The sequence below is a fragment of the Streptomyces piniterrae genome, from assembly GCF_005048155.1.
GTDB lineage: Bacteria > Actinomycetota > Actinomycetes > Streptomycetales > Streptomycetaceae > Streptomyces > Streptomyces piniterrae.
The window spans coordinates 1-115,018 of sequence record NZ_SUMB01000016.1; the positions used below are offsets into that span (position 1 = coordinate 1).

Genomic DNA, 115,018 nt, shown 5'->3' on the forward strand with positions numbered 1-115,018 from the left:
GCGGTCCTGATTTTCGCCGGTGCGTTTCGGCCTTTCGGCTTCTTCGCGGTTCCAACCTTACCAGATCCGTTTCCGTCTCCGGCCCCCTGTTGGAGCGGGGTTGACCGTCCGGCTTTCGCTTTTCGGCTTTTCCGACTCTATCAGATTCAGCCCGTGCCGTTTCCGGCCCGAATTTGTTTCTGATATACCCGTCGAAGGGGCTTGCCTTTCGGCTTTTCCGACTTTATCAGAAGGCGAGCGGTCGAATTAATCGACCGGACGCTGCTGGTAAGAGGTCGGGGCGCCTCGCCGAATTGATTTTCCGGCCGAAGCGGAGATAGACACTATCCGCTGCGCTCGGACTGTCCAGTCCGTCGCAACCGTTTGAATCTACCTCCCCCTGTCACCCGTGTCAACGGGTTCCGTGGGGCGAAGAGGAGATTAGCAGGTCAGCGGGGGCTGACGCACATCACGCGGCGGTCGGCAGGGCGGCCTCGCGGTCGGTGGACTCGACGTCGCCGGTCTCGCCGGCGCGTACGGCGCGGCCGCCGAGGACGTAGACGTACAGGAGGAATGCCAGCTCGGCGGTGATGCCGATGCCGATACGGGCCCAGGTGGGCAGGCCCGAGGGGGTGACAAAGCCTTCGAGGGCGCCGGATATGAAGAGCACGGCGGCGAGGCCGATGGCGACGCCGAGGGCGGAGCGGCCCTCCTCCGCCAGGGCCGTGCGTCGGCTGCGGGGGCCCGGGTCGATGAGGGTCCAGCCCAGGCGGAGGCCGATGCCGGCCGCGACGAACACGGCGGTGAGTTCGAGAAGGCCGTGCGGAAGGATCAGGCCCAGGAAGGTGTCGAGGCGGCCTGCCGAGGACATCAGGCCGATGCCGACGCCCAGGTTGAGCATGTTCGTGAAGAGGACCCAGAGGACGGGGAGGCCGGCGAAGGCGCCCAGGACCAGGCAGAGGGCGACGGCTTGGGCGTTGTTCGTCCATACCTGGGCGGCGAAGGACGCGGCGGGGTGGCTGGAGTAGTACGTCTCGTACTGGCCACCGGGGCGGGTCATGTCGCGGAGGTCCTGGGGGGCGCCGATGGCCGCCTGCACTTCGGGGTGGGTGGCGATCCACCAGCCCAGGAGGGCGGCGACCGCGGTGGAGAGGATCGCGGTGGGCATCCACCAGCGGCGCAGGCGGTAGACCGCGGCGGGGAAGCCCGTGGTGAAGAAGCGGGCGGCGTCGCGCCAGGAGGCCTTGCGGGCTCCGGTGACCGCGCTGCGGGCACGCGCCACAAGTGAGGTGAGGCGGCCGGTCAGCGCGGGGTCGGGGGCGCTGGAGCGGAGGAGGGAGAGGTGGGTGGTGACCCGTTGGTAGAGCGTGACCAGTTCGTCGGCCTCGGCGCCGGTGAGGCTGCGTTTGCGGCGCAGCAGCGTTTCGAGACGGTCCCATTCGGCGCGATGCGCCGCAACGAAGACATCGAGGTCCATACGGTGTCGCTCCTTGCAGCGCGGTGAGTGGGTGCCGGGTCAGCTTGGCAGACTGGCCGTGCCCGGCGTGGGGTGGGCGGGGCTTCGGGGAACGAGAGGGAGTGGGCGCGGTGAGTGAGCTCGTAACAGGTGAAGCGGTGGTGCTGGGGCTGCGGCCGGCCAGATTGCCGAGCCGGGCGCTGGCGATGATGGTCGATCTTGTCGTGGCCTGGGGGCTCTATATCGCGGTGTCGCTGTTGTTGGTGAGTGCGACGTCGTCGCTGGACAGTGCCGCGGAGGCCGCCGTCGCGGTGGCCACGTTCGTCCTGGTGCAGGTCGGGATACCGATCGTGATCGAGACGCTGAGCCACGGTCGGTCGCTGGGGAAGCTGATGTGCGGGCTGCGGGTGCTGCGGGAGGACGGCGGGCCGATCCGGTTTCGGCATGCGCTGGTACGCGGGGCCATAGGGGCCATCGAGATCGTGCTGACCCTGGGGGTGGTGGCGTCCATCGCCTCGCTGGTCTCGGCGCGGGGGCGGCGGATCGGGGATGTTTTCGCGGGGACCCTGGTCGTGCGGGAGCGGATCCCCGTGGCGGAGGGCGGGGTGGCGCTGCCGCCGCCTCCGGCGTGGCTGGTGGCGGAGCTCGGAGGGCTGGATCTGTCGCGGGTGCCGGACGCCTGGTGGCTGACGGTGCGGCAGTACCTGTCGCGGGTGGGTCAGCTGGACGGGCAGGCCGGCTGGGCGATGGCGGGGCGGCTTGCGGAGGACCTGCGGGGGTTCACCGGGACGGCGGGGCCTGCGGGGGTGCATCCGGTGGCGTATCTGGCCGCTGTGGTGGGTGAGCGGCAGGCGCGGGAGGCGCAGCGGGCCTTCGGGGCTTCGTCGGGCGCCCCGGCGGTGGCGCGGGGAGAGGAGGGACCGAGGGCCTCGATGGAGAGCGCGGGGGACGTCGTGGCGTCGGCTGGGCAGGGAGCAGCCGACGGGGCGTCCGGCGGGGCGTGGTCGCTGCCGGGAGGCGTGCCGGTGGCTGGGGGCGGCTCGGCGCCTGTGGGGCGAGTGGTGGCGCGGGCGGACGGCGAGCGGAGTGGCGGTGGCGAGGCGCGTACGGGGTTTGCGCCGCCGGCGTGAGGCGCGGGCGCCGGTGCGGCGGGCAGCGTGTGCTGGTGTGGCGTGTGGGGGTTGGGGCCTGGGCCGGGCGGCGGTCCGTCGGTGGCGGGTGAGGTGGCTGGCGGTTGCCGGATGACGGGGCCGTCAGGTGAATGTCGACGGTGGGGATTCGAGGGATTCGAGTTCGATGCCGGGGGCTGAGAGCACGACGTCGCCGGCGATGTGGACGGTGTGCTGTTCGCCCGTCTCCAGGTCGTTGACCTGGTATTCGTCGGCGATGAGGGGTCCGTTGTCAGTGGCGTGTGGTGTGCTTTTCACCAGGGCCCAGGACTGATCGAGAGTACGCGGGGCGAGGACGGGGGGTGTGAAGGCCACCAGCCGGGTGCGGACGGCTCCGGCGCCGAGGGCGGGGCGGAGCAGGCGGGCGGTGGCGATGAGGAATGCGGGGGACGCGCCGGTGAAGGCGTGGGCGGGGACGTTGCCTTCGGTGGCGTGTTCGCCGGTCGGGTCGGTGCGCACCCAGGTGACGCCCTCGAGGGCGGCGCCGCGGACCTGCCAGGCGGAGGCGTGGAGTTCGAGGCGGATGGGGCGGCCGAGGTCGTCGAGGGTGAGGTCCACGGAGCCCGCGTGATCGCCGGTGGGGGTGGTGATCTGGGAGACATAGCGCCAGCCGGAGGGGCCGGTGGCGCAGTGGAAGTGCTCTTCGCCGAGGGGGGTGTGATCGTGCGGGTCGTGCAGGGAGTAGTGGCCGCGGGGCATGGGGGATGCAGTCCTTCGGGCGGGCCGGTGGTGGGGCCTTTACGGGCCAGGCCCCCGCCGCGAACGGCGAGGGCCTGGATTCACCGGCTGCTGTTGGTGATCACTCGCCGGTCGGGGTGACCGGCGGGGTGGGTGTGATCAGTAGCGGTAGTGGTCGGGCTTGTACGGACCCTCGACCTTGACGCCGATGTAGGCGGCCTGCTCCGGGCGCAGCTCGGTGAGCTTGACGCCGAGGGAGTCGAGGTGGAGGCGGGCGACCTTCTCGTCGAGGTGCTTGGGGAGCACGTAGACGTCGGTCGGGTATTCCTCCGGCTTGGTGAACAGCTCGATCTGGGCCAGGGTCTGGTCCGCGAAGGAGTTGGACATCACGAAGGAGGGGTGTCCGGTGGCGTTGCCGAGGTTGAGGAGGCGGCCCTCGGACAGCACGATCAGGACCTTGCCGTCCGGGTGGGTCCAGGTGTGGACCTGGGGCTTGACCTCGTCCTTGACGATGCCCTCGATCTTGGCCAGGCCGGCCATGTCGATCTCGTTGTCGAAGTGACCGATGTTGCCGACGATGGCCTGGTGCTTCATCCGCGCCATGTGCGAGGCGAGGATGATGTCCTTGTTGCCGGTGGTGGTGATGAAGATGTCGGCGGTCTCGACGACGTCTTCGAGGGTGGTGACCTGGTAGCCGTCCATCGCCGCCTGCAGGGCGCAGATCGGGTCGATCTCGGTGATGATCACGCGGGCGCCCTGGCCGCGCAGCGACTCCGCGCAGCCCTTGCCGACGTCGCCGTAGCCGCAGACCACGGCGGTCTTGCCGCCGATGAGGACGTCGGTGGCGCGGTTGATGCCGTCGATCAGCGAGTGGCGGCAGCCGTACTTGTTGTCGAACTTCGACTTGGTGACGGCGTCGTTCACGTTGATCGCCGGGAAGAGCAGGTCACCGTCGCGCTGCATCTCGTAGAGACGGTGGACGCCGGTGGTGGTCTCCTCGGTGACACCGCGGATCTCGGAGGCGAGCTTGGTCCACTTCTCCGGGGTCTCGGCGAGCGTGCGGGTGAGCAGCTCCAGGATGGCGCGGTGCTCCTCGCTCTCGGCGGTCTCGACCGCGGGGACCTTGCCGGCCTTCTCGTACTCCACGCCCTTGTGGACGAGGAGGGTGGCGTCACCGCCGTCGTCGAGGATCATGTTGGGGCCGCCGGTGGGCGAGTTCGGCCAGGTCAGGGCCTGCTCGGTGCACCACCAGTACTCCTCCAGGGTCTCGCCCTTCCAGGCGAAGACCGGGACGCCCTGGGGGTTGTCCGGGGTCCCGTCGGGGCCGACGGCGATGGCCGCGGCGGCGTGGTCCTGGGTGGAGAAGATGTTGCAGGACGCCCAGCGGACCTCGGCGCCGAGGGCGACCAGGGTCTCGATCAGGACGGCGGTCTGCACGGTCATGTGCAGGGAACCGGTGACCCGGGCGCCGGCCAGCGGCTGGGTGGCGGCGTACTCCTTGCGGATCGCCATCAGGCCGGGCATCTCGTGCTCGGCGAGGGTGATCTCCTTGCGGCCGAAGGCGGCGAGGGAGAGGTCGGCGACCTTGAAGTCCTGGCCGGTGGCTGCTGTCGTCATGCGGGCTGCTCCTCGAGTGTCGAGGTGGATTCGGGCTGGGCAGTCTGCGGCGCGGGCTGGGGTGGTCCCTCAGCCCTAGCTGAGGGGTTGTGGGGGTGTACGCGGAAGCGGACACACCTCTCCCCTGGCCGCAGCGCAGTCCGTCGGAGGCCCTCTCTCCCTCGGCCGGTCCGCTGGGCGGGCCGCCCGACCGCCATCAGCAGCGACGTCTGGCACTGCGCACGAATCTACACCGATCGGCCCAGTGGGCGCAGGCCGGACCGGCCATATCCGGGCGCTCGGGGGCTGGAGTGCGGTGCGGTGGCGGGGGTGTGGTGGTGGTTCGTCTCGGGTGTCCCGTACGCCTGATTCAGGGACCTCGTAGGGATCCTGCGGGGCCGCACGGGGCCTTGGGCGCCGCGTGCGCTGTCACAACTGTTGGTTCCCGGTCGCGGGTATTGCAGGATGCCGGGAGCGCGAGGACACTCGCACGATTCGCGCGCACGTTCGTGAGGAGAACCACGTGACCACCAGTCCAGCCGATCCCCCCAAGGGTGCGGGGAAGAGCGGGCAGGGGCTGAAGCTGCTCGCAGTGACCGCCTGCCCGACCGGCATCGCCCACACGTACATGGCCGCGGAGAAGCTGGCCCAGGCCGCCGAGTCCCTCGGCCATGAGATCAAGGTGGAGACCCAAGGCTCGATCGGGGCCGAGAACGTACTGTCTGACAACGATGTCAAGGACGCTGACGGCGTCATCATCGCCGCGGACAAGGACGTCGACCGCAGCCGGTTCGTCGGCAAGAGGGTCCTGGCGGTCGGGGTCGCGGAGGGCATCCATCACCCCGAGCGGCTGATCGAGCGGGTGCGGACCGCGCCCGTCCACAGCGGCGACGGGGACGGGCCCAGGACCAGCGAGGCGGGCGGGGCCGGCGGCAGGGAACGCAGCGTCGCGTACAAGGCGCTGATGAACGGCGTCAGTTACATGATCCCGTTCGTCGTGGCCGGCGGTCTGCTGATCGCGATATCGCTGGCGCTGGGCGGCCACGCCAACCCCGAGGGTGGTCTGGTCATCCCCGACGGGTCGTTCTGGAAGCATGTGAACGACATCGGGGTCGTCGGCTTCACCCTGATGGTGCCGGTTCTGTCCGGCTATATCGCGTACGCGATCGGGGACCGGCCGGCGCTGGTGCCGGGCATGATCGGCGGCTGGATCGCCAACACCGGCTCGCTGTACGACTCCAAAGCGGGCGCGGGCTTCATCGGCGCCATCGTCACCGGCTTCCTGGCCGGCTATCTGGTGCTGTGGATCAAGAAGGTCAGGGTCCCGAAGTCCGTCCAGCCGATCATGCCGGTCATCGTGATCCCGATCGTCGCGACGACGGTGCTCGGGCTGTTCTTCATCTATGTCATCGGCCGGCCGATCTCGTGGGTGTTCACGCATCTCACCGATCTGCTCGGCGGGATGACCGGGTCCAGCGCGGTCCTGCTGGGCGCGGTGCTCGGCCTGATGATCGCGTTCGACATGGGCGGGCCGGTCAACAAGACCGCGTTCCTCTTCGGCGCCGGGCTGATCGCGTCCGGCAACCAGACCGTGATGGGCATGTGTGCCGCCGCGATCCCGGTCATGCCGCTCGGGCAGGGGCTGGCAACGCTGATCCGTAAGCGTCTCTACTCCGAGCAGGAGCGGGAGACCGGTGTGGCGGCGCTGTTCATGGGGCTCTTCGGGATCTCCGAGGGCGCGATCCCGTTCGCCGCGGCTCGGCCGGCGCAGGTCATCCCGGCGAACATGCTGGGCGGCGCGGTGGCCGGTGCCGTCGCGGGGCTGACCGGGCTGACGGACGCGGTGCCGCACGGTGGTCCGATCGTGGCGGTGCTCGGTGCGGTCGGCGGGGTGCCGGCGTTCTTCCTCGCGGTCGCCGCCGGATCGGTGGTCACGGCGCTGGCCACGGTGGCGCTGGTGGATGTCGCGGAGCGGTGGAAGGACGGGGCCGCTGCTGTGCCGTCGCAGGTGCGCGAGCCGGCGCCGTCACAGGAGCCGGAGCCGGAGCCGGCGTTGGCGGGGGTCGGTGCCGCGGCGGCATCCCGTACGGGGGCGGGGGCGGCGGCTCCTGTAACGGCGACGGCGGACGCCGACGGCGCCGACGAGCGCGAGGTCCTCTCCGGTTACCTCACCGCGCAGACCGTGAAGGCCCGGCTCGAAGCCGTCGACAAGGAGGCGGCCATCCGCGAGATGGCCGAGCTGGCGGCCCGCACGGGCAGGGTGGCGGATGTCGACGAGCTGGTCCGGGTGGCGCTGGCCCGTGAGGCGCAGGGCACCACCGGGCTCGGCGAGGAGATCGCGATTCCGCACGCCAAGACGGATGCGGTGACCTCGCCGGTGGTGGCGTTCGCGCGGTCCGCCGAGGGCATCGACTGGGGGTCGCTGGACGGGACGCGCGCCAAGCTCGTGTTCATGATCTCGGTGCCCGAGGCGGCGGCCGGGGACGAGCATCTGCGCATCCTGGCGCTGCTGTCGCGGAAGCTGATGGATGCGGACTTCCGGGCGCGGCTGCTGGGGGCGGGGGACGGGGCGGGGGTGCTGGGGGTTCTGGGGGAGATCCCCTAGGGGGTGTTCGAACAGATCCCCTAGGGGATGCGTGGGCCCCCTGCGGGTCCACAACGTGGGGGCGTGGGGCGGTATTCCCGTTGGCTCGCGTGATTCCCGTTGGCTCGCGGCATTCCCGTTGGCTCGCGGCATTCCCGTCGGGTCGCGGATATTCCCGTCGGCTCGCGTCGTTCCCGTCGGCTCGCGTGGAAAGGTGTCCGGGCCCCGGCGGCCCTGGTCCGTGCGCTCGGAGAAGGCCCCCGTACGGAGAAGGCCCCCGCACTCGGTGGGAGTGCGGGGGCCTTTGTGCCTGCGGGTCGGCGGGGCGGTGGTCAGTTGCCGCCCGGTGTCTTGGCCGGGTCGTCGCCCGCGGCGGCCGCGGTCTCGCTGTAGATGTCGGGCTCGAGGTAGATGACCCGGGCGATCGGGACCGCCTCGCGGATGCGGGCCTCGGCGGCGTTGATGGCGTCGGCGACCTGGGTGGCCGTGGCGTCGTGCCGGACCGCGATCTTGGCGGCGACCAGGAGTTCCTCGGGGCCGAGGTGGAGGGTGCGCATGTGGATGACGCGGGTGACGCCCTCGCCGTCGACGGCGGCGGTACGGATCTTGGCGACCTGCTCGGGGCCGGCGGCCTCGCCGAGCAGCAGCGACTTGGTCTCGGCGGCGAGGACCAGGGCGATCACCACGAGCAGTGCGCCGATGCACATGGTGCCGATGCCGTCCCAGACGCCGTCGCCGGTGATCAGGGTGATGCCGACGCCGCCGAGCGCGAGGACCAGGCCGACCAGTGCGCCGAAGTCCTCCAGCAGCACGACCGGCAGCTCGGGGGCCTTGGCGCGGCGGACGAACTGGGCCCAGGTCTGCTTGCCGCGCAGCTCGTTGGACTCCTTGATGGCCGTGCGGAAGGAGAAGCCCTCGGCGATGATCGCGAAGACCAGGACGCCGATCGGCCAGTACCAGTCCTCCAGCGGGTGCGGGTCGTGGATCTTCTCGTAGCCCTCGTAGAGCGCGAAGACGCCGCCGATGGTGAACAGGACGATGGAGACCAGGAAGCCGTAGATGTAGCGTTCGCGGCCGTAGCCGAAGGGGTGTTCCTCGGTGGCGGCGCGCTTGGCCTTCTTGCCGCCGAGCAGCAGCAGGCCCTGGTTGCCGGAGTCCGCGACCGAGTGCACGCCTTCTGCCAGCATCGAGGACGAGCCACTGAAGGCGAAGGCCACGAACTTCGCTACGGCGATGGCCAGGTTGGCGCCCAGCGCCGCGACGATCGCCTTTGTCCCGCCTGATGCGCTCATAAGTGCCGCATGTCCCTTCCGTCGACCGGGCTTTACCGCCCCTTTAATACTCTGCGGCGGTCATTCTTGCAGCCCGGCTCCGGGAGGCCGTCATGAGGCCGTCATGCGCCCGCCGTCGGGCCGCCTGCCGGGCCCGTACGGCGACCGTGCCTAGACGACGACCGTCGCCCGGAAGAGGGTGCCGTCCCCGGAGACCGTGATGTGTTCGCCCTCCCGTACAAAGGCCGACTCTCCGGGTGCCAGGGCCAGCTCGCCGACGCCGCCGGTGTCGTCGGCCTCGACGCTGCCGTTGACCGCGATGCCCTCCCGGGCCCGCAGCCGGACCGTGCCGGACGTGCAGAGCAGCACCTGCGGCGCGCGGGCGGCGAGCGGGCGGGGGCTGCCGCCCGGGGCCAGGACGTAGCGGGAGAGCCGGAATTCGTCGATGGGGGTGTCGTAGACCTCTTCGGGGCCGTTGGCCTCGGGGCGCAGGACGCCGGGGTCGCCGGATGCGAAGCGGACGATCCGCAGCAGTTCGGGGACGTCGACGTGCTTGGGGGTGAGGCCGCAGCGCAGCACGTTGTCGGAGGTGGCCATCAGCTCGACGCCGAGGCCGTTGAGGTAGGCGTGCGGGATGCCGGCGCCGAGGAAGAGTGCCTCGCCGGGCTGCAGCCGTACGTAGTTGAGCAGCATGGCGGCGATGACGCCGGGGTCGCCCGGGTAGTGGTGGGCGATGCCGGCGTAGGCGGCGTAGGCGGCGGCGTGCGGGCCTTCCTCGGCGCTGAGGCGCTGGGCCGCGGCGGCGGCGCGTTCGACGGTTTCGGCGATCGCGTCGTGTTCGGCGGTGAGGACGGCGGTGAGGACCTCGCGCAGCGCGGACTCCTCGGGGCTGGCGCGCAGGATGTCGACATAGGGCTTGAGGCCGTCGACGCCGAGGGCCTCCAGGAGGTCGGCGGTCTCGGCGGGGTGCCGGAAGCCGCAGAGCCCGTCGAAGGGGGTGAGGGCGCAGATCAGTTCGGGCTTGTGGTTGGCGTCCTTGTAGTTGCGGTGGCCGGCGTCGATGGGGACGCCCCGCCGCTCCTCGTCGGCGAAGCCTTCCCTGGCCTGGGCCAGGTCGGGGTGGACCTGGAGGGAGAGCGGTGAGCCGGCGGCGAGCAGTTTGAGCAGGAAGGGCAGCCGGGGGCCGAAGGCGCGGACGGCGTCGGCGCCCAGTTCGGTCTCCGGGGCGGCTTCGATCACGTCGGCCAGCGAGACCGGGCCCGCGCCGCGGTCGATGCGGGACGGGGCCCCGGGGTGGGCGCCCATCCACATCTCGGCCTGCGGTTCGCCGGTGGGTTCGACGCCGAGGAGTTCCGGGATGGCGGTGGTGGAGCCCCACGCGTAGGGGCGCACGGTGTTGGCGAGGCGGTCCATGGGGCTGCTGCTTCCTGACGTGTGGCTAGGCGGGTTTCAGGTGGTGCCGCGGGGTGCCCCTGGTGTTCGGGGGCGTGTCGCGGTACCGGATCCCCATGATCACTCGGTGTCGGCGAGCGCCAGGTAAACGGCGGCGAAATCTGTGATGGCGAGCAGTTCCGTGGCGCTTTCCAGTTCGCTGCCGCTCTCCGGTTCGAGCTCGCTGAGGGCGGTCTCGCACTCGTTGGCGAGGGTGTTGGCGGCGCGGGTGGCGGACAGCGGGCCCGGTTCGCGCCGGTCGCGCAGCAGCAGGATCCTGGCGTGCAGCGCGGCGGGCTGCTCGACGCGGTCGCGGAAGAAGTCGTCCGGGTCGGCGCCGGCGGCCAGCGAGCCGGACAGCAGCGGGCGGTGGGTGGTGAGCGCCTCGGGCAGTTCGGCGACGAGCGCGGGGATGCCGGCCAGTCCGGCGAGGACGGTCGCGAAGTGCCGGCCGACGGCTCCGGCGATGGTGCCTTCCGTCCAGATCAGGGGAAGCGCCTCGGCGAGATCGGCGGCCAGTGCCTTGGCCGGGTTGGTGTACGTGGCGACCGCCGGGCCGCAGCGCTGGGCGAGCTGGTCGAGGCGGTCGGCGAGGTGGTTGAGCACTTCGGGTGGCGCGGTGAGCAGCCCGATCCGGTCGGCGAGCGCCAGGATCGGGATGAGCAGCGACCAGAGGGTGCCGGGGGCGGCGGGGGGCGCGCCCTCGACGTCGAATTCGGAGTCGTACGGGGTGGTCGCCAGCGGGACGGCGAGGCCGCGGGCCTGGACGACGGCTTCGGCGAGCGGGCCGCCGCCCGGGGTGACGCCGACGACGGCGCAGCCGCGGCGGTAGGCCTGCTCGACCAGCTCGGCGAGGCCGGGGTCGGAGCCGTCGGGGCCGGCGAGCAGCAGCAGGTCCAGGGGGCCCGTCCAGCCGGGCAGCGTCCAGCGCAGGGCCCCGGGGAGCGGGGCGACGCCGGTGGGCGGGATGAGGGTGACCGGGCAGCTGCCGCCGCCGAGCGCGCCGATGAGTTCGGCGATGCAGGCGGCGGCGGGGCCCGGTCCGGCGACGAGGACGGAGCGGGGCCGTCCGTCGGGCGTCAGGCCGGGGATGCCGGCGTCGACGGCGCTGCGGGCGGCCGTACGGACTCGGGCGCCGGATTCGGCGACGCCGCGCAGCAGCCCGAATCGGTCGGCGCCGGCCAGCGCCTCAGGGGTGTCGAGGAGTGACTCGTCGAGCATGGGGCGCGGCCTCCGATCGCCGGTACGGGCGGGGGAACGCCGGGCGGTGCCGGGGCGGGCCCGGCGGCGCCCGGTCAGGCGGGGCGGCGGGCCTCGTCCACGAGGAGCACGGGGATGCCGTCCCGGACGGGGTAGGCGAGTCCGCAGTCCGCGGAGGTGCAGGTCAGCTCGGCGGGGTCAGCCGCGGTGCGGTCCTCAAGCGGGGCGTGGCACGCCGGGCAGGCGAGGATCTCGATCAGGCTGGCTTCGACCGGCATGGAGGCTGCTCCTTCGGGTGGTTGCGGCGTGGCCAGCGTACCGCCGGACGGGGGGCGGGGGCCTGCTCAACGGTGGATGGCGGGTGGGGGCGGGGGCCGGACGGGGGCCGGATGGCGGCCCGGGCGTGGGCCGTGGGTGGCCGGTCGCCGGTGACCACCGGCCGTGGTCGGTGACCGGTGGTCGGTGGTCGGCGGCGGCTCGTGACCAGTGGTTGGTCCAGTGGTTGGTCCAGTGGTTGGTGGACCAATGGGGTTATGGACCGGTGGTCGGTGCCCGGTTGGTTGACCAGTGCCCGGTCGGTTGACCAATTGCCGGGCCTGTGGACCAGTGGCCGGGGCCCGTGGTCCACCGACCCGGCATCCGTGGTCAGCCGCGGATGATCGTCAGCGCTTCGTCCCGGACCCGGTCGACGGCGGCGGTGTCCCGGGCCTCGACGTTCAGCCGCAGCAGCGGCTCCGTGTTCGACGGGCGCACGTTGAACCACCAGTCGCCGGCGGTGACCGTCAGGCCGTCCAGCTCGTCGAGGGCGATGCCCTCGCGGCCTTCGTACGCGGCCTTGATCGCGGCCATCCGGCCCGTCTGGTCGTCCACGGTGCTGTTGATCTCGCCGGAGGCCGCGTACCGGTCGTACTGCGCGACCAGCTCCGACAGCGGTCCCTGCTGTCCGCCGAGGGCCGCCAGCACATGCATCGCGGCGAGCATCCCGGTGTCGGCGTTCCAGAAGTCGCGGAAGTAGTAGTGCGCGGAGTGCTCGCCGCCGAAGATCGCGCCGGTCTTCGCCATCTCCTCCTTGATGAAGGAGTGGCCGACGCGGGTACGGACGGGGGTGCCGCCGTTCTCCTTGACGACCTCCGGTACCGACCAGGAGGTGATGCAGTTGTGGATGATCGTGCCGCCGGGGTGCTTGGCGAGCTCACGGGCGGCGACCAGGGCGGTGATCGCGGACGGCGAGACCGGGTCGCCGTTCTGGTCGACGACGAAGCAGCGGTCGGCGTCGCCGTCGAAGGCCAGGCCGAGGTCCGCGCCGGTCTCGCGCACCCGCGCCTGGAGGTCGACGATGTTCTTCGGGTCCAGCGGGTTGGCCTCGTGGTTGGGGAACGAGCCGTCCAACTCGAAGTACATCGCGTCGAGTTCGAGCGGCAGGCCCTCGAAGACGGTCGGTACGGTGTGGCCGCCCATGCCGTTGCCCGCGTCCACCACGACCTTCAGCGGCCGGATGCCGCTCAGGTCCACCAGCCCGCGCAGGTGGGCGGCGTAGTCGCCGAGGACGTCGCGCTGGGTGATGGTGCCGGGCTTCGGCGCCGGCTCCGGGGCGCCCTGGTCCGACCAGCGCTCGACGAGCGCGCGGATATCGGCCAGACCGGTGTCCTGGCCGACCGGCGCGGCGCCCGCCCGGCACATCTTGATGCCGTTGTACTGGGCCGGGTTGTGCGAGGCGGTGAACATCGCGCCGGGCAGGGAGTGCGCCCCGCTGGCGAAGTACAGCTCGTCGGTGGAGCAGAGGCCGATCTCGGTGACGTCGACTCCGCGGGCCGCGGCGCCGCGTGCGAAGGCGCGCGCCAGGCCGGGGGACGAGGGACGCATGTCGTGCCCGGTCACGATCGCGGACGCGTCGGTGACCTCGGCGAAGGCCGCGCCGAACAGTTCCGCGAGCGGCTCGTCCCACTGTGTCGGGACGACGCCGCGTACGTCGTACGCCTTGACGATCTGCGACAGGTCGGTCACAAGCCAGCCCTCCTGGGGGTCTTTGTGGGGTACCCAACGTAGCGGGTTCGCTGCGCCCGGCCCGCGCCGGTGGGGGGTGGGCGTTCGTCGCCGGGAGACCCGCCGTTTCAGCTGCGGAAGGCGTTGTGGAGAGGCCCGCGGGGGCGGGCGCCGGGAGCCGGCAGAGCGGTGGTCAGGAGTCCGGCGAGCGGAGCACCCTGAGGTGGCCGCGGCGGGCCACCTCCATGGGCTGGGAGTCGCTGCCGCCCGACGGGCCGCCGCCGGCGCCTGCCGCGCGCTCCTGGGGGCGGGCGGCCTCGCGCACCGCGTTGGCGAGGGCTTCGAGGTCGTCGCCGCTGGGGCGGGCCGGGCCCGATTCGAGGGCGAGGCGGACGACTTCCCAGCCGCGCGGGGCGGTCAGGCGCTCGGAGTGCTCGGCGCACAGGTCGTAGCAGTGCGGTTCGGCGTAGGTGGCGAGCGGTCCGAGCACAGCGGTCGAGTCCGCATAGACGTACGTCAGCGTTGCGACGGCGGGGCGGCCGCACGCAGTGCGCGAACAGCGACGTACAGGGCTCACGACGTTGGACGGTACCGCACTCTTGAGCGGGCCGCGACGACTCTCCCCCGGCTCACCCAACCGTGTCGTCCCACTTCGTCCGATGCGTCTGACCTGCACCCGCTCGACCTGACCTGCGACGCGCGGGGCGCATGGGGCGGTGGGTGGCGAGGTTTCCCGTCACGGACTCGTCATCAGTCGGCGCATTTCATGTCATTCCGCGGGAGATCCACGATCTGATGCGGGGATGCAAACGAACGCAACGCGGGCCGGAGCGGTCACTCGGCGACATGGCGCGGATTGCCGCGCTCGGCGGTGCGCGCCATCCCTCGACGGTTACGCTCGATGCTGATGGACACGCCCGTACCGCCCCGACCGACGGAGCCGCGAATCCGCCGCCGCGACCGCCATGGCCGTGGCATGCGCGGCCCGATCGCGCCTCCTCAGGTGCCGCTGTCGGTGACCCGCGCCGACGCCTTCGTGGATCTTGTGTATGACTCCCGGGACCGTCTGGAGCGGCGCTGGCCGCAGCTCTCGGAGGTCGACTTCCTGATCATCGAGGTGCCCGGCTTCGGGCGGGACGACGGTCCCGGGCACGACGCGGACGACGGGACCGTGCCGCTGGGCCGGGTGCTGCCGGCCGCCGGCGGACATCGCGACCGGATCGTGATCTACCGCCGGCCGGTGGAGATCCGCACCAAGAGCCGCGACGAACGCGCGCTGCTGGTCCACGAGGTCGTCGTGGAGCAGGTCGCCGAACTCCTCGGCCTGGCACCGGAGTCGGTGGATCCCCGGTACGGGCAGGACTGAGGGTGCCGGCGCGGCCGGCGGGTGGCCGTTTTTCGCGTCTGCCCGCCCGTCGGCCGTGGTTGTCCTCAGCCCGTGAGCAGCGACAGGTCCTGTCCCGCCGTCGGGACGACCACGGAGCCGCGGTCGTCGGGCAGCGGCTGGACGGTGAAGGCCGGGATGCCGCCCTGCGGCAGTGCCAGCATGCGGGCCGCGTAGACCGGGCCGCTGCCCTGCTGCGGCTCGACGGTCAGCGCGTAGGAGCCTTTGAGGCCCTCGGGGCGCGGGGGTTCGACGGCCATCGTGGTGCCGCCCTTGACCGTGTACGTCTTGGTGACCGGGGTGCCGCCGCCGCTGCCGGCGGACGCGGTGACCTTGACCTTGGCGTCCTTGCCCTTCTCGGGGGCGACCAGCGAGAGGGTGCTGCCCTTGGCGCGGTTGTCGGCGGCCGTGGCGCGGGTCTCGACCGGGCGGCTGGCGGGGATGAACGCCATCTCCTGCTTGTCGCCCTTGCCGCGGGTGACCCGCAGCGCGGCCGCCACCGGGGCCTTGGAGCCGTCGGCGGGCGTCAGCACCAGTGAGCCGGCCTCGCCCTTGGTGATGTCCTTGAGGTCGACGGCCGTGGTCATACCGCTCTTGACGTGCAGTGTTTCCAGGCCGGCGGGGGTGATGAGACCGGTGGGGGTGGCCAGCCGCACGTTCAGGTCGGCGTCCGATTCGCCGGGAGCGACGGCAACCAGCCGGACCGAGGTGGCGTCGGCCGGGATGCCGGGCAGCAGCACGCTCGGCGACGGATCGGCGGAGGCCGGCAGCCAGTCGCTGCCGAGCTTGGCATCGGCGGCCTGGACCGAGGCGCCGACCCGGCCCTCCCGGGCGCTGACATGCAGCGCCACATTGGTGGTCGGGGTGCCGATGAGGGTGGAGAGCAGGACCGGGACCGTGGTGTGCGGGGGTACGGCGATGTTCTCGCCGGCCGGCGCCTCCAACGGGCCGTCCTTGCCGTGCAGTTCGAGGTCGACAACGGCCTGGGTCGAGTCGGGGTTGGTCAGGTGGACGTAGTCCTGGCGGTCCCGGTCGGTGCTGACGCCGGGGAACCAGAAGGTGGTGTCGGGCGCGGCGCAGGTCAGGCCGAGCAGTCCGCGGCCGGTGCCGGCGGCGACGGAGGTGGTCTGCTGGACGGTCCAGCCGGGCGCCAGGGCGCCGTCGGCGGTGCCGACGAGTGCGGGGGCGCCGGAGCCGCCGGCCGTGGCGGTGACGGGCTTCCCGGCCCCCTGGAGGGGCACGACGGGCTTGTTGTCGCGCGGCGGGACGACCTGGCTGGCGGCGTCGTCAGCGGCGGCCTCGGCGTTCCCGGACTTCTTGTCCTTGCCGTCCTTGCCCTTGCCGTTCCCCTTGTCGCCCTTGTCGTCCGTGTCGCCGGTGTCCTTGAGGGTGCTCGCGGGGAGCAGCTGGGCGGTGCCCTTCTTGGCCGCGCCGGCGACCGCGCCCTTGGGGGCGAAGGCGGTGTACGTCGTCTCGCCGACCTCCGAGGACGTCGGGGCCGGGCAGAGCAGCGCGGAGCGCTGGACGGGCATCCGGGTGCCGGCGCCGGCGGCGTCCTGTGCTTCGCCGCCCGGGGCCGCGAGGGCGGCGACACCGGTGACGGCGGCGAGCGCGACGGCCGCGCCGGTCAGGGACATCATGGTGCGCTTCACTGCTGGTCGCTCCCGTCACGGCGCGGCTCGGGGAAGGAGCCGGAGTACCCCGGGTACACGGTGCCGTCGTCGTAGGGCTGGGGCTGCTGCTGGCCGTCGTATCCCGGCTGCTGCCCGTCGTAGCCGGGCTGCTGGCCGTCGTAGCCGGGCTGCTGGCCGTACCCGTAGGGGTCGTACTGGCCCGCCTGGTAGGGATCCGCCGCGTAGGGGTCGGCCTGGTAGGGGTCCGACTGCGGGTGGGGCTGCTGCCCGTAGGTGTGCGGCTGGGCCTGGTACGGGTCGGCGGGCTGGTAGGGCTGCCCTTCCCCGGGGTGGCCCGGCTGCTGGACGGGCTGGTCCTGCTGGGCGGTCTGCCACTGCTCGTACGACTGCTGCTGGGGCACCGCGGCGTACGGATCGGCGCCCTGGGCGGCGTCCTGGCCGGGGATCGCCCCGGTCATGGGGTCGGCGGCGGGCACGCCCGCGGTCTCCTGGCGCGCGGCCGGGATGCCCGGGTCCGGTGTCTCGCCGGCGGCCTCGGCGGCGGCCCGCAGGCGGCGTGCCCGGCGGCCCTCGCCGGCGGCCTCGGCGGCCTGTGCGGCGGCGGCCGTGGCGGCCGCCGCGTCCTCGGGGAGGTCATCGTCGATCTCCCGGCGGCGGCCCGGCAGGGCCATCACGACCAGGACGACGGCGAGCAGGCCCTGCGCCCAGAGCCAGAGGTTGTGGCTGAGCGGGTTCTCGTGGGTGAGGTCGAGGCGGCCGCCGCCCGCGGGGAGCTGGAAGCCCTGCGCCCAGCCGTCGAGGGTGACGGGCTTGAGGGGGGTGCCGTCGAGGGTGGCGTGCCAGCCCTCGTCGGCGGCGTCCGCGATGCGCAGGACCCGGCCGGTGTCGCCGTCGGGCACCTTGGTGTGCACCTCGACGGGCTCGGCGGGCACGGCGATCGGCGCGGCCGACTCGCCGGCCCGGGTGCCGTCCTTCGCCTCGCCGGCGACGATCGAGACCCGCGAGACCCGCCGGTCCACCTGCCACAGGGCGTTGCCGTTGTCCTGGCTGCGCCGGGTCAGACCGGGGGTGGAGTCCAGCACCCGGCCCATCTCGCGCGGCGCTCCCTCGCGCACCAGGATGTAGCGCACCGCGTAGCCGCCGAGCTGGTTGCTCTGGTCGGCGCCGGAGCCGGCGACGAGGTGGGCGACGATGTCGTCGAGCCGCGCGTTCCCGCCGGCTTGGACGGCCAGGTCGGCGTCGCCGAGGCGGGCGCCGGAGCCGCGGACGAGGGTGTAGTCGACGTGTCCCGGCTTACCGCCCAGGACCAGGGTGCGGGCCCGGTCGGAGGAGCCGGACTCCTCGGCGACGAACGCCGGGACCTGCACCGGGTCGCGCCGCTCCAGGGGGCCGGCCGCGCCGGTGATCATCCAGCTGGCCGCGGCGTAGAGCGGGGCGAGCACGGAGGCCAGCGCGATCAGCACGGCGACCGGCTGCTTCCAGCCGAAGCCCATGGTGGCCATGCGGGTGCGGATGCCCTCGGCGCCGATCACCGCGGCGCACAGCAGCGCCAGGCTGTAGACGAGCATCGCGGGCCCGGTCCAGCCGGAGGCGTTGCCGAGCGCGGCGACCAGCAGGCCGGCCACCGCGACCGCCCAGGCGGTACGGATCGCGGTCTGCCGTTCGTCGCGCAGGGTCGCGGCGAGCGCGGCCAGCACGATGCCGATCAGCAGCACTCCGCCGACGCCCTTGGGGCCGCCGGGGCTGAGCCCGATCAGGTCGAGTACGGAGGCGGAGCCGGCGCCGTAGTCGAGCCCGGCCTCCTGGAAGAACCGTCCGGGGTGGGTGAGCAGCGACAGCGACCAGGGGGCGAGCACGACGACCGGGGCGACGGCCACGGCCAGGAAGCGCAGTACGTACGCGAGGAGCAGGTCGCGGCTGCCGTCCATGGCGCGCAGCACCAGCAGGCCGACGCCCAGCAGCACGGCGATCGGCCAGACGACGGGGGTGAGCGCCATGGTGAAGGTGACCAGAAGCGCGTACGCCCAGGCGGCGCGCCAGCTGGGGCGGACGCCGATCGGCAGGCGCAGTCCGCTGGCGGCGATGGCGGCGCGCGCCATCAGGGGCAGCAGGATGGCGAGGACGGTGGTGCCCAGCCGGCCGCCGGCGAGCGCGCCGGCGGTCGCGGGCAGGAACGCGTACGCGATGCTGCCCCAGGCCCGCAGCAGCCGGGAGGCGACCAGCGGGCGGGAGGCGAAGTAGGCGGTGAGTCCGGCCAGCGGGACGGAGCAGACCAGCAGCAGGGTGACGGTGAAGCCGGTGCTGCCGAAGAAGAGGCTGGAGACCAGGGCGAGGATCGCCACGTAGGGGGGCGCGGCGGCGGTGTCGCCGACGCCGACGGCGTGCCAGCTGTCGAGATACGAGGACCACAGGTCGGATACGTCCGCGGGGGCCGGCAGCATGGCGCCGCCGGTCAGCGCGCCGGTGCCGAGCAGTCCGCGGCAGGCGATCAGGGAGACCAGCAGCAGGACGAGGAAGAGGACCGGGCCGGGTTTGCGGGCGATCCGCTTGAGCCGGGCGAACTGCTCGATCTCCAGGAAGTCGGCGTCGTCACCGCCGGGTCCTGACTCCACGGCGCCGTGCCGTCCTGCCGATGCCACGTCCGGTGCGGCGCGCCCGCCGAGGTTGCCCGCGACCTGTTCGACGGTGGCGCGTACGGTCGCGCCGGGCGGCGGGAACAGCGGCCGCAGCTCGCTCGCCTCCACCGCGGGGCGGCCTCTGCGTTTGCGGGCGGCGAAGATCTTGCCGGGCCGCAGCAGGGTGCCGAAGAGCCCGGCGAGTTCGTCCAGGGCCTGTCCGGGGACCTTGCCGACGAGGTAGGCGATGACCCGCAGCAGGGTGCCGAGCAGCAGCCGGAGCAGGACGTACGGGAGCAGCGCGCCGCGGGTGTTGGCGAGCAGGGTGTATACGGCGCCGGCCTTGTCGACCCGGTGCGGGTTGGCGACGGAGCGGCCGACGCAGTCGATGGGGCGGCGTTCGCGGGCGGATGCCTCGGCGTGCCGCAGGATGGCGTCCGGTGCGATGAGCACCTGGTGGCCGGCGGCCTGGGCGCGCCAGCACAGGTCGACGTCGTCGCGCATCAGCGGCAGCCGGCGGTCGAAGCCGCCCAACTCCTCGTAGATGTCGCGGCGGATGAGCATGCCGGCACTCGAAACGGACAATACGGGACGGATCTGGTCGTGCTGTCCCTGGTCCTGTTCGCGGCGGTCCAGGCCTGTCCAACGGCGGCCGCTGCGCGCGATGCTGACGCCCGCCTCCAGCAGCTGGCGGCGGTCGTACCAGCTGCGCAGCTTGGCGCCGACGATGACGGTGGAGGGGCTGGCGTCGGCGACCCGCAGCAGCTCGGCGAGCGCGTCCGGCTCGGGCGCGCAGTCGTCGTGCAGCAGCCACAGCCACTGGACCGGCTCCCCGTGGGGGAGTTCCGGCATGTCGTAGGCCTCGTCGCGCCAGGTGCGGCTGACCGGGTCCCAGCCGCTGGGCCGCTTCAGATAGGGCAGGTCGTCCGGGGTCAGCAGGGGGGCCGTGCGGACGCATTCGTCGACGGCGGTGCCGAATCCGGAGCGGCGGGCGAGATGCAGCACCCGTTGGTCCCCGATGGCCTCGGCGAGGAGCCGGGCGGAGTCGTCCGCGCTGCCGGTGTCGGCACCGACGACGTTCTGCACCGGGCGCTCCTGGCCGAGCAGCCCGGCGAGCGCGTCGGGCAGCCAGCGGGCGCCGTCGTGCGAGACGATCACGGCGGTGACGACATGCCGGGGGAACTCTGGGGTGGCGGCTGCGTATGAGGCGGTCTGGGCCGCCGACTGGCTGTGCACGGACATCGAGGTACGGGCCCTCCGGACCCGGGAGTTCGGGGCCCGCGGCGAAGTCGCTCCAGGCCCCCGCCCCCGGAAGACACTGCGACGGACTGCTAGGCGGGTGAGTCCGGCGGACGCGTGCGGCCCGTGGGGGCGTTGGCGCATCTCGGACGCGGCCCCACACTAATGGTTCGCGCCGGTGCGTCGGCCTGGTCCGTACACAGCAGGCCGCCTCCGGCGAGTGGTGCGCTGGAGGCGGAGAGTTCGATATGGGCGGATATAGGAAGGTGGAGTTGGGGCGGTGCGGCGGTACGGCCCGCTGGGCCGCGCGCCGCCGGTCGGGCCGGCTGCCGGGTCATTTTCAGACGGCGGCCTTCTTCAGCCGGCGCCGCTCGCGTTCCGACAGGCCGCCCCAGATACCGAAGCGCTCGTCGTTGGCGAGGGCGTATTCAAGGCACTCGGAGCGGACTTCGCAGGCGAGGCAGACCTTCTTGGCCTCGCGAGTGGAGCCACCCTTCTCCGGGAAGAAGGACTCGGGGTCGGTTTGCGCGCACAGTGCGCGCTCCTGCCAGCCGAGCTCCTCCTCCGCCTCCTCGACCAGCAATTCCTGGAACAGCTCGGTCATGTGCGCCCCTCGTCTGTCTTATACGTCCCCGTGATCTCGCCGTGATCGAAAACGGCTGAACGACACGAGTGAAATTACAAGTGTGCTGATCCGGGCCAGTCAAGCCGAGATCTGCTATTGGGCCTCTTATTCACTCTGCGGAACCAAGCGTATGCGGAAAGTGTTCAAATCATCCAAAACCAGGACACATCCCCGGCTGCACTCCCTGGACTCTCCCGGCGTTTCCGTTCATCACCGGAGACGCGCACAGACGGCATTCGCGTTGCACCCCCGCACACCGAAGCGGGGAAGATCACAGAGAGATCACAAGACCGCAACGGCATCCGGAAACCGCGGTTGACGGGCGACCTCTCCCTGACAACGAGTGCACAAACCTTTCGCCGGACGGAGTAACCGGATGAGGTGAATGATTTGCCGCACAACAGACATGAAGTTGACATCTCACGGTGAACCCGGTCTCCTTGGTCGCATGCCAGTGACTCCCGCGCCCCGACTGACCCGTGCTTACGGGTCGCTTTGCGCTGCGCAGTCCCGCTGTCGCTGTTCCAGCTGTTGAAGCCACTGAGCTCCAGCTTTCTTCGCTCGCACCACCCCGCAGCGCCCCTGCTCCGCGACTTCCGCGCCGCGCCCCCCACAGGGACAAGCCGGCGCCGTGCCGCACCCCGTTCGCGTCACCCCAGCTCTTTCGCCGAGGAACCCGAAGCACATGAACAGCGACGTCCAGATCGGCGGCGACCCGCTCGCCATCCCCCACCTGCTGCCGCCCGTCCCCGCCCACCCGACCACCGTCGCCGGCTTCGCGGGCCTGGCACGCCGGATCGCAGCGGACCGCGACTCCTGGGCCCCCCTCGTCCGGTACGACACCACCACCCGCTGGTACCACCGGCTGCTTACCGTTCCCCAAGCTCTCGGCTCCGCTCGAGCAGGGGAGGCCCCAATCGGCTACGAGGTGTGGCTGCTGAGCTGGGTGCCGGGACAGGGCACCGGCCGCCACGACCACGGGCCCTCCTCCGGCGTACTGACCGTCCTGGAAGGCGAGTTGACCGAACACACCGCCGCCGGGCCCCGGACGCTGCGGGCCGGAGCCGAGCGGGTCTTCGCCCCCGGATACGTCCACGAGATCGTCAACGACGCCCTGACACCCGCCGTCAGCCTGCACGTCTACTTCCCCGGTCTGACCGAGATGCCGATGTACAGCGGCCGATACGCGACGCCCGCCGAGGAACTCGCGACCTCCTGAGCCCCCACCCCTGCCAGACTGTGCCCCATGCGCATTGTGGTTCTGGCCGGCGGTATCGGCGGCGCCCGCTTCCTGCGGGGACTGAAGGCAGCGGCTCCGGACGCGGATGTCACCGTGATCGGCAACACCGGTGACGACATCCATCTGTTCGGGCTGAAGGTGTGTCCCGACCTCGACACCGTGATGTACACGCTCGGCGGCGGCATCAATGAGGAGCAGGGCTGGGGCCGTACCGACGAAACCTTCCGGGTGAAGGAGGAGTTGGCCGCCTACGGAGTGGGCCCCGACTGGTTCGGGCTGGGCGACCGGGACTTTGCGACGCACATCGTGCGCACCCAGATGCTGAGCGCCGGCTACCCGCTGAGCGCCGTCACCGAGGCGCTGTGCGCCCGCTGGAAGCCCGGCGTACGGCTGCTGCCGATGTCCGACGACCGGGTCGAGACCCATGTGGCCGTCGACGACGAGGGCGAGCGCAGGGCGATCCACTTCCAGGAGTACTGGGTGCGGCTGCGGGCCTCGGTGCCCGCGCACGCGGTGGTGCCGGTCGGCGCCGACCAGGCCAAGCCGGCGCCCGGTGTGCTGGAGGCCATCGCCGAGGCGGATGTGGTGCTCTTCCCGCCGTCCAACCCCGTGGTGAGCATCGGCACGATCCTGGCGGTGCCGGGCATCCGCGAGGCGATCGCGGACGCCGGGGTGCCGGTGGTCGGTCTGTCGCCGATCGTCGGGGACGCCCCCGTGCGCGGCATGGCCGACAAGGTGCTGGCGGCGGTGGGCGTGGAGTCCACGGCCGCCGCGGTCGCCCAGCACTACGGTTCCGGGCTGCTGGACGGCTGGCTGGTCGACTCCGTGGACGAGGCGGCGGTCGCCGAGGTCGAGGCGGCCGGGATCCGCTGCCGCGCCGTACCGCTGATGATGACGGATGTGGACGCCACCGCCGCGATGGTCCGCGAGGCGCTGGCGCTGGCCGAGGAGGTACGGGCGTGACCGGTACTGCCGAGGTGCCCGGGTACCGGGTGTGGGCGCTGCCGGGGATCCCCGAGGTGCGGCCCGGCGACGACCTCGTCAAGCTGATCGCCACCGCGGCGACCGGCGACGGGCTCCCCGGACTCGCCGACGGCGATGTCCTGTTGGTCACCTCGAAGATCGTCAGCAAGGCGGAGGGCCGGGTGGTCGAGGCCACCGACCGCGAGGCGGCGATAGACCAGGAGACGGTGCGGGTCGTGGCGCGCCGCGGTGCGCTGCGGATCGTGCAGACCCGGCAGGGCCTGGTGATGGCCGCGGCCGGCGTCGACGCCTCCAACACCCCTTCGGGAACGGTGCTGTTGCTGCCCGAGGACCCGGACGCGTCGGCCCGCGCCATCCGGGCGGGCCTGCGCGAGGCGCTCGGCGTCGACGTCGGCGTCGTCATCAGCGACACGTTCGGGCGGCCCTGGCGCGCCGGACTGACCGATGTCGCCATCGGCGCGGCCGGTGTGCGGGTGCTGGACGACCTGCGCGGCGGTGTCGACGCGTACGGCAATCCGCTCAGCGCGACGGTGGTGGCCACCGCCGACGAACTGGCCGCCGCCGGCGACCTGGTGAAGGGCAAGGCCGACGCGCTGCCGGTCGCGGTGGTGCGCGGGCTCCCCCAGGTCGTCACGGACGGCGAGGAGGGCGACGGTGCCGGGGCGCGGGCGCTGGTGCGCGACGCGGCCGACGACATGTTCCGGCTGGGGACCTCCGAGGCGGTACGGGAGGCGGTGACGCTGCGGCGCACCGTCCGGGAGTTCACGGATCAGCCGGTGGACGGCGACGCGGTGCGCCGGGCGGTGGCCGCGGCGGTGACCGCGCCGGCCCCGCACCACACCACGCCATGGCGGTTCGTCCTGCTGGAGTCCGAGGAGTCGCGGACCCGGCTGCTGGACGCGATGCGGGACGCCTGGATCGCGGATCTGCGCGGCGACGGCTTCGGCGAGGAGTCCGTCGCCAAGCGGGTACGGCGCGGCGATGTGCTGCGCCGGGCGCCGTATCTGGCGGTGCCGTGTCTGGTCATGGACGGCTCGCACAGCTACCCGGACGCGCGGCGCAACGCCGCCGAGCGGGAGATGTTCGTGGTCGCGGGCGGGGCGGGCATCCAGAACTTCCTGGTCGCGCTGGCCGGTGAGCGACTGGGTTCGGCCTGGGTGTCGTCGACGATGTTCTGCCGGGAGGTCGTCCGGGAGGTCCTGGGGCTGCCGGACGAGTGGGATCCGATGGGCGCGGTGGCCGTGGGGCATCCGGCGGCTCCGCCGCGGGAACGCCCCGACCGGGACGGGGCGGACTTCGTCGTGGTGCGCTGACCTGTCGGACGCGCCCTACAGCCGGGCGATGTTCCCCACCGGGAAGCGCGGGGCGCGGCGCGGCGGGGTGTGTCCCGAGAGCAGGATCAGGCGGGCCGCGCGGTGCCGCTGGCCCTCGTAGGGGGCGAGGAGTTCGAGCATCTCCTCGTCGGTGGTGCCGCGGCGGCCGGTGAGGGCATAGCCGATGATCTTCGGCAGGTGCAGATCGCCGACGGTGATCGCGTCCGGGGCACCGAGGGTGCGCTGCAGCGTCTCGGCGGCCGTCCACGGGCCGATGCCCGGGATGGCCGTCAGCCGGCGGGTCGCGTCGGCGAGGTCCATCTGCGCGGCCTCCTCCATCCGGCGGGCGGCGCGTACGGCACGCAGGATCGCGGACGAGCGCTTGGCGTCGACGCCCGCGCGGTGCCACTCCCAGGACGGGATCAGCGCCCAGCCGCGGGGGTCGGGCATCACCCGCAGCCGCTCCCACGGGCCGGGGGCGGGCTCGCCGTGCCGTTGCAGCAGCAGCCGCCAGGCGCGGTACGCCTCGTCGCTGGTGACCTTCTGCTCCAGGACCGAGGGGATCAGCGACTCCAGGACCAGGCCGGTCCTGGCGAGCCGTACGCCGGGGTGGCGGCGGCGCGCCTCGTGCACCAGGCGGTGCCGGGCGGTCAGCGCCGTCGGGTCGTCGGACTCCCCCAGCAGGTCGGGCAGCCCCGCCAGCAGCCAGTCGGCGCCGGGGCCCCAGGCCTCGGCCTCGACGCTGCCGTCCGCCGGGCGGGCCGCGACGCGGAGCGTGCCGGGCCCCTGGGGGGTGCGGCAGGCCCGCCACACGGCGCCGCCGCGCACCGCGAACGCCGGATCGCCGGGCCCGCGCTGGAGCACGCACAGAGTGCGGTGCAGGTCGTAGGGGCCGGGCGGAACCCAGGTGCGGGCGGGCATGCGGCCAGATTAGGCGATGGGTGTGACAGCGGGTGGGGCGTCGGCCGGGGTCCTGTCGGGTCGGCGGTTCCTACTGGTCGGACGAGAAGCGGACCGCGCCGTCCGGGATTCCGGCGCCGCACCAGATGCGGATGCCGTCGCGCAGTTCGTTGTCGGCGCCGATCCGGGCGCCGTCGCCGATGACCGCGCCGTCCAGGACCGTACGGGCGCCGATGCGGGCCCCGGCGCCGATCAGTGAGTCGCGGATCCGGGCGCCCGGTTCGATCACCGCGCCGTCGAGGACGGCGCTGCCGTCGATGCGCGCGCCGGCGCCGACGACGGCGCCGCGGCCGACGACCGTGCCGCCGGTGAGCTTGGCGTCCGGGGCGACCTCGGCGGTCTCCAGGACCAGCCGGTCGCCGCGGCGGCCGGGCACGGCGGGAGACGGGGCACGGCCCAGGACCAGGTCGGCGGAGCCGCGGACAAAGGCCTGCGGGGTGCCGAGGTCGAGCCAGTAGGTGGAGTCGACCATGCCCTGGAGGTGGGCGCCGTCGGCCAGCAGTCCGGGGAAGGTCTCCCGTTCGACGGAGACCGGGCGGCCGGCCGGGATGGTGTCGATGACCGACCGGTTGAAGACATAGGCGCCCGCGTTGACCTGGTCGGTGACGATCTCCTCGGGGGTCTGCGGCTTCTCCAGGAACGCGGTGACCCGGCCGGTGTCGTCGGTGGGCACCAGGCCGAAGGCGCGCGGGTCCTCGACCCGGGTGAGGTGCAGGGAGACATCGGCGCCGGAGGTGCGGTGGGTGTCGACGAGGGCCGGGATGTCGAGGCCGGTGAGGATGTCGCCGTTGAAGATCAGGACCGGGTCGCCGGGGGCGGAGTGCAGCCGGGCGGCGACGTTGCGGATGGCGCCGCCGGTGCCGAGCGGCTCCTCCTCGGTGACGTACTCCAGGTGCAGTCCGAGAGCCGAGCCGTCGCCGAAGTACGGCTCGAAGACCTCGGCGAGGTAGGAGGTGGCGAGAACGATGTGCTCGATGCCTGCGGCCCGGGCGCGAGCCAGCTGGTGGGTGAGGAACGGCACGCCGGCCGCCGGGACCATCGGCTTGGGCGTGTGCACCGTCAGCGGGCGCAGCCTGGTGCCCTTGCCGCCGACCAGGAGGATCGCTTCTGTCACTGTCGCCTTCTGTTCGCTTCTCCGCCCGCGCAGCGCAGCGGTGCTGGCATCGTCGTCGCCCGCGGCCCGGCGGCTGCGCGTGCGACGCTCACGTTGTCCTTCTGCTTCCTGCCGGGGCCGGCGCCGGTCGGCGGACCAGTGTAGGCAGACGGTTCCCCGGTCCTTACCCGGCGGTACGCGTCCGGCGCCCACGGGTGGGAGCACCCGTGGCCGGTAGGACGCAGGAGGCGCGGGAAAGGTTCAGTGATCGGCGGGGTGGCGCTGGGGTGAACGCCGCGGTGGCGGTGCGGCGACCGGGCCCCCCGCGACCGGCGCCGGGGCGGCTCAGCGGCCCTGGAGCTGGGCGGCGAAGTCGCGGATCTGGCCGAGTTTTTCGTAGAGGCGGGTGCCGGGGCAGTGGGTGTGGAAGCCGTCCCGGTGGCCGGAGATGACGTTCAGTCCGGCCTCGCGGCCCTGCTCGAAGCGGTTGCCGCCGGCCGACGTCAGTCGGGTCGTGCCGCGCGGATCGGCGCCGTACAGCCCGAGCTTCCAGGCCGTCAGCCGGGCGACGCCGCGCACCGCGGCCCTCGGCGGCTCGGTGGTGGCGAAGGTGCCGAGGACGGCGACGCCCATGCTGTTCTCGTTGAAGCCGCGGGTGTGCGCGCCGAGGACCGGTTCGGTGACGCCGCCGGCGCGGCCTTCGTAGACCGTGCCGCATTTGTCGACGAGGAAGTTGTAGCCCATGTCCCGCCAGTGGGTGCTCTGGACGTCGTACCGGTAGATGGCGCGGATCACCGAAGGCGCCTGTGCGCAGGTGTAGTTGTTGCCGGAGGCGCTGTGGTGGACGAAGGCGGCGCGCACGGTGTCGGTGTAGCGGTGGTCGCCGCGGCGGAGGCTTTCGTCGGCGCCCCAGCCGGCCCGGGTGACGATCCGCGGGCGCGGTCCGACGTACCGGTGGGCGGCGGTGCGCTCCGGGTCCTTGGCGACGGCCTCCTCGGACGCGGCCTTGTCGAGCGCCGGGAGTTCGGCCGCGGCCGCCGGGGCCGGCGGGGCCGCGCCGGGGTCGACGAGTTCCAGCCGCAGTCCGCGCGGCAGGTCGCCGCGGGCCCGGCGGCCTGGGGCGGGGGTGATGCGCAGCTGGACGGCGTCGGACTCGCCGACCCACAGGGGTGCGGTGCTGCCCCGTACGCGGGTGCCGTAGCGGTCGGCGGCGTCCAGGTCGGGGGCGTCGTCGTGGTGCGGCTGTACGTCCTGCCAGGGGGACCAGGCCGCGGTGCCGGTGGGCCGGGTGCGGACCTGGATGCGCCCGTGCAGCTCGGCGTCGGCGTCGTCCCAGACGACGCCGACGAGGGAGAACGGCCGCACCGGGTGCGCGGTCAGGCCCCGGCTGCCGGGCGCGGGGGAGGTGTCGCCGAGGGCGCGCCGGGCGGTCGGGCCCGGGTCCGCGGCGATCGGCAGCGACTGGGTGCTGCCCGGCGGTTCGGACGCGGCCGGGGAGTGGCCGGCGGTGCGGGGTACGCCGGTGCGCGCACCGGCCGCCGTCGGTGCGAGGCCCGGGGCCAGCGCGGCGGCGCACGCGACACCGAGGCACGTCACAAGAAGGGAGCGCATGGACAGCATGGACAGCATCGTCGGACGGCCGGCCGGAACCCGCCATCGGTGATCTGACGGGGCATCGGCCGAACCGGTGGCCCGTTTCCCGGGCCCGACCATCCGTCAAAGGCCGCCGCGCGTACCCTGGCCGCGATGAACGCCACCGATCGCACCCCCGCCGACCTGCTGCGTTCCGCGCTCGCCGCGGACCCGGCCCGCCCGCTGGTGACCTTCTACGACGACGCCACCGGTGAGCGCGTGGAACTGTCCGTCGCCACCTTCGCCAATTGGGTGGCGAAGACCGCCAACTATCTCCAGGGCGATCTGGCCGCCGAGCCCGGCGACCGGCTCGCGCTGCTGCTGCCCGCGCACTGGCAGACCGCCGTCTGGCTGCTGGCCTGTTCGTCGGTCGGCGTGGTCGCGGACGTCGGCGGCGATCCGGCCGGCGCTGACCTCGTCGTCAGCGGCCCGGACACGCTGGAGGCGGCGCGCGGCTGTTCCGGTGAGCGGGTGGCGCTGGCGCTGCGGCCGCTGGGCGGCCGCTTCCCGCAGCCGCCGGCGGGCTTCGCGGACTACGCCGTCGAGGTGCCGAGCCAGGGCGACCGGTTCGCCCCGTTCGCTCCGGTGGACCCCGGCGCCCCGGCGCTGGCCGTCGGCGGCGAGGAGCTGACCGGTGCCGGGATCGGGGCGCGCGCCCTGGCCGACGCCGCCGCGGCCGGCATGCCGGAGGCGCCGCGCATCCTGTCGAGCCTGCCGTACGACACCTGGCAGGGCCTGTCGTACGGGCTGTACGCGCCGCTGGCGACGGGCGGCTCGGTGGTGCTCTGCCGCCATCCGGAGCAGCTGGCGGCGGACCGGGCGGCCGCCCGCGAGACCAGCGAGAAGATCACGTTCGGGGCGCCGGGCCCGTCCGCCTAGGACCGTTCCGCCCCTGCCCCGTCGGACAGGCCCCGGGGCCGCGCTCCCCCGTCTCCGCCGTGTCACTCCCCCGTCCGGCGGACCGGATTCCCGTCGAAGCGGGCCGGTCCGCCCATTTCGGTCCATGATCTTGGGTACTGCCTATCACCAGGCGCCGGGTCCGCCCGTCTCCTGTTCGTACCCGGGCCCCGCGTACGGGTGCGCCGCCGATTCCGTGAGGGAGGGACGCACAGGTGACCAGATTCGGCGGCTGGGCCGAGCGCCCCGCGGGGCGGCGGACGTCCGGCGGCCTGCGCCCGCCCGGCTCCCGGCGCCGCTGGATGCGCTGGGCGGCGCTCGGCGTGGCGGCGCTGGTGCTGCTCGCGGCCGGGACCGGCTGGGCGCTCTACACCAGGCTCATCGGCAATATCCGCAGCGACAGCGACACCCAGAACGAGCTGGAGAGATACGAGGCGGAGCGGCCCGACCCGGGCCCGCCGAACGTCGAGAACATCCTGCTGATCGGCTCCGACACCCGTGGCGACGGCAACGGGGAGTACGGCGCGGACAGCGGCACCCAGCGCTCGGACACCACGATCCTGCTGCACCTGGCGGCGAACCGGAAGAGCGCCACCGCGGTCAGCATTCCGCGTGACCTGATGGTGCAGGCGCCGCACTGCAAGCGCTCCGACGGCAAGGAGATCGACACGCAGACGGTGCAGTTCAACTGGGCGTTCCAGTTCGCCGGCGCCGCCTGCACGATCCGTACCGTCGAGCGGATGACAGGCATCCGGATCACCCACCACATGATCATCGACTTCGTCGGCTTCAAGAAGATGGTGGACGCGGTGAACGGCGTCGAGGTGTGCCTGCCCCGGGCCATCAACGACCCGGCGGCGCATCTCGTGCTGCCCCCGGGACGCCAGACGCTGCACGGGGAGGCCGCGCTGGGCTACGTACGGGCCCGGAAGAGCCTGGGCAACGGAAGCGACACCCAGCGTATGGAACGGCAACAGGAGTTCCTGGGCGCTCTCGTGAAGAAAGTGAAAAGCAATGGTGTGCTCCTCAATCCGACGCGGATGTATCCGCTGTTGGATGCCGCGACGAGTTCGCTCACCACGGACGAGGATCTGGCTTCGCTGACCGGTCTCTACGAATTGGTCCGCAGCATGCGCGGCATTCCGACCGGACGGATCCAGTTCCTGACCGTGCCGCGCACGGAGTACCGCTACGACGCCAGTCGTGATGAGCTGGTGCAGCCCGCGGCGGAGCGGCTTTTCGGGCAGCTGCGCAGGGATCTTCCGGTGAAGGTGGGCCCCGCGAAGGATGCCCGTGACGTCACCACGCCTTCTTCGGACGGCAAAGCCGCCAGGTCGCGACCGCCGTCCGAAGGTTCCGACCCGACCTTTCCGGGAACCACCGCGGAACGCGGGATCTGCGAATAAAGACCACGCAAAGTACGCTCGGCGACTCGAATGGATTGGGCGGATTGCCCAGTTGTAGGGAAGTGGAATTTGTCACGGGCGTCGCTCCACGCTGAACTGGGCGGATAGTGTGAGCGGTCCGGTCCGCACGACCAGCTGGCCGTTACCTGTGACCGTGTTAACCATGTAGCGCACAATCGACCGACCGAGCGCCTTGAGGGGATGGCGCCGCGTGGCACCGACGGAGGACTCAAGGCACCGTGGACGCGCAAGGCCGTGGGCGGGCGGGCGACAACGTCGATCCCGCCGATCAGTGGGTGTTCGATCCGGACACCGGAAACTACGAGCTGCGGCTTGACCCTGCCGGTCAAGCGGCTGCCCGGCCCTCTCCCCGCACCGTGCCCGGCTCCAGACGCGCCCAGCGGAATCCGGGTGGCGGTCGCGCGGCCGGTCCGGGCTCGGGTGGCGACACCGACACCCGTCCGCTGCCCACTCAGGGCGGTCGCCGGCGCGAGGGCACCGCGGCAGGTGCCGGCGCGGGCGAGCGCCCCACCGGCGGCCGGGCGGAGCGACGGGCCGCGGAACGCTCGGCGATGGCGTCCGCGGCGGGCCCGGCGAGCCGCCGCAAGCGCAAGCCGAAGAAGTCCGGGAAGAAGAAGGCCCTGTACTGGACGGCCGGTGTGCTGGGCTTCGTCCTCGTGGCCGCCGCCGGTGGCGCGTACTACCTCTACGCGCAGCTGGACGGCAATATCGACAAGGTCGACGTCGGCGTGGAGAACGAGGCGGTCACCGACGGCCCGGTCAATCTCCTCATCATCGGCACGGACGCCCGCTCCGGTAAGGGCAACCAGGGCTATGGCGACGCCGGCAGCGTCGGGCACGCGGACACCACGATCCTGATGCATGTGTCCAAGGACAGGTCGAATGCGACGGCGCTGAGCATTCCGCGCGACCTGATCACCGATATCCCGAACTGTCCGACGAAGCAGCCGGACGGCTCGACGAAAAACATTCCCGGCGAAAAGAACGTCCGCTTCAACACCAGCCTCGGCCAGGCGGGCCGCGACCCCGGCTGCACCTGGCGCACCGTCGAGAAGCTGACCGGCCTGGATATCACGCACTTCATGATGGCCGACTTCAACGCGGTCAAGGATCTGTCCGAAGCTGTGGACGGCGTCGAGGTCTGCGCGGCCAAGCCGATCAACGACCCCAAGTCGCACCTGAAGCTGTCGGCGGGCCGCCATGTCGTCAAGGGCGAGCAGGCGCTGGCCTTCGTCCGCACCCGGCACGCCATCGGATTCGGCAGCGACCTGGACCGGATCAAGATGCAGCAGCAGTTCCTCAGCTCGCTGATCCGCAAGCTGAAGTCCGACGCGTTCTCCAGCCCCGGCAAGCTCTACGACGTCAGCCAGGCGGCGACGAAGGCGCTCACCGTCGACACCGGCATCGGCACCGCGAAGAAGCTGCTGGACTTCGGCACCGACCTCAAGCGGGTCGACATCGACAAGGTCACCTTCGCCACCGTGCCGGTGCTGGACAACCCCGACGACCCGGCCACCGTCATACTGAACAAGACCGCCGCGGACCCGCTGTTCCGGATGGTGCAGGCGGACCACACCCTGGCCAAGAGCAAGAAGAAGGGCAAGAAGAGCGCGCCGGTCAAGAAGGCCCCGGCGGAGCTCGTCCGGGTCGACGTCAGCAACGGCGGCGGGCCGATCGGCGCGGCGCAGGAGACCGTGGACTGGTTGCAGAACACCAAGGGCGCCAGGCTCTCCACCAACGCCGGCAACGCCCCCTCGAAGGTGGCCACCACCCGCCTGGAGTACGCGCCGAACCAGGCCGACCAGGCCGCCACGCTGGCGGAGTGGATGGGCCTGCCGAAGAGCGCGCTGAAGAAGTCGGCGCAGGACGCGGGCGACCGCGTACCGATGAAGCTCGTTCTCGGCAAGGACTTCACGGCACCGGGCACCCCGGTCGAGGCGCCGACGGAGACGCCGGACGGAGTGCAGAACGTCAACGCGGACGACAAGAACCTCTGCGCCAAGTGAACAAAGTCGTCCGGGCCAAGTGAACAGAGTGAGATCCGGCCGCCCGCCAGGGCGCCGAGCGCACCACAGAACTGACAACGGGGAGAGGCCGAATGCGGCAGAGCAGTGTGCGTGGTGACCGATCACGTGGGCGCCAGGGGGGCGCGCGGCAACTGGGCTGGGAGGACAGCCCGTACGAGGAGGCCGGCCTGCCGCCGGACGCGCCGGGCTGGGAGCCGCCGGAGGACGGCAGCGTCCCGGCCGACGCGGGGGACCCCCCGTCCGACGGGGGCGGCCGCCGCAAGGGGAAGCGGGCACGCCGCGGCAAAGGCGGCAAAGGCCGCAAGGCGCTGCGCTGGACCGCCCTGGGTGTCGGCCTGGTGCTGGTCGGCGGGGCGGCCGCCGGCTATCTCTACTACGAGCACCTCAACGCCAACCTCCGCAAGGCCCCGCGGTCCCTGGGCGGCGGCGGTCTGAAGAAGCCCGATCCCAACGCGTTCGGGCAGACCCCGCTGAACATCCTGCTGCTGGGGTCGGACGGCCGGAACAACAAGGAGAACATCAAGCTCGGCGGCGCCCGGCAGGACGCCGACCGCAAGCCGCTGGCCGATGTCCAGATGCTGCTGCACGTCTCCGCCGACCGCAGCAACATGTCGGTGATATCCATCCCGCGCGACACCCGGGTGCCGATACCCAAGTGCACCGACCCCAAGGACGGCACGGTCTATCCGCAGACCACCGCGGCCATCAACCAGTCGCTCCAGCACGGCGGTCCGGGCTGCACGCTCGCCACCTGGCAGGAGCTGACCGGCATCTACATCGACCACTTCATGATGGTCGACTTCGGCGGCGTCGTGGAGATGGCGGACGCCATCGGCGGCGTCCCCGTGTGCGTCGACCGCAACGTCTACTCGCACGACAGCCAGGGCCACGGCAGCGGGCTGAAGCTGACGAAGGGCACCCACTCCGTCAAGGGCGTCCAGGCCCTCCAGTGGCTGCGCACCCGCTACGGCTTCGAGGACAACACCGACATCGGCCGGGCCAAGGCCCAGCACATGTACATGAACTCCATGGTCCGCCAGCTGAAGAAGGACGCCAAGCTCACCAACCCGGGAGAGCTGAACGATCTGGCCGAGGCCGCGACCAACGCGCTGACCGTCGACGAGAGCCTGGACACCGTCAAGAAGCTCTACGACCTGGGCGGCGACCTCTCCCGGGTGCCGACCAAGCGCATCACGATGGTCACCATGCCGTGGCAGTACGGGCCCGGCGGCGGGTATGTCGTCCCCAAGCCCGGCGAAGCGGAGCAGACGTTCGCGCTGCTGCGCAACGACGTCGCGCTGGACGGCAAGGACGCCAAGAAGAAGCCGGCGCCCGACCCGAAGCCGTCAACTGCCAAGGGCGCCCTGGAAGTTGTGGTCCAGAACGGCACCAACAGCTCCGTCTCGGGACCGGTCTCCGGCCGGGCGGGCGTCGTCCAGCAGCGGCTGGCCGCGCTCGGCTACACGGCGGCCGGCACCGACTCCGGCCTCACCACACAGGCCGACACCACGATCACCTACAAGGACAAGGCGCAGCGGGGCGACGCGCTGGCGCTCGCCAAGGCGCTGGGCCTGCCCAAGGGCGCGGTCAGGGAGTCCAGTTCGGCCACCGGGATGCGGCTGGTGGTCGGCAACGACTGGCGCGAGGGGTCGGTGTACCCGGAGAAGACGGGCGACGACAAGGCCGCCGACAAGGCGCCGGAGAGCGCGGACGCGCTCAACGGCGAGGACAAGAAGGCCTGCATGAAGGTGAATCCGCAGTACACCTTCTAGTCGTACGGCGTTCGGGACGGCGGACGTGGGCGCGGCCGAGGTGCCGGCCCACTGGACGCCGCCCGGAGGAGCCGCGACCCGACGGCCAGGACCGCTGCACGATCAGCGAGGTCGCGGCGTTCACCGGGCTCAGGGCGCACACCCTGCGCTGGTACGAGCAGATAGGTCCGATGCCGGACGTGGAGCGCTCCCACACCGGCCGGCGCCGCTTCGGCAACAGGGACCTGGACTGGCCCGCCTTTGTGCGCAAGTTGCGGCTGACCGGGATGCCGGTCGCCGACATGGTCCGCTTCGCGGAGCTGGTCCGCGGGGGCGAGGTCACCTTCGACGAACGGCGGGAGATTCTGCAACAGGCCCGACGCGACGTCGTCGCGCGCCTCGCGGAGCTGCAGGACACCCTCGCCTGCACAAGATCGCAGCCGACCATGGCGCCACCACGGCGCAGATCGCCCTGGCCTGGGTGCAGCACCGCGCCCGGGCACACGGCATGACCGTCGTGCCGATCCCCGGGACTCGGAAGCGCAGCCGCCTGCTGGAAAACGCCGGGGCCACCCGGATCGCGCTGACCTCCGAGGAGCTCGCGCTGCTGGAGCCGATCGCCGGCCGGGTGGCGGGCGACCGCTACCCGGACATGTCCCTCACCTCCGCGGCGCGGGAAGCCCAGGTCCCTACTCGGCCTCGGCCGGCTGCGTCTGTACTGCCGGCCGGCGGCTGGCGATGACCTTCTTGGCGAGCGAGCGCGGGCTGGTCAGGAAGCCGACGCCCCACGACATGTGCATGGTCGCCAGGGCCACCGGGATCTGGGCGCGCGCCTTCAGCGACAGGCCCTTGCCGGCCGGCACCGAACCCGCGGCGATGGCCGCCAGGTAGCCGGCCGGGACGACGAAGCCCCACGGGGTGAGGGCCGCGGCGACGACCACGCCGGCGGCGATCGCGCACACCGCGGTCGGCGGCGCGAGATAGCGCAGGTTGATCGAGCCGGAGTGGTAGCGGGCGACGACGTGCCGCCACTTGCCGTAGTCCTTGTACTGCTTGGCCAGGGCCTTGATGCTCGGCCGGGGCCGGTACTGGACCTTCAGCTCCGGGGAGAACCAGATCTGGCCGCCGGCCTCGCGGATCCGGAAGTTCAGCTCCCAGTCCTGGGCGCGGATGAACTCCTCGTTGTAGCCGCCCTGCTGCTCCAGCGCCTCGCGGCGGAAGACCCCCAGGTAGACGGTCTCGGCGGGGCCCGCGGCGCCGCCGGTGTGGAAGGCCGCGTTGCCCACGCCGATCTTCGAGGTCATCGCGGCGGCGACGGCGTCCTCCCAGGCGTTCTCGCCCTCGGCGTGCATGATGCCGCCGACGTTCTGCGCGCCGGTCTCCTCCAGGAGCCGGACGGCGGTGGCGATGTAGTTCGGCGAGAGCATGCCGTGGCCGTCGACGCGCACCACGATCGGATGGCGGGACGCCTTGATCGCGGCGTTCAGCGCGGCGGGGGTGCGGCCGGTCGGGTTCGGCACGGTCTGCACCCGGGCACGGGCGTCCGACGCGGTCTCGGCGACCAGCTCGGCGGCGATCTCGTCCGTACGGTCCGTGGACGGGCCGAGGGCGATCACCACCTCCATCTCGCCGGCGTACTCCTGCTCCAGGATGTGCCGGACCGCATTGCGCAGGTGACGTTCCTCATTGAGCACCGGCATGATCACGGAGACGGCCGGGGGCTGCTGCTGGGGCATGGTTCCTCGGGGGTACGGCCCGCGGCGGCCGCCATCGGCGGCAGCGCTCGCCGGGAGACTGCGATATTCCGCCTCACGTTACCGCGAACGGGGGACAGTGGCGGACGGCAGCCGGGTGGCCGGGCGGCCGGTGCCCGGCGTGTGATGCTTTGCAGCCGATCGTATGGGACTACGGTGTCCTGGTCGGCTTCGTCCTGCCCGTCCTGCCCCTCCCGTACGCCGCTACGCCCTGCCGCCATGCCGCCGGCTGCCGATCACATCCGTCCCGCCGCGGAGGTGTCCCCCGTGACCGCGCCGTTCCGCTCACCACGCCCCGCGCCGCGCCGGCCGGCCGGGCGCCGGTATCCGCCGCGGAAGCGCTGGCGGCTGCGGACATACGCGGCCGCCTCCCTGCTGGTACTGGCCGCGAGCGGCGTCGGGCACGCCATGTTCACCGGCGTCGAGAGCGGGATCGGCCGGGTGGACGCCTTCAAGGGCATGAGCGACCGGCCGCCCGGGGGCAGCGGCGGCCTGAACTTCCTGATCGTCGGCACGGACGGCCGGGACAAGCTCTCCAAGGAGGAGCGCAGCCAGTACCACCTGGGCGGCGCTCCCTGCCACTGCACCGACACCCTGATGCTGGTGCACCTCTCCGCCGACCGGGGCCGTGCCAGCGTCGTCAGCCTGCCGCGCGACTCGTACGCCGAGGTGCCCGCCCACACGGACGCCGCCACCGGCCGGCCGCGCCCCAAGCACCCCATCAAGCTGAACGCGGCGTACGCGGAGGGCGGCCCGAACCTCACCGTGCGGACCGTGGAGCACATGACCGGTGTGCACATCGACCACTACCTGGAGGTCGACTTCACCAGTTTCATGCGGAGCGTGGACGCGGTCGGCGGGGTGGAGATCTGCACCGTGCGGCCGCTGAAGGACAGCTACACGGGCCTGGACCTGCCGGTCGGCAAGGCCACGCTCAACGGTGGGCAGGCGCTGCAGTACGTGCGCTCCCGGCATATCGACGGCTCCGCCGACCTCGGCCGGATGCAGCGTCAGCAGCGCTTCCTGGCCGCCCTCATCCACAAGATCACCTCCTCCGGAGTGCTGATGAACCCGATCCGCTTCAAGGACGTCGCCGACACGATGCTGGAGTCCGTACGGGCCGACGGGGGCTTCGACGCCAACGACATGGTCGACCTCGGGCGGGCGATGCGCGGCTTCACCGCGTCCTCCTCCGAATTCACCTCCGTGCCGCTGGACAAGAGCGCCGTCACGGTGCCGGGCGTCGGCTCGACCGTGCGCTGGGACCCGGTGGCGTCCCGGGAGGTCTTCGACGCGATCCGCGAGGACAAGGCGCTGGCGACTCGCCCGGTCAGGAAGAAGCCGCGCGGCAGGGTCGTGGACGTACCGCCGGCCCAGGTCCGGGTGCATGTCGACAACGGCTCGGGCCGGCCGGGACTGGGGACGACGGCGGCGAACCAGCTGCGCGCCGGCGGGTTCGTCACCGCCGGCGCCCCGGCGCCGGCGGCCGTCGCCCCGCGTACCGTCCTGGCCTACGACCCGCGCTGGGACCGCTCGGCGCGCACGCTGTCCGCCGCGCTGCCCGGTGCGGAGCTGCGGCCGGTGACGGGGCTGGGTCCGGTGCTGCGGGTGACGGTCGGCCAGGACTTCACGGCGGTCCGGCCGGTGCGGGCACAGGAGCCGGCGCCGGAGCCGGCCGGCATCTCGACGATCACCGGTGACGAGGCGGTGTGCCCATGACCGTCCCCCCGCCCCGCAGGAGGCTGCGGCCGCCCGCGGGCCGCCCGGAATCGGACCGCTACGCCCGCCGCGCCGGGGTCGCCTTCGCGGCGTTGTTCCTGGTCGCGGCCACCGTCGCCGCGGCGCCGCCGGCCCCCGCCGACCCGACCGGCTGCGGCGCTCTGGTCCGCGGTCAGCTGTGTCTGCGCGGCCCTGTGGGCGCCGAGGGGACGTACACCGCGACCTACCGGCGGGAGACCGCCGGCGACGAGATCACCGTGCGGCTGGGCTACCAGCGCAAGAACTCCAAGATCACCGCGTTTCCCGGCTGGTTCGGCAGCCGGCGCACGCAGCGCGGCGCCGCGGGCCTCGGCGGTCACGTCCAGATGCTCCCGGACGAGTGCATCCGGGGCGTCATGGAGCACCACGAGACGGTCTTCGTCACCAAATGGAGCTGCGGATGATCTCCGCTTGTTGCCGCCCGCGGCACCACCGGCATCACTCACCCATCGGCACCGCCGAACCAGAGGCTCGGACTCCTTAGGGGCGCATCGTGTGGCAGGTCGTACTCGGCATCACTCCCACCACGGTGGCGCTCTTCCTCGCCGCCGCGCTGACGCTGGGGCTGGCCCTCGCCCTGTGGGCCGCCCTGTCCCCCGGCAGCGGCGCCCCACGCACCACGGCGGTGGCGCTGCTGGGCGGCTGGCTGCTGCTTCTCCTGGTGGCGACGCTGCTGCCCAGCCAGCCGATCGGCTCGGGGGACGCGACGGTGTGGTGGCTGCCCGGTGAGGGGCTGTTCGATCCGGGCGCCCAGTTGCAGGCCGAGGAGCTGGCGATGCTGGTGCGGCAGGAGATCGCCAATGCCGCGCTGTTCCTGCCGGTGCCGCTGCTGCTGCGGTTCGCGGCGCCGCACTGGCCGGCCGCCGCGGCGTTTCTGTGCGGGGTGGGGCTGTGTGTGGTGATCGAGGCGGCGCAGCTGGTGATGCGGGCCGGGCGGATCGCCGATATCGACGATGTGCTGTGCGCGGCGGCCGGCACGGTGCTCGGTTCGGCGCTGGCCGCCGTGGCGCGGCTGACGGTGACGCTTACGCGTCGTCGAGTCCTTCCGCGGCGCGTCGTTCGCGCAGGTCCATGATCGCGCGGCGTCGGGCGAGGCGGTGCGTACGCCGGATCTGTGCCTCCTGGTAGCGGCGCTTGTCGCGCTCGGTCTCGGGGAGCACCGGCGGCACCCGGCGCGGTTTGCCCTGCTCGTCCACGGCGGCGAAGACGAGATACGCCGAGCCGACCTGCTGGGCCGGGCTGGACTCGTTCCACCGCTCGGCCAGGACCCGTACGCCGACCTCCATCGAGGACCGGCCGGTCCAGTTGACCTGGGCCTTCACATGCACCAGGTCGCCGACGCGGACCGGCTCCAGGAACGCCATCTCGTCCATGGACGCGGTCACCGCAGGTCCGCCGCAGTGGCGGCCGGCCACCGCGCCCGCCGCGTCGTCGACCAGCTTCATGATCACGCCACCGTGCACCGTCCCGAGGAGGTTGGTGTCGGCGGCGGTCATGATGTGCGACAGCGTGGTGCGGGAGACGGAGGTCGGCTTGCCGGCCGGCTCGCCGTCACCGCTGTTGGTGACGAGTTGGGTCATGCAGCCAGCGTAAGCGGGCGCTCTGACGGCAGGCGCCGCACCGGCCGTGACGTAGCTCTCCGCCGCGGGCTCGGTGACGTGACGTCCGTCTCCCCGGCACCGCCGGAAACCATCCGGAATGGATGCTTCCATCGCCCGCGCCGGAATGGTCATGCCCCCTTGCGGTATGCGACGGAAAGCCGTCGTCGCTTTGCATCAGCTCTGCAACAGCCCCGGTCCGATCCGGTACCCGCCCTATGGAGCAGGGGGCGGTGGCGTGCACACTGCCTCGTATGAATGAGTGGCCCAACGGGTGGTCTGGCGACCAGAGCGGCAACCGATACGGACGCGGCAGCGGCGGCGACCCGGAGAGCGCGCGCGCCATGCCGCAGGTGCGGCGCGACGCGGCCGCCGGCTACCCGCGCCGCGAGCCGCCGGTGCCGCCGTCGATGTCCCCGCGCCGGAGCACGGTGCCGCAGCAGTCCCAGGGCTACGACGCTTACGACGACTACGACAGCGGCTACAACACCGGCCAGGTCTACGGCGACGGCGGCGGCCGCGGGCGCGGCGGCGACGGCTACGACGGTTTCGACGACGGCTACGGCGCCCGGCCGCGCCCCCGCTGGGGCCGCCGCATCAAGTGGACCGTGCTGACCCTGGTCACGGTGCTGCTCGTCGCCTCCGTCGCCACTTACTTCTGGGCGGACGACAAGGTGCGCCGCGAGGTGGACCTGAGCAAGGTCATCGACCGGCCGGAGGCCGGCGACGGTACGAACTACCTGATCGTCGGCTCCGACAGCCGCGAGGGCATGACCGCCGAGCAGAAGAAGAAGCTGCACACCGGCTCCGCCGAGGGCAAGCGCACCGACTCCATGATGATCCTGCACGACGGCGCCAACGGCCCAACGCTGATCTCGCTGCCCCGTGACTCGGACGTCGAGATACCGTCCTTCGTCGGCTCCGACTCGGGCAAGAAGTACCCGGGCACCGGCCGGCACACCAAGCTCAACGCGGCCTACGCCGAGGACGGCCCCGAGCTGCTGGTCCGCACCGTCGAGTTCAACACCAAGCTGCACATCGACCACTACGTCGAGATCGGCTTCGCCGGGTTCGCCAACATCGTGGACGCCATCGGCGGCGTCGAGATGGACATCCCCAAGGGGTTCAAGGACAAGGACTCCGGCGCCGACTTCAAGGCCGGCAAGCAGACCCTGGACGGCCAGCAGGCGCTCGCCTTCGTCCGGACCCGGCACGCGTTCGCCACCCAGGACCTGGAGCGCACCAAGAACCAGCAGAAGTTCCTGGCCACCCTGGCGAGCCAGACCGCCACCCCGGCCACCATCCTCAATCCCTTCAAGCTCTACCCGACGATGAGCGCCGGCCTGGACACGCTCATCACCGACAAGGACATGAGCCTGTGGGACCTGGGCCAGATGTTCTTCGCGATGAAGGGCGTCACCGGCGGCAGCGGCAATTCCATGAACATGCCGGTCTCGGGCAGCAACGGCGGCAACCTCGTCTGGGACAAGGCCAAGCTCCAGAAGCTGGTCACCCAGCTGAAGAACGACGAGCCGGTCACCGTCTACGACAACTGACGGACGGCCCGCACAGCAGAGGGGCCCGTACCGCGGCTGCGGTACGGGCCCCTCTGCTTGTCTTCCCGCTTCTGCCTACTGCGGCAGATTGCGCGCCATCACGATCCGCTGCACCTGGTTCGTGCCCTCGTAGATCTGGGTGATCTTGGCGTCCCGCATCATCCGCTCCAGCGGGTAGTCACGGGTGTAGCCGTAGCCGCCGAGCAGCTGGACGGCGTCCGTGGTGATCTCCATGGCGGCGTCCGAGGCGTAGCACTTGGCGGCGGCGCCGAAGAACGTCAGGTCCTCGTCCTTGCCGCCGGCCGAGATCCGCTCGGACTTGGCGGCCGCGGCGTAGGTCAGCTGACGGGCGGCCTCCAGCTTCATGGCCATGTCGGCGAGCATGAACTGGACGCCCTGGAAGTCGCCGATCGGCTTGCCGAACTGCTTGCGCTCCTGGACGTAGCCCTTGGCGTAGTCCAGGGCGCCCTGGGCGACGCCGAGCGCCTGGGCCGCGATGGTGATGCGGGTGTGGTCCAGGGTCTTCATGGCGGTGGCGAAGCCGGTGCCCTCGGCGCCGATCATGCGGTCCGCGGGGATGCGGACGTTGTCGAGGTAGACCTCGCGGGTCGGCGAGCCCTTGATGCCGAGCTTCTTCTCCGGGGCGCCGAAGGAGACGCCCTCGTCGCCCTTCTCCACGACGAAGGCGCTGATGCCCTTGGAGCGCTTCTCCGGGTCGGTGACGGCCATGACCGTGTAGTACTCGGAGACGCCGGCGTTGGTGATCCAGCGCTTGACGCCGTTCAGCACCCAGTAGTCGCCGTCGCGGACGGCCTTGGTCTTCATGCCGGCCGCGTCGGAGCCGGCGTCCGGCTCGCTCAGGCAGTACGAGAACATCGCGTCGCCCTTGGCGAGCGGGCCCAGGTACTTCTTCTTCAGCTCCTCGGAGCCGGAGAGGATCACCGGCAGCGAGCCGAGCTTGTTGACCGCCGGGATGAGGGAGGAGGAGCAGCAGACCCGGGCCACTTCCTCGATCACGATGACGGTGGCCAGCGCGTCGGCGCCGGCGCCGCCGTAGGCCTCCGGTACGTGGACGGCGTGCAGGTCGTTGGCGACCAGCGCGTCCAGCGCCTCCTGCGGGAAGCGCGCCTCCTCGTCCACGGCGGCGGCGAACGGCGCGATCTTCGCCTCGGCGAGCGAGCGCACCGACTCACGGAGCATGTCGTGCTCCTCCGACGGCCGGTACAGGTCGAAATCAGCGGTTCCCGCCAACGTTTCTCACTCCCTGAGAGCTGTACTGAAGTGCTAACTACCGTTAAGTAACCCGTTACGTAACGCGATTCTAGGCGTCCGACCGGGTTACGGGTACGTGAGGTTGCCGACAAGATACGAAGGTGGGCGGCACCGGCGGCTGGAGTACTCCGTTCCGGGCCCGACTATGCTCGTCCAGCGCCATTTTCCCCGCACGCCCCCGCCCGTCGCCCGACCACCACCCCTCAACGCCGGCGCTGCGCGCCGCAGCATTGTTTTGGAGAGCACCAATGCCCCTCAAGATCACAGTGATCGGCACCGGCTACCTCGGCGCGACCCACGCCGCCGCCATGGCCGAGCTGGGCTTCGAGGTGCTGGGGCTGGATGTGGTCCCCGAGAAGATCGAGATGCTGCAGCGGGGCGAGGTCCCGATGTACGAGCCGGGCCTGGAGGAGCTGCTGCGCCGCCATGTCGCCGGGATCGAGGGCTCCAGCGGGCGGCTGCGCTTCACCACGTCCTACGAGGAGGCCGGCGCCTTCGGCGACGTCCACTTCGTCTGCGTGAACACTCCGCAGAAGCACGGCGAGTACGCCTGCGACATGTCCTACGTGGAGACCGCCTTCGCCTCGCTGGCGCCGTATCTGACCCGCCCGACGCTGGTCGTCGGCAAGTCGACGGTGCCGGTGGGCAGCGCGGCCCGGCTCGCCGAGCGGCTGACCGCGCTGGCCCCCGCGGGCGAGGCCGCCGAGCTGGCCTGGAACCCGGAGTTCCTGCGTGAGGGGTTCGCCGTCCAGGACACCCTGCACCCGGACCGGATCGTCGTCGGCGTCGCGAGCGAGCGGGCCGAGGAGCTGCTGCGCGAGGTGTACGCGACGCCGATCGGCGAGGGCTCGCCGTTCATCGTCATGGACTATCCGACGTCCGAGCTGGTGAAGACCTCCGCCAACTCCTTCCTGGCCACGAAGATCTCCTTCATCAACGCGATGGCGGAGGTGTGCGAGGCGGCCGGCGGCGACGTGGTGAAGCTGGCCGAGGCGATCGGACACGACGAGCGGATCGGCAAGAAGTTCCTGCGGGCCGGCATCGGTTTCGGCGGCGGCTGCCTGCCCAAGGACATCCGGGCCTTCATGGCGCGCGCCGGTGAGCTGGGGGCCGACCAGGCGCTGACGTTCCTGCGCGAGGTCGACTCGATCAACATGCGGCGCCGCGGGCACATGGTCGAGCTGACCCGTGACGCGGTGGGCGGCGGCTTCCTCGGCAAGCGGGTGGCCGTACTGGGCGCGACATTCAAGCCGGACTCGGACGACGTCCGCGACTCCCCCGCGCTCAACGTGGCCGGCCAGATCCACCTCCAGGGCGGCCAGGTCACCGTCTACGACCCCAAGGGCATGGAGAACGCCCGGCGGCTCTTCCCGACCCTCGGCTACGCGGACACCGCGCTGGAGGCGGTGCGCGGCGCGGATGTCGTCCTGCACCTCACGGAGTGGCGCGAGTTCCGCGAGCTGGACCCGGGCACGCTCGGCGAGGTCGTCTCCGAGCGGCGCATCCTGGACGGCCGCAACGCGCTCGACCCCGACCTGTGGCGCAAGGCGGGCTGGACGTACCGGGCGCTGGGGCGTCCGCAGGCATAACGGCCACTGAGCCGATCGGCCGCTCAGTCGGACTCCGCGCGTCTGGCGCGGTACGTCCGCATCTTCGCCCGGCTGCCGCAGACCGCCATGGTGCACCAGCGGCTGCGGCCGGCCGGGCTCTTGTCGTAGAACGCCCACCGGCACTCGTGGGCCTCGCATGCCTTGAGCCGGGTCCAGGTGCCGTCGGCCACCGCGGTCGCGATGCCGGCGGCGATACGAGCGGTGAGCTGGTGCGCGCCCTGGAGACCGGGGGCGGGGCGCAGCGCAGCGCCGCCTTCGGGGTCGACGGCCAGGACGAGGGGCGCGGCCGCCAGCAGGCGGTCCAGGGTGCGGGCCGCGTCGCCGGGCAGGGCGGTGCGGGCGGTGTGCGCCAGACAGACCGCCCGTAGCGCCTCGCGCAGCTCCAGCAGGTCCCCGGTCTCCGCCGACGCGCCGCGTTCCGGGGCGAGTTCGGGCAGGCCGTGGTCGCGGAGGAAGGCGCCGAGGCCGCCGTCGGCGGTCAGCGCGTCCTCGCCGGTCTCGATGTCGAGGGTGTTCACCAGGTCCTGCACCAGGAGCAGGGAATCCGGAGCTGTTCGGGCCGCCACCCTTGCCACGTTACCGGCTGCGGGCCATCATGCAGTAACGGAGTTACCGGTTGAATGGATCTGGAGGTAACGTCATGGCACTTATCTCGCTCGGTGTCGTCGCGCTGGACTGTCCCGACCCCCGTGCCCTCGCCGACTTCTACGCCGAGCTCCTCGGCTGGCGGGCCGAGGGCGAGGACGACTGGTACGAGGTCGCCGGACCGGACGGCAGGAAGCTCGCGTTCCAGCAGGTCGCGGACTACCGGCCGCCGCAGTGGCCCGGCCAGGACGCACCCCAGCAGCTCCATCTCGACTTCGACGTACGGCCGGCGGACATCGACGAGGCCGAGCGCAAGGTCCTCGCGCTGGGCGCCAAGCTGGTGCAGAGCGACGACGGCGTACGCGACTGGCGGGTCTATCTCGACCCGGCCGGGCACCCCTTCTGCCTCTGCCTGACCGAACGCTGAGCCGGCCGGCCGATCACACCCCCGCCCCGTCCAGCCGCCCGATGGTCGCCGTCGACGGGACCCGGCGGCCGCGGACCGAGCGCGCCGCCGACTCCGCGCCACGCACCGCCCGCAGCGCATTGCCCCAGGTCAGGGCCGCCAGATCGCGGAACGACCAGCCCCGGTCGATGAGTTCGGCGATCAGCTGGGGGTAGCTAGCGACATCCGGCAGCGGCCCCCGGTTCGCGGTGTCCGTGTCTGTTTCCGTGTCTGTTTCCGTGTCTGTTTCCGTGTCTGTTTCCGTGTCTGTTTCCGTGTCCGTGTCGAATCCGGCGCCGATGCCGACATGGTCGGGACCCGCCACCGTCCGCACATGGTCGAGGTGGTCGGCGATGTCCTGTACGGAGGCCGGGGCGCCGCCGCGCGCGATGCGTTCGGCGGTGAAGGTGACCATGCAGACGCCGCCGTTGCGGGGCAGCCGCGAGAGCACGTCGTCGGGGACGTTGCGGGGATGGCCGGTGACCGCGCGGGCCGCCGTACCGCACAGCAGCACCGGGGACCTGGTGACCGCGAGGGTGTGCCGCATGGTGTCGGCGGAGGCGCGGGAGAGGTCGACGAGCATGCCGAGGCGGTTCATCTCGCGGACCACCTCCTCACCGAACGGCGTCAGCCCGCCGGCCTTCGGCTCGTCGGTCGCCGAGTCGGCCCAGGGGGTGTTGCGGTCCGCGGTGAGCGCCAGCGCGCGGACGCCGAGCCGGTGGAAGGCGCGCAGCACGCTCAGCGAGCTGTCGATGGCGTGGCCGTCGGCGGGCCCGAGCAGAGAGGCGATCCGGCCGTGGTTGCGGGCCTCGGTGAGGTCGTCGGCGGTCAGCGCCGGGCGCAGCGCCTCGGGGTGGGTGCGCACCAGCGTGTGCACCAGGTCGATCTGTTCCAGCGTCGCGCGGACGGCCTGTTCGCCGGTCAGCCCGGACGGCACCCGGAGGGACCAGAACTGGCCGCCGACGCCGCCGGCCCGCAGCCGGGCGATGTCGGTGCCGTTGCAGCCGTCGACGACGGGGTGTGCGGCGAGCAGGGCGCGGGCCATGGCGAGCGGGCCCCGCTGGTCCACCAGGAGCGGGCGCTTCGGTGTCCGGCGGCCCGCCTCGGTGGCACCGGCGGCAGCCGTGCTGCCCTCTTCCTGCTGCTCGGGCACGAGATCGGCCATGGCGGCACTCCCTGGTGGGACAGTGGTAGAGCCACGGTGGCACGGGTGCCGCAACGGTTCGCGGTGAGCGATCCGTACGAGTTAGCGCCTACCTTCGCGTTCCGGCGGGCGGGCCGCCCCCGCTACGGCGGCCCGCCGATACGCCGTCGGCCGGCGCCCGGCCTATGCGTCCGCGCCGTCCAGCTGCTCGATCGTCGCGAGGGACGGGCCGCGCCTGCGCTGCTCGTCGCGGGCGACGTCCTCGGCGGCGCGCAGCGTGCGGACCGCGTTCTGCCAGGTGAGTTTGGCCAGGTCGGACGGGGACCAGTGGCGGTCCAGCAGCTCGGCGAGCAGCCGCGGGTAGGCGGCGACATCGGTGAGGTCCGCGGGGGTGAAGGCGGTGCCGTCGTAGTCGCCGCCGAGCCCGAGGTGGTCGATGCCGGCGACCTCACGCATATGGTCGAGGTGGTCGGCGACGGTCGCGGCGGTGGCCTCCGGCATCGGGTGCGCCTCCTTGAAGGCACGCTGCACCCGCATCGCCTCGGGGGTGGTGTCCAGGTGGTGGAAGCCGTGCGCCCGCATGTTCTCGTCCGCGCGCAGCACCCATTCGCCGACCTCGGGCAGGACGAACTTGGGGACGAAGGTGGCCATCGCGATGCCGCCGTTGGCGGGCAGCTGGGCCAGGACGTCGTCGGGGATGTTGCGCGGGTGGCCGCAGACCGCACGGGACGAGGAGTGCGAGAAGATCACCGGCGCGGTGCTGACCCGGAGCGCGTCGCGCATCGTTTCCGCGGCGACATGCGAGAGGTCGACGAGCATGCCGAGCCGGTTCATCTCCCGGACGACCTCCTCGCCGAAGGCGCTGAGGCCGCCGGCCCGCGGTGCGTCGGTCGCCGAGTCCGCCCAGGCCAGCGAGTCGTTGTGGGTGAGCGTCAGATAGCGGACGCCGAGCTGGTGCAGTGCGCGCAGGGTGGCCAGCGAGTTGTTGATGGAGTGGCCGCCCTCGGCGCCCATCAGGGAGGCGATGACGCCGTCGGTGCGGGCGGCCTCCATGTCGTCGGCGGTCAGCGCCAGCCGCAGATCGTCCGGGTAGCGGGCGGCCAGCTGCCGTACCGCGTCGATCTGTTCGAGGGTGGCGCTGACCGCGGTGTCGCCCTGGTAGTCGGAGCGTACGTAGACCGACCAGAACTGGGCGCCGACGCCGCCGGCCCGCAGCCGCGGCAGGTCGGTGTGCAGATACTCCGACTGGTCGACGGCGATATCGCGCCGGTCGAGGTCGTAGCGGACCTGCTCGCGCAGCGCCCAGGGCAGATCGTTGTGACCGTCCACGATCGGGTACTCGGCGAGGATCTTGGCGACCCTCGGGTCCGGCGCGGCGGCCGGCATCACTTCCCCCCGAAGCCGAAGCCGGACGGGGAGGCGACCTTGTTGCGCAGCCGCTTGCCCTTCTCGGTGGCCTGGTCGTTCAGCTCCTGCTGGAACTCCCGCATCCGGCCGAGGAGTTCGGGATCGTGGGCGGCGAGCATGCGGGCCGCGAGCAGCCCGGCATTGCGGGCCCCGGCGACGGAGACGGTGGCGACCGGCACACCGGCCGGCATCTGCACGATGGACAGCAGCGAGTCCATGCCGTCCAGGTACTTCAGCGGGACGGGGACGCCGATGACCGGCAGCGGGGTGACGGAGGCGAGCATCCCGGGGAGGTGGGCGGCTCCCCCGGCGCCCGCGATGATCGCCTTCAGGCCGCGCCCGGCGGCGTCCTCGCCGTACGTGATCATCTCGCGGGGCATGCGGTGCGCCGAGACGACATCGACCTCGTAGGGGATCTCGAACTCGTCGAGGGCCTTGGCGGCGGCCTCCATGACGGGCCAGTCGGAGTCGGAGCCCATGACGATGCCGATGAGGGGGGCGCCGGCCCCGGAAGTACTGGAGCTCATTCGGTGATCGTTCCTCGCAGGTAGCCGGCGGCGTGCGCGGCGCGCTCGCGCACGTCGGCCAGGTCGTCGCCGTAGGTGTTGACGTGCCCGACCTTGCGGCCCGGCTTCACGTCTTTGCCGTACATGTGAATCTTCAACTGCGGATCGCGTGCCATGCAATGCAGGTACGCCGCATACATGTCCGGATAGTCGCCGCCGAGAACATTGGCCATCACCGTCCAGGTGGCGCGCGGGCGCGGGTCGCCGAGCGGCAGGTCGAGGACGGCGCGGACGTGGTTGGCGAACTGCGAGGTGATCGCGCCGTCCTGGGTCCAGTGGCCGGAGTTGTGCGGGCGCATGGCGAGCTCGTTGACGAGGACGGCGGGTTCACCGTCGGCGTCGCGGATCTCGAACAGCTCGACCGCGAGATGCCCGATGACGTCCAGCTCCTCGGCCACCCGCAGGGCGAGCTGCTGCGCCTCGGCGGAGAGCCGCGGCGACAGGCAGGGCGCCGGGGCGATCACCGTGTCGCAGACGCCGTCGACCTGGATCGACTCCACGACCGGATACGCGACGGCCTGGCCGTGCGGCGAACGGACGACGTTGGCCGCCAGTTCTCGGACAAACGACACCTTCTCCTCGGCCAGAACGGGCACCCCCGCGAGGAACGGCTCGGCGGCCTCCTTGGAGGATCGCACGAGCCATACACCCTTGCCGTCATACCCCCCTCGGACCGTCTTGAGGATCACCGGAAAGCCGTCCCCTTCCGCCGCGAAGCGCTCGACGTCCGCGGGGTCGGAGACGATGCGGTGGCGCGGGCAGGGCGCGCCGATCGCGTCGAGCTTCGCCCGCATCACCCCCTTGTCCTGGGCGTGCACCAGCGCCTCGGGGCCGGGGCGGATCGGGATGCCGTCCGCCTCCAGTGCGCGCAAGTGCTCCGTGGGCACATGCTCATGATCGAAAGTGAGCACGTCGCAGCCACGGGCGAAGGCGCGCAGCGTGTCCAGGTCGCGGTAGTCGCCGATGACGACCTCGCTGACCACCTGGGCCGCCGAGTCCTGCGGGGTGTCGCTGAGAAGCTTGAATCTGATGCCGAGGGGGATACCCGCCTCGTGGGTCATACGGGCGAGCTGACCGCCGCCGACCATGCCGACTACCGGGAACGTCACGCCCCCAGGGTATCCGTACGGGGGTGATGCGCCGACCCCGGGTTGGAGGATCCTCCAAGTGCGGCTGTTCGGCCAAGGGCCGGCCGGAGATCGTCGGGGCCGGCCGTGACCCCCACAGGACAGGCTCTAGGGTCGGGCCGTCCGGGGCTGGGCGAGGGCGGGGAGGCCCTATGGGGAGCAGTGGCATACCGAGGATCAACACCAGGCTGCTGGTGATCGCCGTCGCGGTCGCCGCGCTGCTGATCGCGGCCCATTCGGTGATCAGCCAGCTCTCCGGGCCGAAGGTCTACGACGCGGAGCACACCGAGATATCCGTCGACGCCGGCGACCGCTTCGCCGTACGGGTCGCGGACGACCCCGCCGACGGCTACCGCTGGATCATCGCCGAGCCACGCCCCGACCCGGCCGTCCTGACGGCCGCCGGCGGGCACTACGACCCGGACGAGCCGCCGCCCTCCGGCGCCGGCGGCTCCCGCCATCTCGACTTCGAGGCGGTCCGCGCGGGCCGTACGGACCTGCGGCTGGTGCGCTGCCGGCGCTGCGGCACCGGCGCGGCCGAGGAGCCCGGCGCCCGCAGCCTCAACTTCCGGGTCACGGTCCGCTGAGCGCGCCCGCCGGCTGCCCGCGGATAGGGCCTCGGGAGCCGCCTGCGGCCGGAGTCAACAGGTGGCGGGCATCGCCCACGGCCGCTGGTTAGCATGAGGGGGCGGCCCGGGGTTGACGGCCGCGCCACCGCCCACGAGGAGCTGAACGATCACCATGAGTGAACGGAGCGTACTGCGGTCGCGGCTGGAGGCGCTCGCCCGGGAAGTGGCGAAGTTCGGTGCGGTCGGCGGCGCCGGGGTCGTGGTGAACTTCGCGGTGTTCAACCTCGTACGGCAGCTGACCGAGATCCCCGTCGTCCGGGCCAGCATCCTCGCCACGGTCGTGGCGACCGGCACCAACTACCTCGGCTACCGCTACTTCACCTACCGCGACCGCGACAAGCGCGGCCGGACGCGGGAGCTGACGCTCTTCCTGCTGTTCAGCGCGATCGGCCTGATCATCGAGAACGGTCTGCTCTACGTCGCGACCTACGGGTTCCACTGGGACAGCCCGCTGCAGAGCAATATCTTCAAGTTCCTCGGCATCGGCGTCGCCACCCTGTTCCGCTTCTGGTCCTACCGCACCTGGGTCTTCCGCGCGCTGCCCGCCCGCGAGGCCGTGGAGAGCGCCGAGTCGTTCCTCGCCGAGGACTCCCGGCGGGCCCGCAGCGTCTCCGGCCGATAGCGGGCGCGGCCCCCGGGGCGTGAGCGATGGGCCGTGGCCGGTGCCGGCTCACACGTCGGCCGGCTCCGCCTCCCGTGCCAGGAACAGCGCGAAGACCGGCGGATACTGCTGGAGCAGCTCCAGCCGCCCGCCGTCCGCCTCCGCCAGATCACGGGCGACGGCGAGCCCGAGGCCCGTGGAGTTGCGCCCGGAGACCGTCCGCTCGAAGACCCGCGAGCCGAGGTCCGGCGGCACCCCGGGCCCGGCGTCGGTGACCTCGACGACCACCTGGTTGCCGGTGACGCGGGTGCGCAGCGCGACCGTCCCGTCCCCGTGCATCAGCGAGTTCTCGATCAACGTGGCCAGCACCTGGGCGACCGCGCCCGGAGTGCCGACCGCCCGCAGCTCCTTCTTGCCGGAGCGGACGATGGCCCGGCCGGCACTGCGGTAGGCCGGCCGCCACTCCTCGATCTGCTGCTTGACGACCTCGTCGAGGTCGAAGGCGACCGCCGAGCCGGTGCGCGGGTCGCGGGAGTTGGTGAGCAGCCGCTGGACGACATCGCTGAGCCGGTCCACCTGGGCCAGCGCGATGGTCGCCTCCTCCTTGACCGTCTCCGGGTCGTCGGTGACGGTGATCTCCTCCAGCCGCATGGACAGTGCGGTCAGCGGCGTCCGCAGTTGGTGGGAGGCGTCGGCGGCGAGCCGCCGTTCGGCCGTCAGCATCCTGGCGATCCGCTCGGCGCTGGCATCCAGCACATCCGCGACCCGGTCCAGCTCCTGCACGCCGTAGCGGCGGTGGCGCGGCCGCGGGTCCCCGGAGCCCAGCCGCTCGGCCGTCTCGGCGAGATCGGTGAGCGGGGCGGTCAGCCGGCGGGCCTGGCGGATGGCCAGGATGACCGCGGCGACGATCGCCAGCAGCGCGACGGCCAGGATCACCAGCAGCGTCCGGCCGATCTCGGCGCTGACCGTGGAGCGGGACTCCTGGACCGTGACGGCCTCGCCCCGGTCGCCGTGGACGACCGACTCGATGACATCGCCCGAGGGACGGCGGCCGATCTCGATCGGCGATTTGCCCGGCACCTTGATCTGGGCGTAGCGGTGCGCGGTGATCTGCTCGGAGAGGATGTCCGGGGTGATCTTCTCGTCGCTGCCCAGCCGGCTCTCCACTATCCCGACGAGCCGCACCGCCTCGGACGCCACGCTCTCCTGCGCTCCCGACTGGATCGTGCGGGTCTCGACGATGACGAGCGAGACGCCGAACACGGCGATCACTACGAGCACCACGGCGAGCGTGGAGTTGATCAGGCGGCGGCGCACGGGCTGCTGGCTCTTTTCAGCTTTTTTCGAATCGGAAGCCGACACCGCGGACGGTGGCGATGTAGCGGGGGTTGGCGGCGTCGTCGCCGAGCTTCTTGCGGAGCCAGGAGATATGCATGTCCAGCGTCTTCGTGGACGACCACCAGGTGGTGTCCCACACCTCGCGCATCAGCTGGTCGCGGGTGACGACCCGGCCGGCGTCCCGCACCAGGACCCGCAGCAGGTCGAACTCCTTGGCCGTGAGCTGGAGTTCCTCCTCGCCCATCCACGCCCGGTGCGACTCGACATCGATCCGTACGCCGTGGGTGGCCGGCGGCTGCTGGGGCTCGGCGCTGGAGCCGCGGCGCAGCAGCGCCCGTACGCGGGCGAGGAGTTCGGCGAGCCGGAAGGGCTTGGTGACGTAGTCGTCGGCGCCGGCGTCCAGTCCGACGACGGTGTCCACCTCGTCGGCGCGGGCGGTCAGCACCAGGATGGGGAAGGAATGGCCTTCGTTGCGCAGCCGGCGGGCGACCTCCAGGCCGTCCATACCGGGCAGGCCCAGGTCGAGCACGAGCAGGTCGATATTGCCCTGGAGACCGGCGTCGAGCGCCGTGGGGCCGTCCTCGCGCACCTCGACTTCGTAACCCTCGCGGCGCAGAGCGCGGGCGAGCGGCTCCGAGATGGACGCGTCATCCTCGGCGAGCAGTACACGGGTCATGGCCCGATGGTAGTCCGATGCGTAGGACCCCCGGGGCGGAGCTGCGCGGATGGGCGACGACGGACCGTTTCCGCAGCGATCATGGCCGTGAGCTGCGGACGCTTCGAAGGGGCCACTCTGAAAGGTTCCCGACCCGAATGTGACCGTTGTCTCACGGCTCCCAAACGATCGTTAACGAGACGTATGGTGTCCGGACGTCCATCGCACAACTCCGGGACCGTGGCTCTTAACTGGAGTCGGCGGTCCCTGTTGTGTGCAGGGCTGGCACCACCAGTCCTGAACACAGTGACTGACCTGACGACCGGGTCCGCCGCGTAGCAGCACGGGGTGGGTGGATCCCGGTGTACGACCGTCCTGCCGGGGCCGCCTTCGCGTGGTGCCGAACCCCCCGGGCGTGGGGGGCGGGCATGTCTGCACCGGTGCCGGTCAACCCCCACAAGGGCGCGTATCGGGACTCTCGAACGCGTCCCGAGCAGACCAAGGAATCTTCCATGGCGTCCAGCCTGACGAAGGACACCCCCGGGCAGGGAACCCCTGCAAGTGGCGGCAAAACCTTCTTCGGCCACCCCCGCGGCCTGGCCCCTCTCTTCCTGACCGAGATGTGGGAGCGCTTCAGCTATTACGGCATGCGCGCCCTGCTTGTGGTCTATCTGATCTCCGGTGGCCCGGACGCCGCAAAGGGCGCCCAGGGCGGCGGTCTGGCCATGAATGAGGGCACCGCCGCGGCCATCTACTCCATCTATGTGGCGATGGTCTATCTGCTGGCCATGCCCGGCGGCTGGATCGGCGACCGCATCTGGGGACCGCGCAAGAGCGTCGTCATCTCGGCGGGTGTCATCATGACCGGCCACCTGTGCCTGGCCATTCCGGGCCAGGCCGGGTTCTTCGCCGGTCTGGCACTGGTCGCGATGGGCTCGGGGCTGCTGAAGTCCAACATGTCGACGATGGTCGGCCACCTCTACGACGGTCCTCAGGACCCGCGTCGGGACGGCGGCTTCACCATCTTCTACATGGGCATCAACATCGGTGCCTTCGCGGCGCCGCTGGCCATCGGCACCGTCGGCCAGACCGTCAACTGGCATCTGGGCTTCGCCATGGCGGCGCTCGGTATGGCCCTGGGTCTGGTGACGTTCCTGATCGGCACCCGCCACCTGAGCCCGCAGTCCAGCGTCGTACCGACCCCGCTGCAGGCCGAGGAGCGCGCCGCGTGGCTGCGCAAGGGCCTGATCTGGCTCGCCATCGCCGCGGTCTTCTACGGCATCGTCGGCTTCTCCGGTCACTTCACCCTGAACTGGGCGCTGATCCCGCTCGCCCTGCTCGGCCTGGTCATCCCGATCACGGTCCTGGCGCGTATCAAGCGCGACAGGGAGCTGAGCGACACCGAGCAGACCAAGGTCAGCGGCTACATCTGGTTCTTCGTGGCCGCCGCGGTGTTCTGGATGATCTTCGACCAGGCCGGCTCGACGATGTCCGTCTTCGCGGAGACCAAGACCAACGGTGAGGTCTTCGGGATGAGCTTCCCGTCCTCCTGGTTCCAGTCGGTCAACCCGCTGTGGGTCATGGCCCTCGCCCCGGTCTTCGCCTGGCTGTGGCTGTGGCTGGCGCGCCGCGACCGCGAGCCCAGCACCACGGTGAAGTTCGCCACCGCGATGTTCTTCATCGGCGTCTCGTTCTTCGTCTTCATCGTCCCGATGCTGATGGCCGAGGACGGTACGAAGGTCAGCCCGATGTGGCTGCTGTCCATCTACCTGATCCAGACCATCGGTGAGCTGTGCCTGTCCCCGGTGGGCCTGTCGGTGACCACCAAGATGGCGCCTCAGAAGTACGCCAGCCAGATGATGGGCGTGTGGTTCCTGGCCGTCACCGCGGGCGACTGCGTCACGAGCCTGATCTCCACCGCCGGCGCCGACCTGAGCGGTCCCCCGGTGCTGGCCGTCGAGGCCGGGATGGCCGTACTGGCCGGCTTCGCGGTGTGGCTGAGCCGCAAGAAGATCATCGCGCTCATGGGTGACGTCCGCTGACGCGAACATCGTCCTTAGCCACGGAAGGGCCCGGCACGTTGCGACGTGCCGGGCCCTTGCTTGTGGCGGGGCCTTGGTTGTGCCGGGCCTTGCTTGTCGCGGGGCCGGGCCGGAGCGTCCCTAGCCGCGCAGCCGCCGCCAGGGGGTGAACGTGTAGAAGGCGCCGCCGAGCAGGATGACGGTGCCGCCGACGAGGCCGAGCGCGACCAGGTCGCCGCGGCCGGTCGCCCCGGTCTCGGCGAGGCCGCCGCCGCTGCCGCCGGAGGCGCTGGCCGGTCCCGCGGCGCTGCCGCCGGTGGCCGCGCCTCCTGACGAACCGGTCGACGAACCGCCGGACGTCCCGCCGGAGGTGCCGCCCGGCTGAGCCGAGGTGTCCAGAGCGAGCGAGACACCCGGGTCCTTCTCCGGGGTGCAGGTCGTGGTCGTCCCGAGGGCGTTGACGGTGAGCACGCCCGGAGTCAGCGTCGCCTTGCCGGTGGCGCCCGGCTTGTACGTGCCCTTGAGGTCGGGGATCTCGATCGGGTCGCCGGACTTGATGGGTTTGTCGTTCGTCGGGCCCTCCACCTTGACCGTCCCCTTGTCAGCGCCGCCCAGCTTGACGTCCATCGACGGCTTGACCGAGTCCTTGGGGATGTCCGCCGGGCTGTCCATGACGGACTTCTTGAACTGCACCGTCAGGTCGTAGTCGCCGCCCTTCTTCACGGCGTTGATCTGCACCGGCGAGGTCGCCTTCTTGTCGCCGATGGGGGTCTTGCAGGCGTAGGGGACCTTGACTTCCTTGCCCTGGTACGCAGTGCCGTCCGGGTCGCCGCCGGAGCCTCCGGTGCCGCCGGTTCCTCCGCTGCCGCCGGTGCCACCGGTTCCGCCGGTTGTCGTCCCGCCGTCGGTGCCGCCGGTCGTCGATCCCCCGTCGGAACCACCGGCCGTCGTCCCGCCGTCCGTGCCGCCCCCGCTGGTCGTGCCTCCGCTGGTCGTCCCGCCCGTGTTCCCGCCGCCGTCCGTCACCGTGATGGTGACCGCGGGCTTCACCTCCTCCTTGGGCGAGCACTTGGTGTCCGTGGAGATCGGCTTGTTGACGTTGATGTTGTAGAAACCGGGCGTCAGCGTGACCTCGCCCGGCTTCTCCAGCTTCAACCTGCCCTTCATGTCGGACAGTTTCATCGGGCTGTTCTTGGGGATCGGCGGATTCTCCCGCGGCCCCTCCATCGCCAGATCCCCGGTCTGCGCCCCGGCCACCTTGATCGTGCCGGTCGGCTGGACGGTGTTCTCCGCCAGGTCGAGGATGTCGGGGTTCTTGGAAGCCGCCTCGACGGTCTTCCACACCACCTCGATCTCATCGCCGACCTTCGCCGTCGCGGGCGCGCTGACCGCCACCTTTGTGGTGCCCTCGACGGGCGGCAGCCCCGAGATCGGCGGCGGCAGACACTCCGTCTTGTACGCCGTCTCCGCGGCCTGGGCGGGCCCGGCCGCGGTCATGACGCCCGCACCCGCGAGCACCATCGCGGCCACCGAGGCCACGCCCGCCCTCCGTTGTCTCATCAGCCTCATCAGCGTCATCACGCAGAACCTTTCGACGTCGGTCGTTCGGTTGATGTGGTGGTGGACGGTGCGGTGTCCGGGGTGAACCACGGCAGGCCGGCGGGCTCGCCGTCCCGCGTGGTGGCACTTCTCCTTCTCCTGCCGGTCCTCGCCCTACGGCTGTGGGCCGGGCCGGTACTACGGCTGCGAGCAGCGCCTGTCGTACGGCTGTTGACGGCAGATGTCCCGGCGCGCGGGCGTACCCGGTCCACGATCGCCATCCCGATGCGGAACACCGCCGTCGGGACGACCACGCACAGCAGCACCCAGAAGAGCGTCACGCCCCACGGCCTGCCGACCCCCCACGGCTGTTCCACCAGGATCCGGCCGCCGTATTTGAGGGAGACCAGATAGTCCCCGTGCGCGCCCGCCGTCAGCTCCACAGGCAGCCTGACCTCGGCTTTCTTCCCGGCGGGTACGGTCCCCCGCCACTGCTGCTCCTCCCACTTGGGCGCGAACACACCATGCGAGGTGCCCACCTGGAAGACCGGATCCTTGGCCGGGGCGGCGCCGAGATTGCCGACCGTGACGGTCAACTCGCGCTGCGGCGGGGCACCGAACCAGGTCAGCAGGCCGCTGCTGCCCTCAAGCCGCGGCCGGTCGAGCACCGTCAGCCGGCCGCCGGTGCTCTCCTTGGGCAGCGGCGCCACCGGGTGGCCCGCCACCGTGAACGCGGCCTCCGCGGCATGCGGCTCACCGGTCACGGTCGCCACATGCACCACACAGGGACAGGGCTTGGGCGGCTCCGCGACCGGAAGGCTCCTACGGAAGGCGCCCTTTGCGTCGGTGGTGACGGCGCGTCCGTCACCGTTGGCGCAGGCGTTGGTGCCACCGATCATGTTCTGCCCGCAGATCAGCAGCGTGAGCAGCGTCCTGGGCCGCCAGCCACGCCCGGTCACGGTGAGCGTGCCGCCCTTGCCCGCCTCCTTCTTGGAGAGGTGTACGGAGGGCCCTTCGGCGGCGGAGGCGGTGCCCGCGGAGGTGCCGGCTGCTGCGGCGGTGGCGGTCATGGCGGGGACCGGTGCCAGTGCGAGGGCCGCACACAGGGCGTACGCGAACGCGGTCGCGGCCCGCCGCCGGGCGCGGCGCACCCGGACCGCCGCTCCGCTGATGGCCGCCGGCATACCTGTCTCGCCGTTCACGATCGCACCCCTGATCCCGTCCTCGTTCCCGCCAATTCCCGTGCTTCGTCGGCCATTTGGGGGTGTGCGGCCGGTCCGTCGTCGCCGCCGTCGCCCCCGGCCCCGGGGTCCGCTCCGTCCGCGTCCGCTCCGTCCCCGTCGACCCGCCTTCGCCGCCGCCGTACGACGGTCCAGCCGCCCGCCCCCGCTGCCAGGAGGAGTGCCGCCCCGGCGACCGCGCCCCAAGGGGCAGGGGTGTAGGCGGCCGTCGCCGATCCGTGCGCGCCGTCCTCCGCTGCCGCCGTGAGCCGTACGTGCACCGCGTCCAGAGCGGGCGGATCCGGCCAGTTCTCGGTGCGGTCGACGCGCTGACCGGGCCGCAGCTCGACCGGCAGGGTGCGCGCGGCGCGGCGCAACAGCGGGCCGAACAGCCCGTCGGCGCGCACCGCGAGGCGCGGTCTGAGCACCGTGTTGCCCCGGTTGACCAGCGCGTACCGGATCACCGCCGCGCTCCCCCGCCCGCTCACCGACACGTGCTCGACGGTCAGCGCGGACAACGTCGGCCCGGTGACCCGCAGATGGACCGCAACCCGGGACCGCTTCGTCCGCTCGTTCCGTTCGCCGTCACCGGTCGCGACGATCGCTCCGGGGTGGTCGCCGGGGACCGCGTCCGGCGGCACGGTCACCGTGAACGGCACGCTCGCGCGGGTACGCGGCGGGATCCTCACCCGCTGCGCCGCGAGCGCGATCCACGAGCCGGCGCCCGTGCCGCGCAGCCGTACGGTGACGGGCCGTTCGCCGGGGTTGCTGACGGACAGCCGGTCCTTCAGCACGGTGCCGGGACCGCCCTCCAGATAGAAGTAGGGGCGGTCCTGCGGGCTCGGCCGGGCGCCGTCGCCTGGCGCGGGCGCGAGGGACCAGCCGGGTGCGGAGGCAGCCTTCGGTGCGGCGGCCGGCCCGGCCACCGCCGTAGCCGTGGCGGGGCACAGCAGCATGGCGGCGGCCGCGAGGACCGTGCCCATGGCCGCTGCGCGAGTACGGAACGGCATCGGCGGCTCCCTGGTGCTGATGCTGGTGCTCGTACGGGGTGCGGGGGGCTGGGGTTTCGGGGCGCGTCCCCGGGGCGGGCGGCCCGCGTCAGGCCCGCTGCTCGCCCGCGCGGCGGGTCAGCCAGAGCGCACCGGCCGCGCCGGCGAGCAGCACCGTGCCGCCCAGGGTGCCGAGGGCGAGCGCGGAGTCGGCGGGTCCGGTCTGCGGCAGCTGTCCGCCGGAGGAGCCGCCCGTGCTGCCGCCCGAGCCGCCGGATCCCTTGACGTCCAGGGTGAGCGAGGGCTTGGGGTGGTTGCTGGGTGTGCAGGTGGTCGTGGTGCCCAGGGCTTTGATGGTGAGGGTGGAGGCCGTGAAGGTGACCTTGCCGCTGCCCTTGGGGGTGTAGGTACCGCTCAAATCGCTGATCTTGATGGGGGTGTTGGCCGGTATCGCCTTGTCATTGGGAGGCCCGGTGACCGGCACCGTGCCGCTCTCCGCGCCGCCCAGCTGGATCAGCGCGCTCGGCTTCATCGCGCCCTTGCCGAGTTCGACGGGGCTGGAGGAGACGCCCTTTTGGAAGGACATGACGAGTTTGTACGCACCGCCGCTGGGCGTGCTCTTGATGTCGATGGGCGACACCGCGCCCTTGTTGCCGATCGGCGTCTTGCACTGGTAGTCGACGTCGACGACCTCGGCGTGTGCGGCCGGTGCGGTGAGCAGCACCGCGGCCCCCGCCGTCATCGTCACGGCCGCGGCCAGGCCGGCCGCCCGGCGCGGGCGCCTGCCGTGTTGTTCGCAGAAGCGGGCCACCTTGGGTTCCCTTCTCCCGGGTAGCGCACCGCCGGTTATTGCTGACGGCACATCAGATTGGGCGCTCAAGGTACGCCCGGGGCCTTGGAGAGGGAAGGCAAAGAACAGCCCGATCGCGGCGGCACGAGCCCGGTCGTGATCCACCGGACGGGCCCGGGGCGGGCGCGGACGACAAAGCGCGGGCCCGTAGGCCCGCGCTGAACTCTCCTGGCCCGCCCGGCCTTCAGGACGGCGCGGCGAGCTCCGCCCAGACGGTCTTGCCGGCGCCGTCCTGGTGGCGTACGACGCCCCAGTCCAGGCAGAGGCGCTGGACGATGAACATGCCGTGACCGCCGGGGCGCCCGGGGCGGTGCGGGCTGCGCGGCGCCGGCTGGCCCGTGCCGAGGTCGCTGACCTCCAGCCGCAGCACCTTGGCGGTACATCGCAGCCGCAGTTCCTCCGGCCCTTCGGCGTGCAGGCAGGCGTTGGTGACCAGTTCGGAGACGACGAGCAGCACGTCCTCGGCCGCGGCGCGCTGGTCGCCGCTGGAGGCCGGCAGCCAGCCCCAGTCGTGCAGGGCCTGCCGGGCGAAATCGCGGGCGCGTGCGACGGCTCCACGGGTGCCCGCCAGGCGCAGCCGGCGGATCTGCCCGGCCGGGGTGGCGGCGGGCGGGACGGCGGAAGCACCGGCGCCGCACGACTCCGGGCCAAGATCGCCCGGCGGGTACGGCCGGGTGGTGCTCATCAGCGCTTCACCTCACCGATTCGCCTTTTCACGGAAACAGATACCTGACTGATTCAACGGATTCAGATGTCTCCTGCCCGACCGGACCGTGAGAACACCCACTTGTTGGGCACGGAAGTTGTGACACGTACTACGTGCCCGGAATGACCACTTCCGGACACCGTTGCCACGTCAGTCGGCCAGCGCCGCTTCGAGAGAGTCATGCACGGTGAAAACCGCTTCCGCGCCGGTGATCTCGAAGACCCGGGCGACCACCGGCTGCATCCCGGCGAGATGAACTCCGCCCCCCGCGGCCTCCGCTTTCAGGCGTGCGCCGAGCAGCACATTGAGTCCGGTGGAATCCATGAACTCAAGGGGTGAGCAATCCACTACGAGGCGTGCAAACCCGTCGTCCACGCACCCCTCCAGTGACTCACGCAACAATTCGGCGGTGTGGTGATCGAGCTCACCCGCGGCGGTCACGACCGCGCTGGCACCGTGATGCCGGATCGCGACGTGTAGCCGGCCCTGGCTTGCACTGCCGACCGTCCCGCGGCCCATGCGCGCGCACCCCTCTTGCTGTCTCGGCGACTGATTTGCTTACGACTGCGCTCCGTAAACCCTACGCCTTCATGGCGCCCGCGGGTAGCCGAACAATCCGCATATTGCGTGAAATCCGGACAACACGCACTTGCCATCATCGGGCAAAGCCAGGTAGGCGTAGAGGGACACATTCGACACGGCCGGCTTTGGAGGCGCCGCACACCGCAGCTTCGCGTAGAGGCATCGGCAGCCATATGCCGAGAACGATGGAGGAGACCATGTCACCCCGGCTCGACGAATTGCGCACCGAAGACTTCCGGCAGCACGCATCGTCGACACCCCCGTCCGACCCGACCGGGCACATCCCTTCCCAGCACATCCCCGCCGAATCAGATCTGGCGGGAATGCCTGAGATCGAGGGCCTGCCCGAGATCCCGCCGTTCGACGAGGTGGGTCCGGTGGATGCGCGGGCCCTGTCCAAAACCCTCTTCGAGCGTCTGGAAACGCTGGAGGAAGGCACCCACGAATTCGCGTACGTCCGCAACACACTGGTCGAGCTCAATCTGGCCCTGGTGAAGTTCGCGGCCTCCCGGTTCCGCTCCCGCAGCGAGCCCATGGAGGACATCGTCCAGGTCGGCACCATCGGCCTGATCAAGGCGATAGACCGCTTCGAACTCAGCCGCGGCGTCGAGTTCCCGACGTTCGCGATGCCGACCATCGTCGGCGAGATCAAGCGCTTCTTCCGCGACACCAGCTGGTCGGTGCGCGTACCGAGGCGACTGCAGGAACTGCGTCTGGACCTCGCCAAGGCGGGCGACGAACTGGCGCAGAAGCTGGACCGCGCCCCCACGGTGAAGGAACTCGCCGACCGCCTCGGCATCAGCAATGACGAGGTCGTCGAGGGAATGGCGGCGAGCAACGCCTACACCGCGAGCTCGCTGGACGCACAGCCCGAAGAGGACGACAGCGAAGGCGCGCTGGCGGACCGTATCGGTTACGAGGACAACGGTCTCGAAGGCATTGAGTATGTCGAATCGCTCAAGCCGCTGATCGCCGAACTCCCGCCGCGCGACCGCAAAATCCTCTCGCTGCGCTTCGTCGCCAATATGACGCAGTCCGAGATCGGCGAGGAGCTCAACATCTCTCAGATGCATGTCTCCCGGCTGCTCTCCCGCACGCTCGTACGGCTCCGCAAAGGGCTGATGGTCGAGGAGTGAGGTACCCGCGGTCACTGCCGGTCCCCACCGCCGGCAGCCGCCCGCGCAGAGGAGGGCCTGCCCCGAGGACTACTCGGGACGGGCCCTCCTCTGCTGGGCGGGCCGGTGGCGAGGTGGCTAAAAGCCGTCCTCGTTCAACTCCGTTATGCCGGCGACGAAATAGCTCCATATGGCGCTGCTCGGGCTGTCGGCATCGACACAGTCCGGTGCATGGCCGTCCATCTCCATGAGGAACATGCTGCCCATCTCCTGCTCGTCCGGATACGGGTGCCAGCAGGCGTTCATATAGCGGCGCACGCCCTCAAGGCAGCGTGTGAAGAGGTCGAGGTCCGGCGCGAATTCGACCATGACTTCGCCGTCGGCCGTGGCGCCGAGTTCGTCGGCCGCCGCGCTGATGTGGATGGTTCCTTCGCGCCGGTGCAGATACAGCTCACCGTGCTCGGAGCTGCCCAGCGCCAGCAGGTCGGAGGCTTCCAGGCCGTCGGGCAGCGTGACGTCTTTCAGGGAACTCTCGTCCGGCGGCGTCATCTTGTTTGGCGGATATGGATCGAAGGTGGTCCAGGCGCAGGCCCACCACTCCGGCAGGCCGATATCGCGCAAGTGAGCCCGGCTCGCGGCATGTTCGAGACCGGCCGGGAGCTCGTCCTCGGGTATCCGGACGACTTGGGTGGGGGCGAATGCCTCGTCGAGGCGCGCGGCGGTGAGCGGCCCGTCCGGGTCCGGGAACACCGGTGCTTTCCCGGGAGTGCCCTCCTCCGACGAGGTGTGGTCCAGCTCGCCGCGCGGCCAGTCGCGGAGCACCGCAGGGTCGGTGTCCACAAGCGCGAGGCCGTGGACGTCGTCGATCAGATGGCACACCCGGCCGTCCTCGCCGACGAGCGGCCGTGCTTCCCCCCAGCTCTCGGGCGCGGACAGCGCCAGCTCGCCGAGGCAGGGCACGCTCTCGGTCGGATCGCGGTGCGCGCGCGGAACCGCGGCCCCCTCAGGCGGGGCAGGAACCCTTTCCCCGGTCTCCAGGTCGAGCCAGGTGTCCTCCCACGACGCCTTCACGCGGAGGAGCTGCCGGCCCTCGTAGGCATGGACCAGGAGGGATTCGGCGTAGCTCAGGTTCGGATGCGCGACACACTTCCCCACCGGCCGCCACCAGGCCCACACCGCCCGCCACGGCATCCCCGGCTCCGCCGCGGCTATCCGCTCCGCGTACGCGTCGTGCCCCAGCACCTTCGCCGCGAAGTGCAGCCACGAGGCGAACTCGGCTCGCGGCACCTCCCGCCCGCCGAATATCGCCTCGGCCTGCTGGAAGACCTCCCGCCCGACGCTGCGCACACCGTCCGTACCGTCGATATGCGCGCGTACCGCCGATCGTCCGGTGTCCAGCAGACGCACCGGATCGTCCAGCGGGCCGTCCTGCGGCTCAGCCGCTCCGTTGCTCATGAACTCGCCCCCGTCGCACATGAACCCATCGTGCCAGCAGGGTCTGACAATCCCCGTCGGCGGCCGGCGGGCCCGGGCTCGGTCAGATGAGAACTCCCTTGTGCCACACGGCCGATACGAGCGGGACGCCCGGCCGGTAGGCGAGGTGGACGTGGGAGGGCGCGTCCAGCAGCACGAGGTCGGCGCGGGCGCCGGGGGTGATCCGGCCGACGTCCGTGCGGCGCAGGGCGCGGGCGCCGCCCTCGGTGGCCGACCAGACGGCTTCGTCGGGCGTCATCCCCATGTCGCGGACGGCCAGCGCGATGCAGAACGGCATGGAACTGGTGAAGGACGAGCCGGGGTTGCAGTCGGTGGACAGGGCGACGGTGGCGCCGGCGTCGAGCAGCCGGCGCGCGTCGGGCCACTCTGCGCGGGTGGAGAACTCGGCGCCCGGCAGCAGCGTCGCGACGGTCCGGGAGCCGGCGAGGGCGTCGATGTCGGCGGCGGTGAGGTGGGTGCAGTGGTCGGCGGACGCGGCGTCGAGTTCGACGGCGAGCTGGACGCCGGGGCCGTGGCCGAGCTGGTTGGCGTGCACGCGCGGCGTCAGGCCCCTGGCCTTTCCGGCGGTGAGGACGGCGCGCGCCTGGTCGCCGTCGAAGGCGCCCTTCTCGCAGAAGACGTCGACCCAGCGGGCGTGCGGGGCGCAGGCGTCCAGCATCGGGCCGGTCACCAGGTCGACGTAGCCGGCCGGGTCGTCGGCGTAGTCGGGCGAGACGATATGGGCGCCGAGGAAGGTGACTTCGTCGGTGTGCGCGGCGGCGATGCGCAGCGCGCGGGCCTCGTCCTCGACGGTGAGGCCGTAGCCGGACTTGGTCTCCTGGGTGGTGGTGCCCTGGCGCAGCGCCTCGGCGAGGTAGCGGGCGACGTTGGTGTGCAGTTCCTCGTCGGTGGCGGCGCGGGTGGCGGCGACGGTGGTGCGGATGCCGCCTGCGGAGTAGGGGCGGCCGGACATCCGGGCGTTGAACTCGGCGGTGCGGTCGCCGCTGAAGACGAGGTGGGAGTGCGAGTCGACGAAGCCGGGGAGGCCGGCGCGGCCGGCCGCGTCGACGGCGTTGTCGGTGGCGGGTGCTTTGCTTGATTCACCGACCCAGGCGATGCGGTCGCCGTCGATGACGACGGCCGCGTCCTGGATCAGACCGAGGGGGCCTTCACCGAGGGAGGGGTCGTTGGTGACGAGCTGGGCGATGTGGGTGATGGCGGTGGTCGGCGCGGAGTTCGTCGTCATCGCGGGGGTGTTCTCCTTCAGCGGCGTCGGACGCGTGGGGGGCGTGGCGGCCGTCGGGGTCGTCAGCCGCGTACGGCGGCGATGGATTCGGCGAGTGCGGTGGGGACGTCGGCGAGCAGCGTGTGCCGGCCGTCCCGCACGATCTGCCGGCCGCCGACGACCGTGTGCCGCACATCCGCGGCGGAGGCGGCGAATACGGCCGTCTCGGCGCCCAGTCGGGGCAGCGGTCCGGCGGTGCGTACGGAGTCGAGCGCGATGGTGGTGAGGTCGGCGAGCGCGCCGGTCTCGATGGCGCCCGCGTCGTCCCAGCCCAGGGCGGCGTGACCGTCGGCGGTCGCGGCGCGCAGCAGGGCGGCGGCCGTCCAGTGGCCGCGGGTGCGGGTGCGCAGCCGTTCGTCGAGCTCCATGGCGCGGGCCTCTTCGAGCAGGTCGATGACGGCGTGGCTGTCGCTGCCGAGGGACAGCGGGCTGCCCTTGGCCTGGAGGGGGGCGGCCGGGCCGATGCCGTCGGCGAGGTCGCGTTCGGTGGTCGGGCACATGCAGACGCCGGTGCGGCTGCCGCCGAGCAGGCCGATGTCCTCGGCGGTGAGGTGGGTGGCGTGCACGGCGGTGGTGCGCGGTCCCAGGACGCCGTGGTCGGCGAGCAGCCGGGTGGGGGTGCGGCCGTGGGCGTCGCGGCAGGCGTCGTTCTCCGCGGTCTGTTCGGAGAGGTGGACGTGCAGCGGGGCCTGCCGCGCGCGGGCCCAGTCGGCGACGGTGCCGAGCTGGTCGGCGGGGACGGCGCGTACGGAGTGGATGGCGGCGCCGATGCGGGCGTGCTCGCGGCCGTCCTTGAGGGCGTCGGCGCGCTGGGCCCAGGCGTCGGCGGTGCCGTCGGAGAAGCGCAGCTGGTGCCGGTTGGGCGGGTCGCCGAAGCCGGCGGAGAGATAGGCGGTGTCGAGGAGGGTGATGCGGATGCCGGCGTCGGCGGCGGCCGCGATGAGGGCCTCCCCCATCGCGTTGGGGTCGTCGTAGCGGGTGCCGCCGGGGGCGTGGTGGAGGTAGTGGAATTCGCCGACGCAGGTGATGCCGGCCAGCGCCATCTCGGCGTATACGGCGCGGGCGAGGGCGTAGTAGCTGTCCGGGGTGAGCTTGTCGGCGACGTTGTACATGACGTCGCGCCAGGTCCAGAAGGTCCCGGAGCCGACCTGCACGGTGCCGCGCAGCGCCCGGTGGAAGGCGTGGCTGTGGGCGTTGGCGAGCCCCGGCAGGGTCAGGCCGCGCAGTGCGACGGCGCCGGGCGGCGGGGTGGCGGTCTCGGTGCGTACCGCCGTGATCCGCCCGTCCGCGACATCCAGGGCGACGCCCGGCTCGACGTGTGTGCCGAGCCAGGCGTGTTCCAGCCAGAACGTCGTGGGTGTTTCCTGCGTCGGTGCTGCCTGCGGCGGTGTTGCCTGCGGCGTCAGCGGCACGCCAGCCCCTCCAGTACGTCGGCGAGTGCGGTGACCCCGGTGACGCAGTCGTCCTCGGTCGCCGCTTCGGCGGGCGAGTGCGAGACGCCGGTGGGGTTGCGTACGAACAGCATGGCGGTGGGGATGGTTCCGGACAAAATACCGGCGTCGTGTCCGGCGCCGGTGCCGAGGACGGGCACCGTGCGTTCCCCGGTCTTGCCGAGGATCGCGGCCAGCTCGTCCCGCAGGGCGTGCTGGAACTCCACGACGGGGGTGAAGGATTCGCGGACGACGGTCAGGTCCACGCCGTCGTGTGCGGCGCGCTCGGCGGCCGCCCGCTCGATCTCGGTGATCACGGTGTCCAGGGTGTCCTGGTCGGCGGCGCGGGAGTCCAGCCAGCCGCGTACCAGCGAGGGGATCGCATTGACCCCGTTCGGCTCCACGCTGATCTTCCCGAAGGTGGCCAGGGCGCCGGCCAGCCGGGCCTGTTCGCGGGCGGCCAGCACGGTCGCGGCGTAGCTGAGCATCGGGTCCCGGCGGTCCTCCAGCCGGGTGGTGCCGGCGTGGTTGGCCTGGCCGTGGAAGTCGAATCGCCAGCGGCCGTGCGGCCAGATGGCGGAGGCGATGCCGACCGGGTCGCCGGTCAGGTCGAGGGCGCGCCCCTGCTCGACGTGCAGCTCGACGAACGCGCCGATCCTGGCGAGCCGCCGGGGGTCGGGGCCGATGTCCTCGGGGTCGTATCCGGCGCGCTCCATGGCCTGCGGCAGGGTGACGCCGTCCGCGTCGCGCAGCTGGTGTGCCGCTTCTGCGGTGAGGGCCCCGGCGGCCAGCCGGGAGCCGACGCAGGCGAGGCCGAAGCGGGCGCCTTCCTCGTCGCCGAAGTTGACGATGGCGAGGGGCTTGTCGAACTCCGATCCCCTCCGCCGGAGTTCGTCGAGCGCGGCGAAGGAGGAGACGACGCCCAGTGGCCCGTCGAAGGCGCCGCCGTCCGGTACGGAGTCCAGGTGCGAGCCCGTGACGATGGCGTCGCCCGGGGCCACCTCCTCGTATGTCGTGGCGCCGAGCCAGGCCCACTGGTTGCCGTTGCGGTCCAGTTCGTAGGCGAGCCCGCGGGCCTCGGCCTGCGCCCGGAACCAGGTGCGGCAGTCGGTGTCCGCGCCGGTCCAGGCGTAGCGGCGGTAGCCGCCGGAGGGGGAGTTGCGGCCGATGGGCCGCAGCTCCTCCCACATCTCGTGGAACGAGGAGGTCACGCGCCCTCGCCTTCGCCCTCGCGCATCGGGATGCGGACACCGCGCTCGGCGGCCACCTCGTCGGCGCGCTCGTAGCCCGCGTCGACGTGCCGGATGACGCCCATGCCCGGGTCGTTGGTCAGCACCCGGCGGATCTTCTCGCCGGCCAGTGGTGTGCCGTCGGCGACGGTGACCTGGCCCGCGTGGATGGAGCGGCCCATGCCGACGCCGCCGCCGTGGTGCAGCGAGACCCAGGAGGCGCCGGAGGCGACGTTGACCATGGCGTTGAGCAGCGGCCAGTCGGCGATGGCGTCCGAGCCGTCCTTCATGGCCTCGGTCTCGCGGTACGGGGAGGCGACGGAGCCGCAGTCGAGGTGGTCCCGTCCGATGGCCAGCGGCGCCCGGAGCGTCCCGTCGGCGACCATCTCGTTGAACCGCTCGCCGGCCTTGTCGCGTTCGCCGTAGCCGAGCCAGCAGATCCGGGCGGGCAGGCCCTGGAAGTGGACCCGTTCCCCGGCCATCTTGATCCAGCGGGCCAGCGACTCGTTCTCCGGGAAGAGGTCCAGGATCGCCTTGTCGGTGGCTGCGATGTCCCGTGCGTCACCGGACAGCGCCGCCCAGCGGAAGGGGCCCTTCCCTTCGGCGAACAGCGGCCGGATGTAGGCGGGGACGAAGCCGGGGAAGGCGAACGCCCGCTCGTATCCGGCGAGTTGGGCCTCGCCGCGGATGGAGTTGCCGTAGTCGAAGACCTCGGCGCCGGCGTCCATGAAGCCGACCATGGCCTCGACGTGCTTGGCCATGGAGGCACGTGCCCGCTGGGTGAAGTCGGCGGGCTTCTCCTTCGCGTAGGCGGCCATGTCGTCGAAGTCGATACCGATCGGGAGGTAGGCCAGCGGGTCGTGGGCGCTGGTCTGGTCGGTGACGATGTCGATCGGCGCGCCTTCGGCGAGCAGCTGCGGCAGCAGTTCGGCGGCGTTGCCGAGCAGTCCGATGGAGAGCGGCTTCCGCTGGTCACGGGCTTCCACGGCGAGCTGGAGGGCGTGCGCCGGGCTGTCCGCCCGTACGTCCAGGTAGCGGTGCTCGATCCGCCGCTCGATGGCCCGCGGGTCGACGTCGATGCAGATGGCGACGCCGTCGTTCATGGTGACGGCGAGCGGCTGGGCGCCGCCCATGCCGCCGAGTCCGGCGGTGAGGGTGATCGTCCCGGCCAGCGTGCCGCCGAACTTCTTCGCCGCGACGGCCGCGAAGGTCTCGTAGGTGCCCTGCAGGATCCCCTGCGTGCCGATGTAGATCCACGAACCGGCGGTCATCTGCCCGTACATGGTCAGCCCGAGGGCCTCCAGGCGCCGGAACTCCTCCCAGTTGGCCCAGTCGCCGACCAGGTTGGAGTTGGCGATGAGGACCCGCGGCGCCCATTCGTGCGTCTGCATCACGCCGACCGGCCTGCCGGACTGGACGAGCATCGTCTCGTCCTGCTTGAGCGTCGTGAGGGTGCGCACCATCGCGTCGAAGGAGCGCCAGTCACGCGCGGCCTTGCCGGTGCCGCCGTAGACGACGAGCTGGTCCGGATGTTCCGCCACCTCCGGGTCGAGGTTGTTCTGCAGCATCCGCAGCGCGGCTTCCTGCTGCCATCCCCGAGCACTCAGCTCCGTACCGCGCGGTGCCCGCACGGGTCGCGGTCCCGACATGGGCCGTGCCTCCCTGACGTCGAATGGATTGAGCTATTCACATCTTGGGCTTACTGAATACGTCTAGTCAACAGGGCGCGAAGGCTCGCATGGCGCGGAGTACACGTTTCCGGCCAAGCGACATCACATCCGCGCCAACCCAGCAGCGTCGGTGTGATTTCAACTTGCCTACCGGGAAAGTCAGGAGTAACTTTCCTGGTGGGAAAGTTGGGAGCCAGAGAGGGCCCCACACGACCACGCGCGTCCCTGACCCGTCCCGCACCATCGGGACAGCCTCGGGCCGCAGCGGGCCGGCATCGTCCATCCATGGCCCCTCTCGAACCCACTCCCTCTGTCCGGACCACCTGATCCGGACCTCCCGATCGGCACCGTCCGTTCGGGACCGCCCGATCGGGAACCTCCGATCTGAATCGTCATGGGGAGGCGATGGCCGTGAACACGTCGGTGGATGCCGAACAGGCATGGAAGGACCTGCAGCGCATCCGGGTGCCGCAGGAGCGGGTGTACGACGAGATCGAGCGGTGCGCATCCGGCGACCCGGGGGCGACGTACGCCACGGCCGGCATCATGTGGGTCTTCCTGGCCGGCATGGGCCTGGACCTGCCCTCCTGGGGCGTCTGGCTGGTACTCGCCGCGTATGTCGCGCTGCTGAGCACACTCGCCGTGTTCTACAGCCGCCGCGCCCGGATGCGACTCCACCGCTCGCGCTACAGCTGGCGGTCGCTCGCCACGTTCCTCGCGGGAGCGGCGGTGACCGGCGCCACGATCGTGCTGTCCGGCCGGCTGGTCGAGTGGCTGGCGCTGCCGTTCGGCAGTCTGATCCAGGCCTCGGTCTCAGCGGCCGTGTTCATCCTGTTCGTGGGGCCGGCGAACCGCTGGGCAACCAGTTCGCTGCGTGACCGCGGTGGAAGAGCGGCCCGCGAGGGGGCGGTCCGATGAGTACCCCCACCGGCTTCGACGAACTGATCCACCCCGCCACCCGGCTGTCGGTGGTGGCCCTGCTCGCCGCCACCGAATGGGCGGACTTCGCGTTCATCCGCGACAGCCTCTCGCTCAGCGACTCCGCGCTCTCCAAACAGCTGCACACCCTGGAAGAGGCCGGATACCTGGAAATCCACAAGGAGGGCGGCGGCCGCAAGCGGCGCACCAAGGTACGGCTGACGGACCGCGGCCGCACCGCCTTCGAAGGCCATGTGGCAGCCCTCCGGGCGATCGTCGAGGGCGCAGGACCCCCGGCAACAACCCATCCAACAGCGGACAGCACTCCCGCCACGGCCTCCGCCGCGGCGGCACAGCAGCACCACGCGGAGGCGGGACGATGACGACGACCGGGCACACGTCCACCACCCCCATGGCGCTCCGCGCAACCACCACCAACACACCCCTCACCACCACCCAACCCATAATCCGGGCACGCGACTTGACCATGTCGTACGGCGGCGTGGACGTCCTGCACGGCATCGACCTGGACATCCACCGCGGCGAGATCTTCGCCCTGCTCGGCCCCAACGGCGCCGGGAAGACCACCACCGTCGAGATCCTGGAAGGCTTCCGGCAGCGTTCCGCCGGAGAGGTCCGCGTCCTGGGTGCGGACCCCGAGCGGGGCGACGACGCCTGGCGCGGCCGGATCGGACTGGTCCTGCAGTCCTGGCGCGATCACCGCCGCTGGCGGGTCGCCGAGCTGCTGGCGCACTTCGCGACGTACTACCCCGACCCGCGCGACCCGGCGGAGCTCCTGTCCCTGGTCGGCCTCACGGACCAGGCCGACCGGCAGGTGGACCGGCTGTCCGGCGGCCAGCGCCGGCGCCTGGACGTGGCACTCGGCATCGTCGGGCGCCCCGAACTCCTCTTCCTGGACGAGCCGACCACCGGATTCGACCCGGAGGCGCGGCACGACTTCCATGTCCTGGTCGAACGGCTGGCACGCGACGAAGGCGTCACGGTCCTGCTCACCACACACGACCTGGTGGAGGCCGAGCGGCTCGCCGACCGGATCGCGATGCTGGTCAGCGGCCGGATCCGGGCCTGCGGCACACCGTCGGAACTGGCCCGCGGAGCCGCCGCACAGGCCGAGGTCCGCTGGACGACCGACGACGGGACGGCCCGCCGCGAACGCACCGAGGACCCCTCCCGGCTGGTCTGGGAGCTCCACCGGGACGCGCCGGGTCCGATCGCCGACCTGGAGGTCCGCCGCCCGACGCTGGAGGACACCTATCTGCACATGGTGCACAGGGAGGACGACGGCACGGACGGGGGCGGGGACAGCGGTGTGGGCGAAGGCCTGGGCAGGGGACGGGACGGGCACGGGGACGGGGAGACGCGGGCCGCATGAGGAACATCAGCGCATGAGGAACACCAGGGGGACACGCATGACGAACTCGACCGACCCTGCGAACGGGGCGGACGTACGAGACGCGCTGGACGGCACTGAAGCACCGGACTCGATCGACGGAGCGAACGTGATCGACGCGCCGAACGTGATCGACGGGGTGAACAAGATGAACGGGGTGAACGTCAACGACGGGGCGCCGGGCCCGGCGAAGAAGGCCAACCGCCCCACCCGCCGCTACTGGCGCACCGGCTTCCTGCGCGGCGCGATCGAACTGCGTCATCTGCTGCGCAATCCCAGGGAGATGTTCGGCCAGTTGCTCAATGTGGCCGTCGCGCTCATGGTCGCAGGCTTCATCAGCGACGATGTGCCGGGCACCCACATCCCCATGGCGCATCTGACGCTGGCGGGCTTCGCCGCCTACCTGCTGTTCCAGATCGGTCTGGTCAACCTCCCGCAGATACTCGTGACCGAACGGGAGGAAGGCGCCCTGCTGCGGCTGCGCGCCACGCCCGGCGGTATACCGGCCTATCTCGCCGCCAAGTGTCTGCTGGTGGTCGTGATGGCGGTCGGCACCCTGGCCCTGCTCCTGATAGCCGCGGCGCTGCTGGTGGACGGGCCGCTGCCGCACGGGCCCGGCGGCTGGCTGACCCTGGTGTGGGTCACCGCGCTCGGACTGCTCGCCGTCGTACCGCTGGGCGCGGCCATAGGCGCCGTACTGCCGAACCCGCGCGAGGCGCTGGCGTTGATCATGGTGCCCGTCATGGGACTGCTGACCACGTCCGGAGCGATGTTCCCGATCACTTCGCTGCCCGTGCTGGTCCAGAAGGTGGCTTCGGTCTTCCCGCTGAAGTGGATGGCGCAGGGGCTGCGCTCGGCGCTGCTGCCGGACGCCGCGCGTGCCGCTGAACCGGCCGGCTCCTGGGAGCTGCCGACGGTCGCGCTGGTGCTGACTGCCTGGGCCGTCCTCGGCTTCCTCCTCGCGGTCCCCCTCCTCCGCCGCGCCGCCCGCCGCGAGTCCGGCTCCCGCCTGACCGCCCGCCACCGCAAGGCGGCACTGAGCGGGGCGATAGCGGCCTGAGGGGGTGCACGGGCAGGGTTGTGGGCCCACGGGCTAGTGGGCCACGGGCTAGCAGGCCCCATGTGCTGTCGCGGACGGGGGCCTGCCGGCGGGCGCGGAGGCGGGCGGGCTGGCTGGCTGGCTGGCTGGCGTATCCGACGGGGGTGGGGGTGGGGCGGGGGGAGGGCCCCCGGGGGGGAGAACGCGGGAACGGCCCGTATCCGATGGCGCCACGCCCCACCCAGTGATGGAGTTGCCCCATGAACGGGCCCACGACTACCCCCAGTGCCGCCTCCACCTCCACCCCCACCGCCGCCCCCGCCCCCGCCCCCAACCCCGGCCCAGACCCGTCCACCGGCGCCGGGTCCTTCACCGACCGCGACACCGACCGCGACCGGGCGGTGGCGGCGGCCGTGGGCCAGGGGCTGGTCGGGCCGGGTGAGCCGGTCGTCGGGTTGCTCGACGTCGTCGGAATTCGGCGGTCGGCCGGTGAACTCCGCGCCGCCTTCGAGGAGTTCACCGCGCCCGGCACCCCGGTTCTGCACGCCTTCGCGGTCAAGGCCGCCTCGCTGGTGCCCGTTCTGCGGCTGCTCGCTCAGGAAGGGCTGGGCTGCGAGGTGGCCAGCCCCGGCGAGCTGGCGCTGGCCCGTGCCGCCGGCGTGCCCGCCTCCCGTACGGTCCTGGACTCGCCCGCCAAGACCCCGGCCGAACTACGCGAGGCGCTGGCGCTCGGCATCGCCGTCAACGCCGACAACCCTGAGGAGCTGGCCCGTATCGACCGGCTGATGTCCTCCGCGCCGACCACCGCCCCCGTCGGCCTCCGGGTCAATCCGCAGATCGGCGGCGGCACCATCGGGGCGATGAGCACGGCCACGGAGACCTCCAAGTTCGGTGTCGCGCTGCGCGACGAGGGCGCTCGCGACTGGGTCGTGCAGGCCTACCTCGAACGGCCCTGGCTGACGCGGCTGCATGCCCATGTCGGTTCCCAGGGCATGCCGCTGGAGCTGATGGCCGAGGGCGTACGGGCCCTTTTCGGCCTCGCCGAGGAGATCAACGAGAAGACGCAGCTCACTGGGCGTCGGCAGATCGAGACCCTCGACATCGGCGGCGGCCTGCCGGTCAACTTCACCTCGGACGCCGTGAGCCCGACCTTCCGTGAGTACGCGGAGGCGCTGCGATCGGCCGTCCCCGGTCTGTTCTCGGGACGCTATGGGCTGGTCACCGAGTTCGGGCGCTCGCTGCTGGCCAAGCACGGCACGGTCGTCGCCCGTGTCGAATACGCGAAGTCGGCCGGCGGCCGGCCCATCGCGATCACGCATGCCGGAGCGCAGGTCGCCACCCGTACGGTGTTCGTCCCCGACGCCTGGCCGATCCGGGTCGAAGCCTACGACGCGCAGGGGCGGCCCAAGACGGGCGCGCCGGTATCCCAGGACATCGCGGGGCCGTGCTGCTTCGCCGGGGACCTGGTCGCCGAGAACCGCCTGCTCCCGCTCTTGGAGTCCGGCGACCACGCCGCGCTCCTGGACACCGGCGCCTACTACTTCTCCACCCACTTCGCCTACAACTCCCTCCCCCGCCCCGGGATTTACGGCTACGCGGCCGCGGATGACGGCACCGTCCGCTTCGCGACGGTCCGCACCCCGCAGACCCTGGAGGAACTCACCGCGGAAAGCGGCGCGGCCCAGGCGGACGCGCTGCGGGAGCTCGAGTAGGCGCAGGAGGGAAGGGAGCCAGGAGGGAGAGGGAGCCGGGAGGGGCGGCAGGCAGGAGGTACGCAGGCGGCCCGGGACCACGCCGGGAGGCCGGCCCGTACGGGTGGCCGGGCGCGCCGATGGTTGGGCAGACGGGTGGCGGAACAGCATGCGCCCGGTCGCCTGAGCGGCGGTGATCCGGTTGCCTGGCCCCCGCCACCAGGTCATGCCCTGACCCGCGCCCCACCAGGAGCCGCGTCCCCCGCCGCCGCGCCCGTCATCAGGTACCCGCGGACGTCCTTGCCGACCGCGCCGCCACGGGTCGCCGACTCCGTACGGACCCACAGCAGCGCGTCATGCTCGCGCTCCCAGCGGCCCAGCCACTGCGCTTTGGCCCAGAGTCCGAGCGCGGAGCCGGCCATCAGCAGTCCGCCGGCCGCGGGCAGCGCGAACGACGAGGCGACCGCGGCCAGGAAGGCGAGCAGCAGCCACCAGCGGTGTGCGCGCCGCCAGACGCGGAGGGTGACCGCCCGGTCCTGAAGGATGACGGCCTTGCCCGCGCGGGACGCGCCGGCGGCCAGCGTCGCGTACCGCCCGCGCCGCACCGCGAACCCGCCGAACGCCGCGATCACGAACAGCGCCGCGCCCGCCGTCACCCCGATCGTCCGCCCGGTCAGCCCGGGAACCAGCACACCGATGGCCGCTGCCGGCAGCCCGGACCACCACAGCCACCCGGCCGGCGCCCGCACGATCACCGCCACCCGTGCCAGCGCATACGCCCCGCGCCCCACGAGATACCTCCCCACACCGAGACAGGACGAGATGAGTCGAGACAAGGCGAGAAGAGGCGGCGGCCATGTCGCCACGCGCCCCGTCACACCCCATCGGCCGCGGATCGTAGCCAGCCCGGATGAGGATTCCCTGAGACGGCAGCACGGAGGAGACGACACCGACGGGCCGACACGGCCGACACCGACGGGCCGACACCGACCAGACGGCACCGACCAGACGGCACCGACCAGACGGCACCGACCAGACGGCACCGACCAGACGGCACCGGAGTCGGCGTACGCACCGCCCCTCACTCCACGAACAACCCGCGCTCCGCCGCCCGCGCGTCGAACTCCTCCAGGCGGGCCTGGGCGTCCGGCAGGTCGTCGCACATCGCTTCCAGGAGGACGCGGCCCAGGAGCATGGGGGCGCAGGCCGTGTCGAAGGCCAGGCCGGTGCCCACGGGGGCGGGCAGGAGCAGGTCGGTGTGGTGGGCCACGGGGGCGAACGCGCTGTCGGCGACGGTGACGACGGTGAGACCGGCCGCGCGGGCGTACTCCAGGGCGTCGACGACCTCGCGTGGGTGGCGGGGCAGGGCGAAGCAGAGCAGGGCGCCGGCGCCGGCGCGTACGGCGGCGTCGATGCGGTCGGTGAGCATGGTGCCGCCCTCGTCGAGGAGGCGGACGTCGGGGTGGACCTTGCGGGCGAAGTACGCGAAGCCGGCGGCCTGGGCGGTGGCGGCGCGCAGGCCCAGGACCGGGAGCGGGCGGGAGGCCGCGAGGAGGCGGCCGGCCTCGAGGACCGGGGACGGGTCGGCGAGGGCGGCGGCGAGGTGGCGGAGGTTGTCGATCTCCGCCTGGACGGCCTGCTGGTACTCGTTGTGTGCGCCGGCGGCGCCGGGCTTCTCGGTGGGGGCGACCTCGCGCAGATGGCGGCGGAGCGCCGGGTAGCCGTCGAAGCCGAGGGCCACCGCGAAGCGGGTGACGGATGGCTGGCTGACGCCGGCCAGTTCGGCGAGTTCCACGCTGGAGAGGAACGGCGCGTCGGCGGCGCGCCGGACCATGCAGTGCGCGATCCGGCGTTGGGTGGGCGTCAGCCGGTGGCCTTCGAAGAGCTTCTGGAGGCGGGCGGCGGTGCCGGTGTCGGCCGCTGCGGCCGCTGCCGCCTCGCCGGCTCGCCGGCCGGCCGTCCGCGCGTGTGCCCCGTCGGCCACTCCGTTGCCGCCGTTGTCCCCGTCCCCGCTCATTGCCTCTTCTTCCCGGCCCGGTCGGGGGCCTGTCCCTGTGGTGTGCTCGCGGCGACGCGTCACCGCCGAGTACCGCCGTCGTCTCGACGCGTCACCGCCGAGCACTGCCGCCGTATCGACGCGTCACCGCCGACTGCTGCTGTGTCGACCGACTGTACGGAATCCCTGGCCCGCGCCGGTCCTGCCTACGCCTACGCCTACGCATCCGCACCCGCGCCCGCATCCGCACCGGGTCTCGAACGACGGGGCGGCGAACGCCAACCGGCGCCCGGAACGGGTGGCCCGGCCGTCAGCCCTCGTACCGCGGCTCCAGTCCGAACAGCGGAAACAGCCGCTCCGTGTCCAGGAACTGGTTGAGCCCGGTGATCCGTCCGCCCGCCATTTCGATCACCTGGATCGCCCAGGGCTCGCCGTCCGCGCGGTACTGCCCGAACGCCGGGCGTCCGTTCGCGACCACCGGCACCAGGTGCGATCCGCGGCAGCCGATGCCCGGTCCGAGCATCCACTTCACGATGTCCTCGGGCCCCCGCAGCCACAGCTCGTACGGCGGCATCGACAGCGTCGAATCCTCGTGCAGCAGGGCCGTCAGCGCGTCCATGTCGAACCGCTCGAACGCGTCGACATACCGCTTGAGCAGTGCCTTCTGCTCATCGTCCAGCGCTTCCTGTGCCGGCTCGGCGGGGCCCGCGTCGTAGCTCACCGCGAGCGTGGCGCGGGCCCGCTGGAGTGCGCTGTTGACGGCGGCGACCGACGTCCCGAGCAGTTCCGCGACCTCGCTCGCCGACCAGCTGAGCACCTCCCGCAGGATCAGCACGGCCCGCTGCCGGGGCGCCAGCCGTTGCAGTGCGGCGATGAACGCGAGGCGGATCGACTCCCGTGCGACGGCGGTCTCCGCCGGGTCCGCGACGGCGGTCAGCACCCGCCCGTCCGGCACCGGACCGATCCAGGTCGCCTCGGGCAGCCCCGTCCCCACCGGCGTCTCGACGCTCGACGGGGACGAGAGATCCATCGGCCGCGCCCGACGCTGGCTCCCTTTGAGCAGGTCCAGGCAGACATTCGTCGCGATCCGGTACAGCCAGGACCGCAGCGACGCCCGGCCCTCGAAACGGTCGTAGCTGCGCCAGGCGCGCACCATCGTCTCCTGCACCGCGTCCTCGGCCTCGAAGGCGGACCCGAGCATGCGGTAGCAGTAGCCGGTCAGCTCCGTACGACGCGCTTCGAGCCGGTCCGCCAACTCCCCCTGCGGCGGGCCTTGTCGGCCTTCCGCCGCCGTGACTCCGGCCGCCTCGCCGGGGACCGCTGCGTCGAGACTCACCGAGGACCGCTTCATCGTGGACCCGCCCATCCGCCATCTGCCGACCACCGGCGTACGCGCGCAGACGCTACCGGAGCGCCGGGCACCAGTCTGCTCCTCCGGGCCGGGGCTCGCAGGACGGAGCCGCGGCCGGCAGGAGGTGGCCGCAGGACGTACCCCCTGGGGCGCCCCCGTGTCGCCCCCACCCTTCCCCTACTCGCCGTGCGCGGCGCATTCGGCTTCTACGGCCTCCACCGCCTACACGGCCTACACGATCTATGTCGCCTATTCGAGGGCTTCGCCGCTGTACGAGCCGGTGGCCCAGGCCGGGGTTCTCAGCAGCAGAATCCGTTCCTCAGCCCCTGCCTCCTTGAGCTGGTAGTCGTCGACGCACCGCGAGCAGGCGTACATGGCGCGCGCGATCCCGCGGAAGCCCACCATGGTGCGGATGTGCACCGGCTCTTCCGCCATTCCGCCATGCCACGCGCACTGCCGGAAGACCCGCATCATCGCTGCCTCCCCGCTGCCCGGCACACCCCGCACGCGGTGCGGCACGGCGGTACCGTCCTGCCCGCGGGGATGAAGACCACGGCGCCGGAAGCGGACGGTCGCAGCGGCGGTTCGTGCCAGCGGTCCGGCGGTGGATAGGGGTCGAGGTCGAGGTCGCCGCCTTCCCGGACGATCTCCCCGACCGTCCCCGGTCGGCTGTCCCAGAGTAAAGGGCGGTCCGCATTCACCGAGTTGCTGTCCATGTCCTGAATATCGGTCGCTGAAGAGGGCGGATTTACTCCCATCTCGGTGTCCGATGAGACGAGTTGGCCCTACCGTTCAAAGCGGCCCAAACGTCCCAGGGAGGACTCTTGAATACGGCACTCAGAGACGCTATGGCCGATGCGGGCGTGAAGCCCGGACAGCTAGCACGTATGGTCGGGGTATCGGTAAAGACCGTGGAACGGTGGCTGGGTAATCCACTGCGCACCCCTCATCCGGCGGCGCAGGAGGATACGGCCCGCGCGCTAGGAGTGGACGCAGTGACTCTGTGGCCAAAGGCGGTGCGATCCGCCGTCAGAACAGGGCACGACCGTGAGATCGTCGCGGCCTATCCCTATCGCAGCGCCGCCCCGACCTCCCTGTGGGCCAGCCTCATTGACAGCGCCGGTCAGCGCCTGGTCTTCGCCGGCTATACGAATTACTTCCTGTGGCAGAACCACCCCCGGCTGGGTGCACGGCTCAAGGCCAAGGCCGATGCCGGGGCGCGCGTGCGGTTTCTGGTGGGCGATCCGGGATCGGCGGTCACGGCGCGGCGGGAAGAGGTGGAAGACGTCCCGCTCACCCTCAGCACCCGCATCCGTATCACCCTTGACGCTTTGTCAAAGATCGAGGACACGCCGCGTATCGAGGCGCGATTCAGCGACGCTCATATCGCGCTGAGCGTTTTCATGTTCGACGACCAGATGCTGGTGACACCGCATATCGCCAGCCTGCTCGGCGACGAGTCCCCCATGTTTCATCTCCGCCGGCTCGGCGACGACGGATTGTATGACCGGTTCGCTTCGCATGTCACCGCGCTCTGGGAAAACGCCCGGCCGGTCTGACACGCCATTTCACCTGGCAAAAAGTCCGCCGGGTCGGAAATTTTCCACGGCGGAAGTGCGCGACGGAAACGCGACGACGGCGAGCACCTGGCGACCGCCGGCACGGCTCGGTGCCCGCGGTGGCGGTCGCGGTAACCGGCAGTTCATGCCCGCCTATTGACCTTCAATTCACGCGCATCGATCCTGCATGAACTCATACAGTCGGCGACGCAAGGCGGCATTCATGGCAGGTGTGGTGGAACAGCGCTCGATCGACGTCGTCCCGGACGACGAACGGCACGGCAGCGCCTTCAGCCAGTTCACGCTCTGGCTGGGCGCCAACCTCCAGATCACCGCCGTCATCACCGGCGCCCTGGCCGTCGTCTTCGGGGCGAACGCCTTCTGGTCGCTGATCGGACTGCTGCTCGGCAACCTCCTGGGCGGTGCGGTGATGGCGCTGCACTCCGCGCAGGGCCCCCGCCTCGGGCTGCCCCAGATGATCACCTCACGGGCCCAGTTCGGCGTACGGGGCGCGGTGGTGCCGCTCGTACTCGTCATCGTGATGTACATCGGGTTCTTCGCCAGCGGCAGTGTGCTCGCCGGTCAGGCGGTCGGCGAGCTGACGCGTCTCGGCGCGACCCCCGGCATCGTCCTCTTCGCCGCCGTCACCGCCGTCGCCGCGGCCGTCGGCTACCGCCTCATCCACGCGCTCGGCCGGATCGCCGGCCTGGTCTGCGCGCTCGCCTTCGGCTACCTCGGCATCCGGCTCCTCCAGCGCGTCGACCTCGGCACGCTGTTGCACGACCACCGCTTCGGCCTGCCGGTCTTTCTGCTCGCCGTCTCGCTGGCGGCCTCCTGGCAGCTGGCGTTCGGCCCGTACGTCGCCGACTACTCGCGCTACCTTCCGCGCCACACCTCGGCGCGCGCCACGTTCTGGTGGACGCTGTCCGGCTCGGTGCTCGGGTCCCAGTGGTCGATGACGTTCGGCGCACTGGCGGCCGCGGCGGCCCCGGCCGCGTTCGTGGGCCACGAGGTCGGCTACGTCGTCGGCCTCGGCGGCGCCGGACTGATCGCGTCGTTCCTCTACTTCGTCATCGCCCTCGGCAAGCTCACTATCAACATCCTCAACACCTACGGCGGCTTCATGTCGTTGGTGACGAGTGTCAGCGGATTTCGCGGACAGCGGACCCTGTCCCCGCGCGGCCGCGCCGCCTACATCGCCGGGATCATGGTCGCCGGCACCGCCGTGGCCCTCCTCGGCAAGGACTCCTTCCTCGCCTCGTTCAAGGAGTTCCTGCTCTTCCTGCTCGCCTTCTTCACGCCGTGGTCGGCCATCAACCTGGTCGACTACTACCTGATCTCCAAGGAGCGCTACGACATCCCGGCGCTCGGCGACCCCGCCGGCCGCTACGGCGCCTGGAACGCCCGCGCGCTGACCGTGTACGCCCTCGGCATCCTCGCCCAACTCCCCTTCCTCGCCACGCACTTCTACACCGGGCCGCTGGTGGCACCCCTCGGCGGCGCCGACATCTCCTGGCTGGTCGGGCTCGCCGTGCCCGCGGTCCTCTACTGGGTCGTCGGCCGCCGCGACACGGCCCGGGTCCCGGGCCCGGACGTGCCGGAGGGGGCACAAACCACAGCCGGACTGGGGGGCTAGCCCTACCGCGCCGCCGCCCGTCCGTCCGTACTCTCGGGAGTATGGCGACTTACGACCCTGACCTGCGGAAAGAACTCGACGCCACCCTCCAGACGCGCAAGGAGCTGGGGTCGGAGTACGAGTCGGAGCTGGTGGAAGCGTTCCTCGACAAGCTGGACAGGGACGTCGACCGGCGGGTGCGGCGGCAGTTGGCCGAGCAGCAGATACAGGTGGCGCGCGGCACGCATCCGCAGCACCGCGGCGGGAGCGGAACCGGGGGCGGGCTCGGCGGCGACGGGTTCGCCGCGCGGTTCGGTTTCGCCACGGTCTCGCTGGTGCTGGCCGTACCGCTCTCCGTGATCGCCGCGGCGCATGCCGGGCTGACCGGACTGCTGGTCTCCTGGGCCGGCATCGTCGGCGTCAACGCCGTGCACAGCTCCGGGTTTTCCCGTCTGATGGCCGCCCGCGCGGCGCGCCGCGACCAAGAGTGGGGCTGACCCCGGTCCTGGGGCCGGCGCCGGGCCCGGAAAAGAGTTGTGCGGGGACCGCCGCACCCCGGCCGCAGCCGGGGGCGGGACGACGGCGGTCCCCGCAAGGGACGCGATCCCGGGTCAGGGCCGGTCGTCGCATCCGTGGGCGATGGTGGAGGTCCGGGAGCCGCTCCGGAGGTCCTTATCGCCGTAGGTCTCAATGTGCCGTACGAGTGTTAAGCCCGTGCTGCCGGCACGTGACGCATACGTACACCTTGCGGCGACGGCCCGTTCCCTGACGGCCACTTGACGCCGTGACCGGGAGGGAACGGGCCGCCGGCCGCAAAGACCGGGTGCCGGGGGGCTACTTGGCGACCCCGCGGGCCAGGTAGGCCAGCAGGTCCTGACGGCTCACCACGCCCTTCGGCTTGCCCTCGACGAGGACGATCGCCGCATCGGCGTTCTCCAGGACCGCCATCAGGTCGCCGACCGGCTCGCCCGAGCCGACCTGCGGCAGCGGCGGGCACATGTGCTTCTCCAGCGGGTCGCTGAGCGACGCCCGCTGGGTGAAGAGGGCGTCGAGCAGTTCGCGCTCGACCACCGAGCCGATGACCTCGGCGGCCATGACGTCGGGGTGCCCGGCGCCCGGCTTGACGATCGGCATCTGCGAGACGCCGTACTCGCGCAGTACGTCGATCGCCTCGCCGACGGTCTCCTCCGGGTGCATGTGCACCAGCGAGGGCAGCGCGCCCTCCTTGTGCTGGAGGACCTCGCCGACCCGCGCCGCGGTGCCGCTCTCCTCCAGGAAGCCGTAGTCCGCCATCCACTCGTCGTTGAAGATCTTGGAGAGATAGCCGCGGCCGCTGTCCGGCAGCAGGATCACCACGACGTCGTCCGGGCCGAGCCGCTCGGCGACCTCCAGACCGGCCACCACCGCCATCCCGCAGGAGCCGCCGACCAGCAGGCCCTCCTCCTTGGCGAGCCGCCGGGTCATCTGGAAGGCGTCCTTGTCCGAGACCGCGACGATCTCGTCCGCGACCGTCCGGTCGTACGCCGTGGGCCAGAAGTCCTCGCCGACGCCCTCGATCAGATAGGGGCGCCCGGAGCCGCCGCTGTAGACCGAGCCCTCCGGGTCGGCGCCGATCACCTTGACCCGGCCCTCGCTGGCGTCCTTCAGATAGCGGCCGGTCCCGCTGATCGTGCCGCCGGTGCCGACACCCGCCACGAAGTGGGTGATCCGCCCGTCGGTCTGCGCCCACAGCTCGGGACCGGTCGTCTCGTAATGCGAGCGCGGGTTGTTCGGGTTGCTGTACTGGTCCGGCTTCCACGCCCCGGGCGTCTCGCGCACCAGGCGGTCCGAGACGTTGTAGTACGAGTCCGGGTGCTCGGGGTCCACGGCGGTGGGGCAGACCACCACCTCGGCCCCGTAGGCCCGCAGCACATTGATCTTGTCCGTCGACACCTTGTCGGGGCAGACGAAGATGCACTTGTAACCCTTTTGCTGGGCCACGATCGCCAGCCCCACGCCGGTGTTCCCGGACGTCGGCTCGACGATGGTGCCGCCCGGCTGCAACTCGCCCGATTCCTCGGCGGCCTCGATCATCCGCACCGCGATCCGGTCCTTGACCGAGCCGCCCGGGTTGAAGTACTCGACCTTCACCAGGACGGTGGCCTGGATCCCTCGAGTGACGTTGTTGAGCCGCACGAGCGGGGTGTTGCCGACTAGCTCAATCATCGAATCGTAAAACTGCACGGTGGTCTCCGCGGTCTGGGGCACGCTGTCCTGCGCCGGTGCTGTCAGCCTATTGCCCGTCTCCGTCGGCGGCCCCCTGCGTTGCGTTCCGTGCGCGATGGGGCACAAACCGTTGTAGGAGTTTGTTGACGTTCAGGAGCGCGTCCGGCCCTCGGGCCGCGGCACGCACGCGCTGCACGGGGAGGTGCCCGGCCGATGACGACGACGATGACGATGTCCAGGGCGAGAGTGGCACGACGGATCGCGACCGCCGCGGCGTTCGGTGGCGGCGGGATCGGGCTGCTCGGCGTCGCCACCGTCGGCGTGCTGCTGACCGAGGTCCGGCTGGCCCGCCGTACGGTCGGCGGCTCCAGCGACATCCCGCCGTGCGCCGACGGCCGCTACGGCGCCGCCTTCGGCCACCGCACGGACCGTCCCCCGTTGCGACTCGGTTTTCTGGGCGACTCCACCGCCGCCGGGCAGGGCGTCCACCGCGCCGGCCAGACCCCGGGCGCGCTGCTCGCCTCCGGGCTGGCCGCGCTCGCCGAACTGCCCGTCGACTTCCGGAACGTGGCGCTGCCCGGCGCCCAGTCCGACGACCTGGCGCGCCAGGTGGATCTGATGCTGGGGGCCGGCGAGACCCCGGATGTGTGCGTCATCATGATCGGCGCGAACGATGTCACCCACCGTATGGCGCCGGCGGAGTCCGTCCGCCATCTGTCCGACGCGGTCCGCCGACTGTCCGACGTGGGCTGCGAGGTCGTCGTCGGGACCTGTCCCGACCTGGGCACCATCGAGCCGGTCTACCAGCCGCTGCGCTGGGTGGCGCGCCGCCTCTCCCGCCAGCTCGCGGCCGCGCAGACGATCGGGGTGATCGAGAGCGGCGGCCGTACGGTCTCGCTCGGCGACCTGCTGGGCCCCGAGTTCGAGGCGCGGCCGCGGGAGCTGTTCGGCCCGGACAACTACCACCCGTCGGCGGAGGGCTATGCGACCGCCGCGATGGCCGTGCTGCCGACGCTGTGCGCCTCGCTCGGGCTGTGGCCGGAGGAGGAGCGGCCGGAGGCCGCCCGCCGCGAGGGCATCCTGCCGGTCGAGCAGGCAGCGGCGCAGGCAGCGTCCGAGGGCGGTACGGAGGTCACCGCCTCCCGCCGCGCCCCCTGGGCGCTGCTGAAGCACCGCAGGCGCCGCCAGCTGCCGGAGCCCGAACCGGAGCCGGAGGTGGAGGCGGCGGCCGAGGCGACGACGGAGGCGCCGCCGGGCACCTGGTGAGCGGAGTCGGGCATGGCGGCGCCCTGCCGAGCGTTCACTGGATGGCGGCCCGGCGCGGAGATCCGCCGCGACGGAGGCGCCTGACATAAGCGGCCGCTTAGAAAAGAGGCCCGCATCACAGCACCCATCCCGTGACCTCAGCACTACGTGCAGGTAACTTCCCTCACAGTCCCTGCCCCTCGCCTCTTGGAGTCGTGTGATGCCCGAAGCCGTGATCGTCTCAGCCGCCCGCTCCCCGATCGGCCGCGCCTTCAAGGGCTCGCTCAAGGATCTGCGCCCCGACGACCTGACCGCGAAGATCATCGAGACCGCCCTCGCCAAGGTCCCCGAGCTGGACCCCAGGGACATCGACGACCTGATGCTCGGCTGTGGTCTGCCCGGCGGCGAGCAGGGCAACAACCTGGGCCGCATCGTGGCCGTACAGATGGGGATGGACCACCTCCCCGGCTGCACGGTCACCCGCTACTGCTCCTCGTCCCTGCAGACCTCCCGGATGGCGCTGCACGCCATCAAGGCGGGCGAGGGCGACGTCTTCATCTCGGCCGGTGTCGAGACGGTGTCCCGCTTCGCGAAGGGGAACTCCGACAGCCTGCCGGACACCCACAACCCGTTCTTCGCCGACGCCGAGGCCCGTACCGAGGCCGTCGCCCAGACCACCGGCTCGACCTGGCACGACCCGCGCGAGGACGGCCTGGTCCCGGACGCGTACATCGCGATGGGCCAGACCGCGGAGAACCTCGCGCGGCTCAAGGGCATCACCCGCCAGGAGCTGGACGAGTTCGGCGTACGGTCCCAGAACCTCGCCGAGAAGGCCATCAAGGACGGCTTCTGGGAGCGGGAGATCACCCCGGTCACCCTCCCCGACGGCACGGTCGTCTCCAAGGACGACGGCCCGCGCGCGGGCGTGAACCTGGAGGGCGTCTCCGGCCTCAAGCCGGTCTTCCGCCCCGACGGCCTGGTCACCGCCGGCAACTGCTGCCCGCTGAACGACGGCGCCGCGGCCCTGGTGATCATGTCCGACACCAAGGCGCGCGAGCTGGGCCTGACCCCGCTGGCCCGGATCGTCTCCACCGGCGTCTCCGGTCTGTCCCCCGAGATCATGGGCCTGGGCCCGGTCGAGGCGTCCAAGCAGGCGCTCCGCCGCGCCGGTCTGACCGTCGGCGACATCGACCTGGTCGAGATCAACGAGGCGTTCGCCGCGCAGGTCATCCCGTCCTACCGGGACCTGGGCATCGACCTCGACAAGGTGAACGTCAACGGTGGCGCCATCGCCGTCGGCCACCCCTTCGGCATGACGGGCGCCCGCATCACCGGCACCCTCATCAACTCCCTCCAGTGGCACGACAAGCAGTTCGGCCTGGAGACGATGTGCGTGGGCGGCGGCCAGGGCATGGCGATGGTGATCGAGCGGCTGAGCTGACGTACGGACGATCAACTCCGGTTCCGGGCACACCCTTCGGTACCGCCCGGACACGCACAGCGACGGCGTCGTGACCTGCACCACCTGGTGACAAGATCGCGACCCAATCTCCCCCAGGATTGTGACCAACGCCCTGGGGGAGACGTGTTTTTGCAGGTCAGCGGGGGTTCACCGGGTCGTATCGGGCTGCGTCGGGCCCAACGCCCGGTGCATTCCGTGACATAGCGCACTGCGAACGGTCGCCGACGACCGGCAGGCTGTTGTAGGAAGTCGGAGGACATTCCGTTATCGGAAGCGCGCCGATGAGCGAGCGAATCATCGAGAGGTGCGTGCCTCGCCAGGGCGAGGCCGAGCGAAGCGAGGATTCGGCATGAGCGAGCGAAGCGAGGATTCGGCATGAGCATCACGAACCTGGTCCTGCCGGCCGCCGCGACTGTGGCCGTGGCGCTGGGCGCCGCGGCGCTGCACACCGCGCGGGGTCTGCGCCGCCAGATCGCCGAGCTGCACGCCGAGCTCGTCGCCGCCCGTACGGCCGCCGCGGCGGAGACCGGCGCGGCGGACACGACGACCGCGGCCATCCCGGCGGCCCGTACCACTCCGGCCGCCGAGACCCCGCTCGCGGACATACGTGCCGCCGTCGCGGACGCGCTGGCCGAGGAGCGCGAGCGGGAGCTGGCCGAGGCCCGTGCGTTCTGGGCCGCTCAGGAGGCCAGGGACGCCGCCGACGCCCCGTCCCTGCTGGGCGGGCTGGCCGGCCTCGGCGAGGAGAGCCCGCTGGACGCCCGTGCCGACCAGCGCGAACTGCCCGAGCGGCGCGACCTGGACAGGTTCGACAGCCAGCCGTTCGTGCCCCGCCAGGCGGATCTGGCCGGCCTGGAGCCGCTGCTGGGCCCGGACGCGCTGGAGCCGATGGACACGCTGGAGTCCGTGGAGGCGTTCGAGGCGCTGGACGCGCCGGAGCTGGAGCCCGTCGAGGAGACCGAGTCGGCCGAGCTGGCCGCCGCCCGCCGGCGCCACCCCTCGCACCCGGACTTCTCCCCCACCCCGGTCATCGGCGACCACGAGCGCACCGTCGCGCGCCTGGAGGAACTGGCCGAGCAGGGCATCCCGCTCGCGGACGTACGTCCCGGCCCGCTGGGGACCCTGGACGTCTATGTCTTCACCGACGGCACCACGCTCTGTCTGACCCCGGGGCACCGCGAGACCTCGGAGAGCGTCGCCGACGCGCTGCACGCGGGCCAGACCCCGGTGCTGCTGGGCGGCTCCGGCATCTCCGGCGCTTACGCCCTGACGTTCGCCTGGGGTGACCGCCACCAGGAGAGCGTCTACATCCTGGCCGACCGCGTGATCGCCTCGCTCTGACGCCGGGTGGCGGGCCAGGGCCTTCCCGGCCCCGAACCCCCGGATCCCCGGACAGGCTCAGCAGCGCCCCGCCGCCGCCCGGACCAACCCCACGGCCTCCGCCAGTTCTTCGGCGGGGGCCACTTTCACGTCATCCGTGGGCGCAATCGCCACATTCCGGAGCGCCTCGACAAGATCGTGGCCGGCCACCGCGAGCTGGTCGCCGGCCGCGAACATCCCCGCGTCCGGCAGCTCGTACGGCTGCCGGCCGGGCCGCTCGATCCGCTGCGCTCGCAGCGCCAACTCGCGGGCCAGCGCGAGCCCTTCGGCCGCGGCACCGCGGGCCAGGGTGCTCTGCGGCAGCGAGCGGAGGCGGTCCGCGAGGGCGTCCACGGCGGTCTGCAAAGGGGTCACGTCAAGCACGTCATGAGCCTAAGCGCCACTCCCGGGTGGTTGCCAACGGCCGAAGCCTCAGGCACGGTGTGCTGAAGAACCAGCATCGACCGCGTCCGGAGGCGCCGATGTCTCAGCTCTTTTCTGAAGAGACCCACCGGAACATGCTCTCCCGCATCCCGCACTGCACAGGCCGGGAAATCTCCGACTGGCTCCGCACCGTTGACGAAGGACCTTCCCTCTTCCGTTTTGACGAAAAGGTCAGCTGGCTCCGTGGCGAACATGATCTCGCCTACGGACACGCCAAGGCGATTGTCCATGAATACGACCTCAGGCGCGCCGCCCGGAAGCTGTAGCCGCGCGGTGCCGGAACACCGGAACGCCGAAGGGCCCGTGGGAGACATCTCCCACGGGCCCTTTCATGCGCCGGCTACGGCAACGTCACTAGTCGTTGCCGGACAGCAGCTGCACCAGCCGCAGCATCTCCAGGTAGATCCACACCAGGGTCATGGTGAGGCCGAAGGCCGCCAGCCAGGACTCCTCGCGCGGAGCGCCGTACGCGATGCCGTCCTCGACCTGCTTGAAGTCCAGGGCCAGGAACAGCGCGCCGAGCAGCACGCCGGCGATGCCGAAGACGATGCCCAGGCCGCCGCTGCGGAAGCCGAGGCCGTCACCGCCGCCGAAGACCATGAAGAGCAGGTTGACCATCTGCAGCGCCACGAAGCCCATCGCGGCGATGATCACGAAGCGGGTGAAGCGGGCGTTGACCCGCACGATGCGGGTCTTGTACGCGATGAGCATGACGACGAAGACCGCCATCGTGCCGAGCACCGCCTGCATCGGCGCACCGGGCTTGACCCACTGGTTGACGGCGTTGCTCAGCGCACCGAGGAAGAGGCCCTCGAAGGCGGCGTAGGCCAGGATCAGCGCGGGCGACGGCTTGCGCTTGAAGCTCTGGACCAGGCCGAGCACCATCGCGATGAGCGCGGCGCCGATGGCCAGTCCCATGCTCAGGTTCATGACCCAGGCGACGGTGGCGCCGACGATCACGGTGCCGAGCGTGAGGCCCGTGCGGATGAGCACGTCATCCATCGTCATCGGGCGGGTCTGCGGCGTGTGCTGCGGCGGTGCCTGGGTCAGGCCCTGCTGGCCCTGGGCGTACGGGTTGGCGTCCTGCGGCGCGTAGGGGTTGCCGCCCTGCGCGTACGGGTTGGCTCCGGCGTAGGGGTTCGCGGCGGGTCCCCCGGCCTGCGGCGCTGCGTTGAAGCCCGCGTAGCCGGTGCCGCGGCTGAACTGCCGACGCGAGAAGACCGGGTTACTGCTCCTCATCTCACTCCTCCATGGCCGCCCAGCGCGGCCTTGACGCATAAGCGTAATGGCTTGGCAAAGACACGTCCCTAGTTCTTGAGCAGGATCTTCCCCCGGAACGACGGACGGTGCTTGCGCTACCTGGAGGACGTTCGGGGGCGTCCAGAGGTGCCCGAGCGTGGTGCGGTACCCGGGCGGGGTGCCTGAACCGTTAATTCCGCCTATGGAATCCGATAAAGGTCTGATCGCAGGAGGCCGGCAGGCAACCGAATCGCGTCGGCCTCCGTCTTGTCTGGTAGCCGGAACATGCCCTGCCATGCCGGATCCGGGTCGACGGCGTTTCGATGCCGCACGGATGACACGCCGTCATGACTCGACCAGCGGGGCATCTCTTCGCACCGCATATGCCGGTCACCGCCCGTAAAGGTGAGGGCACGGACGGCTGACAACCGGGGGTGCAGATGGGTCTATTCTGGCCGGAAACAGCAGCGATAAGAGGGTTGAGGTGCCTGTGCCTGACGTCTCAGTAGTCGTCATTGTCTACAACGACGCCGACCGGTTGCCGACCGCTGTCCAGTCCGTACTGGATCAAACGCTCCGGGACGTCGAGGTGGTGATCGTCGACGATTGCAGCACCGACCGGTCCTTCGAAGTGGCGCAGCATCTCGCCGCCGTCCATCCAGGGCGGGTAAGAGCCTTCCAGTTGCCGGAGAACAGCGGCGCGGGGGGTGAGCCCCGTAACGTCGGCATCCAGCACACGGCGGGGAAGTACGTCATGTTCCTGGACAGCGATGACGTCCTGGAGCACAACGCCTGCCGCAATATGCTGGAGGCCGCCGAGGAGACCGGCTCCGACATTGTTTCCGGTCTGTGCGTGCGGCTGCACAAGGACACCCGGAACCAGAAGCGTGACGAGTGGTACGCGTGGCTCTATTCCACGACCCGCACGCTGGAGTCCGTCACGGAATTGCCCGACCTGTTTGTGTGGGACACCCTTTCCACCAACAAGTGCTACCGCCGTGATTTCCTCGTCGAGAACAATCTCCTCTTTCCCAAGGGGATGTTCTACGAGGACCTGATGTTTATTGCCGATGCCTATCTCGCGGCGAAGCGCATCACCCTGATCCCCAATCAGGTCTACTTCTGGCACGTGTACGAGAAGGCGACCGTGAAGTCGGTGACGAACCGGCGGCACGAGATGACCAACTACGCGCACCGGCTGGAGATCCACCAGCGTATCGACGCGCTGCTGGAGGAGCGCGGGCTCACCGAGATGAAGCTCGCCAAGGACGTAAAATTCCTCAAGCACGACCTGGTGCTGCATCTGCGGGACCTGCCGTTCCGCAGTGAGTCGTACCGCCGGGAATTCGCCGAACTCTCCCGTGAATATCTCGCGAGTATCTCCCCCGAGGCGTATGAGCGCGTCCAGCCCATTCAGGCCATCTGTGCGTATCTGCTGCAACAGGGTGACTGGGAGAATCTGATTCCCGCGGTGGACACGCTCACCAACCGCGACAAGGTCTCGTCGCCGCTCGCCGAGCACGACGGCCGGATCTACTGGTGCGACGGGCATTTCGACGACACGTTCGGGCGCGCCGTCCTCGACGTCACCGACATCGGCTACCACGAGAAGCCGGTCAACAAGCTGTTCCTGCGCAACCAGCTCACCCGGTTCTCCGAGGCCGGCCGTACGGCGTCGCTGGCCGGCCGGATCACCAATCCGCTCGGGGTCATCCCCCCGGGCGCGAAGCTGACCGGCGAGCTGGAGTTCAGCGCCCGCCGGCGCAGCCTGCAGTCCTTCACCTTCCCGGTGCGGGTGCTGCGCCACGAAGGCGACACCCTTTACTGGGAGACCACGGCGGACATCACCGCGCGGCTGCGTCCCCTGGGCATCGTCGACACCATCTGGGACGTCCGGCTGTCCCTGGACGTCGACGGGGTGCGCACCACGACCCGGCTCACGGTCGCCGACACCGAGCTGGCCGGTGGGCCGCTGCCGGTCCGGCCGCGGCTGACGCGGATGGTCGCCGACCACATCGAGCCGCATATCTCCGTCCGGGGCCATCTCGCGTTCCGGCTGGTGAGCGAGAGCCGCAGCGGCGAGCGCGTCCAGGAACTGATCGCGCGCGGTGTGCAGGGAAAGCCGGGCACACTCGCCAAGGCGGGCTACCGCAAGGCGAAGACGCTGCGCAAGAGCCTGGTGTCGGGTGACAACAAACTCCGCGTGTATCACGAGGTGTTCAGCCGGCTGCCCATCAAGAAGCGCACCGTCGTCTTCGAAAGCCACCTCGGCAAGCAGTTCAGCGACAGCCCGCGTGCCATCTACGAGGAGATGCGCCGGCAGGGCCTGGACTTCGAGGCGATCTGGGCGTACAGCGGGTCGCCGAAGGACTTTCCGCAGGACGTCACCCTCGTGCGGCGGTGGTCGCTGGCGTATCTCAAGGCGCTGGCGCAGGCCGAGTTCTGGGTGGACAACCAGAGTTATCCGCTCAAGCTGACCAAGCGTCCGGAGACCACCTACATCCAGACGTGGCACGGTTCGGCGCTGAAGAAGATGGGCTTCGACCAGCCGGCGCTGAAGGCCACCACCCGGCAGGAACAGTCGGAACAGCAGCGTTCGCTGGACCGCTTCGACCGTTTCCTGGTCCGGTCCGAGCACGATGTGCGCACCTTGGCGAAGGCCTTCCGGCTCAAGGAGAAGACCCTGCTGCGGGCGGGTTATCCGCGCAATGACGCTCTGGTCAGGTCCCGGCAGCGGGAGGCGGAGCTCGGCCACCGGGAACGCGGGCCGCTCGCCGCCGAGTTGGGAATTCCCGACGACAAGACCGTGCTGCTGTACGCGCCGACGTTCCGCAAGGTGGGCGGCCGGCACGGCCGCTTCGAGCTGCCTTTCGACGTGGAGCGTTTCGCCGAGCAGTTCGGCGACCGCTACGTCCTCCTCGTGCGGTCGCACTACCTCAATCATGTGGTGCTGCCGCCGACGGTTCAGGGCAAGGTCGTCGACGTCTCCGCGCGGCATGACATCACGCCGATCCTGGAACTGGCCGACGGGCTGATCACGGACTACTCGTCGGTGATGTTCGACTACGCCCTGCTCGACCGGCCGTTGGTGTTCTTCACCTACGACTACGACGAATACGTCCACGAGGGCCGCGGTACGTACTTCGATCTGCTGGAGCACGCACCCGGTCCGGTGGTCCACACCGAGGACGATTTCCACGAGACGATCAAATCGTTCGAGACGCAGGCCCTGGAATACGCGGCGGCCCGCCGGGAATTCGTCGCCAAGTTCGGAGAATACGACCGGGGCGACGCCGCACAGAGCATCGTCGATCAGTTCTTCGCGCAGTGGAGCCGTTGATGAGCAAGCCGAACGCCGCCCAGCCGCGGGACATCTTCTTCGTCTCCAACAGCGTCAACGAGCTGGGAGGCATTACCAGTTGGTCGCACCAGATGGCCCGTCTCTTCAGCGAGCGGGGCCACCGGGTGCACGTCGTCGGCGTGGTGCCGCCGCCCCAGGGCCGGGTGCACGAGCTGGCCGACGACCTGCCGTACAAGACCACCACGCTCTACGACGAGCACCCGCCGAGCGTCCGTCCGGTTCGCGGGCTCAAGGACAGGCTCAACCTCGTCGAGCAGCGTCGCCGCACCGCCCGAGAGGCCGGGATGCGGGAGCAGGCGGCCAAGATGAGCGCCCTGTTCCGGGCGGCCAGGCCCGGCGGGATCGTGATCGTCACCCAGGTGTGGGCGATGGAGTGGGTCGCGCTCGCCCACACCGCGGGTCTGCAGGTCATCGGAATGAGCCATGAGTCGTTCGCGACCTGCCGCAAGTCGTCCCGCTTCCAGCGGGTCAAGCGGTTTTACGCGGACACCGACCGGATGTTGACGCTCACCCGCGAGGACGCCGACCACTGGATCCGCCAGCGGCTCGACAACGTCGGATTCATGCCGAACCCGCTGCCGTTCTTCCCCGACGTACCGTCCGACCGGTCCCGCAAGTGCGTGGTCAGCATCGGCCGGTTGCACGAGGAGAAGGGCGTGGACCTGCTCCTGGAGGCGTGGGCGCAGGTCGCGCCGCGGCATCCGGACTGGACGCTGCGGATCTACGGCTCCGGCGAGGAGGCGGAGGCGCTGCGCAAGCAGGCCGCGGAGCTGGGGGTGGCCGCCAGTGTCGAGTGGATGGGGCGGACCGGCGACGTCCCCGGGGCGCTGCGGGAGGGCTCGGTATTCGCCCTGAGTTCGCGCGGCGAGGGCTTCCCGCTGGCCCCTATGGAGGCGATGGCGACCGCCGTTCCCTGTGTGGCCTTCGACGTGGCGCCGGGTGTCCGCGAGATCATCACGGACGGGGTGGACGGATTCCTCGCTCCCCCGGGCAATATCACCGAATTCGCCCGGCATCTCGAGACCCTGATCTCCGACAAGGAGCTTCGGGACACGATGGGTGAGGCCGCGCGGGAGAACATCCAGCGGTTCTCCACCGAGGAGATTGTCGGCCGCTGGGAGGACCTGTTCGCCCTCGTGGAGCGGTGACCCGACAACGGGCATAACGAGTAGGGGCCGCCGGCATTCACCGGCGGCCCCTACTCGTTGAAAATTCAGGTAGCGACCTTCTGAGACGGCCGCGCACCGGCAGTGCCCGGAGCCGGACTTGAACCGGCACGGCCCGTAGGCCAGCGAGGTTTAAGCTCGCCGTGTCTGCATTCCACCATCCGGGCCTGGGATCCCCCATGCCGCCTCAAAGAGGGCAGCACGAGCGTAGCCCGCAGCGCACCAGGTAGATCGGCCGCTCATCCCGAGGTTGTCTTATTTTATTGGCAACTGAGGGTGCATCAGTGCCCGGTACAGGCCTTCGGCACATGCCTGAAGGCCAGCTTTGCGGTCGAGCGCCATGACGAAATTCGTGCCCGAATTGACGGAAACTCGATGCCCCGTCGAGGGGCCCTGTCACTCCCGCGCCGTACGACCGCCGGAACGCCTGACGCCCGCCTGACGCGCCGTCCGGTGCGGGGTGGCTCTCAGGGGGCCGTCTCCTCCCCAGGGATGACGGAGGGGACGCGGATACGCCCCAGGGTCGGTCCGAGGACGGGCACAGGGGTTGACGTCCCGGCCCCTTCTCCTGGCTGACGATGGAAGCCGTCCTCAGCACGCGGCCGAACGGCCACCGCGGACCAGACGGTCCCTCGTCCCGACAGGAGCTCCTCCCCGTGACCACCACCCACTCCGGCGTCTCCACCGCCACCCGCGCCACCGCGGTGGCCGCCCGCGCCACGGATCTCACCAAGGTCTACGGACAGGGCGAGACCCAGGTGGTCGCCCTGGACGCGGTCTCCGTCGACTTCCGGCAGGCCCAGTTCACCGCGATCATGGGCCCCTCCGGGTCCGGCAAGTCGACGCTGATGCACTGCATGGCGGGGCTGGACGCGATCTCCGGCGGTTCGGCCAGGATCGGTGACGTCGAGCTGACCGGGCTCAAGGACAAGAAGCTCACCCAGCTGCGGCGCGACAAGATCGGCTTCATCTTCCAGGCGTTCAACCTGCTGCCCACCCTGAACGCCCTGGAGAACATCACCCTCCCGATGGACATCGCGGGACGTAAGCCGGACCCCGCCTGGCTGGACCGCGTCGTGGAGACCGTCGGCCTGTCCGGCCGGCTCAAGCACCGCCCCAGCCAGCTCTCCGGCGGTCAGCAGCAGCGAGTGGCGGTCGCCCGCGCGCTCGCCTCCCGGCCCGAGATCATCTTCGCCGACGAGCCCACCGGCAACCTCGACTCGCGCTCCGGCGCCGAGGTCCTCGGCTTCCTGCGCAACTCCGTGCGCGAGCTGGGCCAGACCGTGGTGATGGTGACCCACGACCCGGTGGCGGCCTCGTACGCGGACCGGGTGATCTTCCTCGCCGACGGCCGGATAGTCGACGACATGCCCGACCCGACCGCCGACATGGTCCTCGAGCGGATGCTGCGTTTCTCCGGGGGTTCCCCCCGGACCCCCGGCTTCGACGCCAAGGGCCGTACCAGCTGACCTTCAGCAGCCACTCCCCCTCCGGACCTCTCCTCCAGGACTGACCCACTCATGTTCCGTACCGCCTTGCGCAATGTGCTCGCGCACAAGGCCCGGCTGCTGATGACCGTGCTCGCCGTCATGCTCGGCGTGGCCTTCGTCTCCGGCACCCTGGTCTTCACCTCGACCATCTCCGACGCCTACCAGAACAGCTCCCAAAAGGGCTTCGACAACGTCGATGTGGCCATCCAGCCGAAGTCCTCCGACAGCCCGAGCGGTGCGCCCGGCGCGGCCCCCAGGCTCGACCAGAAGCTGCTCGACGCGGCCGCCAGGGTGCCCGGCGCCGCCTCCGCCACCGGCACCGTCTCCGGCTTCACCGCCATCGCCGACAAGCACGGCAAGCTGATCGGCGACGGCTTCAGCACCCGCGGCGCCAACCTCTTCCCCGCCAAGGACGGCAAGGACGCCCGCTACCCGATGCGGGACGGCGTCGCCCCCAAGGCCGCCGACCAGTTCGCGCTGGACGCGCACACCGCGGACCGCGCGGGCTACAAGGTCGGCGACACCGTCCGGATATCCGTCGACGGACCGGTCCGCGAGCAGAAGCTGACCGGCATCTTCACCACCGATGACGGCACCGTCGCGGCCGGCGGCAGCCTCGCGCTGTTCGACACCCCGACCGCCCAGAAGCTGTTCGCCGCACCCGGTGAATTCAGCGGGATCGACGTCAAGGCCGCACCGGGCACGTCGCAGGGCGCCCTGAAGGCGGCGCTCGACAAGGTGCTGCCCAAGGACAGCGCGGAGACCACCACCGGCAAGCAGCTCGCCGACGACCAGGCCGACATGATCGCCAAGAGCATGGACGACATGAAGACCGTCCTGCTGGTCTTCGCCGGTATCGCTCTCTTCGTCGGCGTCTTCATCATCGCCAACACCTTCACCATGCTGGTCGCCCAGCGCACCAAGGAGCTGGCGCTGATGCGGGCGGTCGGCGCCAGCCGCCGCCAGGTCACCCGCTCGGTGCTGATCGAGGCGTTCGTCGTCGGCGCGGTCGCCGCCGCCGCGGGCCTGGCGGCCGGTATCGGCATCGGTGCCGGGCTGCGCGCGCTGATGAGCGGCACCGGTGCGAAGGTGCCCGACGGCCCGCTGGTCGTCTCGCCGGCCGCGATCCTGACCTCGCTGCTCGTCGGCATCGTGGTGACGGTCCTGGCCGCCTGGCTGCCGGGCCGGCGCGCCGCGAAGATCCCGCCGGTCGCCGCGATGAACAGCGTGCACGCCACCGCCACCACCAAGTCGCTGGTGGTCCGCAACACCATCGGCGCGCTCTTCGCGGGCGCGGGCGCCGCCGGCGTCCTGGTCGCCACCGGCATGGAGGACGGCAGGGCCATGATGGCCGCGGGCGCGGCGGTGCTGCTGATCGGCGTGTTCATCCTGACGCCGCTGCTGTCCCGCCCGCTGATCGCCCTCGCCGCGCCCGTGCTGCGCACGTTCGGTATCTCCGGCAAGCTCGCCCGGCAGAACGCCGTCCGCAACCCGCGCCGTACCGCCGCCACGGCCTCCGCGCTGATGGTCGGGCTCACCCTGATCACCGGTCTCACGGTGATCGCGGGCAGCGTGCAGCAGAGCATCGACAAGATGGCCACCGCATCGCTGAAGGCCGACTACGTCGTCTCCATGGCCAGCCGGACACCGCTCTCCCCCGACGTCGCGAAGAAGCTCGACGGCCTGGACGAGGTCACCGCGGCCAGCCCGCTGCGCAACTCCCCGTCCCGGATAGCCGGCGGCGCCGAGTATCTGACCGGCGTCAACGGCAAGGACTTCGGCAAGCTCACCCGGCTCGACTTCACCGAGGGCTCCCTCGGTGAGCTCGGCGGCGAGCGGGCCGTCGTGGACGACGCGACCGCCAAGGCGAACGGCTGGAAGCCCGGCTCCCGTTTCCCGGTGACCTTCGAGGACGGCAAGAAGGGCGCGCTGACCGTCTCGGGCGTCTACCAGGGCAACGAGATGATCAAGGGCATCATCCTCGACAACGCCACCCTGGCCCCGCACCAGAAGCACGTCACCGATATGCAGGTGATGGTCAAGATGGCCGGCGGCGCCTCCGAGGCGAGCAAGGACTCGCTGGTCAAGGCGCTGGGCGAGAACCCCGCGATCTCCGTCCAGGACAAGAAGGACGTCTCCGACGGCATCGCCCAGATATTCAGCCTGATGCTGAACATGCTCTACGGCCTGCTGGCCATGGCCGTGATCGTCGCGGTGCTCGGCGTCATCAACACCCTGGCGATGTCGGTCTTCGAGCGCTCGCAGGAGATCGGCATGCTGCGCGCCATCGGCCTGGACCGGCGCGGCATCAAGCGGATGGTCCGCCTGGAGTCGCTGGTGATCTCACTGTTCGGCGGGGTGCTCGGGATCGGCCTGGGGGTGTTCTTCGGCTGGGCGGCCGGCGAGCTGATCGGCGGCTCGCTGGCGACCTACGAGCTGGTGCTGCCGTGGGGCCGGATAGGCATCTTCCTCGCCATGGCCGCGCTCGTCGGGGTGCTGGCGGCGCTGTGGCCGGCGCGGCGGGCGGCCAGGCTGAACATGCTGGAGTCGATCAAGGCGGAGTAGCGGACGGCCGCCGCAGGGCCTGGCCTGTCCGGCCCTGACCATCGGAGCCGCCACAGGGCCTGTCCGACCCTGACCCATAGGGCATAGGGCAGGCCCGAGGGCCCGGGGCCCCGGACCACGCACGTGTCGTGGTCCGGGGCCCCGGCCGCGCGGGTCGGGCCTCAGCCCGACCAGGCGCGCGCCCGCAACGACAGTCCGGAAGCGCCGGACTCGGGCGTACGAACGGCCAGCACCTGGTTGACTCCTATCCGGTTCCGCTCGAACGACAGCGCGGAGGCGGCCATGTACAACCGCCAGACGCGCGCCCGGCCGGCGGACGTCAGACGCGCCGCCTCATCCCAGTGCCGCTCCAGATTCGCGACCCACGCCCGCAGCGTCAGCGCGTAGTGCTCCCGGATCGCCTCCACATCCCGCACCTCGAACCCGGCCTCCTCCAGCTGGCCGACCGTCCGCCCGACCGGCGCCAGCTCCCCGTCAGGGAAGACGTAGCGGTCGATGAACTGATCGACCTGGTACGCCTCCTCGTCGTCCAGCGGACGGCGGGCGATCTGGTGGTTGAGCAGCCGCCCGCCGGGCTTGAGCAGGGCGTGGAGGGCGCGCGCGTACTCGGCGTACAGGGCCCGGCCGACGTGCTCGGCCATACCGATCGAGGAGATCGCGTCGAACGGCTCGTCCTTGATCTCGCGGTAGTCCTGCACCCGGATCTCGATCCGGTCGGCGAGCCCGGCGTCCGCGATCCGCTTGCGGGCATAGGCGGCCTGCTCCTCGGAGAGCGTGATGCCGACCGCCCGTACGCCGTATTCGCGGGCGGCGTGCAGCACCATCGAGCCCCAGCCGCAGCCGACGTCCAGCAGCCGCTGGCCCTCCTGGAGGCCGAGCTTGCGGCAGATCAGATCGAGCTTGTCGCGCTGGGCGTCCTCCAGGGAGGCGGCGGAGTCTCCGGCGGTCCCCCAATAGGCGCACGAGTAGACCATCGACGGCCCGAGCACCAGCGCGTAGAAGTCGTTGCCGACGTCGTAGTGGTGGCTGATGGCTTCCTTGTCGCGGCGCAGCGTGTGCAGCGGGCCGCGACGGAATCTGGCCTCTTCCGCGGGCGGTGTGGGCGGCATCGGGGCGCCGGCCAGGGCCAGCATCTCGCGGGCCGCGGAGAGCACCTCCGGGCGGGCCAGGGCGCGCAGGGCGGCGGCGCGCCGTGGTTTGGCGGGGGCGGTGCCCCGCTCCCAGATCAGTCCGGCGAGCAGGTCGAGGGCTTCGTAGAGGTCGCCTTCGATATCGATCTCGCCGGCCACCCAGGCGCGGGCCAGGCCCAGTTCGCCCGGCTTGAACAGCAGGCGGCGGAGCGCCCGGCGATGGCGGATCACCAGCGTGGGTGCCCCGGGAGGGCCTGACTCGCTGCGGTCCCAGGCGCGGATACGGACCGGGAGCGGGGCTCCCAGAACCTCTTCGGCGAGCTTGGTGAGCCGTCCAGCGGCGTCGGCCATGTCGCACACCTCCGTGTTGACGAGTCGGGCAAAGAAGTTTCACCGACCACGTAAACGCCAATTGGGCGCCGATTTAGTCCCGTTCGTCAGCAAGGGAACCGCAAAAAGCCGGTTGCCCGCCAGAGCGGACACGCCGAAGGGCGCCCGCCCCACGGATGGCGGACGCCCTTCGGGCTGGTCGGAGTACCCGACCGGGGTTTCAGGAAGCCTTGGCCTTCGGCTTGTCGCCGGCTCCGGCCGGGGCCGCCGGGGCGGGGGCCGGCTTGGCCGCCTCGTAGAACTCCTCGCGGGGGTTCTCCATGGCGCCGAGCGAGACGACCTCGCGCTTGAGGAACATGGCCAGGGTCCAGTCGGCGAAGACCCGGATCTTGCGGTTGAACGTCGGCATCGCCATGCCGTGGTACGCGCGGTGCATGTACCAGGCGAGACGGCCCTTGAGCTTGATCTTCATCTTGCCCATGACGATCATCGCGACGCCCTTGTGCAGGCCCAGACCGGCGACCGCACCCTTGTTGGCGTGGCTGTACTCCTTCTGCGGGAAGCCCCGCATGCCGGAGACCACGTTGTCGCCGAGGATCTTGGCCTGCCGCAGCGCGTGCTGCGCGTTCGGCGGGCACCAGGCGTTCTCGTTGCCGTTCTTGCGGCCGACCAGGTCCGGGACCTGGGCGTTGTCGCCGGCGGCCCAGATGTAGTCGGTGCCCTGCACCTGGAGGGTGGTGCCGGTGTCGACGTGGCCACGGGGGCCGAGCGGCAGACCGAAGCGGGACAGCGCCGGGTTCGGCTTGACGCCCGCGGTCCACACGATGGTGTTGGAGTCGACCTCGAGCCCGTTGTTCAGGACGACGTGGCCGTCCACGCAGGAGTCCATACCGGTCTTGAGGTAGACCTCGACGCCGCGGCCTTCGAGGTGCTCCTTGCCGTAGGCGCCGAGCTTCGGGCCGACCTCGGGAAGGATCTTGTCGGCAACGTCGACCAGCAGGAAGCGCATGTCCTCGCGCTTGACGTTGTTGTAGTACTTCGCGGCGTCCCGGGCCATGTCCTCGACCTCGCCGATGGTCTCCGCGCCCGCGAAGCCACCGCCGACGAAGACGAAGGTCAGCGCCTTGCGGCGGACATCCTCGTCGGTCGTGGAGTCGGCCTTGTCCAGCTGCTCCAGGACGTGGTTGCGCAGGCCGATGGCCTCTTCCACGCCCTTCATGCCGATGCCGTTCTCGGCCAGGCCGGGAATCGGGAAGGTGCGGGAGACCGCGCCCATCGCGATGACCAGGTAGTCGAAGGGCAGCTCGTACGCCTCGCCGACCAGCGGGGCGATCGTGGCGACCTTGCGGTCCTGATTGATGGTGGTCACCCGGCCGGTGAGAACCTCCGCCTTGGGGAGCACGCGTCGTAGCGGAACCACGACGTGGCGGGGAGAGATGCTGCCGGCCGCAGCTTCAGGGAGGAAGGGCTGGTACGTCATGTACGAGCGCGGGTCGACGACCGTGACGGTCGCTTCGCCGTACCGCATCTTCTTGAGGATGCGGCGTGCCGCGTACAGGCCTACGTACCCACCGCCTACGACGAGGATCCTGGGACGCTCCGTGGTGCTCATGAAACGAGTATCCACCCCCATGTGGGGGGTCGCTCGTGAGCCCCTTCACAAGCACCCGGGGGGCGTCTGCTACACTCCGCCGGCTTCGTGACCGACGCCATAGCGCGGAACGGGAACCACGGTGTAACGCGAGGCGTTGGAACCCCCGTTGATCAGGGGTTGTCCGCTGCCGGACGGCTGAACCACACCCTGAACGAGTGCGCCGCCGACGCCGCCGGAACCGTCCATTCCCCGGGTCGAAGGGACCTAAGACCTTCGAATGAGGGCCAGAAGGCCCGAATGTTCGCCCGCGCGGCGGGTTTTTCATGTGAAGGATTTCACGAACTTTCTCCGCGGAACCCCGGGGCAGGCCCCCACAGAGCCCCTGAAGGCCGCTCAGACGGTGGCGGTCACGCTCAAAGGCCCGTTGTCAGAGGCCGTTGCCAGGGCCTGCCCGACGGGTGATCGAAGACCTGGAAGATCTCATCGAGCGGGCCGCGACCGACGGCAGGCGTACCGGGCGGAGCCTCAGGTGAGGCTCCGGGCAATCCCGTCCAGCATTCCCGCGGAAGCCCCCTTGCAGCCGACGGCACTCCGGCGCGACCAGGATGGCTGGTGTACACGTTTGCGCGTACACTTCCCTCATGGACGAGAGCAGTGTGACCGTGCGCGAAGCCCGTGCGCACCTTGCGGACCACATCAACCGTGCCGAGCGGGGCACCCCGACGATAATCACGCGCAACGGTGATCCCGTGGCGGCTCTCGTACCCATCGCGGACTTCAACGCACTGGAAGAAGCGGCCGACGAGTTGCTCGCGCGCGAGGCCGAAGCGGTGCTGGCCGAAGGCGGTCCGACCGTGACCATGGCCGAGCTGCTGGCCGACCTGTTCAGCGAGCGCGGCGAAGGCGCGGCGTGAAGTACGCGTTCCGGTTCACCACGGCGGCACAGCGGCAACTCCGGGCAATCGACCGGCCGACCGCCATGCGCATCCTTGCCGCGCTGACTGCACTTGGCGACGACCCGTACCGCGAGGATGTCGACGTCAAGAAGCTCACCGGGCCGTCCGGGCTCTACCGACTCCGGGTCGGCAGCTACCGGGTCGCCTACCAGATCCTGGACGGCGAGCTCGTCATCCTCGTCGTCAAAGTCGGCGACCGTCGCGACGTCTACCGCAACATCTGAGTGCCCGTAGCCGCGCCCCGAGTCCTGTGGCTCCGGGCGGCTCGGCGATCGGCGGGCAGCCCGAGTGGCGGGACGACGCCGAGTATCCGACGTGTCCGGTGTGCCGGAAGCTCATGCCCTGCATAGCCCAGATCGCTCTGGGCGATCCCTGGGGCGACGACCTCGACGGCTGGTTCACCTTCTTCCTGCACACCGAGTGCAGCCTGGCAGCGATGGTGTGCCAGGGCTGACTCAGGCGTCTGCGAGGGCGGAGCCGGCCGGTCGCGGCGGCTTCCTCAGGCGATGCTCCAGGCGATCCCGTCGAGAATGTCGTGTTCGCTGACGACGACCTCCTCGGCGCCCGTGCGCTCCATGATCGACAGCAGTACGAGCGCGCCCGCGGCGATCACATCGACGCGGCCCGGGTGCATGACGGGGATGGCCGCCCGCTCGGCGTGGGTGGAGGCCAGCAGGTCGCCGGTGATCTCCTGGACCTTGGCGAGAGAGAGCCGGGAGTGGTGGATGGCCTCGGAGTCGTAGCTGTTCAGGCCCAGGGCGATGGCGGCGACGGTGGTCACGGAACCGGCCAGGCCGACGAGGGTGGCGGCCTCGCCCAGCGGGACGGTCTCCTCGGCGCGGTCCAGCGCCTCGGCGATATCGGCCTTTATGGCGGTGATCTGACCGGGGGTCGGCGGGTCGATGAGAGAGGCGTGCGAAGCACTCGTTGAGGGGCGGTGGTCGGGAGACGGGTGGGCCGCACCGTCGCGCAGCAGGTGGCGCTCGGTCATCCGTACGCAGCCGACGTCCACGGAGCGCGCGGCGCGTACGGAGCCGTCGCCGAGGACGAACTCGGTCGAGCCGCCGCCGATGTCCACCACCAGGTAGGGCGCGGCCACATCGGCGCGGCCGGCCAGCTCCTTGGTGGCGCCGGTGAAGGAGAACTCCGCCTCCTGGTCGCCGGTGATCACCTCGGGCTGCACGCCCAGGATGTCCACCACACCACGGACGAAGTCCGCGCGGTTCTCGGCGTCACGCGAGGCGGAGGTGGCCACGAAGCGGATCCGCTCGGCGCCCAGCTCCTTGATCACTGCGGCGTACTGCCGGCAGGCGGCGAAGGTGCGCTCCAGCGCCTCGGGAGCCAGCCGTCCGGTCCGGTCGACGCCCTGGCCCAGCCGGACGATCTCCATCCGGCGGTCCAGGTCCGTGATCTCGCCGGATTCCGGGTCGGCGTCGGCGACCAGCAGCCGGATGGAGTTCGTACCGCAGTCGATGGCCGCGACCCGCGTCACTTGGCGTCTCCTTCGGAAGCGTGCTGGTCCGTGTCCGCGCAAGGGGACACGCACGGCCCCTTCTTCCACCACTCGGGCAGCATCGCGATGGCCTCGTCGCCCAGCGGGTTGACGCCGGGGCCGGCGGCGAGCGAGTGGCCGACCAGCACATGCAGGCACTTGACCCGGTCGGGCATGCCGCCGGCGCTCGGGAAGCCCTCCAGCACCTCGATGGCGTCCCGCCGACGGATGTAGTCCTCGTGCGCCGCGCGGTAGGCGGCGGCCAGCTCGGGGTCGGTCGCCAGCCGCTCGGTCATCTCCTTCATCACGCCGTTGGCCTCCAGCGTGCCGATCGCGGAGGCCGCGCGCGGGCAGGTGAGGTAGTAGAGCGTGGGGAAGGGCGTGCCGTCCTCCAGGCGCGGCGCCGTCTCGACGACGTCCGGCTGCCCGCAGGGGCAGCGGTGCGCGATGGCGCGCAGGCCGCGCGGGGGCCGGCCCAGCTGCTCCTTGAAGGCGGCGATGTCCGCGGCGGTGGGCTCGGTGGGCTCGGTCTTGGGCGGGGCGGTGTCCATGTGCGCTTTCGGTGAGGTGAACGGGTGGAGGGGTGCAGGGGTGCAGGCGTGGAGTGCGGGTGAGAGTGGGGGCGCGTACGTCCTACCGCTTGTCGGCGGAGTCGACGCCCTCCCACAGATTCTCGTACCAGGGGCGCGGCGCCGCTTCCGCCCCCTTCTGGGCGGTGCGGGAGCCGGAGCCGTCCTGGACGATATATCCGGTCTCCCCCGGCATGACGTAGTGCAGATGCCGGCGGGCCTGCTGCCGGACATAGGCCGCATCCTGCCAGCGGGCCTTCTCGTCGCGCAGCCGGTCCAGCTCCCTGGCCGCCTCCTGGGCCTTGCGGCGCTGTTCGCCGATGTCCGAGCGCTGCGAGATGTACTGCCGTATCGGGTACGCGAGGGCGACGACCAGTGAGCACATCACCAGGGCCAGCAGGGCGGCGCGGCCGGTGAGGCGGTTGCGGCGGGCCGGCCGGGCCCGGTAGACGCGGGCGGCGGCCTGCTCGCCGAGCGCCTTGAGTCGGGTCGCGGTCGAGAACCGGTCCGCGGGCACGTCGCCTCCCCTTGAGTCACTGACGGCTTCTTGAGTCACTGACGGCTTCAGCACGCACAACCACGTACGTCCCCGGCAACGGTACGGGACCGTCGGCGGGGACGTACGAAAGCTGGGGCCTTTGGCCGGCTCGGCAGGCCTTGGCTCAGCCCTCGGCTCAGCCCGTGGCTCAGCCCTTGAAGCGCGGGAAGGCGGAGCGGCCCGCGTAGACCGCCGCGTCGTCGAGGATCTCCTCGATGCGCAGCAGCTGGTTGTACTTGGCGACGCGCTCGGAGCGGGCCGGGGCGCCGGTCTTGATCTGGCCGCAGTTGGTGGCGACGGCGAGGTCGGCGATGGTGACGTCCTCGGTCTCACCGGAGCGGTGCGACATCATGCACTTGAAGCCGTTGCGCTGGGCCAGCTCGACGGCGTCCAGGGTCTCGGTCAGCGAGCCGATCTGGTTGACCTTGACCAGCAGGGCGTTGGCGGAGTTCTCCTCGATGCCGCGGGCCAGGCGCTCGGGGTTGGTGACGAAGAGGTCGTCGCCGACGAGCTGCACCTTGGCGCCGAGCTTCTCGGTGATGACGTTCCAGCCGGCCCAGTCGTCCTCGAACAGCGGGTCCTCGATGGAGACCAGCGGGTAGGCCTCGACCAGCTCCGCGTAGTACTCGGTCATCTCGGCGGCCGAGCGCTCCTTGCCCTCGAACTGGTACTTGCCGTCCTTGTAGAACTCGGAGGCGGCGACGTCCAGCGCGAGCGCGATGTCCTGGCCGGGGGCGTAACCGGCTTCCTTGATGGCCTCGAGGATGAGGTCGAGGGCCTCGCGGTTGGAGCCCAGGTTCGGGGCGAAGCCGCCCTCGTCGCCCAGGCCGGTGGCCAGGCCCTTGGCCTTCAGGACTTTCTTGAGGGTGTGGTAGACCTCGGCGCCCCAGCGCAGCGCCTCGGAGAAGGACTCCGCGCCGATCGGGGCGATCATGAACTCCTGGATGTCCACGTTGGAGTCGGCGTGCGAGCCGCCGTTCAGGATGTTCATCATCGGGACGGGCAGGACGTGCGCGTTCGGGCCGCCGAGGTAGCGGAACAGCGGGAGGTCGCTGGCCTCGGAGGCGGCGTGCGCGACGGCGAGGGAGACGCCGAGGATGGCGTTGGCGCCGAGGGAGCCCTTGTTCTCGGTGGCGTCCAGGTCGAACATCGCCTGGTCGATCAGCCGCTGCTCGGTCGCGTCGTAGCCGACGAGCTCCGGGCCGATCTGCTCGATGACGGCCAGAACGGCCTTCTCGACGCCCTTGCCGAGGTAGCGGTTCGGGTCGCCGTCGCGGAGCTCGATGGCCTCGAAGGCGCCGGTCGAGGCGCCGGACGGAACGGCGGCACGGCCCGTGCTGCCGTCGTCGAGGCCGACCTCGACCTCGACCGTGGGATTACCTCGCGAGTCGAGAATTTCGCGGGCTACGACGACGTCGATGGACGGCACGTTGTCTCCTTCATGGGTGTCTGGAGTTCTGCAGCACGAGCCTAACCGGCCGCGGAGCATCCGCTCGCCCTCGGCCCGCTCCGTGGGACGGAATTACGGAACATAGAGCCCAAAGGCCCAGTTCACGGGACTTTTGGGGCATTGTTCGCGGGGTGCGGAATACCGCGGAACGGTGCCGGTCACGGGCTTGCGGCGGGCCGCGGTCGGGGCCACGGCGCGGCGAAGCCCCGTCCGGCGCGCTGGGGGGACGGCGCGCCGGACGGGGCGGGATCGCGGAAGAGCGGTTTCCGCTGCGGAGCCGGCTCGGATGCCTCGGCGGCTCGGATGCGGTGGGGCCGGGCCCGGACGCTGCGGGGCCGGGCTCGGGCCGGGCTCGGATGCCGGGAGCGGCCACTCACCTACGGAGCGGGGTGGCTCAGATGTTGAGCTGCTGGCCCGGGAAGATCAGGTTCGGGTTGCCGCCGATGACGGACTTGTTGTCCGCGTAGACCGACTTCCAGTCGGTGCCGTGCGCCTTGGCGATCTTGGCCAGGGTGTCGCCGGCCTTCACGGTGTAGTTCCCGGAGCCGTTGGACTTCTTCGGGGCCGGCTGCGACTTCTCCTGCTGGGGGGCGGGGGTCGTCTTGACGGTGTCCTCGGCCTGCTTCTGCGGCGCGGACTTGGTCTCGGCGGAGCCGGAGGTGTCGACGTCGGCGGCGGGGCCGCCGGCGGTCAGGTTGCCCGCGCCCGCGCAGGTCCAGGCGCCCGGGCCCTGGATGGCGAGCAGCTTCTCGGCGGCGGCTATCTGCTGGCTCTTGGTGGCCAGGTCGGCGCGCGGCGCGTACTGGGTGCCGCCGGCCGCGGCCCAGCTGGAGTTCGAGAACTGCAGGCCACCGTAGTAGCCGTTGCCGGTGTTGATCGACCAGTTGCCGCCGGACTCGCACTGGGCGACCTTGTCCCAGGTCTCGACGGACGCGGCGGAGGCGGAGGAGGCGGCCATCAGCGGGACGGCCACGGCGGCACCGGCGACACCGGCCAGCGTGACGACGCGGACGGCCTTGGACGGACGACGGTGCTTGCCCTTGTTGATCAGCATGTCTGGTTCGTTTCCTCACCGACGCCTACGAGGTGAGCTGTCGGGTTCGGGCCATGTGAGTTGCCCGGCCGTGTGTCTGCACACACGGCTTCACCCCAAGCCGGTGGGCCCGCTTGCGCGGGTGGGGCCGGCACTTACCTTGGGTCCCCCGCTCCTGCCTTCGGCGCTTGCGCGTCGACTGTCTCCGACCACCGGCAGGATTCGGCGTGTGATCGAAGAGCCCGCTTTGGCGAGCGGTCCCGACCGTAAACAGGAACCTCGTCGCGGTTCAAACCCCGTCTTCTGAACCAAGTTGACAACGTTTGGTCACGAGAAGCCCATATTTCCGCAGGCAGGACGCGGTATGGAAAAGCCGGACGGGTCGGACACCGCCTCACGGAACGAGATCCATGTCTCACTTTCCCTGAAACGGGCACCGACCCGTCCGGACAGGCCCTAACTACCCCGCTCAGCGCCCGAGATCGAGGTGCTGACCTGGGTGGATCAGGTCGGCGTCGGAGCCGATGACACCCTTGTTGCGGTCGTAGAGCGCGTTCCAGCCGCCGGGCAGCTCATGGGCCGCCGCGATGGCTGACAGGGTGTCACCCGGGCGCACGGCGTAGTCGCCGTCGGTCGCCGGAGGCGTACTGCGCGCGTCGTCGCCGCGCGAGGCGTGCCGACCGGACGGCCGGTCGCCGTCGCTCTTGCCGCCCTTGTCCTCGCTCTCGTCCGTGTCGCCGCGGTGCCTGCCCTTGGCGGGCCGGTCGCTCGGCGTGGGGCCCGGGTCGGCGGGACGGGACGCGTCCTCGCCCTCGCCCCGGTCGCCGCCCGGGGTGGCGGGGTCGGACGGACGGGGGGTCTTCGAGGGGTCGCCGGGCGTCTCGGAGTCGTCCGAGGAGCCGGGGGAGTCCGAGGGGTCATCCGGGTCGGCCGAGCCGGACGGGTCGGACGGGTCGGCGGACTCCGACGAGTCGTCCGAGGGGTCAGAGGTGTCGGACGGGTCCGACGGGTCCAGGGGATCCAGCGGGCCCGAGGAGTCCGCGGGGTCCGAGGGGTCGGAGGAGTCGCCGGTGTCCGAGGAGTCGCCGGTGTCCGACCCGGGGGGCGTCGGGGCGCCCGTGCCGCCCGGGTCGACGTCCGGCGCGCCGCCGCCCTTCTTCAGCCCCGCGTTCACCGCGCAGCTGGGCCAGGCGTCCGGACCGCGGTCGGCCAGGATCTGCTCGGCCACGGATATCTGCTGGGCGCGGCTGGCGAGGTCGGGGCGCGAGGCGTACGCCCCGCCGCCGTAGTCGTCCCACATCTCCTGGGTCAGCTGGAGGCCGCCGTAGAAGCCGTTGCCCGAGGCGGCGCTCCACATCCCGCCGCTCTCGCACTGTGCGACCCGGTCCCAGGTCGCGGTGTCGGCGGCGTGCGCACCACTGGCGCCGAGCAGCGGAATGGCGATGGCGGAGCCGGTCACTCCCGCCGTGACAAAGATGGCCGGTGCCTGACGGGGGCGACGGTGTCGGCCGTTCCCGGAGCGCATGCGGTTGCCTTTCGAGCGGCGGTTGAGTTGTCGGTGAGCTCGCGAACGAGATCTCTCGAACGAGCTGTCGAATAGGACGCCGCAGGGCACCTCGGCGGTTCCCCGCCGCCCCGCGCCGGCCGTTCCAGCAAGCCGGCAGACCCCGTACGACCGGGGCCCGGCGAAGCTCGTTCGGTTCGGTCGAAAGGTAGCGGGGGCCACGGGGAGTCACAAGCCGGTGTAGCGGAGATCACGTAAAGGTCACGCCGCTGACAGGCAGTCAATTACGCGCCGCCATACGGCCGGAGCTGCATCGGAGCGGCATCGGGAATCCCGCGGAAATTTCGTCGGGGCCGGACCAAAGATTCCTCGGAAATTCCCGGGCCTGCCCAGGACTTGCCCGGGTTTCACTCAGGGTCATGGCCTCGTCGGCGTGAACTCCACCGGCAGGGACCGCAGTCCGCGCATGATGAGCCCGCCCCGCCACCGCAAATCATCCGGTTCCGCCGCAAGCCGGATGTCCGGGAGGCGGGTCAGCAGCGTCGCCAGAGCGGTCTGCCCTTCGAGCCGGGCCAGCGGTGCGCCCAGGCAGTAGTGGATGCCATGGCCGTATCCCAGATGCGGGTTGTCACGGCGGGTGAGATCGAGGACGTCCGGCTCGGCGAAGCGCGCCGGGTCGCGGTCGGCGGCCGCCAGCACGACCAGGACCGGGTCCCCCTCGGCTATCCGCTGCCCGCCCAGCGTCAGATCGCAGGTCGCGAACCGCCAGGTCGCCAGCTCCACCGGGCCGTCGTAGCGCAGCAGTTCCTCGACGCCGGTGGCGAGCAGCTCGGCGTCACCCGCCTCGATCGACTTCTGCAGCAGCTCGCGCTGGGCGGGGTTGCGCAGCAGCGCGTACGTCCCGTTGCCGATGAGGTTCACGGTGGTCTCGAAACCGGCGAAGAGCAGGATGAACGCCATCGCGGCGACCTCGTTCTCGGTGAGGTGCTCGCCATGGTCGGAGGCCCGGATCAGGCCGGAGATCAGGTCCTCGTCCGGGGCGGGGGTGTCCCCCAGGGTTTCGCGCTTGCGGTGGATGAGCTCGGCGAGATAGCCGCGCATCTTCTTCACGGACCGAGCCACTCCGCCGCGCGGCCCTCCGCCGTGCCGGATCATCATTCCGGCCCAGTCGCGGAAGTCGTCCTGGTCCTCGCGCGGGACGCCGAGCAGATCGCAGATGGCGTAGATGGGCAGCGGGAACGCGAACTCGTGGATGAGGTCCGCCTCGCCGCGCTCCGCGAAGCCGGCGATGAGCGTGTCGGTCAGCTCCTGTACGCGCGGCGCGAAGGCGGCCACCCGTCGCGGGGTGAACGCCTTCGAGACCAGCCGGCGCAGCCGGGTGTGGTCCGGCGGGTCGATATTGAGCAGATGCGTCATCAGGTTGGCGCTGCGCTCGCCCGGAATGCCGACCTTGCCCTTGCCGTGTGCCGCCTCGCTGTGGTGCACCGGGTTCTTCGAGAGCCGGACGTCGGCGAGCGCCTGCCGGGCGTCCGGGTAGCGGGTCACCAGCCATGCCTCGACGCCGCTGGGCAGCGCGGTCCGGTGCACCGGCGCATGCGCGCGCAGCCAGGCGTACGCGGGGTAGGGGTCGGCGGCGAACTCCCAGGTGAAGAGCTCGGGGGCGGGGGCGCGCGGGGCGGCCGCCTGGGCTACGGGGCAGCCTATGGATGCGCCTGCGGGGCCGGCGCCGGTGCGGGGCTCAGCGGTCGGGTCGGGGGCGCCGGCGAATGGGGCGTCGGTGGTGGCGCGGGGGGCGTCGTCGGACTTGTCGTGCACCTCTCGACCGTAACCCGAGCCCCGCACACCCCTCGGGGCCTGGCCGCCCCGTACGGCTCACCCGTCCCGCGCCCCCGCACGGCTCCGCTCCCCCGGCCCCGTCTCGATGCCCAGCCCCGCCAGGAACGCCGCGGCCGCGGGTGACGGGCCCAGCGCGCTCCACACCACCCGCTCCGTACGCTCGGGCGCCGGCCGTACCCGCACGATGTGCAGCCCGGACAGCTCGGAGGCGATCGCCTCCGGCACCATGCCGACGCCGAGCCCGGCCCGTACCAGCTTCGCCAGGAACTCGACGGTGGTCACCTCGAACGCCACCTCCGAGGTCAGCCCCGCCGCACGGAACGCCTCATCGCGCTGGCGGCGGGCCGCCGACCCCGCCGTGAAGTCGACGAACGTCTCCCGCGCCAGCCGCGCCAGCGTGGTCCACTCCCGCCCGGCCAGCGGATGCCCCGGCGGCACGACGGCGACCAGCTCGCCGCGCGCCAGCTCCTTCTCCCGTACGCCGACGGTGCGCGCGCCGGGCACCAGCCCGACGAAGGCGACATCCAGCGCCCCCTGCCGCACCTGCTCGATCAGCGCATCGCTCATCTCCATCTGCAGACCGATCCGCACCTTGGGGCAGCGGTTACGGAAAGCGCCCAGCTCACGGGCCAGATCGACGGCCGCGACGGTCGAGATCGCGCCCACCGCGAGCCGGCCGCGCACCTCACCGGTCGCCGCCTCCACCTCGGCGCGCGCCCGCTCGGCCGCCTGCAGCGCCTGCCGGGCGACCGGGACGAAGACCTCGCCCGCCGCGGTGAGCCGGACGCTGCGGCTGGTCCGGTCGAAGAGCCGGGCGCCCAGCTCCTTCTCCAGCCGGGCGATCTGGTGGCTGAGCGCGGACTGCACCACATGGCAGCGCTCGGCGGCCCGGGTGAACCCACCGGTCTCGGCGACCGCGACGACGTAGCGCATCTGCTGGAGCTCCATCCATCGATCGTAGCCATCGATCGTGATGCGCGATGGATGCGATGAAAACTATGCGTTGGACTCATTGATCGGTTGGGGCGGAGGCTGGGTGGTGCCCGCGCCACCGTGGCCGCGGGCCTGATACGGGGAGGTCCTGCATGGAACCTGACGACGACCAACCGGAACCGCGCCGGCTGGGCCGCGGCACGCTGCTCCTGATGTCCGTCGCCGCCGGCCTCTCCGTCGCCGGCAACTACTTCGCCCAGCCCCTCCTGGACACCATCGGCCGCGACCTTCACCTGGCCGCCTCCACCGCCGCGCTGGTGGTGACCGTCGCCCAGGTCGGCTACGGACTCGGGCTCCTGCTGCTCGTCCCCCTCGGTGACCTGCTGGAACGACGCCGCCTTGCGGTCACCCTGACGCTGGCGACGGCCCTCTTCCTCACCGTCACGGCGAGCGCGCCGAACGCCGTCCTGCTGCTCACCGGCACCGCCCTGACCGGCCTCACCTCGGTCGCGGCCCAGGTCGTGGTGCCGTACGCGGCGACCCTCGCGGCACCCGCCGAACGCGGCCGCACCGTCGGCACCGTCATGACCGGCCTGCTGCTGGGCATCCTGCTGGCCCGTACCGCCGCCGGTCTGCTCGCCGAACTCGGCGGCTGGCGCACCGTCTACTGGGTCAACGCCGCCTTGATGCTGCTGATGGCGCTGCTGCTACGGCTCCGCCTGCCGGCGCTGCGCACCACCGTCGGCCTGCGCTATCCCGCCCTGCTGCGCTCCACCCTCGCGCTCTTCGGCCAGGAGCCGGTGCTGCGCTGGCGGGCGGTGCTCGGCGCGCTGACCTTCGCCGGCTTCAGCGTGCTGTGGACGGCGATGGCGTTCCTGCTGTCCGGCCCGGGCTACGGCTGGCAGGAATCGACGATCGGGCTGCTGGGGCTGGTGGGCGCGGCCGGTTCGCTGTCCGCGTCGACGGCCGGGCGGCTGGCGGACCGGGGGCTGGTGCACCGGGTCACCGGCGTCGCGGCGTTCCTGCTGCTGGGGTCGTGGGGGCTGCTGGCGACAGCCGGCGGCGGCGGGGCCTGGTCGCTGGCGGCGCTGCTCGTGGGCGTGATCGTGCTGGACCTGTCCGTGCAGGCGGTGCACGTCAGCAACCAGAACGTGGTGTACGGGGTGCGCCCGGAAGCGCGTAACCGCCTCAACTCGGCCTATATGACCAGCTACTTCGTGGGCGGGGCGATCGGGTCGGCACTCACGTCGGCGGTGTGGGTCGCGGCGGGGTGGGGTGGCGTGTGTGGCGTCGGGGCCGGGCTGGCGGCTGCCGTCGTGGGGGTGTGGGGCGCGGAGCGGGTGCGGGCGCGGCGCCGGCGATCAGTCGTCGACGACGGTCGCGTCCGGGCTCTCGCCTAGGGCACGTTCGGCGCCGGGGTGGCCCATGTCCGCTGCCTTGCGGTACCAGGCCTGGGCCTCCGCCGTCTCACCGTCCTTCTTGTGGAGCTCGGCGAGGCGGAAGGCGCCGTAGGGGTCGCCGGTCTCGTACGCCTTGAGGTGCCAGGTGCGGGCCTCGTCCGGACGGCCGCGCATCTCCAGCAGGACGCCCAGATTGGCGGCGGCCAGTGGCTTGTCCTCTTCGGCCGATTCCCGGAGCTCCCGTTCGGCGTCCTCCACGCGCCGCCTTGGGCCGAGGGTGTGGCGCAACGTCATCTGGGCCTGCCAGTCGCCCGCGTCCGCCGCCCGCCGAAACCAGACTTCGGCCTCTTCGCGGTCGTTCCACAGGAGGCCGAGCCTGGCGAAGCTCGCGGCGACCTGCGGATACCCGGCGTCGATCGCCTCGATGTAGCAGGCCAGGGCGTCGTCCTCGTCACCACTGCCGAGCAGCAGGTCACCGAGCCGGTGGGCGGCCTCGGGGCTCCCCCCGCCCATTCCCGCCCGAAGCCAGCGCTCCGCCCGATCCCGCAACAGCCTGCCCAGCAGCGTCGCCGCCTCGGCGTCCCCCGCCTCGGCGGCGATCTCCAGGAACGGCTCCGCCTCCTTGCCCGCGCCCCGCTCGGCGAGCATCCGCCCCAGCCGCCCGGCGGACTGCGTCTGCCCGGCGTCCGCCGCGCGCCGGAACCACCCCTCGGCGTCCGCCAGCTCACCAAGGGATTCGGCGAGCAGGCCGAGATTGTGCAGCGCGGTGCTGTCCCCCGCCTCGGCGGCACGATGGAAGGCGGCGTGTGCGCCGACCGCGATCTCCTTGTAGTCGTACGCCCCGTCCGTACGGGCCACTTCCAGGGCACAGCCCCAGACCTGGCCGTCCACGGCGGGCAGCTCCTCCTGACGGGCCGCGGCCTCGACGAGAAAGGGTGCGGCCCGCCATGTATCGCCGGTGACGCGGACGAGCAGCCGCAGCAGCCCGTGGCGCCGCTCGGTCGCCCAGGCGAGGGCGTCCTCCATCGACTCCCGGTCCATGCCGTCCACGTCCGCATAGCCCTCGTGCACCTTGAGGAGCAGGGACATCGGCAGGGGCCCGTCCAGTCCGCAGCGGGCCAGGTCGAGGGCGGCCCGGACCAGGGCGTGACCACGGGGGTGCCGTTCGGCGCGGCGGGCGCGCCACCACTCCTCCCAGAGGAGGGGGGCGAGAGCGAGGTAGGCGGGCACGCCCTCGGGACCACTCGAACAGACCGCGGCGGTCAGCCGGGGATCCGCTTCGACCCCGGCGCGCAGCGCGAGCCGCTCCCGTTCCGCCGGGCTCCATTCATGTCCCAGCTCAACGGTGTGTGCGAGGTCGAGGACGCGGCCGTGCGGGGTGTGGCGGTGCTCGTCGTAGGCGTCGTCGCGCATCGTGGCGAGGACGACGACGCGCAGGCCGGTCAGCCGGTCCAGCAGTCGCGGTTCCAGTCCGCCTTCGCCGAGGTGTCCGTCGAGATCGTCGAGCCAGACGAGGTGACGCCCGGGGCGGCCGTGTAAGAGGGCGGGCAGTCCGCGCAGGTCCGCGCCGCTCGCCGGGGCGAAGACCCGGAAGCCGGCGAACCCCTGTGCCATGGCCTCCAGCGCGGTGCGTGACTTGCCGGTGAACGGCTCGCCGAGCACCAGCACCAGCCCGCCGTGCGACCGGGCGTGCGTCATCGCCGAGAGGAGTTCCTCGTCACGGTCGCGGGCTACGTAAGGGGGCAGCGAGCGGCCGTCCCTGCGGTAGGTGGGCCGTACGCCAAGGGCGATACGGTCCACGTCCTCGGCCTGGGGCCAGCCCTGGGGATCGAGGAGCGTTTCCGCGTACGCGCTGGTGTGGACGGTGACCGTGCCGATGGAGGCCGCCTGGACCACGCTGCCCTGGGTGCCGCCGGCGACGGTGTTGTGCACACCACCGACGGGCTCGACGGGCCGGGTGGGTACCGGCCGGGTGGGTACCGGCCGGGGAGGAATCTCGTCGAGGATGGCCCGGAGCGGATCGGCGGCCCGGGGCTCGCGTTCGAGCAGCTCGTGCAGCTTGAGCTGCCACAGCAGCCGGACCGCGAACGAGGACGCCACCGTCCCGGAGGCATCGGGCAATTGGGGCGGTTCCGTGCCGCCGTACGCTCCGCTGAACAGGTGCGTGACCCGTGTCCGCACTTCCGCCCAGGCGTCCGTCCCCATGGCCCCGACCAGGGCCCTCGCCCCAGAGTCCGCCAGCGCCACCAACTCCGGTTCCACCCCCGCCCCCTATGCAAGCCTCCCCCCACGCTACTCAATCCGCGCCCTGCGCACCCCCCTCGGCGACCACCACCGCGTCCCGATAGGCCCGCGCCGCCGCCCGCAGCGCCGCCTCCGGGTCGATCCCCTCCGCCTCGGCCCGTACCGCCATCGCCAGCAGCTCGTACCCGATGCCCTCGCCCGCGGGCGGCGCGACGTCCAGGCCCGCCGTCCGCACCCGCGAGGCGAGCTTCGCCGCGAGCGCCAGTCCGGGCTGGGCGAGCGGCACACCCTCCGTCACCGACTCCCGCTGCTTCTCTATCGCCTTCGTACGCAGCCAGTGCGCCTTGACGTCCTCGGGCGTCGCGGCGGCCTCGTCCCCGAAGACATGCGGATGGCGGTGGACCAGCTTCTCGACGATCGTGCCGGCCACGTCGTCGATGGAGAACGGCTCCTCCGCGTCGTCCTGCGCGATGCGGGCGTGGAAGACGACCTGGAGGAGCACATCGCCCAGTTCCTCGCGCAGTTCCTCGCGGTCGCCCGCCTCGATGGCCTCGACCAGCTCGTACGCCTCCTCGATGCCGTACTTGGCGAGGTCCTGATGCGTACGGATGCTGCTCCACGGGCAGTCGGCGCGGATCTGGTCCATGACCTGGACGAGGTCCAGCAGCCGGGCGCCGGGCAGGTCGTACGAGCCGGGCAGCAGTTCCAGGTCGGGCATGGCCTCGCGGCCGGATCCGGCCAGCCGGGCCAGGCCGTCCGTGAGCGCGCTCTCGCCGACGGCGGAGGTCAGGACGACGGCGGTGCGGGCGCCCTGGACGCAGTAGTCGACCAGCTCACGGGCGGAGGGGGCGGCCTCCTCGACCGCTATGCCGGCCTCCCGCAGATAGGGCAGCTGCGGGTGGTCCGGGTCTGCGCACAGCACCCGGTCGGCCTCGCGCAGCGTCTGCCACGCGGGCCAGGACAGCAGCCCGGGGGCGACCCGGTGGCTGGTGGTGAGCAGGACCAGGCGTCCGGTGTCGCCGCCCTCGGGGCGGGTCGCGGCGCCGGGCTCAGCGGCAGATGCGTCAGCGTTCACGCATCGAACGTAACGCACCGCACTGACAACGCCCGGCGCAGGACGGCTACCGCCCGAACGGCTACCGCCCGAGGGGATGGACAGCGCAGCCGCAGGACCCCGGCTCGGTCGTCTCCTCAGACCGGTTGCCGCCCGGCCCCGGCGTCGTGCGTGATCCACGGGTACTTCGTCTCGCCGAGGATGACCTGCTTGTCGTCCCACTTGCCGTAGCGCGGATTGACATCGATGCCCATGGACCGGGAGGTCTTGGACAGTGCGTCGGCGAGCCGCTGCTGGCCCTGCGGCTGGCCGCGGTCCGCGCCGATGTGCGTGGCGAGGCCGTCGAGCAGCAGCTGGTTGCGGACCACGCCGTCGACCTCGTGGGGCGCCACGCCCTGCTGGAGCCACATCGCCTGCAGCCGCGCGGCGCCGCCCGCACGCTTCTCGGCCTGGGCGCGCCACTTCTGGATGTCGCTCCGGGTGATCGTGACCCCGGCGTCCTCGGCGCTGCGCGCCA

96 protein-coding genes, 1 tRNA gene, 1 pseudogene and 1 riboswitch (1 of these 99 cut by a window edge) are annotated in these 115,018 nt (G+C 71.4%); of the genes and pseudogenes, 41 read left to right on the top strand and 57 right to left on the bottom strand.

Translation table 11 applies throughout. From position 1 onward, the window contains the following. Positions 1–448 precede the first annotated feature (448 nt). Positions 449–1,456 carry a stage II sporulation protein M gene (locus FCH28_RS34085; RefSeq protein WP_136744102.1) on the bottom strand — a complete coding sequence of 336 codons (1,008 nt, stop codon included), beginning with the start codon at positions 1,454–1,456 and terminating at the stop codon, positions 449–451. A gap of 110 nt (positions 1,457–1,566) precedes the next feature. On the opposite strand from FCH28_RS34085, the gene FCH28_RS34090 reads away from it, so the two are divergent. Continuing rightward, complete coding sequence (locus FCH28_RS34090) at positions 1,567–2,565, top strand: RDD family protein (protein WP_136744103.1); 999 nt, start codon at positions 1,567–1,569, stop codon at positions 2,563–2,565. Positions 2,566–2,688: 123 nt separating this feature from the next. Here the strand turns inward: FCH28_RS34090 and FCH28_RS34095 are convergent, their stop codons facing one another. Both FCH28_RS34095 and ahcY read right to left on the bottom strand, forming a co-directional pair. Next, positions 2,689–3,303: a hypothetical protein gene (locus FCH28_RS34095; RefSeq protein ID WP_136744104.1), complete on the bottom strand. Its 615-nt coding sequence runs from the start codon at positions 3,301–3,303 to the stop codon at positions 2,689–2,691. 138 nt (positions 3,304–3,441) lie between these two features. After that, positions 3,442–4,899, bottom strand: coding sequence for an adenosylhomocysteinase (gene ahcY / locus FCH28_RS34100; RefSeq protein WP_136744105.1), 1,458 nt, complete (start codon positions 4,897–4,899; stop codon positions 3,442–3,444). A 607-nt stretch (positions 4,900–5,506) separates the two neighbouring features. Here ahcY and FCH28_RS34105 point away from each other — a divergent pair. After that, the gene (locus tag FCH28_RS34105) at positions 5,507–7,483 is read left to right on the top strand and encodes a fructose-specific PTS transporter subunit EIIC (protein WP_425472063.1); all 1,977 of its coding nucleotides are present in this window, start codon (positions 5,507–5,509) and stop codon (positions 7,481–7,483) included. Positions 7,484–7,794: 311 nt separating this feature from the next. Here FCH28_RS34105 and FCH28_RS34110 read toward each other — a convergent pair whose 3' ends face one another. The 6 genes from FCH28_RS34110 to FCH28_RS34135 form a co-directional block, all read right to left on the bottom strand. Further along, positions 7,795–8,754, bottom strand: coding sequence for a cation diffusion facilitator family transporter (locus FCH28_RS34110; RefSeq protein ID WP_136744107.1), 960 nt, complete (start codon positions 8,752–8,754; stop codon positions 7,795–7,797). Between the two features lie 150 nt (positions 8,755–8,904). Continuing rightward, positions 8,905–10,146 carry a mannose-6-phosphate isomerase, class I gene (gene manA, locus FCH28_RS34115; protein ID WP_136744108.1) on the bottom strand — a complete coding sequence of 414 codons (1,242 nt, stop codon included), beginning with the start codon at positions 10,144–10,146 and terminating at the stop codon, positions 8,905–8,907. A gap of 99 nt (positions 10,147–10,245) precedes the next feature. Beyond that, a complete protein-coding gene (locus tag FCH28_RS34120) occupies positions 10,246–11,385 on the bottom strand; it encodes an SIS domain-containing protein (protein ID WP_136744109.1) in 1,140 nt (379 codons plus the stop codon). A gap of 74 nt (positions 11,386–11,459) precedes the next feature. Next, entirely contained in the window at positions 11,460–11,642 is a 183-nt protein-coding gene (locus FCH28_RS34125; RefSeq protein WP_136744110.1) for a Trm112 family protein, read from the bottom strand. 367 nt (positions 11,643–12,009) lie between these two features. Next, complete coding sequence (locus FCH28_RS34130) at positions 12,010–13,368, bottom strand: phosphomannomutase/phosphoglucomutase (protein WP_136744111.1); 1,359 nt, start codon at positions 13,366–13,368, stop codon at positions 12,010–12,012. Between the two features lie 172 nt (positions 13,369–13,540). Continuing rightward, the gene (locus tag FCH28_RS34135) at positions 13,541–13,984 is read right to left on the bottom strand and encodes a DUF3499 domain-containing protein (protein ID WP_136744112.1); all 444 of its coding nucleotides are present in this window, start codon (positions 13,982–13,984) and stop codon (positions 13,541–13,543) included. Positions 13,985–14,323: 339 nt separating this feature from the next. Here FCH28_RS34135 and FCH28_RS34140 point away from each other — a divergent pair, with 339 nt between their 5' ends. Continuing rightward, entirely contained in the window at positions 14,324–14,713 is a 390-nt protein-coding gene (locus FCH28_RS34140; protein ID WP_136744113.1) for a metallopeptidase family protein, read from the top strand. Positions 14,714–14,778: 65 nt separating this feature from the next. Here the strand turns inward: FCH28_RS34140 and FCH28_RS34145 are convergent, their stop codons facing one another. The 3 genes from FCH28_RS34145 to FCH28_RS34155 all read right to left on the bottom strand — a co-directional run bounded on the left by FCH28_RS34145 (position 14,779) and on the right by FCH28_RS34155 (position 20,823). Next, positions 14,779–16,383 (bottom strand): DUF5719 family protein, encoded by a 1,605-nt coding sequence (locus tag FCH28_RS34145; protein WP_136744114.1) that lies wholly within the window; start codon positions 16,381–16,383, stop codon positions 14,779–14,781. Next, positions 16,380–20,222 (bottom strand): glycosyltransferase family 2 protein, encoded by a 3,843-nt coding sequence (locus FCH28_RS34150; RefSeq protein ID WP_136744115.1) that lies wholly within the window; start codon positions 20,220–20,222, stop codon positions 16,380–16,382. Before FCH28_RS34150 ends, FCH28_RS34145 begins: the two co-directional genes overlap by 4 nt. Positions 20,223–20,559: 337 nt before the next feature. Continuing rightward, positions 20,560–20,823, bottom strand: coding sequence for a WhiB family transcriptional regulator (locus FCH28_RS34155; protein WP_136744116.1), 264 nt, complete (start codon positions 20,821–20,823; stop codon positions 20,560–20,562). Positions 20,824–21,529: 706 nt separating this feature from the next. Here FCH28_RS34155 and FCH28_RS34160 point away from each other — a divergent pair. Genes FCH28_RS34160 through FCH28_RS34170 form a run of 3 tightly spaced genes read left to right on the top strand, consistent with a single transcriptional unit; the run spans position 21,530 to position 24,381 of the window. After that, entirely contained in the window at positions 21,530–22,063 is a 534-nt protein-coding gene (locus tag FCH28_RS34160) for a cysteine dioxygenase (RefSeq protein ID WP_136744117.1), read from the top strand. A gap of 27 nt (positions 22,064–22,090) precedes the next feature. Further along, positions 22,091–23,047, top strand: a complete 957-nt coding sequence (gene cofD, locus FCH28_RS34165) for a 2-phospho-L-lactate transferase (protein WP_136744118.1) — start codon at positions 22,091–22,093, stop codon at positions 23,045–23,047. Beyond that, entirely contained in the window at positions 23,044–24,381 is a 1,338-nt protein-coding gene (locus tag FCH28_RS34170; protein ID WP_136744119.1) for a coenzyme F420-0:L-glutamate ligase, read from the top strand. The genes cofD and FCH28_RS34170 overlap by 4 nt, the downstream gene beginning before the upstream one ends. A gap of 15 nt (positions 24,382–24,396) precedes the next feature. On the opposite strand, the gene FCH28_RS34175 is transcribed toward FCH28_RS34170, so the two are convergent. From FCH28_RS34175 to FCH28_RS34185, 3 genes are all read right to left on the bottom strand, one after another. Then, positions 24,397–25,302, bottom strand: coding sequence for a DNA-3-methyladenine glycosylase family protein (locus tag FCH28_RS34175; RefSeq protein WP_136744120.1), 906 nt, complete (start codon positions 25,300–25,302; stop codon positions 24,397–24,399). A 70-nt stretch (positions 25,303–25,372) separates the two neighbouring features. Continuing rightward, positions 25,373–26,455, bottom strand: a complete 1,083-nt coding sequence (gene manB / locus FCH28_RS34180) for a mannose-1-phosphate guanylyltransferase (protein ID WP_136744121.1) — start codon at positions 26,453–26,455, stop codon at positions 25,373–25,375. Between the two features lie 324 nt (positions 26,456–26,779). Beyond that, positions 26,780–28,045, bottom strand: a complete 1,266-nt coding sequence (locus FCH28_RS34185) for a peptidoglycan recognition protein family protein (protein WP_136744292.1) — start codon at positions 28,043–28,045, stop codon at positions 26,780–26,782. Between the two features lie 135 nt (positions 28,046–28,180). Between FCH28_RS34185 and FCH28_RS34190 the strand changes: the two genes are divergently transcribed. From FCH28_RS34190 to FCH28_RS39570, 6 genes and pseudogenes are all read left to right on the top strand, one after another. Further along, positions 28,181–28,945 (top strand): TIGR03089 family protein, encoded by a 765-nt coding sequence (locus FCH28_RS34190; protein WP_136744122.1) that lies wholly within the window; start codon positions 28,181–28,183, stop codon positions 28,943–28,945. 233 nt (positions 28,946–29,178) lie between these two features. Continuing rightward, positions 29,179–30,369 (top strand): LCP family protein, encoded by a 1,191-nt coding sequence (locus FCH28_RS34195; RefSeq protein WP_425472060.1) that lies wholly within the window; start codon positions 29,179–29,181, stop codon positions 30,367–30,369. A 239-nt stretch (positions 30,370–30,608) separates the two neighbouring features. Beyond that, positions 30,609–32,396 (top strand): LCP family protein, encoded by a 1,788-nt coding sequence (locus FCH28_RS34200; RefSeq protein ID WP_136744123.1) that lies wholly within the window; start codon positions 30,609–30,611, stop codon positions 32,394–32,396. Between the two features lie 92 nt (positions 32,397–32,488). Next, complete coding sequence (locus FCH28_RS34205) at positions 32,489–34,189, top strand: LCP family protein (protein ID WP_136744124.1); 1,701 nt, start codon at positions 32,489–32,491, stop codon at positions 34,187–34,189. Continuing rightward, a complete protein-coding gene (locus tag FCH28_RS39565; RefSeq protein ID WP_136744296.1) occupies positions 34,156–34,680 on the top strand; it encodes a MerR family transcriptional regulator in 525 nt (174 codons plus the stop codon). Before FCH28_RS34205 ends, FCH28_RS39565 begins: the two co-directional genes overlap by 34 nt. After that, positions 34,593–34,847: pseudogene (locus FCH28_RS39570) on the top strand (aldo/keto reductase); the annotation flags it as partial. The gene FCH28_RS39565 and the pseudogene FCH28_RS39570, both read left to right, overlap by 88 nt. A 10-nt stretch (positions 34,848–34,857) precedes the next feature. Here FCH28_RS39570 and FCH28_RS34220 read toward each other — a convergent pair. Further along, entirely contained in the window at positions 34,858–35,904 is a 1,047-nt protein-coding gene (locus FCH28_RS34220; RefSeq protein ID WP_136744125.1) for a glycosyltransferase family 2 protein, read from the bottom strand. A gap of 237 nt (positions 35,905–36,141) precedes the next feature. On the opposite strand from FCH28_RS34220, the gene FCH28_RS34225 reads away from it, so the two are divergent. The 3 genes from FCH28_RS34225 (at position 36,142) to FCH28_RS34235 (ending at position 38,755) form a co-directional block, all read left to right on the top strand. Further along, positions 36,142–37,641, top strand: coding sequence for an LCP family protein (locus FCH28_RS34225; RefSeq protein ID WP_484422079.1), 1,500 nt, complete (start codon positions 36,142–36,144; stop codon positions 37,639–37,641). Further along, positions 37,638–38,084, top strand: coding sequence for a hypothetical protein (locus tag FCH28_RS34230; protein ID WP_136744127.1), 447 nt, complete (start codon positions 37,638–37,640; stop codon positions 38,082–38,084). Before FCH28_RS34225 ends, FCH28_RS34230 begins: the two co-directional genes overlap by 4 nt. A gap of 89 nt (positions 38,085–38,173) precedes the next feature. Continuing rightward, positions 38,174–38,755 (top strand): VanZ family protein, encoded by a 582-nt coding sequence (locus FCH28_RS34235; RefSeq protein WP_136744128.1) that lies wholly within the window; start codon positions 38,174–38,176, stop codon positions 38,753–38,755. Here the strand turns inward: FCH28_RS34235 and FCH28_RS34240 are convergent. After that, positions 38,706–39,260, bottom strand: coding sequence for an acyl-CoA thioesterase (locus FCH28_RS34240; protein ID WP_136744129.1), 555 nt, complete (start codon positions 39,258–39,260; stop codon positions 38,706–38,708). The two genes, FCH28_RS34235 and FCH28_RS34240, sit on opposite strands and share 50 nt — an antisense overlap. A gap of 272 nt (positions 39,261–39,532) precedes the next feature. Between FCH28_RS34240 and FCH28_RS34245 the strand changes: the two genes are divergently transcribed. Next, complete coding sequence (locus FCH28_RS34245; RefSeq protein WP_136744130.1) at positions 39,533–40,834, top strand: LCP family protein; 1,302 nt, start codon at positions 39,533–39,535, stop codon at positions 40,832–40,834. A 75-nt stretch (positions 40,835–40,909) separates the two neighbouring features. Here the strand turns inward: FCH28_RS34245 and FCH28_RS34250 are convergent, their stop codons facing one another. Continuing rightward, on the bottom strand, positions 40,910–42,085 hold the full coding sequence (locus tag FCH28_RS34250; protein ID WP_136744131.1) for an acyl-CoA dehydrogenase family protein: 1,176 nt from the start codon (positions 42,083–42,085) through the stop codon (positions 40,910–40,912). A 269-nt stretch (positions 42,086–42,354) separates the two neighbouring features. Between FCH28_RS34250 and FCH28_RS34255 the strand changes: the two genes are divergently transcribed. After that, the gene (locus FCH28_RS34255) at positions 42,355–43,695 is read left to right on the top strand and encodes a UDP-glucose dehydrogenase family protein (protein ID WP_136744132.1); all 1,341 of its coding nucleotides are present in this window, start codon (positions 42,355–42,357) and stop codon (positions 43,693–43,695) included. A 23-nt stretch (positions 43,696–43,718) separates the two neighbouring features. Here the strand turns inward: FCH28_RS34255 and FCH28_RS34260 are convergent, their stop codons facing one another. Then, positions 43,719–44,282: a CGNR zinc finger domain-containing protein gene (locus tag FCH28_RS34260; RefSeq protein WP_169314325.1), complete on the bottom strand. Its 564-nt coding sequence runs from the start codon at positions 44,280–44,282 to the stop codon at positions 43,719–43,721. Between the two features lie 74 nt (positions 44,283–44,356). Here FCH28_RS34260 and FCH28_RS34265 point away from each other — a divergent pair, with 74 nt between their 5' ends. Then, on the top strand, positions 44,357–44,728 hold the full coding sequence (locus FCH28_RS34265) for a VOC family protein (RefSeq protein ID WP_136744133.1): 372 nt from the start codon (positions 44,357–44,359) through the stop codon (positions 44,726–44,728). A 13-nt stretch (positions 44,729–44,741) separates the two neighbouring features. Here FCH28_RS34265 and FCH28_RS34270 read toward each other — a convergent pair whose 3' ends face one another. The 4 genes from FCH28_RS34270 to FCH28_RS34285 all read right to left on the bottom strand — a co-directional run bounded on the left by FCH28_RS34270 (position 44,742) and on the right by FCH28_RS34285 (position 48,951). Beyond that, positions 44,742–45,791, bottom strand: a complete 1,050-nt coding sequence (locus FCH28_RS34270) for a dipeptidase (protein ID WP_136744300.1) — start codon at positions 45,789–45,791, stop codon at positions 44,742–44,744. A 282-nt stretch (positions 45,792–46,073) separates the two neighbouring features. After that, positions 46,074–47,276: a dipeptidase gene (locus tag FCH28_RS34275; RefSeq protein WP_136744134.1), complete on the bottom strand. Its 1,203-nt coding sequence runs from the start codon at positions 47,274–47,276 to the stop codon at positions 46,074–46,076. Further along, the gene (gene purE, locus FCH28_RS34280; RefSeq protein WP_136744135.1) at positions 47,276–47,824 is read right to left on the bottom strand and encodes a 5-(carboxyamino)imidazole ribonucleotide mutase; all 549 of its coding nucleotides are present in this window, start codon (positions 47,822–47,824) and stop codon (positions 47,276–47,278) included. Before purE ends, FCH28_RS34275 begins: the two co-directional genes overlap by 1 nt. After that, positions 47,821–48,951: a 5-(carboxyamino)imidazole ribonucleotide synthase gene (locus FCH28_RS34285; RefSeq protein WP_136744302.1), complete on the bottom strand. Its 1,131-nt coding sequence runs from the start codon at positions 48,949–48,951 to the stop codon at positions 47,821–47,823. The genes purE and FCH28_RS34285 overlap by 4 nt, the downstream gene beginning before the upstream one ends. Before the next feature lie 191 nt (positions 48,952–49,142). Between FCH28_RS34285 and FCH28_RS34290 the strand changes: the two genes are divergently transcribed. Together FCH28_RS34290 and FCH28_RS34295 are read left to right on the top strand one after the other, a co-directional pair. Beyond that, on the top strand, positions 49,143–49,577 hold the full coding sequence (locus FCH28_RS34290) for a protease inhibitor I42 family protein (RefSeq protein ID WP_246103460.1): 435 nt from the start codon (positions 49,143–49,145) through the stop codon (positions 49,575–49,577). A 154-nt stretch (positions 49,578–49,731) separates the two neighbouring features. Next, on the top strand, positions 49,732–50,241 hold the full coding sequence (locus tag FCH28_RS34295) for a GtrA family protein (protein ID WP_136744136.1): 510 nt from the start codon (positions 49,732–49,734) through the stop codon (positions 50,239–50,241). Positions 50,242–50,289: 48 nt separating this feature from the next. Here the strand turns inward: FCH28_RS34295 and FCH28_RS34300 are convergent, their stop codons facing one another. Then, positions 50,290–51,537 (bottom strand): ATP-binding protein, encoded by a 1,248-nt coding sequence (locus FCH28_RS34300; protein WP_136744137.1) that lies wholly within the window; start codon positions 51,535–51,537, stop codon positions 50,290–50,292. A gap of 16 nt (positions 51,538–51,553) precedes the next feature. Then, on the bottom strand, positions 51,554–52,234 hold the full coding sequence (locus FCH28_RS34305) for a response regulator transcription factor (protein WP_136744138.1): 681 nt from the start codon (positions 52,232–52,234) through the stop codon (positions 51,554–51,556). A gap of 491 nt (positions 52,235–52,725) precedes the next feature. Here FCH28_RS34305 and FCH28_RS34310 point away from each other — a divergent pair, with 491 nt between their 5' ends. Continuing rightward, entirely contained in the window at positions 52,726–54,255 is a 1,530-nt protein-coding gene (locus tag FCH28_RS34310; RefSeq protein WP_136744139.1) for a peptide MFS transporter, read from the top strand. A 120-nt stretch (positions 54,256–54,375) separates the two neighbouring features. Here FCH28_RS34310 and FCH28_RS34315 read toward each other — a convergent pair whose 3' ends face one another. From FCH28_RS34315 to FCH28_RS34340, 6 genes are all read right to left on the bottom strand, one after another. Then, the gene (locus FCH28_RS34315) at positions 54,376–55,812 is read right to left on the bottom strand and encodes a hypothetical protein (protein ID WP_136744140.1); all 1,437 of its coding nucleotides are present in this window, start codon (positions 55,810–55,812) and stop codon (positions 54,376–54,378) included. Then, positions 55,812–56,957 carry a hypothetical protein gene (locus FCH28_RS34320; RefSeq protein ID WP_425472064.1) on the bottom strand — a complete coding sequence of 382 codons (1,146 nt, stop codon included), beginning with the start codon at positions 56,955–56,957 and terminating at the stop codon, positions 55,812–55,814. The genes FCH28_RS34315 and FCH28_RS34320 overlap by 1 nt, the downstream gene beginning before the upstream one ends. Before the next feature lie 14 nt (positions 56,958–56,971). Continuing rightward, positions 56,972–58,003 carry a COG1470 family protein gene (locus FCH28_RS34325; RefSeq protein ID WP_136744141.1) on the bottom strand — a complete coding sequence of 344 codons (1,032 nt, stop codon included), beginning with the start codon at positions 58,001–58,003 and terminating at the stop codon, positions 56,972–56,974. A gap of 88 nt (positions 58,004–58,091) precedes the next feature. Next, positions 58,092–58,793, bottom strand: a complete 702-nt coding sequence (locus FCH28_RS34330) for an LPXTG cell wall anchor domain-containing protein (protein ID WP_136744142.1) — start codon at positions 58,791–58,793, stop codon at positions 58,092–58,094. A 223-nt stretch (positions 58,794–59,016) separates the two neighbouring features. Next, positions 59,017–59,517: an ATP-binding protein gene (locus FCH28_RS34335; protein ID WP_136744143.1), complete on the bottom strand. Its 501-nt coding sequence runs from the start codon at positions 59,515–59,517 to the stop codon at positions 59,017–59,019. Between the two features lie 171 nt (positions 59,518–59,688). Continuing rightward, complete coding sequence (locus FCH28_RS34340; protein ID WP_136744144.1) at positions 59,689–60,057, bottom strand: STAS domain-containing protein; 369 nt, start codon at positions 60,055–60,057, stop codon at positions 59,689–59,691. 386 nt (positions 60,058–60,443) lie between these two features. Between FCH28_RS34340 and FCH28_RS34345 the strand changes: the two genes are divergently transcribed. Further along, positions 60,444–61,256 (top strand): RNA polymerase sigma factor SigF, encoded by an 813-nt coding sequence (locus FCH28_RS34345; protein WP_425472065.1) that lies wholly within the window; start codon positions 60,444–60,446, stop codon positions 61,254–61,256. A gap of 117 nt (positions 61,257–61,373) precedes the next feature. On the opposite strand, the gene FCH28_RS34350 is transcribed toward FCH28_RS34345, so the two are convergent. From FCH28_RS34350 to hutU, 5 genes are all read right to left on the bottom strand, one after another. Further along, positions 61,374–62,690, bottom strand: coding sequence for an SUKH-4 family immunity protein (locus FCH28_RS34350; protein WP_136744145.1), 1,317 nt, complete (start codon positions 62,688–62,690; stop codon positions 61,374–61,376). Positions 62,691–62,772: 82 nt separating this feature from the next. Then, positions 62,773–63,954, bottom strand: coding sequence for an imidazolonepropionase (gene hutI, locus FCH28_RS34355; protein WP_136744146.1), 1,182 nt, complete (start codon positions 63,952–63,954; stop codon positions 62,773–62,775). 62 nt (positions 63,955–64,016) lie between these two features. Next, a complete protein-coding gene (locus FCH28_RS34360; protein WP_136744147.1) occupies positions 64,017–65,405 on the bottom strand; it encodes a formimidoylglutamate deiminase in 1,389 nt (462 codons plus the stop codon). Further along, the gene (locus tag FCH28_RS34365; protein WP_136744148.1) at positions 65,396–66,634 is read right to left on the bottom strand and encodes an allantoate amidohydrolase; all 1,239 of its coding nucleotides are present in this window, start codon (positions 66,632–66,634) and stop codon (positions 65,396–65,398) included. Before FCH28_RS34365 ends, FCH28_RS34360 begins: the two co-directional genes overlap by 10 nt. Then, positions 66,631–68,301: a urocanate hydratase gene (gene hutU, locus FCH28_RS34370; protein ID WP_136744149.1), complete on the bottom strand. Its 1,671-nt coding sequence runs from the start codon at positions 68,299–68,301 to the stop codon at positions 66,631–66,633. The genes FCH28_RS34365 and hutU overlap by 4 nt, the downstream gene beginning before the upstream one ends. A 426-nt stretch (positions 68,302–68,727) precedes the next feature. Between hutU and FCH28_RS34375 the strand changes: the two genes are divergently transcribed. The 5 genes from FCH28_RS34375 to FCH28_RS34395 all read left to right on the top strand — a co-directional run bounded on the left by FCH28_RS34375 (position 68,728) and on the right by FCH28_RS34395 (position 73,402). Beyond that, a complete protein-coding gene (locus FCH28_RS34375) occupies positions 68,728–69,240 on the top strand; it encodes a hypothetical protein (protein WP_136744151.1) in 513 nt (170 codons plus the stop codon). Continuing rightward, on the top strand, positions 69,237–69,623 hold the full coding sequence (locus tag FCH28_RS34380) for a transcriptional regulator (protein WP_136744153.1): 387 nt from the start codon (positions 69,237–69,239) through the stop codon (positions 69,621–69,623). The genes FCH28_RS34375 and FCH28_RS34380 overlap by 4 nt, the downstream gene beginning before the upstream one ends. Beyond that, entirely contained in the window at positions 69,620–70,633 is a 1,014-nt protein-coding gene (locus FCH28_RS34385; RefSeq protein WP_136744155.1) for an ABC transporter ATP-binding protein, read from the top strand. Before FCH28_RS34380 ends, FCH28_RS34385 begins: the two co-directional genes overlap by 4 nt. Positions 70,634–70,799: 166 nt before the next feature. Beyond that, complete coding sequence (locus FCH28_RS34390) at positions 70,800–71,711, top strand: ABC transporter permease (RefSeq protein WP_136744310.1); 912 nt, start codon at positions 70,800–70,802, stop codon at positions 71,709–71,711. Positions 71,712–71,950: 239 nt separating this feature from the next. Beyond that, positions 71,951–73,402, top strand: coding sequence for a type III PLP-dependent enzyme domain-containing protein (locus FCH28_RS34395; RefSeq protein ID WP_136744157.1), 1,452 nt, complete (start codon positions 71,951–71,953; stop codon positions 73,400–73,402). A gap of 203 nt (positions 73,403–73,605) precedes the next feature. Here the strand turns inward: FCH28_RS34395 and FCH28_RS34400 are convergent, their stop codons facing one another. The 4 genes from FCH28_RS34400 to FCH28_RS34415 form a co-directional block, all read right to left on the bottom strand. Then, positions 73,606–74,172 (bottom strand): hypothetical protein, encoded by a 567-nt coding sequence (locus FCH28_RS34400; RefSeq protein WP_136744165.1) that lies wholly within the window; start codon positions 74,170–74,172, stop codon positions 73,606–73,608. Positions 74,173–74,462: 290 nt separating this feature from the next. Then, positions 74,463–75,398 carry a MurR/RpiR family transcriptional regulator gene (locus FCH28_RS34405; RefSeq protein WP_136744167.1) on the bottom strand — a complete coding sequence of 312 codons (936 nt, stop codon included), beginning with the start codon at positions 75,396–75,398 and terminating at the stop codon, positions 74,463–74,465. Positions 75,399–75,687: 289 nt separating this feature from the next. Beyond that, entirely contained in the window at positions 75,688–76,713 is a 1,026-nt protein-coding gene (locus FCH28_RS34410) for a sigma-70 family RNA polymerase sigma factor (RefSeq protein WP_281289779.1), read from the bottom strand. Between the two features lie 264 nt (positions 76,714–76,977). After that, positions 76,978–77,163: a hypothetical protein gene (locus tag FCH28_RS34415; protein WP_136744171.1), complete on the bottom strand. Its 186-nt coding sequence runs from the start codon at positions 77,161–77,163 to the stop codon at positions 76,978–76,980. 389 nt (positions 77,164–77,552) lie between these two features. Between FCH28_RS34415 and FCH28_RS34420 the strand changes: the two genes are divergently transcribed. The 3 genes from FCH28_RS34420 to FCH28_RS34430 all read left to right on the top strand — a co-directional run bounded on the left by FCH28_RS34420 (position 77,553) and on the right by FCH28_RS34430 (position 80,399). After that, positions 77,553–78,287 (top strand): helix-turn-helix domain-containing protein, encoded by a 735-nt coding sequence (locus tag FCH28_RS34420; protein WP_222852476.1) that lies wholly within the window; start codon positions 77,553–77,555, stop codon positions 78,285–78,287. Positions 78,288–78,510: 223 nt separating this feature from the next. Beyond that, positions 78,511–79,923 (top strand): purine-cytosine permease family protein, encoded by a 1,413-nt coding sequence (locus FCH28_RS34425; RefSeq protein ID WP_136744173.1) that lies wholly within the window; start codon positions 78,511–78,513, stop codon positions 79,921–79,923. Between the two features lie 41 nt (positions 79,924–79,964). Continuing rightward, positions 79,965–80,399: a hypothetical protein gene (locus FCH28_RS34430; protein WP_136744175.1), complete on the top strand. Its 435-nt coding sequence runs from the start codon at positions 79,965–79,967 to the stop codon at positions 80,397–80,399. A gap of 337 nt (positions 80,400–80,736) precedes the next feature. Here the strand turns inward: FCH28_RS34430 and FCH28_RS34435 are convergent, their stop codons facing one another. Next, on the bottom strand, positions 80,737–82,125 hold the full coding sequence (locus FCH28_RS34435) for a cystathionine beta-synthase (protein ID WP_136744177.1): 1,389 nt from the start codon (positions 82,123–82,125) through the stop codon (positions 80,737–80,739). 213 nt (positions 82,126–82,338) lie between these two features. Between FCH28_RS34435 and FCH28_RS34440 the strand changes: the two genes are divergently transcribed. The 3 genes from FCH28_RS34440 (at position 82,339) to FCH28_RS34450 (ending at position 86,155) form a co-directional block, all read left to right on the top strand. Beyond that, positions 82,339–83,373, top strand: a complete 1,035-nt coding sequence (locus tag FCH28_RS34440) for an SGNH/GDSL hydrolase family protein (RefSeq protein WP_136744313.1) — start codon at positions 82,339–82,341, stop codon at positions 83,371–83,373. 199 nt (positions 83,374–83,572) lie between these two features. After that, entirely contained in the window at positions 83,573–84,793 is a 1,221-nt protein-coding gene (locus FCH28_RS34445) for an acetyl-CoA C-acetyltransferase (protein ID WP_136744179.1), read from the top strand. Between the two features lie 396 nt (positions 84,794–85,189). Continuing rightward, positions 85,190–86,155: a hypothetical protein gene (locus FCH28_RS34450; protein ID WP_136744181.1), complete on the top strand. Its 966-nt coding sequence runs from the start codon at positions 85,190–85,192 to the stop codon at positions 86,153–86,155. Between the two features lie 57 nt (positions 86,156–86,212). On the opposite strand, the gene FCH28_RS34455 is transcribed toward FCH28_RS34450, so the two are convergent. After that, positions 86,213–86,557, bottom strand: a complete 345-nt coding sequence (locus FCH28_RS34455; RefSeq protein WP_136744182.1) for a hypothetical protein — start codon at positions 86,555–86,557, stop codon at positions 86,213–86,215. 98 nt (positions 86,558–86,655) lie between these two features. Between FCH28_RS34455 and FCH28_RS34460 the strand changes: the two genes are divergently transcribed. Continuing rightward, a complete protein-coding gene (locus tag FCH28_RS34460; RefSeq protein ID WP_136744315.1) occupies positions 86,656–86,883 on the top strand; it encodes a DUF4287 domain-containing protein in 228 nt (75 codons plus the stop codon). Between the two features lie 88 nt (positions 86,884–86,971). Here the strand turns inward: FCH28_RS34460 and FCH28_RS34465 are convergent, their stop codons facing one another. Next, on the bottom strand, positions 86,972–87,856 hold the full coding sequence (locus tag FCH28_RS34465; protein ID WP_136744183.1) for a Bax inhibitor-1/YccA family protein: 885 nt from the start codon (positions 87,854–87,856) through the stop codon (positions 86,972–86,974). A 490-nt stretch (positions 87,857–88,346) separates the two neighbouring features. On the opposite strand from FCH28_RS34465, the gene FCH28_RS34470 reads away from it, so the two are divergent. Next, positions 88,347–91,196 (top strand): bifunctional glycosyltransferase/CDP-glycerol:glycerophosphate glycerophosphotransferase, encoded by a 2,850-nt coding sequence (locus tag FCH28_RS34470; protein WP_136744317.1) that lies wholly within the window; start codon positions 88,347–88,349, stop codon positions 91,194–91,196. After that, entirely contained in the window at positions 91,196–92,365 is a 1,170-nt protein-coding gene (locus FCH28_RS34475; protein ID WP_136744184.1) for a glycosyltransferase, read from the top strand. The genes FCH28_RS34470 and FCH28_RS34475 overlap by 1 nt, the downstream gene beginning before the upstream one ends. 103 nt (positions 92,366–92,468) lie before the next feature. Here the strand turns inward: FCH28_RS34475 and FCH28_RS34480 are convergent. Further along, positions 92,469–92,550, bottom strand: a tRNA-Leu gene (locus tag FCH28_RS34480). Between the two features lie 489 nt (positions 92,551–93,039). On the opposite strand from FCH28_RS34480, the gene FCH28_RS34485 reads away from it, so the two are divergent. Beyond that, positions 93,040–93,852, top strand: a complete 813-nt coding sequence (locus FCH28_RS34485) for an ABC transporter ATP-binding protein (RefSeq protein WP_136744186.1) — start codon at positions 93,040–93,042, stop codon at positions 93,850–93,852. 51 nt (positions 93,853–93,903) lie between these two features. Continuing rightward, complete coding sequence (locus FCH28_RS34490; protein ID WP_136744188.1) at positions 93,904–96,438, top strand: ABC transporter permease; 2,535 nt, start codon at positions 93,904–93,906, stop codon at positions 96,436–96,438. 161 nt (positions 96,439–96,599) lie between these two features. Here the strand turns inward: FCH28_RS34490 and FCH28_RS34495 are convergent, their stop codons facing one another. Together FCH28_RS34495 and FCH28_RS34500 are read right to left on the bottom strand one after the other, a co-directional pair. Further along, positions 96,600–97,919, bottom strand: a complete 1,320-nt coding sequence (locus FCH28_RS34495) for an SAM-dependent methyltransferase (RefSeq protein ID WP_136744190.1) — start codon at positions 97,917–97,919, stop codon at positions 96,600–96,602. 199 nt (positions 97,920–98,118) lie between these two features. Next, positions 98,119–99,510: an NAD(P)/FAD-dependent oxidoreductase gene (locus FCH28_RS34500; protein ID WP_136744192.1), complete on the bottom strand. Its 1,392-nt coding sequence runs from the start codon at positions 99,508–99,510 to the stop codon at positions 98,119–98,121. A 623-nt stretch (positions 99,511–100,133) separates the two neighbouring features. Between FCH28_RS34500 and FCH28_RS34505 the strand changes: the two genes are divergently transcribed. Then, positions 100,134–100,406: a type II toxin-antitoxin system Phd/YefM family antitoxin gene (locus FCH28_RS34505; protein ID WP_136744193.1), complete on the top strand. Its 273-nt coding sequence runs from the start codon at positions 100,134–100,136 to the stop codon at positions 100,404–100,406. Beyond that, complete coding sequence (locus tag FCH28_RS34510) at positions 100,403–100,672, top strand: type II toxin-antitoxin system RelE family toxin (protein WP_136744195.1); 270 nt, start codon at positions 100,403–100,405, stop codon at positions 100,670–100,672. Before FCH28_RS34505 ends, FCH28_RS34510 begins: the two co-directional genes overlap by 4 nt. A 275-nt stretch (positions 100,673–100,947) precedes the next feature. Here FCH28_RS34510 and FCH28_RS34515 read toward each other — a convergent pair whose 3' ends face one another. From FCH28_RS34515 to FCH28_RS34550, 8 genes are all read right to left on the bottom strand, one after another. Next, entirely contained in the window at positions 100,948–101,940 is a 993-nt protein-coding gene (locus FCH28_RS34515; RefSeq protein ID WP_136744198.1) for a Ppx/GppA phosphatase family protein, read from the bottom strand. Next, positions 101,937–102,491, bottom strand: a complete 555-nt coding sequence (locus FCH28_RS34520) for a DUF501 domain-containing protein (protein WP_136744201.1) — start codon at positions 102,489–102,491, stop codon at positions 101,937–101,939. Before FCH28_RS34520 ends, FCH28_RS34515 begins: the two co-directional genes overlap by 4 nt. Before the next feature lie 82 nt (positions 102,492–102,573). After that, complete coding sequence (locus FCH28_RS34525) at positions 102,574–103,026, bottom strand: FtsB family cell division protein (protein ID WP_136744204.1); 453 nt, start codon at positions 103,024–103,026, stop codon at positions 102,574–102,576. Positions 103,027–103,195: 169 nt separating this feature from the next. After that, complete coding sequence (gene eno / locus FCH28_RS34530) at positions 103,196–104,476, bottom strand: phosphopyruvate hydratase (RefSeq protein ID WP_136744206.1); 1,281 nt, start codon at positions 104,474–104,476, stop codon at positions 103,196–103,198. A 415-nt stretch (positions 104,477–104,891) separates the two neighbouring features. Next, positions 104,892–105,551, bottom strand: coding sequence for a LysM peptidoglycan-binding domain-containing protein (locus tag FCH28_RS34535; RefSeq protein ID WP_136744208.1), 660 nt, complete (start codon positions 105,549–105,551; stop codon positions 104,892–104,894). A gap of 7 nt (positions 105,552–105,558) precedes the next feature. Continuing rightward, a riboswitch (cyclic di-AMP (ydaO/yuaA leader) is annotated at positions 105,559–105,727 on the bottom strand. 272 nt (positions 105,728–105,999) lie between these two features. Continuing rightward, positions 106,000–106,989, bottom strand: coding sequence for a transglycosylase family protein (locus tag FCH28_RS34540; protein WP_281289780.1), 990 nt, complete (start codon positions 106,987–106,989; stop codon positions 106,000–106,002). 462 nt (positions 106,990–107,451) lie between these two features. Further along, a complete protein-coding gene (locus tag FCH28_RS34545) occupies positions 107,452–108,738 on the bottom strand; it encodes a cytochrome P450 family protein (protein ID WP_136744319.1) in 1,287 nt (428 codons plus the stop codon). A gap of 168 nt (positions 108,739–108,906) precedes the next feature. Then, positions 108,907–109,818, bottom strand: a complete 912-nt coding sequence (locus tag FCH28_RS34550; RefSeq protein ID WP_136744214.1) for a LysR family transcriptional regulator — start codon at positions 109,816–109,818, stop codon at positions 108,907–108,909. A 137-nt stretch (positions 109,819–109,955) separates the two neighbouring features. Here FCH28_RS34550 and FCH28_RS34555 point away from each other — a divergent pair, with 137 nt between their 5' ends. Continuing rightward, positions 109,956–111,203: an MFS transporter gene (locus FCH28_RS34555; protein ID WP_136744217.1), complete on the top strand. Its 1,248-nt coding sequence runs from the start codon at positions 109,956–109,958 to the stop codon at positions 111,201–111,203. Here FCH28_RS34555 and FCH28_RS34560 read toward each other — a convergent pair. From FCH28_RS34560 to FCH28_RS34570, 3 genes are all read right to left on the bottom strand, one after another. Beyond that, positions 111,165–113,465, bottom strand: a complete 2,301-nt coding sequence (locus FCH28_RS34560; protein ID WP_136744219.1) for a tetratricopeptide repeat protein — start codon at positions 113,463–113,465, stop codon at positions 111,165–111,167. The two genes, FCH28_RS34555 and FCH28_RS34560, sit on opposite strands and share 39 nt — an antisense overlap. Before the next feature lie 34 nt (positions 113,466–113,499). Then, the gene (locus FCH28_RS34565; RefSeq protein ID WP_136744221.1) at positions 113,500–114,522 is read right to left on the bottom strand and encodes a nucleoside triphosphate pyrophosphohydrolase; all 1,023 of its coding nucleotides are present in this window, start codon (positions 114,520–114,522) and stop codon (positions 113,500–113,502) included. Positions 114,523–114,638: 116 nt separating this feature from the next. Beyond that, positions 114,639–115,018 carry the 3' portion of a SurA N-terminal domain-containing protein gene (locus FCH28_RS34570; RefSeq protein ID WP_136744224.1) on the bottom strand. The gene runs 265 nt beyond the window's last position, so 380 of the gene's 645 nt are visible here — the last part of the coding sequence; the start codon falls outside the window, past its right edge; it ends in the stop codon at positions 114,639–114,641.

Excerpts from the sequence above, each read along its gene's own strand:
- FCH28_RS34205 (WP_136744124.1), top strand. The coding sequence starts at position 32,489 with ATGCGGCAGAGCAGTGTGCGTGGTGACCGATCACGTGGGCGCCAGGGG.
- FCH28_RS34095 (WP_136744104.1), bottom strand. The coding sequence starts at position 3,303 with ATGCCCCGCGGCCACTACTCCCTGCACGACCCGCACGATCACACCCCC.
- FCH28_RS34440 (WP_136744313.1), top strand. The coding sequence starts at position 82,339 with ATGTCCAGGGCGAGAGTGGCACGACGGATCGCGACCGCCGCGGCGTTC.
- FCH28_RS34310 (WP_136744139.1), top strand. The coding sequence starts at position 52,726 with ATGGCGTCCAGCCTGACGAAGGACACCCCCGGGCAGGGAACCCCTGCA.
- FCH28_RS34140 (WP_136744113.1), top strand. The coding sequence starts at position 14,324 with ATGCGCGGCCCGATCGCGCCTCCTCAGGTGCCGCTGTCGGTGACCCGC.
- FCH28_RS34295 (WP_136744136.1), top strand. The coding sequence starts at position 49,732 with ATGAGTGAACGGAGCGTACTGCGGTCGCGGCTGGAGGCGCTCGCCCGG.
- FCH28_RS34255 (WP_136744132.1), top strand. The coding sequence starts at position 42,355 with ATGCCCCTCAAGATCACAGTGATCGGCACCGGCTACCTCGGCGCGACC.
- FCH28_RS34125 (WP_136744110.1), bottom strand. The coding sequence starts at position 11,642 with ATGCCGGTCGAAGCCAGCCTGATCGAGATCCTCGCCTGCCCGGCGTGC.
- FCH28_RS34110 (WP_136744107.1), bottom strand. The coding sequence starts at position 8,754 with ATGAGCGCATCAGGCGGGACAAAGGCGATCGTCGCGGCGCTGGGCGCC.
- FCH28_RS34495 (WP_136744190.1), bottom strand. The coding sequence starts at position 97,919 with ATGGCCGACGCCGCTGGACGGCTCACCAAGCTCGCCGAAGAGGTTCTG.
- FCH28_RS34265 (WP_136744133.1), top strand. The coding sequence starts at position 44,357 with ATGGCACTTATCTCGCTCGGTGTCGTCGCGCTGGACTGTCCCGACCCC.
- purE (WP_136744135.1), bottom strand. The coding sequence starts at position 47,824 with ATGAGCTCCAGTACTTCCGGGGCCGGCGCCCCCCTCATCGGCATCGTC.
- FCH28_RS34290 (WP_246103460.1), top strand. The coding sequence starts at position 49,143 with ATGGGGAGCAGTGGCATACCGAGGATCAACACCAGGCTGCTGGTGATC.
- FCH28_RS34220 (WP_136744125.1), bottom strand. The coding sequence starts at position 35,904 with ATGCCCCAGCAGCAGCCCCCGGCCGTCTCCGTGATCATGCCGGTGCTC.
- FCH28_RS34375 (WP_136744151.1), top strand. The coding sequence starts at position 68,728 with ATGGCCGTGAACACGTCGGTGGATGCCGAACAGGCATGGAAGGACCTG.
- FCH28_RS34305 (WP_136744138.1), bottom strand. The coding sequence starts at position 52,234 with ATGACCCGTGTACTGCTCGCCGAGGATGACGCGTCCATCTCGGAGCCG.
- hutI (WP_136744146.1), bottom strand. The coding sequence starts at position 63,954 with ATGACGACGAACTCCGCGCCGACCACCGCCATCACCCACATCGCCCAG.
- FCH28_RS34405 (WP_136744167.1), bottom strand. The coding sequence starts at position 75,398 with ATGAGCGGGGACGGGGACAACGGCGGCAACGGAGTGGCCGACGGGGCA.
- FCH28_RS34380 (WP_136744153.1), top strand. The coding sequence starts at position 69,237 with ATGAGTACCCCCACCGGCTTCGACGAACTGATCCACCCCGCCACCCGG.
- FCH28_RS34430 (WP_136744175.1), top strand. The coding sequence starts at position 79,965 with ATGGCGACTTACGACCCTGACCTGCGGAAAGAACTCGACGCCACCCTC.
- FCH28_RS34320 (WP_425472064.1), bottom strand. The coding sequence starts at position 56,957 with ATGCCGGCGGCCATCAGCGGAGCGGCGGTCCGGGTGCGCCGCGCCCGG.
- FCH28_RS34555 (WP_136744217.1), top strand. The coding sequence starts at position 109,956 with ATGGAACCTGACGACGACCAACCGGAACCGCGCCGGCTGGGCCGCGGC.
- FCH28_RS34520 (WP_136744201.1), bottom strand. The coding sequence starts at position 102,491 with ATGGACACCGCCCCGCCCAAGACCGAGCCCACCGAGCCCACCGCCGCG.
- FCH28_RS34385 (WP_136744155.1), top strand. The coding sequence starts at position 69,620 with ATGACGACGACCGGGCACACGTCCACCACCCCCATGGCGCTCCGCGCA.
- FCH28_RS34340 (WP_136744144.1), bottom strand. The coding sequence starts at position 60,057 with ATGGGCCGCGGGACGGTCGGCAGTGCAAGCCAGGGCCGGCTACACGTC.
- manA (WP_136744108.1), bottom strand. The coding sequence starts at position 10,146 with ATGGACCGCCTCGCCAACACCGTGCGCCCCTACGCGTGGGGCTCCACC.
- FCH28_RS34105 (WP_425472063.1), top strand. The coding sequence starts at position 5,507 with ATGGCCGCGGAGAAGCTGGCCCAGGCCGCCGAGTCCCTCGGCCATGAG.
- FCH28_RS34345 (WP_425472065.1), top strand. The coding sequence starts at position 60,444 with ATGCCTGAGATCGAGGGCCTGCCCGAGATCCCGCCGTTCGACGAGGTG.
- FCH28_RS34230 (WP_136744127.1), top strand. The coding sequence starts at position 37,638 with ATGACCGTCCCCCCGCCCCGCAGGAGGCTGCGGCCGCCCGCGGGCCGC.
- FCH28_RS34325 (WP_136744141.1), bottom strand. The coding sequence starts at position 58,003 with ATGCCGTTCCGTACTCGCGCAGCGGCCATGGGCACGGTCCTCGCGGCC.
- FCH28_RS34155 (WP_136744116.1), bottom strand. The coding sequence starts at position 20,823 with ATGACCGAGCTGTTCCAGGAATTGCTGGTCGAGGAGGCGGAGGAGGAG.
- FCH28_RS34190 (WP_136744122.1), top strand. The coding sequence starts at position 28,181 with ATGAACGCCACCGATCGCACCCCCGCCGACCTGCTGCGTTCCGCGCTC.
- FCH28_RS34475 (WP_136744184.1), top strand. The coding sequence starts at position 91,196 with ATGAGCAAGCCGAACGCCGCCCAGCCGCGGGACATCTTCTTCGTCTCC.
- FCH28_RS34285 (WP_136744302.1), bottom strand. The coding sequence starts at position 48,951 with ATGGTCGGCGGCGGTCAGCTCGCCCGTATGACCCACGAGGCGGGTATC.
- FCH28_RS34395 (WP_136744157.1), top strand. The coding sequence starts at position 71,951 with ATGAACGGGCCCACGACTACCCCCAGTGCCGCCTCCACCTCCACCCCC.
- FCH28_RS34315 (WP_136744140.1), bottom strand. The coding sequence starts at position 55,812 with ATGACGCTGATGAGGCTGATGAGACAACGGAGGGCGGGCGTGGCCTCG.
- cofD (WP_136744118.1), top strand. The coding sequence starts at position 22,091 with ATGCGCATTGTGGTTCTGGCCGGCGGTATCGGCGGCGCCCGCTTCCTG.
- FCH28_RS34535 (WP_136744208.1), bottom strand. The coding sequence starts at position 105,551 with ATGCTGATCAACAAGGGCAAGCACCGTCGTCCGTCCAAGGCCGTCCGC.
- FCH28_RS34240 (WP_136744129.1), bottom strand. The coding sequence starts at position 39,260 with ATGACCCAACTCGTCACCAACAGCGGTGACGGCGAGCCGGCCGGCAAG.
- FCH28_RS34550 (WP_136744214.1), bottom strand. The coding sequence starts at position 109,818 with ATGGAGCTCCAGCAGATGCGCTACGTCGTCGCGGTCGCCGAGACCGGT.
- FCH28_RS34275 (WP_136744134.1), bottom strand. The coding sequence starts at position 47,276 with ATGCCGGCCGCCGCGCCGGACCCGAGGGTCGCCAAGATCCTCGCCGAG.
- FCH28_RS34270 (WP_136744300.1), bottom strand. The coding sequence starts at position 45,791 with ATGGCCCGCGCCCTGCTCGCCGCACACCCCGTCGTCGACGGCTGCAAC.
- FCH28_RS34390 (WP_136744310.1), top strand. The coding sequence starts at position 70,800 with ATGAACGGGGTGAACGTCAACGACGGGGCGCCGGGCCCGGCGAAGAAG.
- FCH28_RS34160 (WP_136744117.1), top strand. The coding sequence starts at position 21,530 with ATGAACAGCGACGTCCAGATCGGCGGCGACCCGCTCGCCATCCCCCAC.
- FCH28_RS34465 (WP_136744183.1), bottom strand. The coding sequence starts at position 87,856 with ATGAGGAGCAGTAACCCGGTCTTCTCGCGTCGGCAGTTCAGCCGCGGC.
- FCH28_RS34460 (WP_136744315.1), top strand. The coding sequence starts at position 86,656 with ATGTCTCAGCTCTTTTCTGAAGAGACCCACCGGAACATGCTCTCCCGC.
- FCH28_RS34150 (WP_136744115.1), bottom strand. The coding sequence starts at position 20,222 with ATGTCCGTGCACAGCCAGTCGGCGGCCCAGACCGCCTCATACGCAGCC.
- FCH28_RS34350 (WP_136744145.1), bottom strand. The coding sequence starts at position 62,690 with ATGAGCAACGGAGCGGCTGAGCCGCAGGACGGCCCGCTGGACGATCCG.
- ahcY (WP_136744105.1), bottom strand. The coding sequence starts at position 4,899 with ATGACGACAGCAGCCACCGGCCAGGACTTCAAGGTCGCCGACCTCTCC.
- FCH28_RS34245 (WP_136744130.1), top strand. The coding sequence starts at position 39,533 with ATGAATGAGTGGCCCAACGGGTGGTCTGGCGACCAGAGCGGCAACCGA.
- FCH28_RS34425 (WP_136744173.1), top strand. The coding sequence starts at position 78,511 with ATGGCAGGTGTGGTGGAACAGCGCTCGATCGACGTCGTCCCGGACGAC.
- FCH28_RS34500 (WP_136744192.1), bottom strand. The coding sequence starts at position 99,510 with ATGAGCACCACGGAGCGTCCCAGGATCCTCGTCGTAGGCGGTGGGTAC.
- FCH28_RS34490 (WP_136744188.1), top strand. The coding sequence starts at position 93,904 with ATGTTCCGTACCGCCTTGCGCAATGTGCTCGCGCACAAGGCCCGGCTG.
- FCH28_RS34450 (WP_136744181.1), top strand. The coding sequence starts at position 85,190 with ATGAGCATCACGAACCTGGTCCTGCCGGCCGCCGCGACTGTGGCCGTG.
- FCH28_RS34335 (WP_136744143.1), bottom strand. The coding sequence starts at position 59,517 with ATGAGCACCACCCGGCCGTACCCGCCGGGCGATCTTGGCCCGGAGTCG.
- FCH28_RS34120 (WP_136744109.1), bottom strand. The coding sequence starts at position 11,385 with ATGCTCGACGAGTCACTCCTCGACACCCCTGAGGCGCTGGCCGGCGCC.
- FCH28_RS34185 (WP_136744292.1), bottom strand. The coding sequence starts at position 28,045 with ATGCGCTCCCTTCTTGTGACGTGCCTCGGTGTCGCGTGCGCCGCCGCG.
- FCH28_RS34505 (WP_136744193.1), top strand. The coding sequence starts at position 100,134 with ATGGACGAGAGCAGTGTGACCGTGCGCGAAGCCCGTGCGCACCTTGCG.
- FCH28_RS34445 (WP_136744179.1), top strand. The coding sequence starts at position 83,573 with ATGCCCGAAGCCGTGATCGTCTCAGCCGCCCGCTCCCCGATCGGCCGC.
- hutU (WP_136744149.1), bottom strand. The coding sequence starts at position 68,301 with ATGTCGGGACCGCGACCCGTGCGGGCACCGCGCGGTACGGAGCTGAGT.
- FCH28_RS34175 (WP_136744120.1), bottom strand. The coding sequence starts at position 25,302 with ATGCCCGCCCGCACCTGGGTTCCGCCCGGCCCCTACGACCTGCACCGC.
- FCH28_RS34225 (WP_484422079.1), top strand. The coding sequence starts at position 36,142 with ATGCCGCCGGCTGCCGATCACATCCGTCCCGCCGCGGAGGTGTCCCCC.
- FCH28_RS34085 (WP_136744102.1), bottom strand. The coding sequence starts at position 1,456 with ATGGACCTCGATGTCTTCGTTGCGGCGCATCGCGCCGAATGGGACCGT.
- FCH28_RS34415 (WP_136744171.1), bottom strand. The coding sequence starts at position 77,163 with ATGGCGGAAGAGCCGGTGCACATCCGCACCATGGTGGGCTTCCGCGGG.